The sequence below is a fragment of the Streptomyces bauhiniae genome, assembly GCF_004784475.1.
Lineage (GTDB): Bacteria > Actinomycetota > Actinomycetes > Streptomycetales > Streptomycetaceae > Streptomyces > Streptomyces seoulensis.
On sequence record NZ_SRRT01000001.1, the window covers coordinates 508993 to 621425 of the forward strand.

The following is a 112433-nucleotide window of genomic DNA, read 5'->3' on the forward strand; positions in this document are numbered from 1 at the left end:
ATCATCGCAGTGGTGGTGGCGATCGTGCTGGCCGTGACGGGAACGAGCATTGGTTCGGCGATCCTCGACAAGATCATGACGCAGATCAACAAAATCGTGTGATGATCGCTCGCCGAAAAGGCGACGCCGGGCAGGTCTTCCCCATCTACATCACGGTGGTGGCGGGCCTGCTCTTTCTTGCCCTGGCCTATCTGGCGGTCGGTCAGGCCGCCGTCAACCGGAGCGGCGCCCAGACCGCCGCCGACGCCGCGGCCCTCGCCGCCGCGCAGAACGCGCGTGACCAACTGGCCGACGCCTGGGTGGACGACCTGCTCGACCCCACCAAGTGGGATGACATCTTCGACGGCACCGCACCCGTCGACAACCCGTGCTGGCGGGCAGGCGAGCTGGCGGCCCAGAACGACGCGCAACTCGACGGCTGCGACGGCGTCGCGCTGGAATACACCGCCGATGTCACGACCAACAAAACCGTCGGGCATTCCGTCGTGCCCGGTACGGACGGCCTCAAGGCTTCGGCCTCCGCCACCGCCGTGATCAAGCCGCGCTGCACCTTCGACCTCGTCGGCGCGGGGCACGCGCTGCCCCGGCTCGACTGCGACGGAACTCTCTGGGACCTCAAGCCGGACGGTGACGGTGATCTGCCCGGTCCCGAAGACCTCTTTGATGTCCATCTGGCCGACTGACCAGTGAATGACGAGCGATGAAGGAAGCGGAGCGATGAGTATCGGATTCACCGCAAGGGCTCGAAGGGGGGCGGTCGCCTTGGTTATCGCGACGGGTCTTTCCCTTGGCGTGGTGAGTTGCGGAGGTGGCGGCGACGACAAGAAGCCCGAGTCCTCGGCATCGGCCTCCGCTTCCAAGGGTGACGGCTCCGGGCCGAGCACTCAGGAAGGACAGTCGCAGGACCCGATCGCCGAACTGCGGGGCCAGGACGGCCTGCTGCTCCAGGTCACCTCGGCCGACCGCGACTCGGGCGGCTTCGTCACCGTCAACGGGGTGCTGAAGAACGACGGCGCCAAATCGCTGGTGATTCCGTCCGGTCTCCGCGGCGACGAGACCGAGATCGTGCAGCACGGCACGTCACTGGGCGGCGCGACCCTCGTGGACCCCAAGGGCAAGAAGCGCTACTACGTGCTGCGGGACACCGACGGCCGGCCGCTGACGACCACCGGGCTGACGACCATCCAGTCCGGCCAGACCATCCCGGTCTTCATCCAGTTCCCCGCCCCGCCCGAGGGCACGGCCGAGGTGACGCTCCAGTTGCCGACGTTCTCCAGCGCCCCTCTGAAAATCTCCGACTGAGGCCCCCCGTGACCCCCACCCGTCTCGCCCGCCTCCTGGCCACCGCCACCGCGGCCCTCCTCACCCCCCTCACCCCCGCCCACGCGGACGGGCCCAGTGAGCCGCCCGGTACGGAGGCGAGTGCTGCCGCGCCGGTGAAGGTGGACCCCACCGATCCGGACCTGAAGCTGCCGGAGGGCGCCACGCTCGCGGGAGCGAAGGTGCTGGACATCAAGTCGGTCGTCGAGGACCAGAGCGGGGACGAGCGCCGCGAGGACACCAACGCCGACGTCACCTTCGCCCTCCAGGCGGAAGTCCTCTTCGGCAAGGACAGCGCCAAGCTCGGCCCGGAGGCCCGCGCCCGCATCACCGCCATCGCCGAGGAGATCGAGAAGCAGAAGGCCACCCGCGTACGCGTCTTCGGCTTCACCGACAACCTCGGCTCCTCCGCCCACGGCGACGTCCTCTCCAAGCGAAGGGCCAACGCCGTACAGGCCGTACTCGACCAGGACCTCAACGCCCCCGACGTCACCTTCGAGGTACGCGGCTACGGCGAGCAGTACCCCATCGCCGACAACTCCACGGAAGCGGGCCGCAAGAAGAACCGCCGCGTGGAGGTCTCCTTCCCCCGCACCGCCCAGTAGGGGCCTACCCCACCGACACCACGACCCCCGCCACCAGCCCCCACCCCGCCATCACCCCGGCCCCGGCCTCCAGTACGTGCCGGGACCGTAGCCGGGGCAGCCCCAGGCGCCCCGGCACCATCGTGCGGACCGCCAGTACCCGCAGGGAGCGGTCCAGGTACGCCACGTCGATGGCCATCCGCATCCCGAAGGTGTGCACACTCGCGGCCGGCGACAGCAGCAGAGCCCCCTCCACCGCGTCCCGCCCGAGCAGCCCCCGGGTACGGGCCCGGTAGGACACCGCCAGCTCCAGCGGAACGCGCACCTCGCCCCCCGGCCGATGCACCGTCAGAGTCCCCTGCCCGTCCCGCCAGCGCGCCATTCGGCCCCACCTCCGCCGGGACCGTACCCACCGTCCACAGGCCGCACGCGATTGTCAGTGCCCCCTGCCACACTCCGGACCATGACAGCCGAGACAGAAGACGTACGCCTGCGCGGCGTGACCGAGGACGACCTCGAGATCTTCCTCGCCTTCGAACACGACCCGGAGGCAGTCCGCCGCTCCCGGTTCACCCCGCGCCCCCGCGAAGCCTTCCTCACCCACTGGCGCACCCGCATCCTCCCCGACCCCGACTGCCTGGTGCGCACGGTCACCGTGGCCGGCGAAGTCGCGGGCAACGTCGTCTCCTGGACGCAAGAGGGCAGACGCTTCGTCGGCTACTGGCTGGGCCGCCCCTACTGGCGCCGGGGCATAGGCACCCGCGCCCTCGGCCTCTTCCTCACCGAGGAGCCCGTACGCCCCCTGTACGCCGACCCCTCCGCCGGCAACACCGCCTCCGTCGCCCTGCTGGAGAAGCACGGCTTCACGCGGGTGGGGGAGCCCGACGAGGAGGGCTTCGTGCTCCTGGTCCTCGACGGCCCGCCCGCGAAGACCCCGTGACCGCGAAAACCCCGTGACGCCGGGCCACCCGCTCCAGAACCATGCCCCCATGGACAGGACTTTCGAGGAGCTGGTGGCCGAAGGCGCCGCCGTGCCCACCGACGGCTGGGACTTCTCCTGGTTCGCGGGCCGGGCCACGGAGGAGCGGCCGCAGTGGGGCTACGCCCGTTCGGCGGGGGAGCGGCTGGCGCGGGCGCGGGCCGCGCTCGACCTCCAGACCGGCGGCGGCGAGGTGCTCGACTTCGCGCTGAGGCAGGCCGCCCCGGCCCGCCCCACCGTGCTCGCGGCCACCGAGGGCTGGCCCCCGAACGTGGCGCGGGCGACCGCACTGCTCGCCCCGCACGGAGCGGTGGTCGTCGCCGCCCCGGACACCGCACCCCTGCCCTTCGCCGCCGCCACCTTCGACCTGGTGCTCAGCCGCCACCCCGTGACCCCGGACTGGCCCGAGATCGCACGGGTGCTGCAGCCGGGCGGCACCTACTTCGCCCAGCACGTCGGACCGGCGAGCGCGTTCGAGCTGGTCGAGTACTTCCTCGGGCCGCAGCCGGAGGCGGTGCGCGCGGGCCGGGACCCCGAGCGGGAGCGGGAAGGGGCCGAGGCGGCCGGGCTGGAGGTCGAGGAGCTGCGGAGGGCGCGGCTGCGGATGGAGTTCCGCGACATCGCCGCCGTCGTGCACTTCCTGCGCAAGGTGATCTGGATGGTGCCGGGCTTCACCGTCGAGGCGTACGAGGAGCGGCTGCGGGCGCTGCACGCGGAGATCACGGCGTCCGGCCCCTTCGTGGCGCACAGCACGCGCCACCTGTTCGTGGCCCGGAAACCGGCCACCGCCGGGGCCGTCGCTTAGCGGAATGGTCAAGTCACCGTTCGTCGGCGGGGTCGTCCGTCGGAGGGACCCCGGAGCGGGACCGCCGAGGTCGCTGAAGTGGCGTAAAAACCTGATGATCGTTCGCTGAGAGGACGGATCGCCTGGGAATCCGCTGTGAACCGGCCACCGGATACCCCTGAACCAAGCATTCCGCGCTCAGCGCGGCGTCGCCGGGTGACTCCGCAGCGTAGTTGTGGCGCGCCGGGGCACGCTTCTGCCCTCACGAAGGGTTATGGTGGAAACCCCCCCTCGGGCCGGTCCGTCTCCCCCCCCACGGACCGGCCCGTTTTTCTTGGGCGTGCGCGGCGCGGGTAGGCTCGGCGTCCGCGGGAACAGCGACCGCGGCGTTTTGGAGGGGCCTCACGTGAACCTGCGCGACAAGCTGCGCGGCCTGCTGGTCAGGGTCTACGCACGCCGGGTGGAAGGTCACCTGGACCACGCGTCGGTGCCGGAGCACATCGGCGTGATCATGGACGGCAACCGCCGCTGGGCGAAGGCCGCGGGTTCCAGCACGGTCCACGGCCACCGGGCCGGCGCCGAGAAGATCGAGGAGTTCCTCGGCTGGTGCGACGAGACCGACGTCAAGGTCGTCACCCTCTGGCTGCTCTCCACGGACAACTTCGACCGGCCGCAGGACGAGCTGGGCCCCCTGCTGGACATCATCGACGGCGTCGTGCGCACCCTCGCCGAGGACGGCCGCTGGCGCGTGCACCACGTCGGCACCCCCGACCTGCTGCCCGCCGGGATGCAGCAGACCCTCAAGCAGGCCGCCGAGAGCACCGCCCACGTCGACGGCATAGTGGTCAACGTCGCCATCGGCTACGGCGGCCGCCAGGAGATCGCCGACGCCGTGCGCTCCATGCTGGCCGACGCCCAGGCCAAGGGCGTCAGCATGGGCGAGCTGGCCGAGTCCGTGGACGTCGACATGATCGGCCGCCACCTCTACACCGGCGCCCAGCCCGACCCCGACCTGGTCATCCGCACCAGCGGCGAGCAGCGGCTCTCCGGATTCATGCTCTGGCAGACCGCCCACTCGGAGTACTACTTCTGCGAGGTCTTCTGGCCGGCCTTCCGCAAGGTCGACTTCCTGCGCGCCCTGCGCGACTACGCCGCCCGGCACCGCCGCTACGGCGGCTGACCTGCGCCCGCGCCCGCACCGGGACACACCGGGCACCCCGGCGGCACCCCGTCCGATGGGGTGCCCACGTGTACCCGGCCTCGCCCGGAAGTAACAAGGAGTTCACCGGCCTGCCGGTGGCCGCTTCTGCATGGTCGCGCGCGATCGAGGGCATAACGCTCTCAGGCCGACACCCGAACCACGGGCGTCGGACTCAGCGGGCGGCACGGGGTCGCCCGCCCGGGAGGTCCTTTGCACCAGCCCGACCGCGCCTCGCAGGCACGGCAGCAGCGGCGGAGGGCCGGTCTGCGGCCCGCCGCGCGCGGGGATCTCAGACCGGTCCAGTTCCACTTCGTCGCTCCCCGACCTCATCCGAGGGGGTACGTCCTTCCGTGGTGACCAGCACAAAGCGCCACAAGCCCGACCGGCGCACCTATGTTCTCGACACCAGCGTCCTGCTGGCCGACCCCAACGCCGTGACCCGGTTCGAGGAGCACGAGGTAGTGCTCCCGATCGTCGTGGTCACCGAGCTGGAGGCCAAGCGGCACCATCCCGAACTCGGCTACTTCGCCCGCCAGGCCCTGCGCCTGCTGGACGACTACCGGGTGCGGTACGGCCGACTCGACGCCCCCATCCCGATCGGGGAACTCGGCGGGACCGTCCGTGTCGAGCTCAACCACTCGGACCCCAGCGTGCTGCCCAGCGGCTACCGCCTGGGGGACAACGACTCCCGCATCCTGGCGGTGGCCCGGAATCTCCAGGCCGAGGGGTTCGACGTCACCGTCGTGTCGAAGGACCTGCCGCTCAGGATCAAGGCGTCCTCGGTCGGTCTGCTGGCCGAGGAGTACCGCGCCGAACTCGCCATCACGGACTCCTCCGGCTGGACCGGCATGTCCGAGCTGACGCTCCCCGGTGAACAGGTGGACATCCTCTTCGAGGAAGGCCATGTGTTCGTCCCCGAGGCGTCCGAGCTGCCCGTGCACACCGGACTGACCATCCAGTCCGAGCGCGGCAAGGCACTCGGCCGCGTCACCCCGGACGGCAATGTCCGGCTGGTGCGCGGCGACCGGGAGGCGTTCGGCATCAAGGGCCGCAGCGCCGAGCAGCGCATCGCGCTCGACCTCCTGCTCGATCCGGACGTCGGCATCCTCTCCATGGGCGGCCGCGCGGGCACCGGCAAGTCGGCGCTGGCGCTCTGCGCCGGCCTGGAGGCGGTCCTGGAGCGCCGCCAGCACCAGAAGGTGATGGTCTTCCGGCCGCTGTACGCGGTCGGCGGGCAGGAACTGGGCTATCTGCCGGGCAGCGAGTCGGAGAAGATGGGCCCCTGGGCCCAGGCGGTCTTCGACACGCTCTCGGCGGTCACCAGCCGGGAGGTCATCGAGGAGGTCACGGCGCGCGGGATGCTGGAGGTCCTCCCGCTCACCCACATCCGCGGCCGCTCGCTGCACGACGCCTTCGTGATCGTGGACGAGGCGCAGTCGCTGGAGCGCAACGTGCTGCTGACGGTGCTCTCCCGGATCGGCGCCAACTCGCGGGTGGTGCTCACCCATGACGTGGCGCAGCGGGACAACCTGCGTGTCGGCCGCTACGACGGCGTGGTGGCCGTCGTGGAGAAGCTGAAGGGGCATCCGCTCTTCGCGCACGTCACGCTGAACCGGTCCGAAAGGTCCCAGATCGCGGCGCTGGTGACCGAAATGCTGGAGGACGGCCACATCTGACCCGTCCTCGGACAACCACAGGCGCCGCCCGCAGAAGCCGAAGAGCTTAGCCGGGCGGCGTCTGCGTGCGCGGGTATTTCCTGAATTCCCTTGGGCCAAACGAGGTGTGAGCTTTCACACGCAACTCGGAATTGCCACTCGCCATCGGGTTACGGCAGAGTCTCAGTCCTGTCAGGCCCCGCATACGACACACCTGTACCCCGAGGCACGTTCCAGCCCCCCGGCAGGCGCGATCCACGGAGCAAGTCGCCAACTCCATAGCGTCGTCGTATGCCGCCCGAGCATCACGCGGCGCTCCCCGTGCGGGAGTTCCCACCGGGCCCGTGTCTCCTGTGACCCTTCAGTTGGGAGGCCAGTGTCGGGGGCACGATTGCGTCCGCCACGGTCACCGAAGCGGGCGATGCTGGAAGGAAACCGTGTGAGCCGGATTTCGGTCCGGGGATTCGCAGTGGCCTCCGCCACCGCGGTCACCGCCGTAGGAAGCGTCGTCGGAGTTGCCTCGGGCAGCGTCGCGCAGAACAACGACGCCGAGCCGACGGCTGCCGACACCACGCTCCTCGCTGAGCTCCCCGCGGATCAGCAGGCGCAGGTTCAGACCGCGTCCCTGACGCAGCAGGCGGACGCGCAGGCCATCGCGGCCGACGCGAGCGCCAAGAAGGACGCGGAGGCAGCGGCCCGCAAGGCCGCCGCCGAGACGGCCATCGCCAAGAAGAAGGACGCCGAGAAGGCGGCCGAGCTGGCGAAGGAGCGTGCCGAGACCAAGGCCGCCGCCGCCAGCCGCAGCGATGTCCGCGACGCCTCCAGCTTCGCTCCGCAGAGCAGCTACTCCGTCGCCCAGATCCAGGCCATGGCCCGTCAGATGGTGGGCGCCGGCCAGTTCCAGTGCTTCAGCAACATCGTCGACCACGAGTCGAGCTGGAACTACCGTGCCGTGAACGCCTCCTCCGGTGCCTACGGTCTCTTCCAGGCCCTGCCCGGCTCCAAGATGTCCTCGGTCGGCGCCGACTGGCAGACCAACCCGGCCACCCAGATCAAGTGGGGCCTCAACTACATGGACAGCCGCTACGGCAGCCCGTGCGAGGCGTGGACCTTCTGGCAGGCCAACCACTGGTACTAAAGCGGCCTCTGACACCCGGCCGCGCGCAGCCCCTCCCCCTCACGGGGTGAGGGGCTTTCGCCATGTACGGTCGTCCTCGCACGGCTCCCCGGCGCGGCCAAGCGCGCCGGAGTGGGCCCGGACCGCGGGGGAAGGGTACGGAACATGACGCGAATGCCAGGATGGCTCGGCCGGCTCGGTGCCGGACTGACCGAGATGAGCGAGCGCCTGGACAAGCGCCGCGCCGAGGTCCAGAAGGAGCACGCCGGGCCCGAGGGACCCCCCGAGGCGGTGGCCGTACCCGCGCCCCGCCCGGCTCCGACCGCCCCGCGCCCCGACCCCGCGCACGCCGTGCCGTGGGGAGTGCGGGTCGCGGCCGAGGCGGGCTGGCGGCTGCTGGTGCTGGCCGGCACGGTCTGGGTGCTGATGCGGGTCATCAGCGCCGTCCAGCTCGTGGTGTTCGCGTTCGTGGTGGCCCTGCTGGTGACCGCGCTGCTGCAGCCGACCGTGGCCCGGCTGATGCGGTACGGCATGCCGCGCGGCCCGTCGACGGCGCTCACCGCCATATCGGGCTTCGTGATCATCGGGCTGCTCGGCTGGTTCGTGACCTGGCAGGTCATGGAGAACATCGACACCCTCTCCAGCCAGATCCAGAACGGCATCGACGATCTGCGCAACTGGCTGCTCAAGAGCCCGTTCCACGTCACCGACAAGCAGATCAACCAGATCGCCAAGAACCTGCGCGAGGCCGTCGGAGCCAACACCGACCAGATAACTTCCGCCGGACTTGAGGGAGTTCAGGTCGTCGTCGAGGCGCTGACCGGCATCCTGCTGGTCTTCTTCTCCACGCTCTTCCTGCTCTACGACGGCAGGCGGATCTGGGAGTGGTTCCTGAAGCTGGTGCCCGCCGCCGCCCGTCCGGGCGTGGCCGGTGCCGGTCCGCGCGCCTGGGCCACCCTGACCGCGTACGTACGCGGCACAGTGCTGGTCGCGCTGATCGACGCCATATTCATCGGGCTCGGGATCTACTTCCTCGACGTGCCGATGGCGGTGCCGCTGGCGGTCTTCATCTTCCTGTTCTCGTTCATCCCGCTGGTCGGCGCGGTCGCCTCCGGTGCGCTCGCCATCGTGGTCGCGCTGGTGACGCAGGGCGTGTTCACCGCCCTGATGACGCTGGTGGTGGTGCTCGCGGTCCAGCAGATCGAGGGCCACGTCCTCCAGCCGTTCATCCTCGGCCGGGCGGTCCGGGTCCATCCGCTCGCGGTGGTCCTCACGGTCGCGGCCGGCGGCATGGTGGCCGGCATCGGCGGCGCGGTGGTCGCCGTACCGCTGGTGGCGGTGACGAACACGGTGGTGGGGTACTTGAGGAAGTACTCGGCCGAGCAGCACTGGCCGGCGACGGAGATAGGAGACCCTGCGGACGCGGCGGCCGAGGACCAGCCCCCCGTCCGGGCCGAAGCGGAGCCGGCCGGGGGCACCGCCCCCGACGACACCCGCGAAACCACCGAAGGCCCCGCTCAGCAGGTCTGAGCGGGGCCTTCGGGCGGGGTACTACTCGGCGAGGACGGCCTCGGCCTCAAGCGTGACGCCGACCGCCTGGATCACCGAGGCGATCTTGAACGCCTCCTGGACCACCTCGCGCTCGACACCGGCCTTGCGGAGCACCTGCTCGTGCGAGTCGAGGCACAGACCGCAGCCGTTGATCGCGGAGACCGCGAACGACCACAGCTCGAAGTCGACCTTGTCGACGCCGGGGTTGCCGATGACGTTCATCCGCAAACCGGCGCGCAGGGTGCCGTACTCGTGGTCCGACAGCAGGTGCCGGGTGCGGTAGAAGACGTTGTTCATCGCCATGATGGCGGCGGCGGACTTGGCCGCGTCGTACGCCTCGGGCGAGAGGTTGGCCTTCGCGTCCGGCTCCAGCTCACGCAGCACGATGGGGGAGCGCGAGGCGATCGCGGTCGCCAGCACGGTGCCCCAGAGCTGCTGGGCGGGGAGGTCGGAGTTGCCGATGACCGAGCCCAGGTTGAGCTTCAGGTCCTTGGCGTAGTCCGGGACGCGGGACTTCAGCGAGTCGAGCGACATGGGTCACTCACCAGCCAGCAGCGCGACCGGGTCGAGGGTGTCCTCGCCCTTGCTCCAGTTGCACGGGCACAGCTCGTCCGTCTGGAGGGCGTCGAGGACCCGCAGGACCTCCTTGGGGTTACGGCCGACGGAGCCGGCGGTCACCATGGTGAACTGGATCTCGTTGTTCTGGTCGACGATGAAGACGGCGCGCTTGGCGAAGCCGTCCTCGCCCTCGATGCCCAGGTCGCGCATCAGCTCGTGCTTGGAGTCCGCCATCATCGGGAACGGCAGGTCGGTCAGGTCCGGGTGGTCCTTGCGCCAGGCGTGGTGGACGAACTCGGAGTCACCGGAGAAGCCGAGGACCTGCGCGTCACGGTCGGCGAACTCGTCGTTCAGCTTGCCGAAGGCCGCGATCTCGGTCGGGCACACGAAGGTGAAGTCCTTGGGCCACGCGAAAACGATCTTCCACTTGCCCTCGTAGGTCTTGTGGTCGATCGTCTCGAACTCCTTGCCCTTCTCCAGCGAGACGCAGGCGGTCAGTTCGAACTCGGGGAACTTGTCACCGACAGTGAGCACGTGCTCTCCTTGCAGCGCGGGGACACCCCAGCTTGCGGGATGTCTCCCATGGGTTGGACTGGGCCGATGGTGGCACAGGGTGGATTGATTAGTGAAATAGCTACACTCGGTCTGGTTGATCGGAGGTGGCTATCAGTGACCATCAGTAGTGGCAAGCGGAAGCAGCCGACCCTGGCGCAGTTGCGCGCCTTCACCGCGGTCGCCGAGCATCTGCACTTCCGGGACGCGGCCGCCGCCATCGGGATGAGCCAGCCCGCGCTCTCCGGGGCGGTCGCCGCGCTGGAGGAGACCCTCGGCGTGGCCCTGGTGGAGCGTACGACGCGCAAGGTGCTGCTCTCGGCCGCCGGGGAGCGGCTCGCGGTGCGGGCCAAGGCGGTGCTGGCCGAGATGGGCGCGCTGCTGGAGGAGGCCGAGGCGGTACGGGCGCCCTTCACCGGGGTGCTGCGGCTCGGCGCCATCCCGACCGTCGCCCCCTATCTGCTGCCGACCGTGCTGCGCCTGGTGCACGAGCGCTATCCGCAGCTCGACCTCCAGGTGCACGAGGAGCAGACCGCCAGCCTGCTGGAGGGCCTGCACTCCGGACGGCTCGACCTGCTGCTGCTCGCCGTGCCGCTCGGTGTGCCCGGCGTGAGCGAACTCCCGCTGTTCGACGAGGACTTCGTGCTCGTCACCCCGCTCGATCACGAACTCGGCTGCCGCAGCGGCATCCCGCGCGAGGCGCTGCGCGAGCTGAACCTGCTCCTGCTGGACGAGGGGCACTGCCTGCGCGACCAGGCGCTGGAGATCTGCCGGGAGGCCGGCCGGGAGATCCGGGGCGGCGGCGCGGCCCCGGTCACCACGACCGCCGCCGGCCTCTCCACCCTGGTCCAGCTCGTCGCGGGCGGCCTCGGCTGCACCCTTTTGCCCCGCACCGCGATACGGCTGGAGGCGACCCGTGGCAGCAAGGTCCTCACCAGCTCCTTCGCCGGTCCGGCCCCGAGCCGCCGGATCGCCCTCGCCATGCGCACGGCCGCGGCCCGCTCCGCCGAGTACGAGGAGCTGGCCGCGGCCCTGCGCGAGGCGATGACCCCGCTGCCCGTACGGATCGTGGGCGGCGCGGCGGACTGAGCCGCTACTCGGTGCGCAGTCCGTCGGGGCGGGTCATGCGGAGCAGGGGCGGCAGGGTGAGCAGGGTGACCGCGAGGACGACGGCCGCGCCGACGCCGGTCAGCGCCAGCACGTCGGACCAGACCACGGTCACCTTCGCCGCCGACATCCGCAGCAGCACCGCGCCCAGGCCGACGCCCACCCCCGCGGCCAGCAGCAGGCCCAGCGTGATCGGGAGGGCCGACTGCCACAGCACCGACAGGCCGAGGGTGCGGCGCCGGGTGCCGAACGCGACCAGCGCCGACAGCAGTTTCCGCCGCTCGCGCAACTGCTCCAGTTGGGAGACCAGCAGGCTCGCCCCGATCAGCATCAGCACGCAGGAGGCACCGATCAGCATGCCGGTGCGCAGCGAGGTGTACCGGGCGGAGGTCTCGGTCGGCGTGACGGCCATGATGTCCGCGAACGGGTCGACCCGCGCGGCGGTGTTGCGCACGTACTCCTGCACGTCCGGCAGCGCCTGGTCCATCCGTACGAAGACCTCGCCGTACAGCGCCGGTTGGGCGGCCTTGGGGAGCGCGGCCGGGGTGACCAGCAGGCCGTTGGCGCGGGGCATCAGCGAGTCCTCGCGGGCCGTGGCCCAGCGCAGGTGGTCCGGCACGGCGATCGGCACCGAGAGGCCCTGGGTGTCGGCGTACGCGGGGTCGATGTAGGCGTCGTGGCCGGGGCGCAGTACGGCGTCGCGGGAGTCGCGGTCGAAGTCGGTGCCGTACTCGGGGCTTGCGAGGGCGAAGGTGTCGCCGTCGCGGCAGGACGGCAGGTGCGCCAGCTCGCGCAGCGAGGCGCAGTCGCCCACGATCACGTCGAGCGCGGCGTCCGCGTCGCGTGGCTTCTCGCCGAGCGAGGCGGTGGCCAGACCCACCGACGCCCGTACCCCCTTGGTCCGGGCGACCGCGGCGGCGGCCGGGCCGACGCGGCTGTGGTCGGAGAGGGCGATCTCCAGTTGGGCGCGGGACGGGTCCTTCCCGGTGTTCTTCTCGTACTGGCCCTGCACGCCCGCGAAGAGCATCTGGAGCGCGATGGCACCGGCGACGGCGACCGCGACCCCGTTGACCGTGCGGGCCGCCGTACCACTGCTCAACTGGAGCCTGCGCACAGCCAGTTGCCAGGACAGCGGGCCCGGGTCGAGCCGGGCGACGGCGCGTTCCACCAGCCAGGGCAGCAGCGAGGTGACGCCGATCAGGAGGAACAGGACACCGGCGATGACGAGGTACTGGTTGAAGTCGCCGTTCGAGTGACCCTGCCCGATCATCGGGTAGAGCAGCGCCAGCCCGGCCAGCGGCAGCAGCAGCCGCCACCACAGCCGGCGCCGGGCGGGCACGGCGGTACGGACCACGCCGAGCGGCTCGATGACCACCCCGCGCATGGCCAGCAGGGTCACCAGCACCGCGCACGCCGGGACCGCGAGGGCGACCAGCAGGGCGAGGAGGGGAGAGGGGTCGAGGTAGGCGGGGTAGAAGCTCTCGCCCATGACCGTCACCGACCCGGCGAGCTGCCGTCCGGCCAGGAAGAGTCCGGCGCCGATGACCAGGCCGATCAGCGAGCCGGCCAGCGCCTCGCCCGCCGCGATCCGGCGGGTGGTGCGGCCGTCGGCGCCCACCAGCCGCAGCGCCGCCAGCCTGCGGTCGCGCCGCTCGCCGCCGAAGCGCACGGCGGCGGCGATGAACACCGCGACCGGCATCAGCAGCACCACGAACACGACCAGCACCATCATCAGCAGCACCGGGTCGGTCTGTTCGGCCTGCGGCTGCGGGTCCCCGAACGCGCGCAGCCGCTCGGTACGGGAGCCCCCGGCCTGCGGCTTCAGGCCCTCGGCGCCCGCGTAGTAGACGAGTTCGCGCGGGCCGAGCAGCCCCTTGGCGCCGATGGTCCCGGTGATCCGGTACGGCAGCCGCTCGCGCAGCAGCTTCGCGTCGCCGGAGGCGAGGAGTTCGCCCAGCGCGGGGGAGACCAGCATCTCGCCCTTGGCCGGGAAGCGGTCGGTGCCCGGCGGCAGCGGGGCCCTGGGGCCCTCGGGTTCGAGGAGGCGGCCCCGGATGGACTTGGTCCGCCACCAGGTGTCGGTGTCCGCCAGCAGCAGGGTGTCGTCGCCCTTGGGGCGCGGGTGCACGGCGAACGTGTAGTCGGTCCGGGCGTCCTCCACCGCGTGGCGGGCGGAGACGACACCGGGCAGTGCGGTGGTGAGCAGCAGCAACGCCACGCCCATACCGACGCCGACCGCGGTCAGCGCCGTACGGACCCACCCCTCGCGCCCCCCGGTCATGGCGAACCGGGCCCCCATCCCCAGGTCACGGGCGTACTGCCGCACGCTCATGCGCTGCGCTCCATGTCCCGCGACCGGCCGTCGCGCACCACGATCTCGCGGTCGGAATAGGCGGCCACCCGGGCCTCGTGGGTGACGAGGACGACGGCCGCGTTGGTGGAGCGGGCGGCGTCGGTGAGGAGTTCCATCACGCGCTCGCCGTTGAGCGAGTCCAGCGCGCCGGTCGGCTCGTCGGCGAACAGCACGCGGGGCCCGGTGACCAGGGCCCGTGCCACCGCGACCCGCTGGCCCTGGCCGCCGGAGACCTCGCCGGGCCGCTTGCGCCCCAGGTCGTCCACCTCCAGCCGCTCCATCCAGGTGAGCGCGGCCCGTTCGGCCTGCTTGCGCGGGGTGCCGTTCAGCCGCAGCGGCAGCGCCACGTTCTCCACACAGGTCAACTCCGGGACGAGCTGGCCGAACTGGAAGACGAAGCCGAACTCGCCGCGCCTCAGCGCGCTGCGCTCGCTGTCGCTCATGGTGGTCAGCTCGCGTCCGGCGTAGGTGATCGAGCCGGAGTCGGGGCGGACGATCCCGGCGAGGCAGTGCAGCAGGGTGGACTTGCCGGAGCCGGAGGGGCCCATCACGGCGACGACCTCGCCGGGGTGGACGGAGAAGGCGGCGCCGTCCAGGGCCGCGGTGGGGCCGTAGGACTTGCGCAGGTCCCGGGCGATGAGCAGGGAGCCGTCGGGCGGGGTCATGCGACCACCTCCGTGCGAAGTTTGTCGAGGCGTGCCGCGGTCAGTTCCAGCCATCTGAGGTCGGCCTCCAGATGGAACAGGGCGTGGTCGCAGATCAACTGGTCGGCCAGGTCGCCCTTGCGCTTGCGGTCGGTGAGCACGCGCATGGTGCGCAGGTGCTCGGCGCGCTGGGTGTCGAGGACGTCGGCGGCGTCGCGGTGGGTCAGCAGGGCCAGTACGACCTTGGTGTACAGGGTCGAGCGGAGGTAGTCCTCCGGCTTCTCCGGGCTCGCGAGCCAGCGCTCGACGTCCGTGATGCCGGCGTCGGTGATGGCATACCGTTTCCGGTCGGGACCGTCTCCCGCCTCGATGCCCTCGACCTCCACGAGGCCGTTCTTGAGCAGCCGGGACATGGTCGCGTAGACCTGCCCGTAGGCGAGCGGCCGGTCGTGGCCGAAGGTGTCGTCGAAGGCCCGCTTGAGGTCGTAGCCGTGCCGGGGGCCGGACTCCAGGAGCCCTAGAAGGGTGTGACCGATGGACATGGCGAGCACTCTACACACGGTGTATACCCCCGGTGCATAGGGGGTTCGGAACGGGCAACTCCGCTTTTTCGGGCGTTCCCACGGGCAACCTTGAACCCTTCCTGCCCGTCGGTTCCTTTGGGGTGGGTGCCGGTGGGTGCTCATTCTCACGTCCGTAAAAGAGTGGATCGGGCGCTCTTTGTCACATAGGGGGGTGTTAGCTTTCGGAGCTGACCCCGAGACGGAAGCGGAGCCAAGGGACCCATGGGACGAGCGGACGAGAGACGAGCGCGCCAGCGCGGCGGCCACCGCGCGGCACCCGGACGCCGTTCGGCAGCCCCGGCCTCCGAGCCCTCCGGCGGTACCGGCGGCAAGCCCGCCAAGGGCCGAATACGCAGGCTCTTCACCTGGAAGAAGATCCTCGGCACCGTCTTCGGCCTCTGCCTGCTGTGCATGGCCGGCTTCGCCGCGCTCTACCTGTCGGTCGACGTGCCCGCGGGCAACGTGGCCGCCCAGCGGCAGAGCAACGTCTACAAGTACGGCGACGGCACGGTCCTCGCCCGCGACGGCGAGGTCAACCGCGAGATAGTCGACCTCTCCAAGGTGCCGCGCAAGGTCCAGCTCAGCTTCGTCGCCGCCGAGAACAAGTCCTTCTACACCGACCCCGGTGTCGACCTGAAGGGCACCGCCCGCGGTCTGCTCAACACCCTCGCGGGACGCGGCAAGCAGGGCGGCTCGACCATCACCCAGCAGTACGTCAAGAACTACTACCTGAGCCAGGACCAGACCGTCTCCCGCAAGCTCAAGGAGATGGTCATCTCGCTGAAGGTGGAGCGCGAGAAGTCCAAGGACGAGATCCTCGCCGGCTACATCAACACCAGCTACTACGGCCGCGGCGCCTACGGCATCCAGGCCGCCGCCCAGGCGTACTACCACGTCGACGCCCAGGACCTCACCGTCCAGCAGGGCGCCTACCTCGCCGCCCTGCTCCAGGCCCCGAGCCAGTACGACTGGTCCACCGCCACGGCGACCGGCAAGCGGCTGGTCACCGACCGCTGGAACTACGTCCTGAACAACATGGTCAAGGAGCACTGGCTCGACCCGGGCAAGCGCGCCGCCCTGAAGTTCCCGGTGCCCAAGGAGCCCAAGGGCGCCCCCGGCATGGAGGGACAGAAGGGCTACCTGGTCCAGCTCGCCAACTCCCAGCTCGAGCACCAGCTCATGAAGCAGGAGGGCATCTCCCGCTCGGAGGCCGAGGCCAAGGTCGAGGGCCAGGGCTGGACCATCACCCTCAACGTGGACCGCGAGAAGCAGGCCGCGCTGGAGAAGTCGGTCAGGACGCAGCTCACCAGCAAGCTGGAGCCGAAGCAGCGGCCCGTCGACGCCGACGTCCAGGCCGGCGCGGTCTCCGTCGACCCCAAGACCGGCCGGATCGTCGCCCTCTACGGCGGCAAGGACTACTACAGCCACTGGGTCGACAACGTCGCCCGCCGCGACTACCAGCCCGCCTCCACCTTCAAGCCGGTCATCCTCGCGGCCGCGCTGGAGCACGAGGCCACCACCCAGAGCGGCACGCTCATCGGCGCCGGCACCGTCTACGACGGCACCAGCCGCCGCCAGGTCCTCGACCACGGCTCCCGCGTCGGCTTCGCCCCGCCCAACGAGGACGACGCGGACTACGGCCCGATCAGCGTCCAGACGGCCATGAACAAGTCCGTCAACTCCGTGTTCGCGCAGATGGGCGTGGACGTCGGCATGGACAAGGTGATGGACACCGCGAAGCGGCTCGGCATGGACACCGAGGGCATGCAGGCGGTCCCCGCGCAGACCCTCGGCTCCATGGGCGCCAGCCCGCTGGAGATGGCGGGCATGTACGCCACCCTGGACAACCACGGCCGCAAGGTCACCCCGAGCATCATCAAGTCGGCCGAGCAGTCGGGCCGTACGGTCCAGTTGCCCAACCCGGTCGGTGAGCGGGTGCTCGACCGGACCACCGCCGACACCGTGACCTCCGTGCTCACCGGCGTGGTCGACGACGGCACCGCCCGGCAGTCCGTGGCGAACAACGCGCTGCGGGCCGGGCAGCAGGTGGCGGGCAAGACGGGTACCTCGGACTGCGACCGCTCGGCCTGGTTCACCGGCTACACCCCCGATCTCGTCACCTCCGTCGGCCTGTTCGGCGAGGCGCACAAGGACGGCGTGACCGGCTGCGAGGGCGAGAAGGTGAAGAAGTTCGCCCATGTCTCGCTCAAGGGCACCATGGGCGGCGGCCGCGTCAACGGCGGTGGACCCCCGGCCCAGATCTGGGCGTCCTACACCTTCGGCGTGACGCGTCAGACCGAGTTCGACCTCGACACCACCCAGGGTGCCGCCGTCGCCCCGACCCCGCCGCCGACCCCCAGCGAGACCCCGTCCCAGACGCCGTCGGAGACCCCGAGCAGCGAACCGCCCACCTCCGAGACGCCGTCCGAGACGCCCAGCGAGACCCCGAGCGAAACACCGACCACGGAGCCTCCCACCCAGAGCCCGACCCAGACGCCGACCACCCAGCCGCCGTCCGGGGGCTTCACCCCGCGCAACCCGTTCGACCCCGACCAGCGGGACGGCCAGCAGTAGGCGTGACACGCGAAGGGCGCCCGGCATGATGCCGGGCGCCCTTCGCGTCGTACAGGACGGGGGGGGGTCAGCCCCCGTGCAGCTCGAACCAGACGACCTTGCCGACGCTCAGCCGGGTCGCGCCCCAGCGCCGGGCCAGCTTGTTGACCAGGTACAGGCCCCGGCCGCCCTCGTCGGTGGCGCGCGCCTGGCACAGCCGGGGGAGCTGCGGCACGTCGTCACCGACCTCGCAGCGCAGCACGTCCGTGCGCAGCAGCCGCAGCGTCACCGGACGCGTGGTGTAGCGCACGGCGTTGGTGACCACCTCGCTGACCAGCAGCTCGACCGAGTCGGTGAGGTCCTCCAGGCCCCAGTCGGCCAGTGCCGTACGGGCCAGCCGGCGGGCCTTGCCGGGGGCAGCGTCCTCCGCGTCCAGCGACCAGTACCGCACATCCTCGGACGCGATCCCGTCGAAGCGGGCCGCGAGCAGGGCGATGTCGTCGTCCCGGTCGCCGGGGCCGAGCATGTCCAGCACCTCGTCGCACAGCGCCTCCAGCGGCGGCGGGTGGTCCGGGCCGGTGAGCTGCGCGGTCGCGGTCAGCCGCTCCCGCAACTGCTCTATGCCGGTCCACACGTCCCGCAGCCGGGACTCCACCAGGCCGTCGGTGTACAGCAGCAGCGTGGCCCCGGCGGGCGCGTCCAGCTCGACCGCCTCGAAGTCCACCCCGCCCACGCCGATCGGCGCGCCCGGCGGCACCCGCAGCACCTCGGCGGTGCCGCCCAGGTGCAGCAGGACCGGCGGCGGATGGCCGGCGTTGGCGATGGTGATGCGGTGCGCGACGGGGTCGTAGACCGCGTACATGCAGGTCGCCATGCGGTCGGTGCCGAGCCGCTGGGCCTGCTCGTCCAGGTGGTGCAGGACCTCCTGCGGGGGCAGGTCGAGACCGGCCAGGGTCTGCGCGGTGGTGCGGAGCTGGCCCATGATGGCGGCCGAGGTCATGGAGTGGCCCATCACGTCACCGACCACCAGCGCCACCCGGCTGCCGGGCAGCGGGATCGCGTCGTACCAGTCGCCGCCCACCCGCGCCGTCTCCGCCGCGGGCAGATAGCGCGAGGCCAGCCGCACACCGGTGGGGTGGGGGAGGGTCTCGGGGAGCATGGTGCGCTGCAACTCGTCGGCGATGTACGCCTCGCGGCCGTACAGCACCGCCTTGTCGATGCCGAGCGCGCTGTGCGTGGCGAGCTGCGCCGCCACCAGCAGGTCCTCCGCCTCGAAGGCCAGCCGGTCCGGGCGGCGCAGGAACACCGCCGCGCCGATCACCCGGCGCCTGCCGCGCAGCGGCGCGAGGATCGCCCGCTGGCCGGACGGGACGAGAGCCTCGCCGTCCTCGCCGAGCAGTTCGGGCAGCGCGGCGCGGGCGGCCGGGGTGTCCGCGAACACCGGGCGCACCCCGCGCAGCACCTCGTTCAGCGCGCCGCCCGGGCGCACCTCGCACAGCTCGGCGGTGAGCGCGGCCGGGCCGGAGAGCGCGGCCAAGGCCGCCGCCTCGGCGTCCGGCTCCGGGAACGCGGGCGGCAGCAGCAGGCCCTCGGTCTCCCGCTCGTCCGGAATCCGGTCGGTGCGGCGCAGCCGCAGCACCACCGGCCCGGTGGGCCGCTCGTCGCCGACCGGCAGCGGGTCGCGCAGGTAGACCAGGATCGCGTCGGAGAAGGTGGGCACGGTGGCGCGGCACAGGCCCATGACGATCTCGTCCAGGTCGAGACCGCGCGCGATGCGCCGGGTGGCCGCGCCGACGAACCGCAGCCGGTCGCCGTCCCGGCGCATCGGCATCGGGCGTCCGGGCGGGCCACCGCGGCCGGTACGCCGCTCCTGGCCGCCCGGTGAGCGCTCCTGCTCGGCGCCCGGCTGGGCGGGAATGGACTCCGGCGCGGGCCTCGGACGGTGTTCCCCCACGCTGGACTTCGCGCGCGCGGGAGGTTCCCCCATGGGCTCGGCGGCGGCAGGCTGCGAGTGCTCAGGGCCGTTGACTGGGCGCTCCTTCTTCTTGTTCTTCCCCGTGCCCGCGCCGCCCCGGGTCTGGGCCGGTGCGCCCAGCAGCGCCCCGCGCACGGCGGGGTCGACGCCCGGCTGGGGGCGTCCGCAGGAGGAAGTGGGCTGCTCCGTCACGCGTGTCGAATCCGTCCGTCCGGGGCTGCGCGCCGGGCGCGCAGGAGAGGCCGCCGAAGTCCCGATACCCGGATCACGTGCCCCGGGAACGGAATTCCCGCGTGGTCAGGGGTGGTTTCCGCCGAGCGGGTGAACCCCGCGCCGGCCGCGCCACCGCCCGCCTCGTACCCCTCGCTCACGTGCTGCCGCCCCTCGGTGACATATGGTCAGGCTCTGCGCAAACTCCGGTAGTTGTACCTCGGTGCCCTTGCGGAGGACGATCCTACGGTTGTGGTCCGGGGGCGCATCAAGGGTCTCATGAGGACACGTGCGCGGGCGTACGGTCCCAGTCCTCCGGCAGCGCGGGCACCGTCCAGGACGGATCGGGCCGCCAGTGCTGCCAGCCGTCGGTGTACGGGGAGCCCCACGCCTCGATCACCTCCACCGCCCGCCGTCCCGCCGACTTCACCCGCCCGGCGGTCTCCGCGTCCATCAGGCCGTCCCGCTGGGCCTGGGCGAACTCGTCCTCGTCCCGCCAGTGCCAGGTGCGGTCCGGGTGGACGGAGATGTCCAGGAAGTGGTCCTCGGAGTCGACCCCGCCGGCCCAACGGGCAAGCGGCTGCTCCAGGTTGACGTACCAGTTCTTGAAGCGCCAGCCCGGTTCCCAGAACAGCCACACCGACCAGGGCTCGCCGGGCCGGGCCAGCTTCAGCACCCCGGTGCCGAACCAGCGGTCCCGCCGCACCACGCGCGGCTTGGTGTAGCGGGACTCCAGCGGCTCCAGATGGACCGGGGTGCCGTCGGCCAGCACCGGCTTGACGCACTCCGTGCCGGGGGCCAGCCATACGGCGAGCAGCTCGGCGTCGTCCCGGACGACGGTGACGGGACGAGCGATGTGGACCGCGTCGCCCGCGTTCTCCCGGTACCGCCACAGGATCGGGGTGCCGGGGGTCCAGTACGCCGCCGTCGGGCCCGCTTCCGCTCGTCTCACCGCTTCGTCGTCCGTCATGGGCAGATATTAGGTGCCGGAAGCACCCGATGCTGCGGTGCGCGTCACCCTTCCGGACAGGTGGCGGGAAAACGCCGGTGCCGTTCGCCAGGCGTCACGGGCGCGTCATCCGCAGGACATCCAGCGCCTCGTCGAGCTGCTCCAGCGTCAGGTCGCCGCGCTCCACGTAGCCGTCCTCCAGCACCACCTCGCGGATCGTCTTGCGCTCGGCGAGGGACTTCTTGGCGATCCGCGCGGCCTCCTCGTAGCCCAGGTAGCGGTTGAGCGGGGTGACGACCGAGGGGGAGGACTCGGCGTACTCGCGGGCGCGTTCGCGGTCGGCGGTGATGCCGTCGACGGTGCGGTCGGCCAGCAGGCGGGAGGCGTTGGCCAGCAGCCGCACCGACTCCAGCACGTTCTTGGCCATGACCGGGAGCATCACGTTCAGCTCGAAGTTCCCCGCCGCGCCGGCCGTGGCGATGGTGGCGTCGTTGCCGATGACCTGGGCCGCGACCATCAGCACCGCCTCCGGGACGACCGGGTTGACCTTGCCCGGCATGATCGAGGAGCCGGGCTGGAGGTCGGGCAGGCGGATCTCGGCGAGGCCGGTGCGCGGGCCGGAGGACATCCAGCGCAGATCGTTGGCGATCTTCGTCAGGCCGACCGCGATGGTCCGCAACTGCCCGCTGGTCTCCACGATCCCGTCGCGCGCGCCCTGCGCCTCGAAGTGGTCGCGGGCCTCGGTGAAGGGCAGCCCGGTCGCCCGCGCCACCTCCTCGATCACGGCCGCCGAGAAGCCGGGCGGGGTGTTGATCCCGGTGCCCACCGCCGTGCCGCCGAGCGGGAGTTCGGCCAGCCGGGGCAGCGCGGAACGCAGCCGCTCCACGCCGTACGTCACCTGCGCCGCATAGCCGCCGAACTCCTGACCCAGGGTCACGGGGGTCGCGTCCATCAGATGCGTGCGGCCCGCCTTCACCACGTCCGCGAACTCCTCCGCCTTGCGGGTGAGGGCGGCGGCCAGGTGCTCCAGGGCGGGAATCAGGTCGTGAACCACGGCGGCGGTGGCCGCGATGTGGATGGAGGAGGGGAAGACGTCGTTGGACGACTGGGAGGCGTTGACCTGGTCGTTGGGGTGCACGTCCCGGCCGAGGCGCTCGCCGGCGAGGGTGGCGATGACCTCGTTGGTGTTCATGTTGGAGGAGGTGCCGGAGCCGGTCTGGAAGACGTCCACCGGGAAGTGCTCGTCCCAGGTGCCGTCCGCGACCTCGGCGGCCGCCCCCTGGATCGCGTCGGCCACGTCCCGGTCCAGTACGCCGAGGTCGGCGTTCACCTTCGCTGCCGCGCCCTTGATCCGGGCCAGCGCCTCGATGTGCGCGCGCTCCAGGTGTTGCCCGGAAATGGGGAAGTTCTCGACGGCGCGCTGGGTCTGCGCGCGCCACTTGGCGTGGGCGGGGACGCGGACCTCGCCCATGGAGTCGTGCTCGGTGCGGTACTCGTCGGTCATACCCGGTACAGCGAACGGGGGCGCCGTGATGTTCCTGGGCTGGGCCGGACGGGGCTCAGTGCGCCCGCTTTTCAATGCACCCGCGCTTTTCAGTGCACCGAGAAGCCGCCGTCCACGAAGAGGGACTGGCCGGTGACGTACCCCGAGGCGCGGCTCGCCAGGAAGACGGCGGCGCCCGCAAAGTCCTCGGCGAGGCCGTTGCGGCCGACCATGGTCCGGGCGGCCAGCGCCGCCACCTTCTCCGGGTCGGACGACAGCCGCGCGTTGAGCGGCGTCATCACGAAGCCCGGCACCAGGGTGTTGACGGTGACGCCGGACGGCGACCACTCCTCGGCCTGGGAGCGCGCGAGCGACTCCAGCGCGCCCTTGGACACGCCGTACGCCCCCGAGCGGACGAAGGCGCGGTGCGCCTGCTGGGAGGAGATGTGGATGATCCGCCCGAAGCCCCGCTCGGCCATGCCCGGCCCGAACCTCTGGCTGAGCAGATGCGGTGCGTGGAGGTTCACGGCGAGGGTGAGGTTCCACTCCTCGTCGCTCAACTCGCTGAAGGGCGGCCGCAGATTGATCCCGGCGCAGTTGACGAGGATGTCCGGCTCCCCGAACACCCCGGCCGCCTGCTCGGCGGCGGCCCGCGCCCCGTCCCGCGTACTCAGGTCGGCGCTCACCCACCCGGCACGGCAGCCGAGTTCGGCGAGCTGGGCGCAGGTAGCCGCCAGGGCCTCCTCGCCGCGCGCCACGACCACCACCGAGGCCCCGGCCCGCGCCAGCGCCTCGGCGATCGCGCGCCCGATGCCGGAACTGCCCCCGGTCACCACGGCGACGCGGCCGTCCAGCGAGAACAACCCGGAGAGATAAGCCGCAGAAGTCATGCGGGCACCCTAGGGGGCCGACCGACCGGCCCCCCCAGGAGGGGTCTCAGGCCAGGCCGGGGCCGCGGACCGGGATGGACGTGAACGTCGGTGCGGGCGCCGGGTCCTGGAAGAAGTCGTTGCCCTTGTCGTCGACCACGATGAAGGCCGGGAAGTCCTCGACCTCGATCTTCCAGACCGCCTCCATGCCCAGCTCCTCGTACTCCAGGACCTCGACCTTCTTGATGCAGTCCTGGGCGAGGCGGGCGGCGGGGCCGCCGATGGAGCCGAGGTAGAAGCCGCCGTGCGCGTCGCAGGCGTCGGTGACCTGCTTGCTGCGGTTGCCCTTGGCCAGCATCACCTTGGAGCCGCCGGCCGCCTGGAACTGCTCCACGTAGGAGTCCATCCGCCCGGCCGTGGTCGGGCCGAAGGAGCCGGAGGCGTAGCCCTCGGGGGTCTTGGCCGGGCCCGCGTAGTACACCGGGTGGTCCTTGAGGTACTGCGGCATGTCCTCGCCCGCGTCCAGCCGCTCCTTGATCTTGGCGTGCGCGATGTCGCGGGCCACGACCAGCGGGCCGGTCAGCGAGAGGCGGGTCTTGACCGGGTACTTGGTCAGCTCCGCGAGGATCTCGTCCATCGGCTGGTTGAGGTCGATCTTCACGACGTCCCCGGCCTCGTCCAGGTGCTCCTCGGTGGTCTCTGGCAGGAAGCGCGCCGGGTCCGTCTCCAACTGCTCCAGGAAGACGCCCTCGGCGGTGATCTTGGCGACGGCCTGGCGGTCCGCCGAGCAGGAGACCGCGATGGCGACCGGGCAGGACGCGCCGTGCCGGGGCAGGCGCACCACACGCACGTCGTGGCAGAAGTACTTGCCGCCGAACTGCGCGCCGATGCCGATCTTCTGGGTCAGCTCGAAGACCTTCTCCTCCAGCTCCTTGTCCCGGAAGCCGTGACCGAGCGCGGAGCCCTCGGCCGGGATCTCGTCCAGGTAGTGCGCGGAGGCGTACTTGGCGGTCTTCAGCGCGAACTCGGCGGACGTACCGCCGACCACGATCGCCAGGTGATACGGCGGGCAGGCGGCCGTGCCCAGCGAACGGATCTTCTCCTCCAGGAACTTCATCATGGAGGACTCGTTCAGGACGGCCTTCGTCTCCTGGTACAGGAACGACTTGTTGGCCGAGCCGCCGCCCTTCGCCATGAAGAGGAACTTGTAGGCGCCGCCGTCGGTCGCGTACAGCTCGATCTGCGCCGGGAGGTTGGAGCCGGTGTTCTTCTCCTCCCACATGGTGAGGGGAGCCATCTGCGAGTAGCGCAGGTTGAGGTTCAGGTAGGCGTCGTAGATGCCGCGGCTCAGCGCCGCCTCGTCGCCGCCCTCGGTCAGCACGTTCTGGCCGCGCTTGCCCATGACGATCGCGGTGCCGGTGTCCTGGCACATGGGGAGCACGCCGGCCGCCGCGATGTTCGCGTTCTTCAGCAGGTCCAGCGCGACGAACTTGTCGTTGCTGGACGCCTCCGGGTCGTCGATGATCCGGCGGAGCTGGGCGAGGTGGGCGGGGCGCAGATAGTGCTGGATGTCGTGGATGGCCTCCTCGGCCAGCTTGCGCAGCGCCTCCGGCTCCACCTTGAGGAACGTCCGCCCGTCCGGCCCCTCGACGGTGGACACACCCTCGGAGGTCACCAGGCGGTACGGCGTGGTGTCCTCTCCCTGGGGGAGCAGATCGGTGTACGCGAACTCAGGCATCTCAGCCCATTCCTTCTTCGACGGACGGCGCCCGCCGACGCTGGCGAGCCTGTCCAGCGTAGAACCCGGCTCGGACAGTGCACTGGTGAGGTAAGACTCACTTGACGCCGGGCGGGCCGTGCGGGCCTCCCGGCAACGTTGTCCGGTAGTTGTCCACAGGCCCTAGTCGCGATCTATCGCGTTTCGGTACGCTGCTCCCGTGGACCTTCAGAAGCACGCCCAGCCCGCGGACACCGCCCCGCGCCCGGCCGACCTGCGCGCCTCGGACGCCGACCGCGACCGGGTCGCCGACATCCTCCGTGACGCCCTGGCCGAGGGCCGGCTGACCGCCGAGGAGCACGCCGAGCGGGTGGAGGGGGTGCTGCACACCAAGACCGTCGGCGAGCTGGACGCCTTCATACGCGACCTGCCCGCCGCGCACGAACGCCCGGCGGCGCCCCCGTACGCCTCCGTGCCGCACCGCCCGCGGCCCGGCTCGCTCCCGGCCGACGCGGACACCAGCGTGGTCGCCGTCTTCAGCAGCGCCGTGCGCCGGGGCCGCTGGCGCGCGGGGCGCCGGGTGCACGCCTTCGCGGTGTTCGGCAGCGTGGAGATAGACCTCAGCGAGGCCGTCTTCGAGTACCAGCAGGTGGTGATCAAGGCGGTCTCGGTCTTCGGGGACGTCCAGATCCGGGTCCCGGAGAACGTGTCGCTGCGCGGCACCGGCGGCAGCGTGCTGGGCAACTTCGAGGTCAGCACGCTGGACTCGGTGCAGTCCGACGCCCCGGTGATCTACGTCGACGGCTGGTCGGTGCTGGGCAACGTGGAGGCGCGGCCCCGGCGCGGAAAGTTCGTGGCGGACATCCTCGACCGGGTCCAGGACAAGGTCGAGCGGGCCCACGACAAGGTGGACCGGAAGCTGCGCAAGTACCTGGGGGACTGACGCCGAACAAGCCGTCGTACGCCGGTGGTTGGGAACGCAGTGCATAGGCGCGCGTACAACGGGTAGGGCTTGCTGCATCGTCTCTCGCTAGCGAATTCGTCGTCAGGAGTAGACCGTGCTGCAACCGCCGCATTCGTCCCTGCAGGTAGCCGCCGTTCCGGCCCAGCGGGGCCCGGCGCGAGACAGGGATCAGGACGCGCCCTGGCACACCGAGGCGGTGTGCCGGCGCGACGAGGCCGGTCTGTTCTTCGCCCCGTCGAAGGAGCCGACCGCCGCGCGCCTGTCCCGCGAGGAGGCGGCGAAGCGGGTGTGCGCCCGCTGCCCGGTGATGATCGAGTGCCGCGAGCACGCCCTCCTCCAGCCCGAGCCGTACGGCGTCTGGGGCGGCCTGACTGCCGCCGAGCGCCGCGTGGTCTTGGCCCGCAGGCGCAGGCGCGAGGTGGAACTCAAGAAGGCAACGGCAACGCGTATAGCGGGCTGAACTGTAGCTACCCAGGGGCGCGGGGAACTGCGCGACCAGCCACGACGGACCGGCACCCGCTCCCGCGCCCCCTGAACCCCTACTTGGCCCGATCGAAGTCGATCGCGCTGTAGGCCCGCAGCTTGCTCAGCCGATGCTCCGACTCGATCTTCCGCACGGTCCCCGACTTGGACCGCATCACGATGGAATCGGTGGTCGCGGTCTCCGACCGGTACCGCACCCCCCGCATCAGCTCCCCGTCGGTGATCCCGGTCGCCACGAAGAACACGTTCTCCCCGCTCACCAGGTCATCCGTGGTGAGCACCCGGTCCAGGTCATGGCCCGCGGCGACCGCCCGCTCCCGCTCCTCGTCGTCCTTCGGCCAGAGCTTGCCCTGGATCGTGCCGCCCAGGCACTTCACCGCACAGGCCGAGATGATCCCCTCGGGGGTGCCGCCGATGCCGAGCAGCAGATCGATGCCGGTGCCCTCGCGCAGCGCCAGGATGGAGCCGGCCACATCGCCGTCCGAGATCAGCTTGATCCGCGCGCCGGTGTCCCGGATCTCCTTGATGACGCCCTCGTGCCGGGGCCGGTCCAGGATGCAGACCGTGACGTCCTCGGGCGTGCGCCGCTTGGCCTTGGCGACCCGGCGGATGTTGACCGACACGGGCGCGTCGATGTCCACGAAGTCGGCCGCCTCGGGCCCGGTGACCAGCTTGTCCATGTAGAACACGGCGGACGGGTCGAACATGGCGCCCCGCTCGGCGGCGGCCAGCACGGCGATCGCGTTCGCCATGCCCTTGGCCGTCAGGGTGGTCCCGTCGATCGGGTCCACGGCGATGTCGACCTCGGGTCCCGTCCCGTCGCCGACCTGCTCCCCGTTGAAGAGCATCGGCGCCTCGTCCTTCTCGCCCTCGCCGATGACGACGACGCCGTTCATCGAGACGGTGGAGACGAGGGTTCGCATGGCGCGCACGGCGGCGCCGTCGGCGCCGTTCTTGTCGCCCCGGCCGACCCAGCGGCCCGCGGCCATGGCCGCGGCCTCGGTGACCCTGACCAGTTCCAGGGCGAGGTTGCGGTCGGGGGCCTCGGAGGGGACATCGAGTTCGGACGGCAGATGATGCTCGGTCATCGGAGCGCACCTTTCTGATACGACGACGGCCGGATGAGTATGAGGTGACTCTATCGCCGGGCTTACAAAATGAGCAGGGGGCCCCACGGATGAGCGCGGAGGGCACCTGAGACCATAGGAGGCGTGGCAGGTTCGAACGGCAAGCAGAAGACGGTCCGGGACATGATCCTTTCCCTGGCCCTGATCGGTATCGCGGCGGCGGTCATCTACGTCTTCGTCCCGCACGACGACCACAAGCCCGACCTCCCGCGGGTCGACTACACGGTCGAGACGACCACGGCACGCAGGGCCGTGAGCTACCCGGTGGCGGCCCCCGAGGGGCTGCCGGACACCTGGAAGGCGACCTCCGTCCGCTTCCGTGGCGAGGAGTCCGACCGCTGGCACCTCGGCTTCCAGGACCCCGAGGGCCAGTACGTACAGGTCGAGCAGTCCACCCAGAAGCGCTCCGACTTCATCGAGCAGGCCACCCAGGGCTCCTCGGCGACGAAGAGGACCGAGAAGATCGACGGCCGCACCTGGACCCGGTACTCCGGCGGCCGCTACGACGCCCTCGTCCTGGAGGACACCCCCGGCTCCACCACGGTGGTGTCCGGCACCGCCTCCTTCGACCGCCTGACCACCATGGCCTCGGCGCTCAAGATGGCCTAGCGGCTCCCTCTTACGATGCGCGAAGGCCCCCGGAAGCGCATTCCGGGGGCCTTCGCGCGTGCCGTGAACCGGCGAAAAGCGCTGCTCAGACGGTCGTGATCACGTCGTCGTAGGACAGGCGCGGGCCGCGCGGGTGCGAGGCGTCGGCGGCCGGGCGGCCGATGTTGACGATCATCAGCGGGGCGTGGTCGTCGTCCAGGAACTCCTTGCGGACGCCCTCGGCGTCGAAGCCGGTCATCGGGCCCGCGGCCAGGCCGGCGGCGCGGACGCCGACGACGAAGTAGGCGGCCTGGAGCGCGGCGTTCAGCGCGGCGGAGCGCTCACGGACCGGGCGCTCGGCGAAGAAGGCGTCCTTGGCCTGCGGGAACGCAGGGAACAGGGCCGGCAGCTCCTCGTGGAACTCGTTGTCCGCGGAGAGGATCGCCACCAGCGGGGCGGTGGCCGTCTTGGGCTTGTTGCCGTCGGCCATCAGGGCCACCAGGCGCTCGCGGGCCTCGGGGGAGCGGACCAGGGTGATCCGCAGCGGGGTCTGGTTGAAGGCGGTGGGGCCGTACTTGACCAGGTCGTAGATGGCCCGGACCTGCTCGTCGGTCACCGGCTCGTCGGTGAAGGAGTTCGCGGTGCGGGCCTCGCGGAACAGCAGGTCCTGGGCGGCCGGGTCGAGAACGAGAGACATCTGTGACTTCCTGGGGTGCGCGTATGGTCCGCTGGGCGGGACCTGATGACGGACCCGACCCTACGCCAGAGAAGTTCAAGCTTTAACAAAGCCTCCCGGCAGCACCCTGGGGCCCACTACTCGCCCTCCTCTTCCTCCGCCTCCTCCGCGAGCGCCGCGTCCAGCCGCTCCCGCGCCCCCTCCAGCCAGCGCCGGCACACCTTGGCCAGCTCCTCGCCGCGCTCCCACAGCGCCAGCGACTCCTCCAGCGTCGAACCGCCCGCCTCCAGCCGCCGTACGACCTCGATCAACTCGTCCCGCGCCTGCTCGTACGAGAGCGCCTCGTCCACCTTGCTGCTCATCCGCCCACCCTATTCATCGCCGCCGACATCGACCCGTACGGCGAACTCGCCCGCCGCCACCCGGGCCCGCAGCGGCTCGCCGTCGGTCACCTCGGCCGGGTCGCGGACCACATGGCCGTCCTCCTTCTGCAGGACCGCGTAACCGCGCCGGAGGGTGGCGGCGGGGGAGAGGGCGACCACGCGCGCGTGCGTGTGGGTCAGCTCCGACTCCGCCCGGTCCAGCAGATGCCCCAGCGTGCGCCGGGCGCGGCCCAGCAGCGCCTCCATTTGCTCCTCGCGCTCGTCCAGCATCCGGTGCGGGTGCTCCATCACGGGCCGGGCCAGCGCGTGCGCCAGCCCCCGCTCCTCCCGCTCCAGCAGGGCGTGCGCGCACCGCCGGCCCCGGTCGCGCAGCATCCGTGCCCGCGCCAGCTCCTCGCCCACGTCCGGGACGACCTTCTTGGCCGCGTCGGTCGGGGTGGAGGCGCGCAGGTCGGCCACCAGGTCCAGCAGCGGGGTGTCCGGCTCGTGCCCGATCGCCGAGACCACCGGCGTACGGCAGGCCGCCACCGCGCGGATCAGCTCCTCGTCGGAGAACGGCAGCAGGTCCTCCACGCTGCCCCCGCCGCGCGCCACCACGATCACGTCCACGTCGTCCCGCGCGTCCAGCTCCTTGACCGCCTGGACCACCTGCGGCACCGCGTGCGCCCCCTGCACCGGCACATTGCGCACCTCGAAGCGGACGGCGGGCCAGCGGTGCCGGGCGTTCTCCAGCACGTCCCGCTCCGCCGCCGAGGCCCGGCCGCACACCAGCCCGATGAGCTGCGGCAGGAACGGCAGCGCCTTCTTGCGGCCGGCCGCGAACAGCCCCTCCGCCGCCAGCGACTTCTTGAGCTGCTCCAGCCGCGCCAGCAGCTCGCCCACGCCCACCGGCCGTATCTCGGCGGCGCGCAGCGAGAGCTGGCCGCGCGGGGCGTACCACTCCGGCTTGGCGAGCACCACGACGCGCGCGCCCTCGCCGACCACGTCCGCGACCGCGTCGAACACCTGCCGGTAGCAGGTGACGCTCACCGAGATGTCGTGCGAGGGGTCGCGCAGGGTCAGGAACACCACCCCGGCGCCGGGCCGCCGCGACAACTGGGTGATCTGCCCCTCGACCCACACCGCGCCCAGCCGGTCGATCCAGCGTCCGATCAGCCGGGAGACCTCCCCGACCGGGAGCGGGGCCTCGGGCGATGTGTTCACAGCCATGCGGCGAGGGTAACGGCCGCCGCCGACAACGGGGGTGTGCCGGGGACACCCCCCTGGGGGGATCTACGGGGTCCGGCACCCGGCCTTACGATGGGACGCATGACCGCTTCGCCTGGCCGCCGTGTCCTGCTCGCCGCCCCCCGTGGCTACTGCGCCGGTGTGGACCGCGCCGTGATCGCCGTCGAGAAGGCCCTCGAACAGTACGGGGCCCCGATCTACGTCCGGCACGAGATCGTCCACAACAAGTACGTCGTGCAGACCCTGGAGAAGAAGGGCGCCATCTTCGTCGAGCGGACGGAGGAGGTGCCGCCGGGCGAGATCGTGATGTTCTCCGCGCACGGCGTCGCCCCGACCGTGCACGAGGAGGCCAAGCGCGGCCGGCTCGCCACCATCGACGCGACCTGCCCGCTGGTCACCAAGGTCCACAAGGAAGCCGTCCGCTACGCCAAGGACGACTACGACATCCTGCTGATCGGGCACGAGGGGCACGAGGAGGTCATCGGCACCTCCGGCGAGGCCCCCGAGCACATCCAGCTCGTCGACGGCCCCGAGGACGTCGCCAAGGTCGAGGTCCGCGACCCGTCCAAGATCGTCTGGCTCTCCCAGACCACGCTCTCCGTGGACGAGACCATGGAGACCGTCGACGCCCTGAAGGCGAAGTTCCCCGGCCTGGTCTCCCCGCCCAGCGACGACATCTGCTACGCCACGCAGAACCGTCAGCTCGCGGTGAAGCAGATGGGCGCCGAGGCCGAGCTGGTCATCGTGGTCGGCTCGCGCAACTCCTCCAACTCGGTACGGCTCGTCGAGGTCGCCAAGCTCGCCGGGTCCCGCGAGGCGTACCTGGTGGACTTCGCCGGCGAGATCGACGAAGCCTGGCTGGAGGGCGTCACCACGGTCGGCGTCACCTCCGGCGCCTCGGTGCCCGAGGTCCTGGTCGAGGAGGTCCTCGAGTGGCTGGCCCAGCGCGGCTACGGCGACGTGGAGCTGGTGAAGGCGGCCGAGGAGTCCATCACCTTCTCGCTGCCCAAGGAACTCCGCCGCGACCTGCGCGAGGAAGCCGCCGCCCTGGCGGCCGAGCGTGGCGGAACCGGTATGCCCGGGGCGTGACCGTCAGTCGTACGTCGTAACGTGGGGCCATGCAGATCTTCGGCGTGGACATCGGCGGGTCCGGCATCAAGGGTGCCCCGGTGGACCTGGACAAGGGCGATCTCGCCCAGGAGCGCTGCAAGGTGCTCACCCCGCATCCGGCGACTCCCGAGGGTGTCGCCGAGGGCGTCAAGGAAGTGATCGACCACTTCGGCTGGACCGGCCCGGTCGGGCTGACCTTCCCCGGAGTGGTCCAGGACGGCGCGACCATCCTCACCGCGGCGAACGTCGACAAGAGCTGGGTCGGCACGGACGCCCGCACCCTGTTCAGCGAGAAGCTGGGCGGGCTGCCCGTCACCCTGGTCAACGACGCGGACGCGGCCGGGCTGGCCGAGATGCGGTTCGGCGCCGGGCGCGGGCGGAAGGGCACGGTCATCGTGCTCACCTTCGGCACCGGCATCGGCAGCGCGGTCTTCACCGACGGCGTGCTGGTCGCCAACACCGAGCTGGGCCACGTCGAGCTGAACGGCCACGACGCGGAGAAGAAGGCGTCCAGCAAGGCCAAGGAGGACGCCGACCTGACCTGGGAGCACTGGGCGCGGCGGGTCGAGAAGTACCTCGCGCACCTGGAGATGCTCTTCTCGCCCGAGCTGTTCATCATCGGCGGCGGGGTGAGCCGCAAGGCCGAGAAGTTCCTCCCGCACATCAAGGGCATCAAGGCCGAGATCGTCCCGGCCCAGCTCCAGAACAACGCGGGCATCGTGGGCGCGGCGATGCGGGCGGAGCAGCGGGAGGCTGCGGAGTAGTGGTGGTCGGGGGCCCGGCCGGCGTGTTCCGCCGGCCGGGCCCTTTCTCGCGCTCAGCGTTTGAGCGTGAAGGTGAAGTCGCCGGAGAGCCTGGCGTCCAGCCGGACCGCCGAGACGAGGTTCCCCTCCGCGATCAGCCGCCCGACCTCGGCCCGCGACAGACCGAACCCTTCCGCGACGAGCCGTACCGGCCGGACCGGGACCCGGGCCGCGAAGCGGACCGAGACGTCGGCCTTCTCCCGGTCCAGGTGATCCGAACCGCCGGTGTCGAGACGCCAGGCGCCGTCCCAGTCGAGGGCGACGCGGTTGCGCCGCCGCAGCACCGGGTCCTGGAGCAGCTCGGCCGCGAGGGCGGGGTCGTTGGCGTGCAGCCGGTCCAGCAGCCCGGGCCGTACGGAGCGGACGTTCGCCCGTTCCAGGACCGTGAGCTTCGCGGTGTCCCCGCAGCCCGTGCAGAGCACGAGGAGCCAGACGTCGATGAGCTTGTGATGGGCGTTGACACGGAATTTTCCGTTCGCCCCGAAACGGTCCGCAGCGCACGCGTGGCAGCGGCGCCGGACCAGAGGCAGGCAGGTGGGCATGACCACCCAGTCGTGGAGCACAGAAGTACACCGGTTTCAGTGAGAAGTCCGCAGCAGGAAGCAGCGCGGCGCGAGAGCGCGACGCGCGACAGATCAGCTCTCGGGGGGTCTCACACGGTGTACAACGGCACGTCCTTGCCCAGACGACTCGGTCGGGCAGCACGGTAGCGGCGCGCGGGGGCGCCGCTCCAGTGGTTTTTACGCGGCGGCTTTCTACGCGGTTCGGCGTCGGCGGGCGCGTACCCAGCGCACCCGGCGGACGAGGACCGTCACTCCGGCGATCAGCGTGCCGCCGTACAGCCAGCCCGCCTGGGTGGCGAGGCCGGTGAAGACGCCCATCAGGGAGCCGAGGAAGCCGGCGGTGCCATCGGCGACCGGGAAGAGTCCGGCGCCGAAGGCGATGGGCAGGGCGACGGGGGCGGTCAGGAGGTCGCCGGGGCGCACCCAGAGCGCGGTGAGGACGCACACGGGCAGGAACAGCACGCCGTAGGCGATCAGGGACGAGCCGAACAGCAGGGCGTCCAGCGCGCCGAGCAGCAGCATCGCGGCCACGCAGAACAGGCCGCCGCCGAGCCCGGTGAGCCGGGGGTTCGGGAAACGCCGGCCGCTGGGCGCGGGGCCCGGCCCGTCGACGGGGCCGCGTACGGCCTCGGGGCCGCGGCGGGCCGCGAAGGGCACCCCGGCCGGGCCGCGCGCGGCGTCCGGACCGCGCCGGGCCTGGGGCGGAAGGTGCGCGGGCGTGGGTGTGCCGCGTCGCGGCCCGTCTTTCGGAGGTCGCGTTCTGTGTTGCTCCACTGGACCAACTTAGGTCTGTTTATGTGCCGAATCGCCCTTCAGACACGCCGAAGACATGTCCGGGGGGTCGGTCCGGCCGGACGGGGGATGCTCCCGCTAATTGCCCCGCGCGGACGCCGTAAACTGGTGGATCGGCCGGTGTCCCCTGGGCCCTGGCAGCCCCTGGCCCACTCCTCTACGGGAAGTCGCAACGTGTCGCTCACGATCGGAATCGTCGGCCTGCCCAATGTCGGCAAGTCGACCCTGTTCAACGCCCTGACCAAGAACGACGTGCTGGCGGCCAACTACCCGTTCGCCACGATCGAGCCGAACGTCGGCGTGGTCGGCGTCCCCGACGGCCGTCTGGCGCAGCTCGCGTCGATCTTCTCGTCGGAGCGCATCCTCCCGGCGACGGTGGACTTCGTCGACATCGCGGGCATCGTGCGCGGCGCCTCCGAGGGTGAGGGCCTGGGCAACAAGTTCCTGGCGAACATCCGCGAGTCCGACGCGATCTGCCAGGTCATCCGCGCCTTCAAGGACGAGAACGTCGTGCACGTCGACGGCAAGGTCTCGCCGAAGGACGACATCGAGACGATCAACACCGAGCTGATCCTCGCCGACCTCCAGACCATCGAGAAGGTCCTGCCGCGCCTCCAGAAGGAGTCCCGGATCAAGAAGGACGTCGCGCCGAAGGTGAAGGCGGTCGAGGAGGCGAAGGAGATCCTGGAGAAGGGCGACACCCTGTCCTCCCAGGGCATCCTCCAGGGCTCGGAGCGCGCGGAACTCCTCCACGACCTGCACCTCCTCACCACGAAGCCCTTCCTCTACGTCTTCAACGTGGACGAGGACGAGCTGACCGACGAGGACTTCAAGAACGCCCAGCGCGCGCTGGTCGCCCCGGCCGAGGCGATCTTCCTCAACGCCAAGCTGGAGGCGGACCTCGCGGAGCTGGACGAGGAGGACGCGATGGAGCTCCTGGAGTCCGTCGGCGCCGAGGAGCCCGGCCTCGCCACCCTCGCCCGCGTCGGCTTCAACACCCTCGGCCTCCAGACCTACCTCACGGCCGGCCCCAAGGAATCCCGAGCCTGGACCATCCCCAAGGGCGCCACCGCCCCCGAGGCGGCCGGCGTCATCCACACCGACTTCCAGAAGGGCTTCATCAAGGCGGAGGTCATCTCCTTCGAGGACCTCGTCGAAACGGGGTCCGTGGCGGAGGCCCGCGCGAAGGGGAAGGCGCGCATGGAGGGCAAGGAGTATGTGATGCGGGACGGGGATGTGGTGGAGTTCCGGTTCAACGTGTAACCGAGGCTGCTCCGGCGAGCTTGCAGGTGAGAAGGGGTCGGCTTCCTCAGGGAGCCGGCCCCTTGCCGTATCGGCGGGCCCTGCTCTACCTGGAGGTGGTGGGTTCGGCCATCGGCTCGAAGGCGGACTCCTCCTCGTCGGGCGTGCGGGGGAGGAATCCGTCGGGGACGGTGCGGGCGGCGGTGGTGAGGAGGCGGTCCAGGACTTGCCGCTCGGTGGCCGGGGGGAGCCCGAGCGCGGCGAGGAGGCGGTCCCGGACGGCGGGATGGTCCGGGTGGTCGTCGAGGTGGTCGGAGTTGAGGGCCGGGGGCCGGAGCCCGGCCAGCGCGTCGTGCCAGGAGGGCAGGACGATGGCGAGGGTCAGGGCCTCGGCGAGGGACTCCGCGATGAGGGAGGCCCGGCCTTCGGAGTCGGTGTAGAGGACCGGACGGGCGCCGTCGGGAACGGCTGGGCCGCAGAGGTAGTGGGTTCCGCCCGCGTTGCAGCCGGCGACCGGCTCCACCGGGAGGCCATTGGGCAGGGTGATCGACTCGATGGGGTCCGTGCGGGCCGGGTCGAACTCGCCGTCCCCGGACAGGAACGCGGCTGCCTCCGGCTGCGTGGTGATCCGCTGGAGCAGTGCGTCGTCGGAGAGGGCGGCCGGGTCGAGGGCCAGGGCGATCGCGGGGGTGAGGGGGTGGCCGGCGAGCACGTGGCGGACGGCGTCGAGGGGGACCGGGCGCTCGTAGTAGTCCTCGAAGTGGGTCCGGACACTGTCCGGAGAGCGGTCGGTGAGGAGGTGGAAGAGGAAGTCGGAGCCGTCCGGGTCCTCGTTGCCTTCGGGGAAGGCGATGGCCGATCCGGTGCGCCAGGCGGTGTCACCGGTTTCTCGCCACAGGCAGACGGTGATCCTGGGAGCGTCGATGCCCTCGTCGCAGAACGCGGGCTCGTCCAGCAGCGGGCGCAGCGCGGCGGGCACGTCGTCGATGACGCCGGGCCAGACCTGCTCGTCCTCCGTCCCGTACGGACTCATCTCCGACTCGTGGTCGAAGCCGCGTATGAGCACGCCTGCCGGGGTGAAGAGGACGGAGAAGTCGTCCCCCGACCCGTTGTCCATCAGCGCCGCCTCCGTGCCGGGACCCCAGGCGGGGTCGAAGGTGTACTGGCAGAACTGCGGATCGTCGCAGACGGCTGCATCGAGGACGGCCAGCGCACGCAGGTGCGCGCGGAGTTCGGAGGGCTCGGGAAGAAGGCTGGCGATCTCGCGCACGGTGCTCATGACGCGATGAAAGCAGCCGCCACTGACACCCGGTGTACAGCAGTCACGCGCGGGCCAGGACGCGGCACCTTCCGCATGCCTTCCTCAGCAGCAACAGCGCCCCGATGTTGAGGGCACTGGCCGTCAGGTGGAAGATCAGGGTGAGGAGGGTGGAGGCGGTCGGGCCTGGGTCGAAGGCGGTGGGGAGCAGGGGGCTTGTGGCCATCCACGCGGTGGTCATCAGGACCGACGACGGCATGGTGGTCAGGGTCCACAGGGCTGTGGCCGGGTGCTGGATCGCGTCGAGGGGGAGGGACGCGGCGAGGCTCAGGGGCAGGAGTATGGCCGCGTACAGGGTGATCAGGCGCTTGGTCATGAGGTGCTCGCAGGGGTGAGGTGCATGGCTGGGTACGGAACCGGGTTCGCCACCCAGCCCGATGTCAGGAGGAGGCGGGGGGAGCGGGTGGTGGTGAGGAAGGCGAAGGGGCGGTCGTAGGTGAGGGTCAGGACCGTTGTGGTGTACGGGAGTTGGGGTGAGGCGCTGCCTGGGGTGGCTGCTGCTGCCGTTACCGCTCCCGCTCTGAAGCCCTTCGCGCTGAACTGGGCCACCGCCGACTGGCGGGCCGCGCCGATCGTCAGGGGGGTGTCCGCGATGCCGGGGAAGTGGGCGTGCGGGGTGGTGGGGAGGCCGAAGAGGGGTGGGTCGGCCAGGAGGTCGTGGTCGGCGCGGACCTCGTAGGCCACCGTGCGGACGTCCAGGGCGACCGGCTCCGGGCTCGCGGACGGGCGTTGCTCCACGTGCAGGCCCGGACCTACGTGGCCCAGGGGGAGGCGGCCGCCCTCGGTGACCGGGAGCGTGCGCTCGACCACGCCCACGCCGGCCGTGATGACCTGGCCCGGTGTCATGCCCTCCTCGCCGAGTACGAGGTGGATGTCGATGCCGTTGTCGCCGGGGACGCTCAGGGCGGTGACATGGCCGTTCGGGGTCGCGGCCACGCCCACCCGGTCCGGGCGTACCGACCTGCGGAACAGGCCGAGGAGGGTACGGCCCTGCCACGGCCCGTGTTCCGGGCGCAGCGGCATCTCGGTGAAGGGCTGACGCCAGGTCGTGCGCAGGGAGAGCGCGCTTGCCAGCAGTACCTGCGTGTCGCGCGTCAGCTTCAGCGGCATCCGCTCGACCAGGCCGCCGGTGCGTTCGGCAGCCCACGCGTCCAGGCGTTCCTGCGCGGTGAGCAGGTCGTCCCCGAACGTGCCGTACGTGCCCGCCGGCAGGCCGGCGCGCCAGTCGTCCCGGAGGCGTAGGGACTGCTGTGTCCAGAGGCCGAGGGCCGCGTCCAGGCCGGTCACCGAGGCCATCTCGGTGAGGAGTTGACGGGCCGCCGGTGCCGCCACGTCCGCGGGGACGCCCAGTGCCTCCGACAGCTCCGCCCGTGTCTGGCCGGCCGCGCCGTCCGCCAGGAATGCCAGCAGGGGCCATACTCCGGCTGCCGAGAACACCGTCCCGTCGTCCGCCGCGACCGTCCGCGCCCACCGTGCGGTGAGGGCGTTGACCGCCCGTATGCCGGCGCCGTTCATTCCGTCCCCCACGCCCTGACCGCCCCCATGTCCGTTCCGCGCGCCGCTCGTTCGGGGACCGAAACCGTTTTCCGGTCTTGTCCGGACCCGCTTACCATGCGCGCATTCGTACGGTAGCCCGCCCGAGCCTCCTCGTCCGCCCCGGCTGCCGCAACTCGCCCCAGAAACGGTACCGGTGTCCATATCCCCTGCCCGCGAACCCGACGAGCCCGAGGGCCCGTCGCAGCCGTCCCCGCAGATCCCCTCCGGGGGCCCCGACCGCTCCGGGACACCGAACCCCTCTGGAGCGCCGAACCCCTCCGGGACACCCGACCCCTCCGGAGCCCACGATCCCGCCGGGGCGCCGGCCCCTTCCGGGTCACCCAACCCTGACGGGGCAGGGGCCGCTTCCGGGTCACCTGCCCCCTCCGGGAGCCCCGCCCCTTCCGGGCCACCTGACCCCTCCGGGTCACCTGACCCCTCCCGGGCACCGAACCTCGCCGGGTCGGCCGCGCCCTCCGCGGCACCGAACCCCTCCGGGTCACCCGATCCCTCCAAAAGCCCCGATCCCTCCGGGTCACCCAACCCTGACGGGGCAGCGGCCCCTTACGGGTTCGCCGCCCCATACGGGCCACCCGCCTCCTCCGGGTCACCCGCCCCCTCCGGGTCACCCGCCCCCTCCGGGTCACCCAACCCTGACGGGGCGCCGACTCCCTGCGGGTCACCCAACCCTGACGGGGTAGCGGCCCCTTCCGGGCTCGCCGCTCCATACGGGTCACCCGCCTCCTCCGGGGCACCGAACCCCTCCGGGGCGCCCGCCCCCTACGGGTCACCGACCCCCTACGGGTCACCCAACCCTCACGGGACACCGACCCCTTACGGGACACCGACCCCCTACGGGTCACCCAACCCTCACGGGACCCCGACCCCCTACGGGTCACCAAACCCGTACGCCCCCCACACCCCCTACGGACCCCCCACCCCCACCAACCCCTTCGCCATCGCCTCCCTCATCACCGGCATCCTCTGCTGTCTCCCCGGCGTCGGCCTCCTGCTCGGGCTCGTCGCCCTGCTGCAGATCCGTAAGCGGGGTCAGCGCGGGAGGGCTGCGGCTGTTGTCGGGAGTGCGCTGTCCGGGGTCGGTCTCGCGCTCGCCGTTCTGCTGGTCAGCACCGGTGCGACGGGCTGGATGTGGCAGGGGGTCAAGGACGGCGTGCGTGAGAGTGTGGACCTCTCGCTGGCCAAGGGTGACTGCTTCGACTCCGGCGGCGGCCTGGGAGGCGCCGTCTACGACATCCGTACGGTGCCCTGCGAGGGCGCGCACGAGGGCGAGGTCTTCGCCACCTTCACGATCAAGGCGGGCCCCTACCCCGGCGACGACGCCGTGCAGGACGCCGCCGAACGCTGCGTCGGCCTGCTGGACGCCTACGCGATGGACGCCTGGGCGCTCCCCGAGGACGTCGACGTCTTCCATGTGACCCCGACGCAGGAGACCTGGTCGCTCGGTGACCGCGAGGTCACCTGCGTCCTCGGCAGCACCACCGAGGGCGGCACCCTCACCGGCTCGCTCCGCGCCGACGCGTCCACCCTCGACGCCCACCAGGTCGCCTACCTGAAGGGCGCTCACGTACTGAACGCGGCCCTCGACTCCGAGCCCGACACCGAACTCGTCGAGGACGACCTGCCGGGCCACAAGGCGTGGGCCCGCCGGGTCTCCACCGCCCTGGCCACCTGGTCCGGCACCCTGCGCGCCCACCCCTGGCCCGCCGACGCCCGCGCGCCCCTGGCCGACCTGGCCACCCGCCTGGACAAGGCCCGCGCCCTCTGGGACAAGGCGGCCCGCGCCAGAGACGCCGACGCGTTCTACGTGCCCTACGACGCCGGTCTCGCCCTGATCGAACCGGAAGCCGACATCCCCGCCCGCAAGGCGCTGAAGCTGGCGACCACCCCTCCCGGCTCCGGCGCCCAGGGGACCGACGGCGACGGGGCGGACGGCGGCGCCAAGGTGTGATCACGGCCCAGCGGGGGAGTCATGGCCGGAGAAAGTCGCTGGACGCAGGTGTGCGCCGCCCCTCGTCATCACATCGAGTGATTCTCTGGCCTTTGCTTGCATGGCACAACCCACGGTTGCCACGCTGTTGCTGTCTGTACAACCTGATGGGAGCGGCCAGTGACATTCGGTGAGCAGCCGGCGTACCTGCGCGTGGCGGGTGATCTCCGCCAGAAGATCGTCGACGGTTCACTGCCGCCCCATACCCGCCTCCCGTCACAGGCCCGTATCCGCGAGGAGTACGGCGTCTCGGACACGGTCGCGCTGGAGGCGCGCAAGGTGCTGATGGCCGAGGGACTGGTCGAGGGGCGGTCCGGCTCGGGGACGTATGTGCGCGAGCGGCCGGTGCCGCGCAGTGTGGCGCGCTCGGGGTACCGGCCCCAGGGCGGCGCCACCCCCTTCCGGCAGGAGCAGGCCGACGCGACCGCGCGCGGCACGTGGGAGTCCAGCAGTGAGCGCGCCGAGGCCGGGTCCGGGGTCGCGGAGCGGCTCGGGATCAAGCCGGGCGAGCGCGTGATGCGCACCAAGTACCTGTTCCGGGACGCCGGGGAGCCGATGATGCTCTCCACCTCCTGGGAGCCGCTCGCCGTGACCGGCCGCACCCCGGTCATGCTGCCCGAGGAGGGCCCGCTCGGCGGGATGGGCGTGGTCGAGCGGATGCGCGCGATCGACGTGATCGTGGACAACGTCACCGAGGAGGTCGGCGCCCGCCCCGGCCTCGCGGAGGAACTCCTCCTGCTCGGTGGGGTTCCCGGCCATGTCGTCCTCGTCATCCAGCGCACCTACTACGCCTCGGGCCGCCCGGTGGAGACCGCCGACGTCGTCATCCCGGCCGACCGCTATCAGGTCGCGTACCACCTCTCCGTGCGGTAGCGGGTCATCGTGAGGTAGCGCACATGGGACGCGCTCCCCGGGGGCGTACCCCGGCGTACGAATCCCGCGCTTCCGGCCGCCGCCCCGCGGCGAACCGACCGTCGCCCCTGGTGGGCGGCGGTCGCCGCCGTTCCCGGGGTCACCTCCCCGATGCGGCGCGTTCGATTCCGTGCGCCCCCTGCGTTCTGGCCGGTTGCGTACCTCTTCGTGAAAAGCCGTATCCGCTGTGTGAAGGTTGGGCGTACGCTCGGGCATATGCGTATTGCGGTTTCCTCGGGCGGGACACCTTGGAGCCCCGGAGCGGAAAGCGGGTGGGGCGGGTGCTTAGGGGCACGGGAAGGGAAACGGTGGGGGCGATGAACGAGGGTGCGGTCGTTCTGCCCTGGCTCGTCATACGTCAGGACGACAACGGCAATCGCTACCGGGTCGGCCGGTACGCGACACGGGCGGAAGCCCAGAAGATCGCCGACAGTCTCGACGGCCGCGGGCACAGGCAGCTCTACTCCGTGGAGCGCGTGAGTCAGCACGGCGAGAGCACGCGCAACTGACCACGGGCGTGCTCCCGTAGGCTCCGGACCATGACCGAACGGATCGTGGTGGTGGGAGCCGCCCTGCTCGATGGGGACCGGCTGCTCGCCGCGCGGCGCAGCGCGCCCCCGGAGCTGGCCGGCCGCTGGGAGCTGCCCGGCGGCAAGGTCGAGCCCGGCGAGCGTCCCGACGACGCCCTCGTGCGCGAACTGCGCGAGGAACTCGGTATCGACGCCGAGGCGGTCGAACGCGTGCCGGGGGAGTGGCCCCTGAAAAACCCTTATGTGCTGTGGGTGTGGACCGCCCGGCTCCGTCCGGGTTCCCCCGGACCCGAGGCCCTCCAGGACCACGACGAACTGCGCTGGCTCACCCCCGGCCACCTCTGGGACGTGCCCTGGCTCGACCAGGACGTCCCGGCCGTCCGCGAGATCGCCGCACGCCTCGGCGCCCGGGCGCGCTGACCGGCGTACGGGGTGCGCCGCCCGGCGTACGGGCCCACAACCGGGCCGGCCGTACCCCGCCGCGCCCCCGTGCTCCCCGGCCGAGCCCCCTGAGGGATGCCGGTCCGGGGCCCGGAGGCTGTACGCCGTTCGTGCCACAGTGCCCCGGCCCGCGCGGTACTGCCCCCTGCATACCGGGTACATGGCCAGTAACCCCATGAAATCGGACATGGGTGGGCTCGCTTGCCTGGGAAGTGATCGGCGTGTTCGACACCGAGGGCGACTGCGCCGAGTGGACGTTCCCCTCGGAACCCGGCGCGGTGCGCGCGGCCCGTGCCGCTGTCCGGGGCCAGTTGGGCCGCTGGCATCTGGATTCCCTCGCCGATCTGACGGCGTTGCTGGTCAGCGAGCTGGTGACCAACTCCCTGCGGCACGCGGACGGCCCGATCGGGCTGCGTCTGGTGCGCTCGGCGGGGCTCGGCGGGGCGCTGCTGGTGGAGGTCTCCGACCAGGTGCCGGACCCGCCGCGCGAGCGGATCGCGCGGCCCGAGGACGAGAGCGGGCGGGGGCTGGCGCTCGTCGCGGGTTCCTCCGCCCGCTGGGGCACCCGGCCCGCCGAGGCCGGCAAGACCGTCTGGTTCGAGCTGGCCATCCCCGAATGATGCCCATCCCCGAATGACGCCCAGCCCCGAATGACGCCCAGCCCTGAATGATGCCCAGCCCCGAATGATGCCCACCCGCACCCCACGACCCGGAGCGCGGGCGGGTGCATCAGGGGCACGGCGGGGTGAGCCGGGGGTACGGAGGGGGTGCGCGCGCCCCCGCGTGGGTCGGCTCGTGCCCCGGTGCGCAAGCGCGTTGCCGGGCGCGTGGTTCGAGGCCGTGTTCGCTGGTTAGAAGACTGGAAGTGTTGTCGCAGCGCGGTCCGGAAGGCACCCGTACCGAGCTGTGATCGTGAACACCGTGTTGTGCGGCGCCGTAGTGCTGGATACTGCGGGCAGCCGCCCCCGGTGACCGGTGCCGGACGCGGTGAGCTGGAGGGGACGGTTCGCGTGAGCGAGATACCAGCGAAGGCCACGGAGTCCGAGGACCCGTCGGACGGCGCGAGGAGCCGGGCCGCCGAAGAGGCGGCCCCCGCTGACATGTGGCAGAGCAGTCCGCCCGGCTCGATCTACGACTACATAAAGGTCGCGTCCTTCTCCCTCAGCCCCGGCGGGCTGATCGAGCAGTGGAGCCTGCGCGCCGAACAGCTCTTCGGCATCCCCGCCCACCGGGCCGTGGGCCTGGACCCGATCGAGGCGTTCGTCGACCCCGACCTGCGCAGTCGCGGCCAGCGGAAGATGGCCGAGATCCTGGACGGGCGGGAGTGGACCGGCGTGGTCCCCTTCCGGATGCCGGACGGCGAGGACGGCTCGCGCGGTGAGGAGGGCATGGCGGAGGTCTACGTCATGCCCACCCGTACCGCCGAGGGCGACAAGGCCGCCGTCTGCATCGTGGTGGACGTGCGGACCCTGCGCAGCATCGAGACCGACCTCGCCGCCTCGCAGGCGATATTCGGCCAATCTCCGTTCGGGTTCCTGCTGATCGACACCGATCTCCGGGTGCGCCGGGCCAACACGCGGTTCGCGTCGATCTTCGGCGGCACCCCGGACGACCACCGGGGCAAGGGCGTGCACGACTATCTGCCGCGCGCCGAGGCCGACCGGGTCTCGGCCACCATGCGCCGGGTGCTGGAGTCCGGCGACTCCATCACGGACATGCACGTCACCGGCTTCGTGCCGGACTCCGACGAGCGCCGGCACTGGTCCATCAACCTCTACCGCGTGCACAGCGGCAGCGGCCGCCCCATCGGCGTGGCCTGGCTCGGCACCGACATCACCGCCCGGCGCGAGGCCGCCCGCGAGGCCGCCTCCGCGCGGCGCAACCTGGCCCTGCTCAACGAGGCGGGCGCCCGCATAGGGAATTCGCTCGACCTGGAGACGACGGCCCGCGAACTGCTCGACGTGGTCGTCCCCGGCTTCTGCGACCTGGCCACCGTCGACCTCTACCAGGCCCTGCTGACCGGTGACGAGGCCCCGCCCAAGCTGGCCGACGGCAGCGCGGAACTGCGCCGGGTCGCCTTCGCCAGCGCCGTCTCCGACGCGCCCTTCGGCGGGTCGGGGGAGCGGGTGGAGCTGGGCGCGGTGCACCGCTTCCCGTTCAACTCGCCCTGCGCGGACGCCCTGCGCACCGCTAGGCCGCAGCGGGTGCCCGCCGAGGAGGGCGGGCTGGTGCAGTCCACGCTCGCCGTGCCGATGGTCGCGCACGACACCGTGGTGGGCATCGTGCAGTTCGCCCGCACCAAGGGCAGCGAGCCGTTCGGGGACCGCGACCGCGACCTCGCGGTGGAGCTGGCCGCGCGCGCCGCCGTCTGCATCGACAACGCCCGGCTCTACCGACGCGAGCACGAACGCGCGCTGATACTCCAGCGGTCCCTGCTCCCGCCCGGCGACCCCGAGGCGTCCGGCCTGGACATCGCCTGCCGCTATCTGCCCGGCAACGCGGCCACCGAGGTCGGCGGCGACTGGTTCGACGTCATCGAACTCCCCGGCCACCGCACCGCGTTGGTGGTCGGCGACGTGATGGGCCGCGGCCTGCGCGCGGCCGTGGCGATGGGCGAACTCCGTACGGCGGTACGCACCCTGGCGCTGCTCGACCTCGAACCGGCCGAGGTGCTCTCCGCGCTGGACGAGATCGCGCGCGGCCTCGGCACCCCCGGCGGCGTCCAGCAGGCCACCCGCGCGGCCCGCCAGCCGCGCGACGCCGACCTGTGCGAGGTCTACCTCGCCACCTGCGTGTACGCGGTCTACGACTCCGTCACCCGGCGCTGCACCTTCGCCAACGCGGGGCATCTGCCGCCGGTGCTGGTGGAGCCCGGCGAGGCCGCGCTGATGCTGGACGTGCCGCCCGGGATGCCGCTGGGCGTGGGCGGCGAGCCGTTCGAGGAGGTGGAGGTCGAACTGCCCGAGGGCGCCCTGCTCGCCCTCTACACCGACGGTCTGGTGGAGTCCCGGGACCATCCGCTGGACGAAGGGCTCCAGGCGTTCGTGCAGGCGCTCACCGATCCCTCCCGCCCGCTGGAGGACGTCTGCGACCACGTCCTGAACAGCCTCGACACCCGGCACGGCGAGGACGACATCGCGCTGCTCATGGCCCGCGTCCAGGGTCTGCCCAGCGAGTCGGTCGGCGACTGGACCCTGCCCCGCGAGCCGCGCAGCGTGGGCCGGGCCCGCGAGTACGCGCGGGCGCAGCTGCTGAGCTGGGACCTGGAGCCCCTGGTCGACACCACGGAACTCCTGGTCAGCGAGCTGGTGACCAACGCCCTGCGGTACGGCGAGGGCGAGATCCGGCTCCGGCTGCTGCTGGACCGCACCCTGGTCTGCGAGGTCTGGGACGCCGGTCTGGTCCAGCCCCGCAGGCGGCGCGCCCGGGACACCGACGAGGGCGGCCGGGGCCTGCAACTGGTCGGTCTCCTCAGTGCCGCCTGGGGCTCCCGCCGCACCCCGCGCGGCAAGACGGTCTGGTTCGAGCTCCCGCTCCCCGGCGCCGACAGCCCCCTGACCGACCCGGCAGAGGCACTGCTCAGCCTGTTCTGAACCTTCCGGTGTCGGATTCCGGGAGGCCGTGCGTGCGTACGTCGCGTTCGGCCAGTTCCAGGGCGCGGCGGGCGAGGACGGCCGCCTCGACGGGACGGGGGGCGGCGAGGGTGCGTACGGCCGCCGCGAGCAGGGAGCGGGGGTCGGCGCCGACCGCGCCCCGGTGCACGGCGACGTAGTCCTCCGCCTCGCCGACGGCGGCCCGTGCCACGAGGTGCGCGGCGGTGTCCAGCACCCCGCTCCGGGCGGCCGGCAGCCGGACCAGGGCGCGGGTGATCCGGCGCAGCGCGTCCAGCGGGTCGTACGGGCCCGCCGTCAGCTCCGTGCGTACGGCGGCCAGGGTGTCGTCGGCGCCCGAGGGGGCCGGTGCGGCCGTCGCCAGTACCGCCTCCGCCCCGGTCAGCGCGGCCGGGACGAGTCCCGCCGCCTCCCGCAGCCGGCGGGCCGTGCGGTCCACCCCCGCCACCAGAATCCCGGCCTGCGCCACCGAGCCCTCGGCGGAACGGAGTTGGCGTACCGCGCGCCCCTCGTCGCCCAAGTCGACCGCGCGACGGGCCTCGTTGAGCCGGGCGGTGGTGAACACCAGCCGGTCCATGGCCTCTTCGACGCACCCGGCGACCCGCGCGCCGACCGAGGGCCCGTACCGTTCGCGCAGTTCCGTGACCGTGGCCCGCGCGTCCGCCGCACGTGCCGTCAGCCGGCGGAACGCCCCCTCCGCCACCTCCAGCGCCGGGCCCACCTCCGCCCGGCGCAGCCGGTCCAGTTCCCCGGCCCGCGCGTCCAGCACCCGCCCCGCCTCCGCACACCGGCCGACGACCCCGGCCAGGGTCTGCTCGCGGTCGCCGGCCTCGCCCTCCTCGTACCGGTGCCACAGGGCGAAGGCGGCGGAGAGTTCCGTGCGGGCGGTGTGGACCGCGTGGCGGAAGGGGGCGAGGGTCCGTTCGTCCAGAAGCGCGGCCGCGAAGGGCAGCTCCTCCTCGCTCGCCCGGACGCTGTCGTCGGCCTCGACCAGCGCCGCGCGGGCCCGGCGGTCGGAATCGGCCGGGGTGGGGGCGGCCGGTGCGGCGGAGACGACGCCGGAGGCGCGTCGGCCCCGGCGTACGTAGCTGTACGCGGCCACCACCCCGGCGGTGCCGAGCACGGCGACCGGGAGGATCAGGTCGACGGCGGAGGACTCGTCGTCCCGGGGGGCGGCGGGAGCGGCCGTCGGGCGGGGCGCGGACGCGGTCGCCGGTTCCTGCGCCGCGAGCACCGGGATGGCCAGCCAGCCCGCGCCCGCGACCGCGCCGACGAGCGCGTGCGCGACCCGCACGCGTATGTGCGCCGTGGCGTGCCGGGGCCGGCCCCGGACCAGGGAGGACGTCACTTTGGGAGCGTATGGGCGCCTTCGCGGCCCCGCGAGCGGGCGGGGTTGCGCCGCACGGGTGGGGTTGCCGCGCGGCGCGGTCGTGTCGCCTCGTTTCACCCGGTGCGGTCGTTTTCAGTGAGTGCATAGATCTGATCAGCTCCATATACCGCCAAAAGTGATCAACACGCCCGCGGCTTTCCGGAGGTAGCAGAGATGTCCCACGACGGCGTCGGCTCACGTGCGGTCCTGCGCGCGACCGCCTTCCTCACCGCGGGCGCCCTCGCGGTGCCCCTCCTCGCCGGCTGCAGCTCGGACGAGAAGGCCGGCCGCCCGCTGGCCGGACCGGACATCGCCCAGGTCACCCGCGACAAGGTCGCCGAGGGCGGCACCGTGAAGTGGGCCATGGACGCGCTGCCGGAGACGCTCAACGCCTACCAGGCCGACGCCGACGCGGGCACCACCCGGGTCGCCCAGGCCACCCTCCCCTCGATGTTCCAGCTCGACGCGAACGGCCGCCCGGCGGTGAACCCCGCCTACCTGGAGTCCGCCAAGGTCATCGAGACCGAGCCGCGCCAGGTCGTGCTGTACAAGCTGAACCAGCAGGCCGTGTGGAGCGACGGCCGCGAGATCGGCGCCGCCGACTTCGTCGCCCAGTGGCGCGCCCTGTCCGGCAAGGACAGCGCCTACTGGACCGCGCGCAACGCCGGGTACGACCGCATCTCCAAGATCGAGCGCGGGGCCAGCGACCTCCAGGTCCGGGTCACCTTCTCCCGCCCGTACGCCGACTGGAAGTCGCTGTTCTCCCCGCTGTACCCGAAGGACGTCATGGGCACCCCGGACGCCTTCAACGACGGCGCCCGGCGCAAGCTGAAGACCAGCGCGGGCCCCTTCCGGGTGGACAAGGTCGACACCGCCGGCAAGGACGTCGTCCTCACCCGCAACCCGCGCTGGTGGGGGCAGCCCGCCAAGCTCGACAAGATCGTGCTGCACACCGTCCCGCGCGACGAGCGGGCCACCGCGCTGGCCGACGGCAAGGTGGACGTCGCCGACGTGGACGCCTCCACGGCCGGACGGATCACCGGTGCCGCCGGCGGTACCGGAAGCCCGCTGGTGGGCGGCGGCAAGACCTCCGCCAAGAAGCTCCGCTCCTGGGCCCTCGCCCACGGCCTTGCCTCGGAGAAGGTCGAGCACGCCGGCCAGAAGAAGCTGCGCAAGGCCATCACCCGGTACCTGGAGGAGCAGGACGGGCTCCGCTCCTACGAGGTGCGCAAGTCCCTGGAGCCCGCCTACACCCAGCTCGCCCTGAACGGCGCCGGGGGCCTGCTCGCCGACGAGCGGGTACGCCGGGCGGTGGCCCGCGCGCTGGACCGCAAGGAGCTGGCGAAGCTGGTGCTGACCCCGCTCGGCCTGCCCGCCGAGCCGGTCGGCAGCCACCTCGCGCTGGAGGGCCAGCCCGCCTACGCCGACAACAGCGACGCCCTCGGCGGCCAGGACACCAAGGAGGCGCAGGCCCTCCTCTCGGACGCGGGCTGGGTGCCGGGCGGCCCGGTCAAGACGGAGAAGAAGGCCGAGAAGGCCGCCGGACCGGAGAGCAGCACCAAGGACGACGACGAGTCCGAGGGCGGCAAGGACGGCGAGTACATCGTCGGCGAGGACGACAAGAACAGCGACGGCAAGAACGAGCACGGCGACGGCAGCGGGCGTCACCTGGCCCAGGACGGCAAGCAGTACACCGGCCAGGGCGGTGCCCCCGGCGCCTACGCCCCCAAGGGCACGGCGGCCCCGGCGGGCGCGGTCAACGGGCCGCTCGCCAAGGACGGCCAGGCGCTCAACCTCCGCTTCGTGCTCCCCACCGGCGCGGGCTCGGAGACCCTGAACACCGTCGCCGGGCGGATCTCCGCGATGCTGGAGAAGGTCGGCATCCGCACCACGATCATCAAGGTCCCGGACGAGAGCTACTTCAAGGACCACATCGCGGCCGGCGACTTCGACCTCGCCCTGTACTCGTGGCCCGCCTCCGCCTTCCCGGCCACCGACGCGCGCCCGATCTTCGCCAAGCCCGCGCCCGCCGCCGACGGCTCGGTGAACGTCGAGCAGAACTACACCCGCGTCGGCACCGACCAGGTGGACCAGCTCTTCGACCAGGCCGCCTCGACGCTGGACGAGGACGAGTCCCGCGACCTCATCCGCAAGGCCGACACCCGCATCTGGGCGGCGGCCGGCTCCATCCCGCTCTACCAGCGCCCCCAGCTCGTCGGCGTACGGAAGACCCTGGTCAACACGGGTGCCTTCGGTTTCCAGGCGCCGGTCTACGAGGACATGGGCTTCCTGAAGAAGGGCGCGAAGGTCTCGCCCAGCCCGACCAAGGACTGACCCCTGCTCCTACCCCTGAATCGGGCCCCGTGGCCCTGCGGAGGCCGTCCCCCGCAGGGCCACGTACCATGGGGTGAGGCCGTGGCGTGTCCAGCCCGGCAGGTCCCGCGCAAGAGAATCCCGCGCAGGGCAGTCCGCACACTCCGGGAGTACGCCGCAATATGGCCACGCGCCACGACATCCGTAACGTCGCCATCGTCGCCCACGTCGACCATGGCAAGACCACCATCGTCGACGGCATGCTGAAGCAGGCCGGCGCGTTCGCCGCTCACCAGCTCGACTCCGTCGACGACCGGGTCATGGACTCCAATGACCTGGAGCGTGAGAAGGGCATCACGATCCTCGCCAAGAACACGGCGGTGAAGTACCACCCCAAGGACGGCGGCGAGCCGATCACCATCAACATCATCGACACCCCCGGCCACGCCGACTTCGGTGGCGAGGTCGAGCGCGGTCTGTCGATGGTCGACGGTGTCGTCCTCCTCGTCGACGCCTCCGAGGGCCCCCTCCCGCAGACCCGCTTCGTGCTGCGCAAGGCGCTCCAGCAGCGGCTCCCCGTCATCCTGTGCATCAACAAGACGGACCGCCCCGACTCGCGCATCGACGAGGTCGTCAACGAGACGTACGACCTCTTCCTCGACCTGGACGCGGACGAGGAGCAGATCGAGTTCCCGATCGTCTACGCCTGCGGCCGTGACGGCATTGCCTCGCTGACCAAGCCGGACAACGGCACGGTCCCGGCGGACAGCGACAGCCTGGAGCCGTTCTTCTCCACCATCCTGGAGCACATCCCGGCCCCCACGTACGAGGAGGACGCGCCGCTCCAGGCCCACGTCACCAACCTCGACGCGGACAACTTCCTCGGCCGTATCGCGCTGCTCCGCGTCGAGCAGGGCGAGCTGCGCAAGGGCCAGACCGTCGCGTGGATCAAGCGCGACGGCACGGTGTCCAACGTGCGCATCTCCGAGCTGATGATGACCGAGGCGCTCACCCGCAAGCCGGCCGAGGTGGCGGGCCCCGGTGACATCTGCGCCGTCGCCGGTATCCCGGACATCATGATCGGTGAGACCCTCGCCGACCCGGAGAACCCCGTCGCGCTCCCGCTGATCACGGTGGACGAGCCCGCGATCTCCATGGTCATCGGTACCAACACCTCGCCGCTGGTCGGCCGGGGCGGCACCGGCAAGGGCGCGGACGCCAAGTCCGCGGTCAAGGACCGCAAGGTCACCGCCCGCCAGGTCAAGGACCGCCTCGACCGCGAGCTGATCGGTAACGTCTCCCTCCGTGTGCTCGACACCGAGCGCCCGGACGCCTGGGAGGTCCAGGGCCGCGGTGAGCTGGCGCTCGCCATCCTGGTCGAGCAGATGCGCCGCGAGGGCTTCGAGCTGACCATCGGCAAGCCGCAGGTCGTCACGCAGATGATCGACGGCAAGGTGCACGAGCCGGTCGAGCGCATGACGATCGACGTCCCCGAGGAGCACATGGGCGCGGTCACGCAGCTCATGGGCGTCCGCAAGGGCCGGATGGACAACATGTCCAACCACGGCTCCGGCTGGGTCCGCCTGGAGTTCGTCGTCCCGTCCCGCGGCCTCATCGGCTTCCGTACGGAGTTCCTGACCAACACCCGTGGTACGGGCATCGCCCACTCCATCCACGAGGGCCACGAGCCGTGGTTCGGCACCCTGACGACCCGTAACAACGGCTCGCTCGTCGCCGACCGCTCCGGTTCGGTCACCGCGTTCGCGATGACGAACCTCCAGGAGCGCGGCGTGCTCTTCACCGAGCCGGGCACCGAGGTGTACGAGGGCATGATCGTCGGCGAGAACTCGCGCTCCGACGACATGGACGTCAACATCACCAAGGAGAAGAAGCTCACGAACATGCGATCGGCGTCGGCCGACTCGTTCGAGGCGATCGTCCCGCCGCGCAAGCTCTCCCTGGAGCAGTCCCTGGAGTTCTGCCGCGACGACGAGTGCGTCGAGGTGACCCCGGAGGCGGTTCGCATCCGCAAGGTCGTCCTCGACCAGAAGGAGCGCGGCCGCACCGCGAGCCGTGCCAAGCACAACTGACGCATGAACAACTCGGCGTAACAGTCGAACAGTTGAGCCCGGCCGTCCCCATCTCGGGGGCGGCCGGGCTTTTTCGCAACCGGATTTTTCCCGCCGCCGGGCCGTCCGGTGTCCGGAACGCGGAGATCCCGGACCGATAGCTATGTAACACGTCCGTTTCGCGGCCTTCAGTAGGGGAGTTGTTTGTCCGGTTTTTGGAAGTTCGGCCCGTGAGCTGTGACTGAATTGAGATTTAAAGACAGTGGTCGCCACTTGGCTCATGTCAGATAGTTAGCCGCGTACCGCTCGGGTCAAAGGGGAGCTGTTCGTCGCTTCCAGCGGTGTGATCCGGCCCTAGAACTACGCGCGTCCGACTGCGAGTTCGCGCGCTGTCCAGCAATCCCGGAACCTCCCGCACTCATATCTGCGAAACGGACGAACCGTGACAAGTCCTATCGACATCGAGGGCGGCGGGACTTCGGTCGTCGTCGACGGCGAACCAGGGCCGCCGGCGAAGGCCGAGACCGTCCAGCTCGAGGGCCGTTCTCCCGGCCGGCTGATGTGGATGCGCTTCAAGCGCGACCGCACCGGCGTGATCTCGGCCTGTGTCGTGATCTTCTTCTTCCTGATCGGGCTGCTCGCACCGCTGATCTCCAAGCTGTACGGCAAGGACCCGTACACGGTGTACGCGGACGAGCGTCCCGAGCTGTTCGACAGTGCGGGCGTCCCGGTGCAGCCCAACGGCGGTATCAGCGGCGAGTTCTGGTTCGGCCTCGAACCGGGCAACGGCTACGACGTCTTCACCAAGCTGCTGTTCGGCATCCGTACCTCGCTGATGATCTCGCTCGCGGTCACCGTCACCGTCGTCCTCACCGGCATCCTGCTCGGGGTCGCGGCCGGATACCTGGGCGGGCGCACCGACTTCGTCATCGGCCGGGTCATCGACTTCCTGCTCGCCTTCCCGGCGCAGTTGTTCTTCATCGCCAGCATGCCGGTCGTCGTCTCGTTGTTCGTCAGCCCCCGCGACGAGACCCCCACCTACGTCCGGGTGCTTGCGCTGATCATCGTCCAGTGGTTCCTCGGCTGGATGAGCCTCGCCCGCATCCTGCGCGGCACCTCACTCGCCCTGCGGGAGCGGGAGTTCATCGAGGCGGCACGGGTCAGCGGGGCCTCGTCGTGGCGGATCATCCGCAAGGAGATCCTGCCGAACGTGGTCACCCCGCTGCTGGTGCAGGCCACTTACCTGCTGCCCTCCTTCGTCACCGCCGAGGCCGGACTCTCCTTCCTCGGCGTGGGCATCGTCGAACCGACGCCGGACTGGGGACAGATGTTCTCCAAGGCGTCCACCGAACTGGTGATGCAGAACGACATCACCTACATGTTCTTCCCGGGCATCTCGATGATCATCTTCATCGTGGCGTTCAACCTGCTCGGGGACTCGGTCAGGGACGCGTTCGACCCCAAGACCGCACGCTGACCGGTCACTTCACAGCACCACGGCACCTCGCACAGCACTACCAGCAGTTTCTTTCGCACTGGTGACACAGGAACGCACTGGTGACACAGAGATGGGTGGGAACCTCGTGATGAGTAGGGGCGGACGCCACACTTACGGCGCACTCTCCGTGCTCGCGGCCGGAGCGCTTGTGCTCACCGGTTGCAGCAAGGGCGGCAGCGACAGCGGCGACGACGACAAGAAGCAGCAGCAGAACGCCCAGCGTCAGCAGGCGCTGATCAAGTTCGGTGACGAGAAGGCGTCCACCGGACCGGCCGCGGAGGTGCCCGGCGCCAAGTCCGGCGGCACCCTGGAGGTCCTCCAGCGCGACAGCTACGCGCACCTCGACCCGGCACAGATCTACGTGTCCGACGAGGGCTCGCTCGCCACCCTGCTGCACCGCGGTCTCACCGGGTACAAGGCGACCAGCAACGACGGCAGCAAGCACGAGGTGGTCGGCGACCTCGCCACCGACTCGGGCACCACCACCGACGGCGGCAAGACCTGGAAGTACACGCTCAAGGACGGCATCAAGTTCCAGGACGGCACGCCGATCACGTCCAAGGACGTCCGGCACACCGTCGAGCGGCTCTTCGCGCCCTTCATCAACCAGGGCCCGACCTTCCTCCAGCAGTGGCTCGCCGACTCGCCGGGCGCGACCTACCGCAAGCTGCTCAAGGACGGCCCCTACAAGGGCAAGCACCTGCCCGACTCGGTGCTGGAGACGCCGGACGACAAGACGATCGTCTTCCACTTCAAGACGGCCCGCCCCGACCTGCCGTACGCGCTGGCCATGGCCGGCTACGGGGTCGTCTCCGAGAAGGGCGACACCAAGGAGCGCTACGACAAGGCGCCCGTGGTGAGCGGCCCGTACAAGATCGAGTCGTTCAAGTCCGGCAAGTCCATGGTGCTGGTGAAGAACACCAACTGGGACCCGAAGACGGACCCGATCCGGCACCAGTACATCGACCGGTTCAACTTCAGCTTCAACCAGCAGTACGAGGCGTCCACCAAGGCGCTGCTCGCCGACAGCGGCGCCGACCAGGCCGGCATCAGCTTCAACAACCAGGTCGACGCGGGCAACCTGTCCTCGGTGCTCCGGGATTCGAAGCTGAAGTCCCGTACGGTCTCGGGCTACCAGTCGTTCGTCGGTCAGATGAACATCAACATGAGCCACAAGCCCATGCAGGACAAGACGGTCCGCGAGGCCATCGCCTACGCCCTGCCGGTCACGCCGTTCGTCCGCGCCTACGGCGGCACCGACGCCATGGAGGTCGCGGGCGGTCTGATCTCCCCGACCGTCTCCGGCTACGACGCCGCCTTCGACCCGTGGGGCAAGAAGAAGAAGCCCGCCGGTGACGCGGCCAAGGCCAAGGAGCTGCTGAAGAAGGCCGGCAAGCTCAACATGAAGCTGACCTTCGGCTACATCAACACCCCCGAGGGCCAGCAGTACTCCACCGCCATGGCGGCGGGCCTGAAGAAGGCCGGCTTCGACGTCCAGCGCCAGGAGATCCCGGCCGAGACGTTCTACGACCAGGTCTCCAAGCTGGACAACAACTACGACATCTTCCACACCGCGTGGGGTGCCGACTGGCCGTCCGCCTCGACCGTGATCCCGCCGCTGTACGACGGCCGCGTGATCGCCGACGGCGCGCAGAACTACTCGCAGATCAACGACCCGCAGATCAACAGCGAGATCGACCGGATCAGCAAGATCACCGACCCGGCCAAGGCCGCGTCCGAGTGGGAGAAGCTGGACCAGCACATCGTGAAGGACGTCATCAACGTCGTCCCGACCGCGTACTACAAGCAGACCCAGATCGCTGGGTCCAAGGTCGGCGGACTCGTCTACGACGACGTGCTCAGCGGCGTCGACCCGCGTCGCCTCTTCATCAAGTAACCGCCCCGCGCCCGGCATCCGGCGCGCCCCGTAAGGGTGCGCCGGATGCCGGGCCCCGGACCGCCGACGTCAGAGAGCTGCCCCTGTCATGCTGCGCTTCCTCGTCCGCCGGACCCTCGGTGCCGTCGTCATCCTCTTCCTGCTGAGCATGGTCACGTTCGTCCTGTTCTTCGGGGTGCCCCGCGACCCGGCGCTGCTGATGTGCGGCAAGACCTGCAACGCCGACGCCATCGCCAACATCCACCATGTGCTCGGCCTCGACAAGTCCATCCCGGAGCAGTACCTGATCTTCCTGCACAACCTGGTCATGGGCAGCGACAGCTTCGCCCAGGGGCCGTGCCCGGCGCCCTGCTTCGGCTACTCGTACCACTCCAACGAGCCGGTCTGGGACACGCTGATCGACCGGCTGCCCACCACCGTCTCGCTGACCATCGGCAGCGCGGTGTTCTTCCTGGTCATCGGCATCGGCGCCGGACTGGTGGCCGCCTGGCGGCGCGGCACGGTGGTCGACAAGGTGGCGACGGCCGGCGCGATGGTCATCTCCGGGATGCAGATCTACTTCCTCGGCCCGCTGGCCCTGGCGCTGCTCGTCTACCAGACCCACTGGTTCGAGAAGCCCGACTACCACGAGTTCACCGCCAACCCGCTGAACTGGTTCGCGGGGCTGCTCATCCCCTGGGTGATCCTCTCCACCATCTTCGCGGCGCAGTACACCCGTATGGCGCGCTCCTCGATGATCGAGCAGCTCCAGGAGGACCACGTCCGCACCGCCCGCGCCAAGGGCATGTCCCGGCGGTACGTGTTCTTCCGGTACGCCTGGCGCGGCTCGCTGATCCCGATCGTCACCATCTTCGGCATCGACCTCGGCTCGCTGCTCGGCGGCGCCATCATCACCGAGTGGACCTTCGGTCTGCCGGGCCTCGGCCAACTGTCCGTGCAGTCCGTGTACTTCAGCGACCTGCCGCTGCTGCTGGGCGTGATGCTGTTCGCCGCCGCCATGATCCTGCTCTTCAACATCGTCGTCGACGCCGCGTACGCCTTCATCGACCCGCGCGTGCGGCTGTCCTAGGAGCACTGTCGTGACCACTTTGACCAAGGAGGCCGGTGTCCCGGCCCCGGCGGGCGACGGTCCGCTGCTGTCCGTGCGCGATCTGCACGTCAGCTTCAAGACCGAGGACGGCATCGTACGGGCCGTGGACGGGCTCTCCTTCGACCTGGAGCGCGGCAGAACGCTCGGCATCGTGGGGGAGTCGGGCTCGGGCAAGTCGGTCACCAACCTGACCGTGCTCGGCCTGCACAACCCGATGTTCACCACCGTCGAGGGCGAGATCCTGCTGGACGGGCAGGAGTTGACGACCGCGCGCGAGTCGGAGATGGAGAAGCTGCGCGGCAACAAGGTCGCCATGATCTTCCAGGACCCGCTCACCGCGCTCTCCCCCTACTACACGGTCGGCCGGCAGATCGCCGAGCCGTACATGAAGCACACCGGCGCCTCCAAGAAGGAGGCGTGGAACCGCGCGGTGGAGATGCTGGGCAAGGTCGGCATCCCCAACCCCAAGGCACGGGCGGGGGATTACCCGCACCAGTTCTCCGGCGGTATGCGCCAGCGCGCGATGATCGCCATGGCGCTGGTCTGCGACCCGGACCTCTTGATCGCGGACGAGCCGACCACCGCGCTGGACGTGACGGTCCAGGCGCAGATCCTCGACCTGCTCAAGGACCTCCAGCAGGAGTTCGGTTCGGGCATCATCTTCATCACCCACGACCTCGGGGTGATCGCGGACATGGCCGACGACATCATGGTGATGTACGCGGGCAGCGCGGTGGAACGCGGCTCGGTCGACTCCGTGCTGCACGCGCCCGAACACCCCTACACCTGGGGCCTGTTGAACTCGATGCCGCGGCTCGACTCCGACCCGTCCATCGCGCTCACCCCCATTCCGGGCTCCCCGCCCTCCCTGCTCAACCCGCCCTCCGGCTGCCGCTTCCACCCCCGCTGCCCCTTCCAGGACCGGGTCGAGGGCACCCGGTGCGTGACCGAGCGCCCGCTGCTCGGCGCGGGGGAGTCGGCGTGCCATCTCACCCCGGCGCAGAAGCGGGACATCTTCGTGGACGAGATCAAGCCCCGGCTGGGCTAGGGCGCGCAAAGGAGAACCGTCATGACCAAGGACCTGCTCCTGCCCGCTCCGCGGGACGAGGGCGCCGACGCCGGGGGCGAACCGCTGCTGGAGGTCTCCGGGCTGACCAAGCACTTCCCGGTCAAGGGAGGCTTTCCCATCCGGCGGACCATCGGCGCGGTCCAGGCGGTGGACGGCATCGACCTGTCGGTGCGGGTGGGCGAGAGCTTCGGGCTGGTCGGTGAGTCGGGCTGCGGCAAGTCCACCACCGGCCGGCTGATCACCCGGCTGATGGAGCCGACCGCGGGCACGATCTCCTACCGGGGCAAGGACATCAGCCGGGCCTCGCGCCGGGAGCTGGCGCCGATCCGGTCCGAGATCCAGATGATCTTCCAGGACCCGTACTCCTCCCTCAACCCCCGCCAGACGGTCGGCAAGATCATCGCCGGGCCGATGGAGATCAACGGCATCGAGCCCCCCGGCGGCCGCGAGAAGCGGGTGCGGGAGCTGCTGGAGATCGTGGGCCTGAACCCCGAGCACTTCAACCGCTTCCCGCACGAGTTCTCCGGCGGGCAGCGGCAGCGCATCGGGGTGGCGCGGGCGCTCGCGCTGGAGCCCAAGCTGATCGTGGCCGACGAGCCGGTGTCCGCGCTGGACGTGTCGATCCAGGCCCAGGTGGTGAACCTGCTGCAGAAGGTGCAGCGGGAACTCGGCATCGCGTTCCTGTTCATCGCCCATGACCTGGCCATCGTGCGGCACTTCTCGCAGCGGGTCGCGGTGATGTACCTCGGCAAGATCATCGAGGTGGGCGACCGGGACTCCATCTACACCCGCCCCCGGCACCCCTACACCCACGCCCTGCTCTCCGCCGTGCCCGAGGTGAGCGTGGCGGGCGAGGAGGCCCCGGCCCGCGAGCGCATCCGGCTCGCCGGTGACGTGCCCTCGCCCATCGACCCGCCCTCGGGCTGCCGCTTCCGCACCCGGTGCTGGAAGGCGCAGGACAAGTGCGCGACCGAGGAGCCGCCGCTGGTCCAGCTCTCGGGGAACCGGTCCGGCCACCTCACGGCCTGCCACTTCCCGGAGGAGCCGACGACCGAGGCCCGCGACGAGGACATCATCCTCGACCCGGCGCTGGCCGCGCTGGAGGAGGACACCGCCAAGGACTAGCGCGCCGCTTCGGCGACGGTGATGATCTCCGGCGAAGCCGGGGTCAGCGGGCTCCGGTCCCAGTCGCCGTAGCGGGCCACCGTGTGCAGCCCGGCCTCGGCGAGGAAGCGGTCCAGCTCGCCGGGGCCGAGGAAGCGGAGGGTGTTGCGGCCGACCCTCGGGGCGGGCCAGCTCGCGCAGGTGTAGGTCTCGGTGAAGCCGACGAGACCGCCCGCCGGGCCGTGCGTCACCTCGTGGTGGACCCGGATCTCGGCGCCGTCCGGGCTGGTGATGGTGTGTACCCGGTCCGGGGTCCAGCGCTCCCAGGGGCGGGCCTCGGGGTTGCGGGTCTCGAAGACGAAGCGGCCGCCCTCCGCCAGTGCCTCCCGCACCGCGCCCAGGCACTGCCGTACGTCCTCGTCCCGGAGCAACTGCTGGAAGGCGTGCCCGGTCATCACCGCGAGCGTGAACGCGCCCTTCCACTGGCGGCTCCGGGTGTCCCCGAGTACCCACTCGACGTCCGGGGCGCCCTCTCGGGCGTGGACCAGCATCGCGGCGGCCGGGTCGAGTCCGGTCAGCCGTCCGGGGTGACCCTCGGCGCGGGCCCGGCGGAGCAACTGGCCGGTGCCGCAGCCGATGTCCAGCACGGAGTCCGCCGCGCGGATCAGGGCGAGGTGGAAGTCGTCGCCCGGTCCCCAGGGGTTGAGGGCGTCGTAATGGGCCGCCAGTACAAGGTCGTTGAACGGGTGGGTCGACACGGTGGCAGTCTCACACGGCCGCCGGAGCGCGCGCGGGCGTCGGGGAAAGGTTCCGGCCAGGACGGCAGAAGGCCCGCGTCCGGATGGACGCGGGCCTTCTGCTCAAGGGTGTGTCAGAGCGCCTTCTGCGGCGTCTTGGAGAGGCTGGCGACCGGGATGATCTCCTGCGTCTCCGGATAGTGGCAGGCGGTGAGGTGGCCGGCCTTGTTGCCCTCGGCCTGCGCCAGCGGCGGGGCCTCGGTCGCGCACTTCTCCGTCGCCTTCCAGCACCGGGTACGGAAGCGGCAGCCCGACGGCGGGTCGATGGGCGAGGGCACGTCCCCGACGAGGCGGATGCGCTCGCGCGGGGTCTCGTCCACCGTGGCCTCCGGGACGGCGGAGAGCAGGGCGCGGGTGTAGGGGTGGCGCGGGTTGTTGTAGAGGTCGTCGCGGTCGCCGATCTCCACGATCTTGCCGAGGTACATCACCGCGACGCGCTGCGAGAAGTGCCGCACGATGGCGAGGTCGTGGGCGATGAACACGAAGGCGATGCCGAGTTCGCGCTGCACCTTCTGGAGCAGGTTCACGACCTGGGCCTGGATGGAGACGTCCAGCGCGGAGACCGGCTCGTCGGCCACGATCAGCTTCGGGTTCAGGGCCAGCGCGCGGGCGACGCCGATGCGCTGGCGCTGGCCGCCGGAGAACTCGTGCGGGAAGCGGTTGAAGTGCTCGGGGTTGAGCCCGACGATCTCCAGCAGCTCCCGCACCCGCTTCTCGCGGCCGCCGGGCGGCTCGATGCCGTTGATCTCCATCGGGCCGGCGATGATCTTGCCGACCGTGTGCCGCGGGTTCAGCGAGGCGTACGGGTCCTGGAAGATCATCTGGATCTCGGACCGGATCGGCGCGAGGGTCTTGCGGCCGGCGTGCGTGATGTCCTGGCCCCGGTACGCGATGCGGCCCGCGGTCGGCTCCATCAGCCGGGTGATCAGCCGCCCGGTGGTCGACTTGCCGCAGCCGGACTCGCCGACCAGGCCCAGGCTCTCGCCCTCGGCGACCTGGAAGTCCAGCCCGTCCACGGCCTGCACCGCACCGACGGTGCGCCGGATCGGGAAGCCGCCCTTGATCGGGAAGTGCTTGGTCAGCCCGGAGACGTCCAGGAGGGGAGTGGTGTCGCTCATGGTGGTGAAATCCCGTCTCGTGTACGTCAGATGGCCTTGCTGGCGGCAAGGCCGGCGAGGAACTCACGGCGCTGGCCGTCGGAAAGGTGGCAGGCGTTGCCGCGGCCGTCCTCGATCTGGAGCAGGGGGCGCTCGGTGGCGCACCGGTTGCCCTCCACCTCGGACGCGAAGGCGCAGCGCGGGTGGAAACGGCAGCCGGTGGGCGGGTTCAGCAGCGAGGGCGGGGAGCCCGGGATCGGGTTGAGCGGCACGTCGACCGGGCCGTCCAGGCTCGGCATGGAACCGAGCAGACCCCAGGTGTAGGGGTGCTGCGGGGTGCGCAGCACCTCCTCCTTCGGGCCGCGCTCCACACAGCGGCCGCCGTACATCACCAGCACGTCGTCGGCGATGTCCGCGATGACGCCCAGGTCGTGGGTGATGAAGATGATCGAGGTGCCGAACTCCTGCTGGAGGTCCTTGAGCAGGTCCATGATCTGGGCCTGCACGGTGACGTCCAGCGCGGTGGTCGGCTCGTCCGCGATCAAGAGCTTCGGGTCGCAGACCAGGGCCATGGCGATCATCGCGCGCTGGCGCATACCGCCGGAGAACTCGTGCGGGTAGTTGTCCACCCGCCGGTCCGGCTGCGGGATGCCGACCCGGCGCAGCATCTCGATCGCCCGCTCCCGCGCGGCCTTCTTCGAGGCGCCGGTGTGCTTGCGGTAGACCTCGCCGATCTGGGTCCCGATGGTGTGGTACGGCGACAGCGAGGCCAGGGCGTCCTGGAAGATCATCGCCATCTTGTTGCCGCGGAGCTTCTCGAGCGTGCGCTCCGGGGCGCCGAGCAGCTCCTCGCCGTCCAGCAGGATCTGGCCCTCGATCTCGGTGTGATCGCGGTCGTGCAGGCCCAGGATCGTCAGGTTGGTGACGGACTTGCCGGAACCCGACTCGCCCACGATGCCGAGCGTCTGGCCCTTGGCCAGGTCGAAGGTGAGTCCGTCGACGGCCTTGACCATGCCGTCCTCGGTGGAGAAGTGGACCTTGAGGTCCTTGACGGAGAGGAACGGCTGCTGATGGGTGCTCGTCACGGGGACGCTCCTGGGGGTGATGCGAGGGGGGTAGTCGGACGGGCGGAGGTCAGGCGAGCCGGATGCGCGGGTCGATCAGGCCGTACACCGCGTCGACGACGATGTTGAACAGGACGATCGCGCCGGCCGACAGCAGGGTGACGCCCATGAGCATGGGCAGGTCGCTCTTCTCCACGGAGTCCACCGCGAGCCGGCCCACTCCCTGGAGGCTGAAGGTGTACTCGGTGATCATCGCGCCGCCGATGAGGGTGGCCAGGTCGATGCCGAAGATGGTGACGATCGGGCCCATCGCGCCACGCCAGGCGAACCGGAAGAACACGTTGCGCCCGGAGAGGCCCTTGGCGCGGGCGGTACGGACGTAGTCCTCGCTCAGCGTCTCCACGAGCTGCGAGCGCGTCATACGGGTGTAGTTGGCGGTCCAGATCAGCGCCAGCACCAGCCACGGCACCAGCAGGCCCGAGGCCCAGGCGGCCGGGTTCTCGGTGAGCGGCGTGTAGGACGGGTTGTCCAGGAGGTCGAGCTTGGCCACCAGGATGTACATCGCGATGTAGCCGATGAAGTAGATCTGGAGCGAGGAGGCGACCAGCGAGGCCGAGCTGGCCAGCTTGTCCTGCCACTTGCCCTGCTTCACCGCGGCGATCATGCCCGCGCCGATACCGAAGACCAGGAAGACGACGGCCGAGCCGAGGGCCAGCGACAGCGTCAGCGGGAGCCGGTCCATGATCGTGCCGAGCACGGGCTCCCGGTTGGCGAAGGAGTATCCGAGGCACGGCGCGCTGCAGTCGCCGAAGTCGCCGTAGCTGCGCCCGACGAAGATGCCCTTGATCCAGTACCAGTACTGCACCGGGACCGGGTGGTCGATGCCCAGGTTGTGCCGCACCTGCGCGAGCATGTCGGGCGTGCAGTTCTTGCCGCACGACATCGTGGCGGGGTCACGCGGGATGGCGTAGAAGAGCCAGAAGGTGACGGCGCTGATGATCAGCAGAATCACCAGCGCGCCGAAGACTCGGCGGACGAGGAAGCGGAGCATGGGGCGTGACTTTCCGGACGGGGCGCCGTCGCCGGGGTGAGGGGGGCCGGTGGGGGCGGCCGGTCGTGGCCGCCCCCGATGGGTCGAGCGCGCTTACTTCATGGCGTACAGCTTGCAGAGCGCGACGCAGGTGTTGCCCGAGTCGTAGATCACGTTGCCGACCTTGGACCCGTGCATCCAGTTGCGGATGGAGTGGTAGTCCGGGACCACGGCCGCCAGCTCCATGATCTGGCGGTCGACGGCGCCCCACGCCTTGTTGGCGGCATCGACGTCCGCGATCTTGGACGCGGCGTCGATCGCCTTGTTCACGCTCGGGTCGTTGAGCTGGGCGTAGTTGCTGCGGCCGTCGCCGATGTTCTTGCCGCTCCAGCAGGGGTAGAACACGGAGTAGCCGTTCGGCCAGTCCGGGCTCCAGCCGGCGGCGAAGAGGTCGTAGCCGTTGTCGATCTTGCCGATCTGGGTGTAGAAGGTCGACTTGTCGATCTGCTTGTTGACGACGACGAAGCCCGCCGCCTCCAGCGCGTTCTTGATCTGGACGGCCTGCTTCACGGCGTTGTCCGACTGCTGGTAGGCGATGACCAGCTTCTGGCCGACCTTGCCGGCCTCCTTCAGCAGCGCCTTGGCCTTGGCCGGGTCGCCGCCGGGCTTCTTCTCCGCGCCGTACAGGTCGAAGTCCTGGTAGCCGGGGGTGACCGGGCTGAGGATGGTGGTGGCTATCTCGCTGGTGGCGCGGCCGCCGCGGATGGTCTGGAGCTGCTGGTGCGGCCAGGCCCAGTTGATGGCCTGGCGGACCTTGACGTCCTTGATCCGGGTGGTGTTGATCGGCCAGTAGTAGGTGACCGTGTCGACCGCGGTGAGGACGCGCTTCTTGAGCTTGGCGTCGGTCAGCACCTGGGCGACGCGCTCGGCGGCGACCTCGTTGAAGATGGTCATCGCGTACTGGTCGTTGCCGCGGTCCGAGATGAAGCGGTCGGTCGAGGCGACGGGCTGGAAACCGAACTGGAAGACGTACTTGTCCGGGTAGTTGTTGCGGATCGAGTCGGTCTTCGGGTCCCAGTGCTCGTTGCGCACGAAGGTCATCGACTTGCCGATGCTGCGGCTCTCGATGCGGTACGGGCCACAGGAGAAGGGGCGCTTGTCGTACTTCTCCTTGGTGTCCTTCTTCTTGGACACGAGGGAGTAACCACGCATGGCGAGCGTGTAGTTGAAGTCGGCGCGGGGCTCGGTGAGGCGGAAGGTGACCGTCTTGCCGGAGATCTCGACCGAGTCGAGCTTCTTGCCGTCGTAGGGGCCCTTGTACTTGTCGCCGCCGACCAGCCACTGCTGGACGTAGCGCGGACCCTCGGTGACGAACGACGCGAAGAGGCGCTCGAAGGTGTGGCGGACGTCGTCCATGGAGAGGTCGGAGCCGTCCTCCCACTTGATGCCGTCCTTCAGCGTGAAGGACCAGGTGCGGCCGCCGTCCTTCATGGTGCCGGCGTCCGTGGCCGCGTCACCGACCAGGGTGCAGCCGCCCTTGTCGTCGATCCGGTAGCCGGTCAGACCGCGCATGATCGGGACGGTGATCGCGGCCTCGGTCGAGACGTAGATCTGGGCCGGGTCCATGTGGTCCATGTCGAACTGGTCGAGCGAGTAGATCGTCCCGCCCTTGACCGCGCCCGAGACCTCCGGGGCGGGACCCGTCGAGTCGGCCTTGGTGCCGACCGGGATGTTCATGGTCTTGCCCTTGCTCACGGACGGGACCTGGGGGCCGGAACCCTTGCCGTCACTGCTGCCGCAGGCGGTCAGCACACTGGTGGAGGCCGCGGCCACACCGGTGGCGATCAGGAAGTTCCTACGGGAAAAAGCCATGCTGAGCCTGCCTGTGAGTGTCAGATTCGGACGATCGGAATCAGCCGGACGTCAAGAAGGACCGGGCCGGGTGGAACTGGCCTGCTACCGCTTCGACTTCGGGTCGAGCGCGTCACGCACGGAGTCGCCGAGCAGGTTGAACGCGAGGACGAAGATCACCATGGAGATGCCGGGGAACAGCATGAAGGTGATGTCCTGGGAGTAGAACGAGGCGCCGCGGCCGATCATCACGCCCCAGTCCGGCGTCGGGTCGGTGATGCCGACGCCGAGGAAGGCCAACGCGGCTTCCGAGGTCACATAGGCCGGGAGCATCAGCGTGGACTGGATGAGAATGGGCGTCCACAGGTTGGGCAGCAGCTCCTTGAACACGATGCGTCGCGGGGAGGCGCCGGTGACCTTGGCGGCCTCGACGAACTCCCGCTCGCGCAGGCCCAGTACCTGACCGCGCAGCAGTCGTGCGATGGACGCCCAGCCGAACGCCGCGAGCACGATGATCAGCGAGATCGCCACCAGCCAGGTCGGCACGTTGTCGTCCGGGGCGATGAAGATGCCGTAGACCACGGGCATGAAGGCGATGAAGAACAGCGTGGACGGGAACGACAGCACGATGTCGATGATCCGGCCGACGAAGTAGTCGGTCTTGCCGCCCACGTAGCCCGCCGTGACACCGATGACGACACCGACGACCGTGGTGAGGATCGTGGCGGCGGCGGCGATGCCGAGCGAGGTACGGATGCCGTAGAGCAGGAAGGTGAAGACGTCCCGCCCGAGCTGGGGCTCGACGCCGAACCAGAACTCCGAGCTCATGCCGCCGTTGGCGCCGACCGGGTAGGAGAACGGGTCGAGCAGCTCGGGCCGCTCGCTCGCGTAGGTGGTGTACGGGTCCTTGCCGTACAGCTTCGCGATGAGCGGCGCCGCTATGGCGATCAGGAAGAAGAAGAGGACGACGAAGGCGGACACGACGCCGGTCCGGTCGCGCTTGAAACGCTTCCAGGCAAGCCGGCCGGGGGACCGGCTCTCGCTGCCCTTGGGGCCGTCCGGAGTACCCGACTTCTCGACGGGAACGTCGGTCACCTCAAGCGCGGCAGCCGCCGATGGAGTGGGGGTGGTCATTGGTGCTCCTGGCCCAAGGAGGGTCTGAGGACTCCGCAGGGCGCTCCCCTACGGGCTACGCCGGACTTTTTCAACGCAATTCGTTCAAGGTCAATAAATTCTCGGTCGACTTGGGCTTCTATTTACCTTCTTTACCTCTGCTTGACGCATCCGTAGCTACGCGTGTAGCGCGACCGTAATCAATCCGTGCTTCAGTTCGGGCAGTTCGGGCAAATCAACCAATGGGTTCGATATCCGGACGGCGGGGTGTCGAAATGCGTACATCGGCGCGTCACGATCCAACGTTTCGGCAACGTTGCGCGGCGATCCATTGCGTCTTGTCCGCAAGATCACCGAGGGCGTGCCGGACCTGCCTGCATATGGCTGACGTGTCCCCCCAAAGGCGGGGCAATCGGGCGGCGGGCATGCGGGATGTTCCCTACGGGCCGATATTGACCGGTAACGGTGAGGTGATCCCTGAGGAGGCAGCATGCGCGGATTCACGCACGCCCGATGGCTGACCGGCGCCGCCGCGGTGATGCTCGTGGCCACCGGGTGCGGCGGGGGAGCGAGCGGGGCGGCGGACGGCGGGATGCTCACCTCCTCCTGGGGCGACCCGCAGAACCCGCTGGAGCCGGCCAACACCAACGAGGTGCAGGGCGGCAAGGTGCTCGACATGGTCTTCCGGGGCCTGAAGCGGTACGACCCGAGGACCGGCGAGGCCCAGAACATGCTGGCCCAGTCGATCGAGACCACCGACTCCCGCCACTACACCGTGAAGCTCAAGGACGGCTGGACCTTCTCCAACGGCGAGAAGGTCACCGCCCGCTCCTTCACCGACGCCTGGAACTACGGCGCGAGCCTGAAGAACAAGCAGAAGAACGCGTACTTCTTCGGCTACATCGAGGGCTACGACCAGGTCCACCCCGAGATGGGCAGCCAGCGCGCCGACACCCTCTCCGGGCTCAAGGTGGTGGACGACCACACCTTCACCGTCACCCTGAACCAGAAGTTCTCCGGCTTCCCCGACACCCTCGGCTACGCCGCCTTCGCCCCGCTGCCCCGCGCCTTCTTCACCGACCACGCCGCCTGGCTGAAGACCCCGGTCGGCAACGGCCCGTACTCCATCGAGTCCTACACCAAGGGCTCCCAGATGACCCTGCGCAAGTGGAACGGCTACCCCGGCGGCGACAAGGCGCTCAACGACGGGGTGATCCTCAAGGTCTACACCGACAGCAACACCGCCTACACCGACCTGATGGCCGGCAACCTCGACCTCGCCGACGACATCCCGGCCGCCCAGCTCAAGAACGTCAAGACCGACCTGGGCGAGCGGTACATCAACACCCCGGCCGGCATCATCCAGACCCTCGCCTTCCCGTACTACGACGAGCGCTGGAACCGGCCCGGCATGGAGAAGGTCCGCACCGGGCTCTCCATGGCGATCAACCGGGACCAGATCACCAAGACCATCTTCCAGCGCACCCGCACCCCCGCCACCGACTGGACCTCACCCGTCCTCGGCACCGACGGCGGCTTCAAGGCGGGCCTGTGCGGCCGCGCCTGTACCTACGACCCGGCGGCCGCCAAGCGGCTGGTCCGGCAGGGCGGCGGCATCCCCGGCGGCTCCCTGAAACTCACCTACAACGCGGACACCGGCTCGCACCGGGAGTGGATCGACGCGGTCTGCAACTCCATCAACCACGCCCTGGGCGACGACAACGCCTGCGTCGGCAACCCGGTCGGCACCTTCGCCGACTTCCGCAACCAGATGGCGCAGCACAAGATGAGCGGCCCCTTCCGGGCGGGCTGGCAGATGGACTACCCCCTCATCCAGAACTTCCTCCAGCCGCTCTACTTCACCGGCGCCTCCTCCAACGACGGCCAGTGGACCAACTCCGAGTTCGACGAGCTGGTGGACCGGGCCAACGCCGAGACCGACCCGGCCAAGTCGGTCGCCACCTTCCAGCAGGCCGAGGAGGTCGTCCGGGACAACATGGCCGCCATCCCGCTCTGGTACCAGAACGGCAACGCGGGCTACTCCCAGCGCCTCACCGGCGTCCAGCTCAACCCGTTCAGCGTGCCGGTGTACAACGAGATCAAGGTGAGCTGAGCGCATGGGACGCTACGTCGTCCGGCGGCTGCTGCAGATGGTGCCGGTGTTCGTCGGAGCCACCCTGCTGATCTTCCTGATGGTCAATGTGATGGGCGACCCCATCGCGGGCCTGTGCGGGGAGCGGCAGTGCGACGCGGCCACCGCCGCCCAGCTCCGACGCGAGTTCGGCCTCGACCAGCCGCTCTGGCAGCAGTACGCGACCTACATGGGCAACGTCTTCACCGGGGACTTCGGCACCGCGTTCAACGGACAGCCCGTCACCGAGCTGATGGCCGCCGCCTTCCCGGTCACCGTCCGGCTGACCATCGTGGCCATCCTCTTCGAGCTCGTCGTCGGCATCAGCCTCGGCGTGCTCACCGGACTGAGCCGGGGCAGGCCCGTCGACACCGGGGTACTGCTGCTCACCCTCGTGGTGATCTCCGTGCCGACCTTCGTCACCGGTCTGGTGCTGCAACTGCTGCTCGGCGTGGAGTGGGGGTGGATCAAGCCGTCGGTCTCCCCGGAAGCGCCGTTCGGCGAGCTGATCGTGCCGGGGCTGGTGCTGGCCTCGGTCTCGCTGGCCTACGTCACCCGGCTGACCCGTACCTCCATCGCGGAGAACCGGCGCTCGGACTACGTCCGTACCGCCGTCGCCAAGGGGCTGCCCCGGCGCCGGGTCATCGTCCGGCACCTGCTGCGGACCTCGCTGATCCCGGTCGTCACCTTCATCGGCACCGACATCGGGGCGCTGATGGGCGGCGCGATCGTCACCGAGCGGATCTTCAACATCCACGGCGTCGGCTTCCAGCTCTACCAGGGCATCCTCCGGCAGAACACACAGACGGTGGTCGGCTTCGTGACCGTGCTGGTCCTGGTCTTCCTGGTCGCCAACCTGCTGGTGGACCTGCTCTACGCGGTACTCGACCCGAGGATTCGCTATGCCTGAGCCGTCGTCGTACGAAACGCGGGGGGCGATCGCCGGGACCGGCGCGGGCGGGACCATGGACCTCGCGGCCGGCGAGGCCGCCACGCTGGAGCGGGTGCCGGGCGGACCGGCGGGCGGCGGCCCCGACAGCAGGCCGCGCTCGCTCTGGTCCGACGCCTGGCGGGACCTCAGGCGCAACCCGGTCTTCCTGCTCTCCGCGCTCGTCATCCTCTTCCTGGTCTTCATCTCCCTCTGGCCCTCGGCCATCACCTCCGGCAACCCCCTCGACTGCGACCTCGCCAAGGCCCAGGACGGCTCCGCGCCCGGCCACCCCTTCGGCTTCGACGGCCAGGGCTGCGACGTCTACACCCGGACCGTCTACGGCGCCCGTACGTCGGTCACGGTGGGCGTGTGCGCCACGCTCGGGGTCGCGCTGCTCGGGTCGGTGCTGGGCGGGCTCGCCGGGTTCTTCGGCGGGGCCTGGGACGCGGTGCTGTCCCGGATCACCGACGTCTTCTTCGCCATTCCGGTCGTCCTCGGCGGCCTGGTGCTGCTGTCGGTGGTCACCAGCAACACCGTCTGGCCGGTCGTCGGGTTCATGGTGCTGCTCGGCTGGCCGCAGATCTCCCGGATCGCCCGCGGCTCCGTCATCACCGCCCGGCAGAACGACTACGTCCAGGCCGCCCGCGCGCTCGGCGCCTCGCCCGCCCGGCTGCTGCTGCGGCACATCGCGCCCAACGCGGTCGCCCCCGTCATCGTCGTGGCCACCATCGCGCTCGGCACCTACATCTCGCTGGAGGCCACCCTGTCCTACCTCGGCGTCGGCCTGAAGCCGCCCAGCGTGTCCTGGGGCATCGACATCTCCGCCGCCTCCCCCTACATTCGCAACGCCCCGCACGCCCTGCTCTGGCCCTCCGGGGCGCTGGCCCTCACCGTCCTGGCCTTCATCATGCTCGGCGACGCGGTACGCGACGCCCTCGACCCGAAGCTGAGGTGACGGCGCCATGCTGCTCGAAGTACGCGACCTGCACGTGGAGTTCCGCACCCGCGACGGCGTCGCCAAGGCCGTCAACGGGGTGTCGTACGGGGTCGGCGCGGGCGAGACGCTGGCCGTGCTCGGGGAGTCCGGGTCCGGCAAGTCGGTGACCGCGCAGGCCGTGATGGGCATCCTCGACATGCCGCCCGGCCGGATCACCGGCGGCCAGATCCTCTTCCAGGGCCGCGACCTGCTCACGATGAAGGAGGAGGAGCGGCGGAAGACCAGGGGCGCCGGAATGGCGATGATCTTCCAGGACGCGCTCTCCGCCCTCAACCCCGTGCTCACCGTCGGCGACCAGCTCGGCGAGATGTTCACCGTCCACCGGGGGATGTCCCGCAAGGACGCCCGCAAGCGGGCCGTCGAGCTGATGGACCGGGTGCGCATCCCGGGCGCCGCCCAGCGGGTGCGGGACTATCCGCACCAGTTCTCCGGCGGCATGCGCCAGCGCATCATGATCGCCATGGCGATCGCGCTGGAACCCGCGCTCGTCATCGCCGACGAACCCACCACCGCGCTCGACGTCACCGTCCAGGCCCAGGTGATGGACCTCCTCGCGGAGCTGCGCCGGGAGTACGACATGGGACTCGTCCTCATCACCCACGACCTCGGCGTCGTCGCGGACGTGGCCGACCGGATCGCGGTGATGTACGCGGGCCGGATCGTGGAGTCGGCACCCGTGCACGACATCTACAAGGCACCGGCCCACCCCTACACGCGCGGCCTGCTCGACTCCATCCCCCGCCTCGACCACAAGGGCCGGGAGCTGTACGCCATCCGCGGGCTGCCGCCCAGCCTCACCCGCATCCCGCCCGGCTGCGCCTTCCACCCGCGCTGCGCGATGGCCCGCGACGTCTGCCGCACGGACGAGCCCCCGCTGTACCCGGCCGGCCCGGACCGGGTGAGCGCCTGCCACTTCTGGAGGGAGTGCCTCGATGGCCTCGACGGCTGAACCCGTGCTGGAAGCGCGCGGCCTGGTCAAGCACTACCCGCTGACCCGGGGCATCGTGCTGCGCAAGCAGATCGGCGCCGTGAAGGCCGTCGACGGCGTCGACTTCAGCCTGGGCCGGGGCGAGACCCTCGGCATCGTGGGCGAGTCGGGGTGCGGCAAGTCCACGGTGGCCAAGCTGCTCTGCCATCTGGAGCGGCCGACGGAGGGCGAGATCCGGTTCCGGGGCGAGGACATCACCGGTGCGTCCGGGCGGCGGCTGAAGGAGGTGCGCCGGAACATCCAGATGGTGTTCCAGGACCCGTACACCTCGCTCAACCCCCGGATGACGGTGGGGGACATCGTCGGGGAGCCCTACGAGATCCACCCCGAGGTCGCGCCCAAGGGCGAACGGCGGCGGAAGGTGCAGGAGTTGCTGGAGGTGGTGGGGCTCAACCCGGAGTTCCTGAACCGCTATCCGCACCAGTTCTCCGGCGGCCAGCGGCAGCGGATCGGCATCGCGCGGGCGCTGGCGCTGCGCCCGGAGGTGATCGTCGCGGACGAGCCGGTGTCCGCGCTGGACGTGTCGGTGCAGGCGCAGGTGATCAACCTGCTGGAGCGGCTCCAGGCGGAGTTCGGGCTGTCCTACGTGTTCATCGCGCACGACCTGTCGATCGTCCGGCACATCTCGGACCGGGTCGCGGTGATGTACCTGGGCCGGATCGTGGAGACCGGCACGGACGCGGAGATCTACCAGCACCCCACGCACCCGTACACCCAGGCGCTGCTGTCGGCGGTGCCGGTGCCCGATCCGGAGGCGCGGGCGCACCGGGAGCGGATCATCCTGAGCGGTGATGTGCCGTCCCCGACCGCGATCCCCTCCGGGTGCCGGTTCCGCACCCGGTGCTGGAAGGCTCAGAAGCGGTGCGCTGTCGAGGTGCCGGAGCTGGCGGTGCCGGAGGAGTTCCGGGGGGCCGGGGGTCCGGTCGCGCATCCGTCGGCGTGTCTGTTCGCGGCTGAACGGCAGGTCGTGCCGGGCGCCATGGAGGGACACGGGGGGCACGGCAACGGGCCGGGATGACATGGCGTATCCCGGCCCGTTTCACGGCACCCGCACGGCCGTACGCGGATCAGCCTCGCGGGTGCGTATATCTACGTGGCTTCGGCGAAGTTGCCTGTGCGTTAACGCTGTTCGGGCGCGTTCAGGGCGCGCTTGAGGAAGTCGACCTGGAGGAGGAGCAGGTTCTCCGCGACCTGTTCCTGCGGGGTCATGTGGGTGACGCCGGAGAGGGGAAGCACCTCGTGCGGGCGGCCGGCGGCCAGCAGGGCGGAGGAGAGCCGGAGGGTGTGTGCGGCCACCACATTGTCGTCGGCGAGGCCATGGATGATCATCATGGGCCGGTGTGGCTCGGCGGGGTCGGACAGGCCCTCGTCGATGATCAGGGAGTTGCGGGCGTAGCTCTCCGGGTCGGCCTCGGGGTCGCCCAGGTAGCGCTCGGTGTAGTGGGTGTCGTACAGCCGCCAGTCGGTGACCGGGGCGCCGACGACACCCGCGTGGAAGACGTCCGGGCGGCGCAGGACGGCGAGCGCGGAGAGGTAACCGCCGTACGACCAGCCCCGGATGGCGACGCGGTCGAGGTCGAGCGGGTAGCGCTTGGCGAGGTCGTGCAGGGCGTCGATCTGGTCGTCGAGGGTAACCGTGAAGTCCTGGTGGATGGACTTCTCCCACTCGGGGGAGCGGCCGGGGGTGCCCCGGCCGTCCGCGACGATCACCGCGAAGCCCTGGTCGGCGAACCACTGCGAGGTCAGATGGGCGTTGTGGGCGGCGACGACCCGCTGGCCGTGCGGGCCCCCGTAAGGGTCGAGCAGGACGGGCAGGGGAGTGTCGTCGGGGTAGTCCGATGGCATAAGCACGGCGCACGGAATTCGCCGTGCGCCCCCCTCGGTCAGGGTCACGCGGGGGGACAAACCGGGGTCTTCGGCGTACGAGCGGACACCGAGCGCCGATTTTCCGTCACGCAGCACCTGGACACGGGCGCCCGGACTGTCCAGGGTCGCGGAGACCAGCACGGTCACCTCGCCCGAGCGCACCGCCGAGTGCACGCCGGGTTCCTGCGACACGCGCTCCACGCCCGCCGCGCCGACCCGGTACACATGGATCTCGCCGATTTCCGGGTCCTCGGCCGCCTCTCCGGCGGAGGCCGAGACCAGTACGTCCTCCGACGACACGTCCAGCACGGCACGGATGTGCAACTCCGTTCCGGTCAGCGGGCGTTCGCCCACCGTGAGGACCCGCGCGCCGTTCTTGTCCGCGATGCGGACCAGCTCTCCGGAGGGGGTCCAGGCGGGCACCCCGGCGAAAAGATCCAGCCATGTTGGATCTTCGTCGGCGTGCAGCGTCCGGGTCTCGCCGGTGTCCGGGTCGAGGGTGAGGACGAGGGTGCTGCGCTGGTCCCGCGACTGCACCTGGAGAAGCGGCGCACCCGCCTGTGACCAGTGCACTCGCGCCAGATAGGGGTGCCGCTCGCGGTCCCAGCGGACCTCGGTGCGGGTGCCGTCCAGGCCGATGACGAAGAGGGTCACCTCCGCGTTGGCGGTGCCGGCCGCCGGGTAGCGCACGTGGTGTGGCTCACGGTCCGGGTGTGAGGTGTCCGCGATCCACCAGCGCCGCACCGGCGTGTCGTCCGCCCGCGCCACCAGCAGCCGGTCCGACTCCGGGGACCACCAGAAGCCCCGCGTACGGTCCATCTCCTCGGCCGCGATGAACTCCGCGAGGCCGTACGTCACTTCGTCGTTCTCGGGGGTGGCCAGCGGCCGGTCGTCCGCGCCCTCGGCGCCGGTGACGCGCAGTTCGCCTCCGGCGACGTAGGCGACGTGGGTGCCGTCGGGGGAGGGGCGGGGGTCGATCACCGGGCCGGGGACGGGGAGTTCGCGGGCGGTGCCGGCGCGCAGCTCGGCCGTGAACAGCCGCCCGGACAAGGCGAAAGAGGCCAGTTCGGCGGCGGCGTCGGTGGCGTATCCGACGATGCCCGCGCCGCCCTCGCGGCTGCGTTCGCGGCGGGCGCGTTCCTCGGGGGACAGCTCCTCGTCGGCGCCCGCGAGCAGGGCGCGGGGGTCGGCGGCGAGGCGTTCGGTGCCGTCCGAGGTGTCCAGTACCCACAGGGAGTTGGCGCGGTCCGTGCCGGAACCGGAGCGCAGGAAAGCGACACGGGAGCCGTCGGGGGCCACGGTGAACGCGCGCGGCGCGCCGAGCGAGAAGCGCTGGGTCCGGGCGTGTCGGCGGGGGAAGGAGTCGGTGCCGGCTGTCTGGGTCGTCATGGCCCGACCATATTGGCCATGCGCCCCCTTGTGCGGCCGTGCGCCGAGCGATGCGCGAGCACACATAGTTATGATCACTGTCGCTGCGTGGGTATGAACCTGGCGGCGTCCGCGTGGACTTGGCTTCCGGCCCGGTTCGCCGGGGCTGTACCGAAGTCACAACCCCCATAGTCCGAACCCCCCGTGTCCCTGGGATTCATTGGAGGTGAGCCGCCGTGGCACTCTCGATTTCGGCGGTGGTGCTGCTGGCGATCATCGTCTTCCTGCTGATCAAGAAGTCGGGACTGAAGGGGGGACACGCTGCCATCTGCATGCTCCTCGGCTTCTATCTCGCCTCCTCGACCATCGCACCCACGATCAGCGAGCTGACCACGAACGTCGCCAGCATGATCGGCAGCATCAAGTTCTGACGCGGGGCGGGGTGATGGCGTTCGTCGTCGCCCCTCCTGTGTGATCAGCTCGTCGGCAGGGTGGGCTGGACGCGGCGCAGGAACGTGGCGTTGTCCGGGGTCTCCCGCAGTCGCCCCAGCAGGGTTTCCAGGGACGCGTCCCCGTGTGAGCGCAGGGCGCGGCGCAGGCCCCTGGTGATCGCCAACTCCTCCCGTGTGAAGAGGAGTTCCTCGCGGCGGGTGCCGGTGCGGTCGATGTCCACGGGCGGGAAGACGCGGCGGGACGCCAGTTCGCGGTCCAGCCGGAGTTCCATGTTGCCGGTGCTCTTCAGCTCCTCGAAGAAGTAGCCGTCGGCGCGGGAGCCGGTGTCCACGAGGGCGCTGGCGAGGATGGTCAGCGAACCGCCCTCCTCCGCCTGCCGCGCCGCCCCGAAGAACCGCTTGGGGCCCAGCAGTGCGGCCGCGTCGACGCCTCCGCTGAGGGTACGGCCGCCTGCCGCCGAGGCGTTGTTGTGCGCGCGGCAGAGGCGGGTCAGCGAGTCCAGCAGGATCACGACGTCCTCCCCGGCCTCCCCGCGCCGCTTGGCCCGCTCCACGACGAGGTCCGCGAGCGCGATGTGGTCCTTGGCGGGGCGGTCGAAGGTGGAGGCGTAGACCTCGCCGCGTACCGACCTGCGCATGTCGGTGACTTCCTCCGGGCGTTCGTCCAGCAGCAGCACCATCAGGCGGCACTCGGGGTGGTTGCCCGCGACGGCCGCGGCGAGCTGCTGGATCAGCACGGTCTTCCCGCTCTTCGGCGGCGCCACGATGAGACCGCGCTGCCCCTTGCCGACGGGGGCGAGGAGGTCGGTGAGGCGGCCGGCGAGGCCGGAGGCGGGGTGCTCCAGGCGCATCCGCTGGTGGGGGTGGAGAGGGGTGAGGTCGCGGAAGTTTCTGCGCTGCCCTGAGGGGGCGTCGACACCGGTGACCTCGGTGAGGGCCCGCTGCGGTCCGGCGACGCCTTCGACGAGGTCGCCCTTGCGGAGGCCGTGGCGGCGGATGAGAGCGGGGGACACGTGGGCGTCGGCGGGCGAGGGCAGGAGGCTCGCGGCGGCCCGCAGGTGGCCCTTCCCATGCGCGTCGATGTCGAGGACACCGGTGAGGGTGGTGGTGTGTGTTCTGGTGGGAGGTTCGAGGGTGGTGGTCATGGTGGGGATGTCCTTTCCGGACAGAGTTCGTTCAGGAAGGGCCGCAGATCACGGAGACACCTGCCTCCGGGCGACGGAAACGCACCACTGACGGGGCGACGAAAGCCCTGGTCACAGGGTGCTGAAGCGAGGAAGCCCGGCCGGGTCGAAGACCATCGGCACGAGGGCTGAGAGAGGAATGCGACACCGGCGCCGGACGTGGGGCGCGGGCATGCCGCTCCTTGCACTGTACCGGTGCGGGGGGTTTCGTCAAGGGGAGGCGGTCCGGAGGGGCCCCGGCGGGGGCTGTGCCGGGACTCCAGCACGTCACCGGAAACAATCCGGTGGGCGTGTCACGCAACTTTGCTTAATCTCACGCAGATGGAGATCCGAAAGTTCGAGGAGTCTGATTGGCCGCAGGTCTGGCCGATCGTCGAGCAGATCATCCGCAAGGGGGACACCTTCTGCTACGACCCGCTGCAAACTGAGGCGCAGGCGCACGACTTGTGGGTGGTGCCGCCGCCAGGGCACGTCGTGGTGGCTGTGAAGGGCGGGCGCGTACTCGGCACCTCCAACATGTACGCCAACCGGCCAGGCCCGGGTTCGCACATCGCGAGCGGAAACTTCATGGTCGCGCGGGACGCTCGCGGTCGGGGGGTCGGCCAAGCACTGGGCGAGTATCTGCTGGACTGGGCGCGAAGCAGCGGATTCGCCGGCGTGCAGTTCAACGCCGTCGCGGCCTCCAACGCACCGGCGGTCAGGCTGTATGAGCGCCTCGGGTTCGCCATGATCGGCACCGTTCCCGGCGCGTTCCGGCATCCAGTGCTGGGTCCGGTCGGCCTGCACGTGATGCACCACAATCTGGGCTCGTGACGAGCATCGATCAGATCGCCTGTCCACGGCTTCGGTCGCTGGTGATAATCGGCCGATGAGCGCCATCGATCGCCCTGTGCCGCCCCTGAACGCCGACGAGCGCACGACGCTGGAGAGCTGGCTCGACTTTCACCGCACCACACTGGCCATGAAGTGCGAGGGGCTGGACGATGAGCAGGCCGCCGTCGCGTCCGTGCCGCCGTCCGGCTTCACGTTGACCGGCCTGGTCCAGCACATGGCGGAGGTGGAGCGGAACTGGTTCCGCCGCGTGCTCGCCGGAGAACAGGCCCCGCCCATCTACGACCCGCAGGCCGACCCGGACGGCCCCGACGGCGGCTTCGCCCTCGCTGCGGGCGCCGCCCTGAGCGACGCCCTCGCCACCTGGCACGCGGAGATCGCCCGCGAGCACTGCGCCGACCGTGCCCTGACCGATACGGGCCGCTTCATGGAGCAGGACGTCAGCCTCCGCTGGATCTACGTCCACATGATCGAGGAGTACGCCCGCCACAACGGCCACGCCGACCTGGTCCGGGAACGCGTCGATGGCACCACCGGCGTTTAACGGACGCCGACGAGGAAGGCGGCCCAGGTGCCCTGAGTGAGGGCGAGGCGGGGGCCTGTGGGGTGCTTGGAGTCGCGGACGTGGACGGTGCGGGGCGCTCGCGCGACTTCGACGCAGGAGTTGCCGTCGTTGCCGCTGCTGTAGCTGCTCTTGAACCAGGCCGGCTCAGAGGGCTGGTCCGCCCGCGAGGCGTTGGCGACTTCGACGCAGGACTCGCCGTCAGTGCCGCTGCTGTAGGTGCTTTTGAACCAGGCCAGTTCGGGTTCGCGGCTCACATCTCCTCCGATGCTGCCGCTATGAAGAGCGCCCAAGACGTGTGCCTGAGTGCGAGGCGGGGACCTGTGGTCTGTTTGGAGTCGCGGATGTGGATGGTGCGGGGTGCTCGCGCGACTTCGACGCAGGAGTTGCCGTCGGTGCCGCCGCTGTAGCTGCTCTTGAACCACTTCAGCGTGCTGAGGTTTTCGCTCATGGGGCAAAGGCTGCCCAACTGTGCGGCCCCGGCATGCATGTGCCGGGGCCGTTGCGTGTCAGTCGCGTACGCCGGTGACGAAGGCCGTCCAGGTGTCCTGGGTGAGGGCGAGCTGGGGGCCTGCGGTGTGCTTGGAGTCGCGGACGTGGATGGTGCTGGGGGTTACGGCGAGTTCGACGCAGGAGTTGCCGTTGTTACCGCTGCTGTAGCTGCTCTTGAACCACGCCAGCTCGGAGGTGCCCCCGGCAGTGGTCTTGTTGCTCGTGGCGGGCCTCGCCGACCGCTGGGGCGTGGCGGAGGACCGGTTTCCGCGCAAGATCGTTTGGGCCGAACTGGACTTCGGCTCACCGGAACCCGGTGCGCCGTGCTCCGGTCGGACGGGGAGTCATTAAGACCTGGAAGACCGGGGGAAAGCACCCCACCAAGCCCCACCCCTCCCGCCCACGGCGGCAGCGTCACTCGGGCGGGTGAACATCGTTGTTTCCGCTGGCAATTGACACCCTCGGCGGCTCTAGGCTCAGTGCAAGACAACAGCAGACATACGTCGGCCCCCGCCGGGAGTGGCATCCCAGTGCGAGGGCCTGACCATCAAGGAAGAAAGCCCTTCCCGATGGATACCCAGAACCCTAGCGCGCCCTCGCGCCTCCGGTCCCGTATTGCGGACCATGACCACCCGAACCGGGGTGGTCTCATCCACGACAACTCCCGTCACACCGCCCGCTTCACGGTGATCGGCAACCACCTAGCCCAGCACGCGGACCTCTCCCTGCTGGCGATCGGCCTCGGCACACACATCCAGTCGCTGCCACGAGGCGCCCATATCGACATCAAGTCGCTCGCGGCCCGCTTCCCTGAGGGCGTCACCCGTATCGCCGCCGCCTTGCGCGAGCTGGAGCACCACGGCTACCTGCGCCGCGAACGACTGCGCATCCCCGGCGGCCGCATCGTCACCCGCACGGTCTCCTGCAACCAGCCGGGCCGCGCCCGCGAGGCGAACGAACCCCGCCCGCGCCGAGCCCCCGCCCCGCGCCCCAAGGCCCTCCCCGCCGTACCCACACCGGTCACCTCCGCCCTCCTCCACCCCGCCACCGACCTCCTCGCGGACCTCCGCCGCCACGACACCCGCCTGCTGCTCTCCACCACCGACACGGCCCACCTCGCCCCCGGCGTCGCCGCCTGGCTGGAGCGGGACGTCTCCCCGGCCGCCGTACGCCGCGCCCTGATCGACGGCCTGCCGACGGAGCGCATGTACCGCCCCGCCGCCTTGCTCGCCCACCGGCTGACCAAGCACCTGCCACCCCCACCCCCGTTCAGGCCGCCCGCCCCGGAACCTCCGGTACGCCACCCCCTCCAGAACTGCGACGGCTGCAACCGGGCCTTCCGGGCCCCGGAGCCGGGCCGCTGCCGCGACTGTCGAGAGCACCCGCCCCGCTGAGGCGAAGCCGGGTCACAGAAAGATGACCTCGTGGCACACCTTTCGACAGATGTACGGTCCGCTCTGCGGTTCTTCGCGTTCTACCTGGGCAACGGCACGCTGGACGTCGAGCTGCTGGACGGCATCGACTACCGCGCCCGCCTGCTCGAGTACGGCTCGGACCTGGAGATGATCTTCGCGATCTACGCCAACGTCCTCGAGGTCGACGAACACGGGGAGACGCTCAACGACGGCGACGCCCAGTACCGCGTCGCCCAGTGGATTCGGCAGTGCTGTGATCCCGGCTACCAGGCGGAGCCTCCGTTCGAGGCGTGGGAGACCGAGCTGCACGGTCCCTGACGGGACCGCCGGGAGTACCGCCGCCCGCCCCGCCTCGTACGCTGGACCCCATGACCGAACTGCCCGCCCGGCGTCTGCTGCTCGTGCATGCGCATCCTGATGACGAGTCGATCAACAACGGCGCGACCATGGCCAAGTACGTGGCCGAGGGGGCGCAGGTGACCCTGGTGACCTGCACGCTGGGGGAGCGGGGGGAGGTGATCCCGCCGGAGCTGCGGCATCTGGAGGGGGCCGCGCTCGGGGCGTACCGGCGGGGCGAGCTGGACGCCGCCTTGCGCGAGCTGGGGGTCCAGGACGTGCGGGTGCTCGGGTATCAGGACTCCGGGATGATGGGGCTGCCCGACAACGACGACCCCGCCGCCTTCTGGCAGGCCGACCTCGACGAGGCCGCCGGGGCGCTCGCGGACGTGATGCTGGAGGTCCGGCCGCAGGTCGTCGTCGCGTACGACGACAACGGTGGGTACGGGCACCCCGACCACATCCAGGCCCACCGCGTCACCATGCGCGCCGTCGAGCTGGCCGAAGGCCGGGGGCACCGGGTGGAGAAGGTCTACTGGAACCGCATGCCCCGCTCGGTCGTCGAGGACGCCTTCGCGCGGCTCGCCGAGGAGCTGCCCGGCCTGCCGTTCGGCAAGAGCGCCGACATCGCCGACCTGCCCGGCGTGGTCCCGGACGAGCGGATCACCACCGCCGTCGACGGCACCGCGTACGCCGCCGCCAAGGCCGCCGCGATGCGCGCGCACGCCACTCAGATCACCGTCGCGGGCGCGTACTTCGCGCTCTCCAACGACCTTGCCCAGCCGCTGTTCAGCACCGAGTACTACGAGTTGGTGCGGGGCAGCGCCGAGCCCGGCGAGAGAGACCTCTTCGCCGGAGTGGAGGTGGCGTCATGAGCGGCTCGATGCTCGCCCAGCCCCTGCAACGCCCTTCGCTGGGCCGGATGGCCGCGCTGCTCGGGCTCGCCGTGCTCGGCGCGGTCGTCGGCGTCGCCGGTGCGCTGGTGCAGGCCGCCTGGTTCCCGCTCGGCCTGCTGCTCGCCCTCGCGGGCGCGGGCGGGCTGTTCCTCGGCGGGGGCTACGCGCTGCGCGGCCGCTCGGGCGCGGTCGCGCCGGTGCTCGGCTGGGTCGTCGCGGTCATCCTGCTCACCGCCAGCCGCCCGGAAGGCGACTTCCTGTTCGGTGCGGGCGGCGGCTCGTACATCTTCCTGCTCGGCGGTATGGGCCTCGCTGTGATCTGCGCCACCTTGGCCCCCGGACGGCAACCCGACGGCGACGCCGACCGACTTGGCAAGTGACGTACCACTTCGCGTGCCCCTCGTGGGGGTCCGGTGTGTATTTCCACAGCGGTCGTGGGATTCGCGCCAGAGGTGGCCAGTATGGTGGTGCGCGCCGCCGAGATGCCCGCTGAGGTCGTGACGGGCGGCGGAGCCAACCGGGAGAACCTGCCTTGAGTCGTGAAACTGACACTCCGTCCTCCGGGCCCAACGGGCGCGGCGGAGCCGCATACCCCTCCGGCACCCCGCCGTACGGGACCCCCATGGCTTCCGGCGACGGGACCGGCGCGGGAAGTCCGGACGCGCGTCCCGAGGAGCGCAAGACCGAGACCACGCTGACCACGCGCATCCGGATCAACATCCCCGGATCGCGGCCGATTCCGCCGGTCGTCGTGCGCAAGACCGTCGACGGCGCCCCGGCCGGCGAGAGCGGCGGCGACGAGCCGGCCGCCGACGCGCGGCCCGAGCCCGCCGCGCCGCCCGCGCCCGAGCCGGCCGCCGAGGCCGCCCCGCAGGCGGAGGAGAAGACCAGCGACTGGTTCGCTCCCCGCAAGTCCGGCGCCCCCAAGGGCGGTTCGGGCGGCGGCGGCACCAACGGGTCTGGCATGCCGGGCGGTACGGGTGCTCCGCGCACCGGCGCGCCCGCGCTCGGCCCCGGACCGTCTGCGCAGCGGCCCACCACCCCCGCGCCCAACGCCCCCCGCCCCGGCGGCACCAACGGCTCCGGCATGTCCGGCGCCACCGGTGGCCCCGTCGCGCCGGGCCACGGCGGCGGCACCGGCTCCTTCGACGTGACCGAGGCGCTGGCCTCCGGTCCGCGCGGCGGCACCCGCCCCGGCGAGCCCGCCCGTGACGACCTGCCGTTCTTCTCCGACAACGGCGGTGCGCCCGCCGGTGGTCCGGGCGCCCCCGGTGCCAACGGCCGCGGCGGCCCCGGCGGTCCGAGCGGCTTCAACGGCCCCGGCGGCCAGGGCGCCCCCGGCCCGAACGGCCCCACGGGCCCGACCGGCGGCCCGGTCACCGGCGACGGCCCGCTGCCGACGCGTCCGGTACCGGGCAACGCGCCCGGCGCCCCCGGTGCGCCCGGCATGCGCGGCATGGAGCCCGGCGAGCCCTTCGACGGCCCGCCCGCCTTCCGCGCCCCCGGCGGCGGCCCGCCCAAGAACGCCCAGGGCCCCCAGAGCCCCCAGGGCGGCCAGGCTCCCCAGGCCCCGCAGGCGCCCCAGCCCGGCAACCCCCTCGGTGACGACACCGCGATCCTCACCCCGCAGCAGCTCGCCGCCGCCCCGAACGCCCCCGGCCGCGCCCCGCACGGCACCGTCTCCGGGCACACCGTCACCAGCGGCATCCCGGTCTTCCCCGGTGACGAGGCCGACCCCTTCGGCCCCACCCCGGCCGCCGACCGCCCCGCGTACACGGCCCCCAAGCCGCCCGCGCCGCAGGCGAAGGCCGCGCCGCAGCCCAAGAAGAAGAAGGGCCGCAGCAAGCTGATGCTGCTGGTCGCCGGTGTGGTCGTCGTCGTGGGCGGTGCCTATGGCGCCGGGCTGCTGATGAACCGCACCGACGTGCCCAAGGGCACCACCGTGCTCGGCGTGGACATCGGCGGCGGCACCCGCGACGACGCGGTCAAGAAGCTCGACGACGCCTTCCGGGACCGGGTCAACAAGCCGCTCCAGCTCTCCGTGGGCGGCGGCAACGTGGCCCTCACCCCGGACAAGGCGGGCCTGCAGTTCGACTACCAGGCCACCGTCAGCAAGGCCGCCACCAGCGACTACAACCCCCTCTCCGTGATCGGCTCCCTCTTCGGGCAGAAGCGGGTCGTCCAGCCGGAAACCCCGGTGGACGAGGAGAAGCTCCAGGTCGCCCTCCAGCAGGCGGGCGGCGGTTCAGGCTCGGTCGTCGAGGGCGGCATCAAGTTCGAGTCCGGCAAGGCCGTCGCCGTCTACGGCAAGCCCGGCAAGGCCGTCGACGCGGCCGGCTCCACCAAGGCCGTCGAGCAGGCGTACCGCACGCTCATCGAGACCGGCACCGCGACGCCGGTCGGCGTGCCCACGACCACGAAGCAGCCGACGGTCCCGAACGCCGAGGTCGACCGCGAGATGAAGGCGTTCGCGGAACCCGCGATGTCGAACCTCGTCACCGTCCAGGTCGACGCGGCGCACAGCATCAACTTCGGGCCCAAGTCGCTGCCGAAGATCCTCGGGTTCAAGGCGGTGGGCGGCAAGCTCACCGACACCTACGACCTCGAGGCGCTCAAGGCCGCGTACGGCACCACCTTCGACGGCGTGCAGGTGGAGAGCGCCACCGGCAAGCGGGACGTGCTCCCGCAGGACGTGGTGGCGGCCCTGCGCAAGGCCCTGGTCGGCAAGACCCCGGCGGAGCGCATCGGCACCATCGACACCAAGCCGAACTAGCCGCGTCCAGCACAGCGAGGGCATCCGGAGCCGCTCCGGGTGCCCTCGTCGTCGTATGACATCTGTCATCCGGCACTCAGGACCGACGGCACTGCCGCCCCCACCCCCCTCCCGGCCAGAGTGGAGGGCATGACGACGACAGTGGTGCCGACCGCGACCGGGGTGCCGGTGGTGGCCGGGTTCGAGCGGGTGAGCAAGGCGTACGGGGATGTGCGGGCCGTGGACGGGCTGTCGCTCGTGCTGCGGCCGGGGGAGACCGTCGCGCTGCTCGGACCCAACGGGGCGGGGAAGTCCACCACGCTCGATCTGCTGCTCGGGCTGAAGCAGCCGGACGAGGGGCGGGTGACCGTGTTCGGGACCGGCCCGCGTGAGGCGATCGTGGCCGGGCGGGTCGGCGCGATGCTGCAGAGCGGCGGGCTGATGGAGGACGTGACGGTCGCCGAACTGGTCGGCCTCGCCTGCTCGTTGCACCCCCGTCCGTACCCCGCCTCCGATGTGCTGGCCCGCGCCGGGATCACGCAGATCGCCGACCGCAAGGTCAACAAGCTCTCCGGCGGCCAGGCCCAGCGCGTCCGCTTCGCCCTGGCCACCGCCGGGGACAGCGACCTGATCGTGCTGGACGAACCCACCACCGGCATGGACGTCTCCGCCCGGCACGCGTTCTGGGCCACCATGCGCGAGCAGGCCGACCAGGGCCGTACGGTCCTCTTCGCCACGCACTACCTCGAAGAGGCCGACGCCATCGCGGACCGCGTGCTCGTGCTGCACCGGGGCCGCCTGCTGGCCGACGGCACCGCCGCCGAGATCAAGGCCCGCGCGGGCGCCCGCCGGGTCTCCTTCGACCTGACCGGCGCCATCGACGAGACCGCGCTGGCCGGACTGCCCGCGCTGACCTCGCTGGACGTCTCCGGCCAGACCGTCCGCATCCAGTCCGCCGACGCCGACGCCACCGTGCACGCCGTGTACGGGCTCGGTCTCTACCCCCGCAACCTGGAAGTCGCCGGGCTCGGCCTGGAGCAGGCTTTCGTCGCCATTACCGAGGCCGAGGAGGCCAAGCGCGCATGACCGGCATCCTCGCCTCACGGGCCCTGATCAAGCTGGAGCTGGCCCGCGCCCTGCGCAACCGAAAGTTCCTGTTCTTCTCCGTGCTCTACCCCTCGATCATCTTCCTGATCTTCGCGGGCAGTTCGGGCACCGACGAGAAGGTCGACGGCACCGGCCTGACCGTCGCCACCTACCTGATGGTCTCCATGGCCTCCTTCGGCGCGCTGACCGCCGTCCTGATGGGCAACAGCGAGCGCATCGCCAAGGAGCGGGAGAGCGGCTGGGTGCGCCAGCTCCGGCTGACCCCGCTGCCCGGCCACGGCTACGTCCTCGCCAAGACCGCGAGCGCGGCCGTGGTGAGCCTGCCGTCCATCGTGATGGTGTTCCTCGTCGCCGCCGTCGTGAAGGACGTACGCCTCGACGCCTGGCAGTGGCTCGCCCTCACCGGCGTCATCTGGGCCGGCAGCCTCGTCTTCGCCGCGCTCGGCGTCGCCATCGGCTACCTCGCCTCCGGGGACGCGGTACGGCCCATCACGATGATCGTCTACTTCGCGCTCTCCCTCCTCGGCGGCCTGTGGATGCCCTCGGCCGGGTTCCCGCGCTGGCTCCAGGACATCGCCGAGTGGCTGCCGACGTACGCGTACGCTGCCCTGGGACGCGCGGTCGAGCAGAGCCAGGCCCCGCACGGGCGGGACGTCGCCGTCCTCGCCGTGTACTTCGTCCTCTTCGCGGGCGGCGCGGCCTGGCTGTACCGGAAGGACACGCTGAAGGCGTGAACGCGATGACCGAGGACCGGTGCGCCGGCGGTGAGACGGGCACCCCCGTGGGGCGTCCGCCGGGGGGCCGGCGCGAGCTGTGGGTGAAGCTGCTGTGGATCGGCGTCTGGCTGGTCTTCCTCAGCTCACCCGTCCACGACCTGGTGAACGGCGACCATGGCACGGCGGCGACCTGGGCCGGTGCGGTCGGGCTCACCGCGTTCGTCGCGGTCTACCTGGGGCTGGTCTTCCGCAACATGGGCCGGACCTTCTCCGGGCCGGCCGTCGTCCTGCTCCTGGTGGTCCTCGGCATCCTCGCGCCGCTGCTGGCCTACACCCTCGGCAGCGCCTGGCTCGGCCTCTTCGTCTACCTCTCGGTGGCCTGCGGGGCGACCCTCCCGGCCAAGGCCACCTACTGGGCGATCCCGGCCTCGGCGGCCCTGATGTACCTGGTCGGGCTGCACACCGACGAGGAGGAGGCGCGCAACCTCATCCTGCTGGTGGTGCTGATCGGCTTCGCCATGACGGGCGTACGGCAGCTCGTGCGCACCACGATCGAGCTGCGCAAGGCGCGGGCCACGGTGGCGCAGCTCGCCGCGAACGAGGAGCGGCTGCGGCTCGCCCGTGACCTGCACGACCTGCTGGGGCACTCGCTGTCCCTGATCACGCTCAAGAGCGAGCTGGCGGGGCGGATGCTGCCGGGGCAGCCGGAGAAGGCCGCCCAGCAGGTCGCCGACATCGAGCGGGTCAGCCGGCAGGCGCTGGTCGATGTACGGGAGGCCGTCACGGGGTACCGGCGGCCCCGGCTCGCCGCCGAACTGGCCGGTGCGCAGGTCGCGTTGACGGCCGCCGGGGTCGTCGCCGAGATCCCCGCCGAGCCCGACCTCGCCGGGCTGCCCGAGGAAGCCGAGGCCGCGCTCGCGTGGACGCTGCGGGAGGCCGTCACCAACGTGGTCCGGCACAGCGGGGCCGAGCGGTGCGCGGTCGAGCTGCTGCACCGGCACACCCTGGACGGGCCGGTGCTGGAGCTGTCCGTCGAGGACAACGGCTCCGGCGGCTCGGGGAAGGGGCCCGGCAACGGGCTCACCGGGCTCGCGGAACGGCTCCAGGGGGCCGGGGGCACGCTGGAGGCGGGCCGCTCCGCCAAGGGGTTCCGGGTGGTCGCCCGCGTCCCGTCGGCCGTCGTGGCGGACGTAGTATCCGGGTCATGACGAGCACGATCAAGGTCCTCCTCGCCGAGGACCAGTCGATGGTCCGCGAGGCGCTCGCCGCGCTGCTCGGCCTTGAGGACGACATCGAGGTCGTCGCGCAGGTCGCGCGCGGGGACGAGGTGCTGGCCGCGGTGGGGGAGCACGGGGTGGACGTGGCCCTGCTCGACATCGAGATGCCCGGCTGCACCGGGATCGAGGCCGCTGCTCAGGTGCACCGGGCGCACCCCGGCGTGAAGCTCGTCGTCCTCACCACCTTCGGCCGCCCCGGCTACCTCCGCAGCGCCATGGAGGCGGGCGCCGACGCCTTCCTCGTCAAGGACGCCCCCGCCGCCCAACTCGCCGCCGCCGTACGCAAGGTGCTCGCCGGTGAACGCGTCATCGACCCCACCCTCGCCGCCGCGGCCCTCGCGGAAGGCGCCAACCCCCTGACCGACCGCGAACGCGAGATCCTCCGCGCGGCCGCCGACGGCTCCACCAACGCCGAACTCGCCCAGACCCTCCACCTCTCCCAGGGCACGGTCCGCAACTACCTCTCCACAGCCATCCAGAAACTGGCGGCCCGCAACAGGGCCGAGGCCGTCCGCATCGCCCGCGAGAAGGGCTGGCTGTGAAGCCGGTCAGTTGAGCAACGCCCTTGCCGCGTGGGCCTGGGCGCGGGCCTTTTCCTCGGCTGTGGGGTCGACCACTGAGACCAGTTCCGCGTATGCCTCCAGTTCGGCCGCGCCCTCGGTGAAGGCGCCGCGCTGGACGAGGATGCGGGCTCGGTCGTAGCGGAGGCGGGCCGGGCGGGAGGGGAGGAGCATGGCGAGTTCCACCGCCCAGAGGGCCACGTCGGAGCGTTCGGGGCGGGCGGTGGCCCAGGCGCGGATGTTGTTCAAGATGCGCTGGATGACCTGGAGGGGGGCCGCCGGGACCAGCATCGAGGGCTCCAGCGGCGCGCCCGTCGCCCCGGCCACCAGCAGCTCGGTGTCCGCGCCGCTGAGCACCCGCCCGCCCTCGAAGGGGTCCGCGAGAACCCGGTCGCCCGCCGTGCCGAACCCGACCACGAAGTGCCCCGGCAGCGCGACCCCGTACACCGGGGCGCCCGCGCGCCGCGCGACCTCCATCCAGACCACCGACAGCAGGATCGGCAGCCCGCGCCTGCGCCGCAGCACGGAATGCAGCAGCGAGGACTCCAGCCGCTCGTACTCCCCGGCCGTACCGCAGAACCCGTGGGTGCCGCCCAGCAGCCGGCCCACCGCCCGCGCCCAGGCCAGCGGCTCGCCCGGCCGGTACGGCAGCCGCCCGGCGAGTTCGTCCAGCTCGATCTGGGCCGCGTCCATCCCGGCCTCGTCCAGCGTGCCGTCCGCCTCCGCGCCGATCATCAGGCACAGCGCGGACAGGTCGGGCCACTGCGACCGCGCCTCCTCCGCGAACCGCCGCCGCAGCTCCGCCGACCGCTCCGGCGGAGGCGGATACGGGGGCGGGAAAGCGGGGCGCCGGGCCGGTTCCTGGGGCTCCACGACGGCCTCCTACGACCGCCCGGAGCCGGCCGCGTCCGGCTCCCGGTAGTGGTGGTACGCGTGATGCCGGGCGAAGCCGAGACCGTCGTACAGCCGCCGCGCGCCTTCGTTGTCCTCCTCGACCTGGAGCCACGCCGCCGAGGCGCCCTCGTCCAGCGCGCGCCGGGCCAGCGCGGCCATCACGTCGGTGGCCAGCCCCTGGCGGCGCCGGGCCGGATCGACCTCGACCGCGGCGAAACCCGCCCACCGGCCGTCCACCACGCACCGCCCGATCGCCGCCGGCGGCTCGCCGTCCGCGCCGGGCACACGGGCGAACCACACCGACGGTCCGCCGTGCAGCACCCGCAGGGCCACCTCGCTCACTCCCTCGCGCCCGTACCGCGCGAGCCACGCCTCGTCCGCCTCGCGGGAGAGCACCACGCCGGCGCCCCCGTCCCGGTCCGCGACCGGCGCCAAGCCGCCGGTCCACAGCTCCGCCGTGACCTCCCGTGTCCAGCCGCGCCGCGCCAGCTCCGCCGACAGCAGCTCCTGCGTGCCCTCGGCACCGGTGGCGGTCTGGACGTAGGCGGGCAGTCCGCGCTCGCCGTACCAGCGTCTTACGGAAGTCAGGGCCGCGTCGAGCGGAAGCCCCGGCTCGCCGAGCGGCAGCACGCTGTTGGCCCGCCGGGTGAAGCCGCCCGCGGCCCGCAGCTCCCACTCGCCGAGCCGCTCGCTCTCCAGCGGACGCCACGCCCGCGCCGCGACCCGTGCCAGTTCCTCGTACCCCGCCGACGGACCCCGGCGACGCGCCGGAGCGGACGGTACGACCTTGCCCGCGACCAGCGACGACGCCTCGGCCCTGACCACCCGGCCGTCCCGCCGTGTGATCATGAGCACGCCGTCGTCGTCCCAGGATGTGAGCACGCCTACCGTGTCGGTGAACTTCTCGCCCGCCGCACCCGATCCCGTCAACTGCCGTACAGATACCCTTTTGCCCACGTCTGCCGGTGTGATGAGGACCTTGAGCAGTCCTGTCACCGAGATTTCCACGGGTCGCTCCACCCCTCCTGTTCGGATCACGCTCCGGAACGGAGATACTAGGTGCGGGCATCGACGACGCCGCGCTCCCGCGCGCCAGGCGGCGGAGCCTGAGGAGGCCCGCCAGCGCCCTATCGAGGAGGAACGACAGCGTGACCTACGTCATCGCGCAGCCTTGTGTCGACGTCAAGGACAAGGCGTGCATCGAGGAGTGCCCGGTCGACTGCATCTACGAGGGCCAGCGGTCCTTGTACATCCACCCGGACGAATGCGTCGACTGTGGTGCCTGTGAGCCGGTCTGCCCGGTCGAGGCGATCTTCTACGAGGACGACACTCCGGAGGAGTGGAAGGACTACTACAAGGCGAACGTCGAGTTCTTCGACGAGCTGGGCTCCCCCGGCGGCGCCAGCAAGCTGGGTCTGATCGAGCGCGACCACCCCTTCATCGCCGCGCTGCCGCCGCAGGGCGAGTAACCGGTCGGCAAGATCCGGCGGCGCCCGTACGAGCGCGCCGCCTCGGTCCCGTACGGCCTGGTCACCCCCGGCCGTGCGGGACCGAGGCGTTTTCGCGGCCCCCTAGGAAAGAGAGCAAGCCCCGTGTCCGCAGTCTCCGACCGGCTCCCCGCCTTCCCCTGGGACAAGCTGGAGCCGTACAAGAAGACCGCCGCCGCGTACCCCGGCGGCATCGTCGACCTCTCCGTCGGCACCCCGGTCGACCCGGTTCCCGAGCTGATCCAGAAGGCGCTGGTCGACGCGGCCGACTCGCCGGGCTATCCGACGGTCTGGGGCACGCCCGCGCTGCGCGACGCGATCACCGGCTGGCTCGAGCGCCGGCTCGGCGCCCGCGACGTCACCCACCGGCACGTCCTGCCGATCGTCGGCTCCAAGGAACTCGTCGCCTGGCTGCCGACCCAGCTCGGCCTCGGCCCCGGCGACAAGGTCGCCTACCCGCGCCTGGCCTACCCCACCTACGAGGTCGGCGCCCGCCTCGCCCGCGCCGAGTACGAGGTCTACGACGACCCGCGCGAGCTGGACCCCACGAACCTGAAGCTGCTCTGGCTGAACTCGCCGTCCAACCCCACCGGCAAGGTCCTCTCGAAGGACGAGCTGACCGGGATCGTCGCCTGGGCCCGCGAGCACGGCGTACTGATCGTCTCCGACGAGTGCTACCTGGAACTCGGCTGGGAGGCCGACCCGGTCTCGGTCCTGCACCCGGACGTCAACGGCGGCTCCTACGACGGCATCCTCGCCGTCCACTCCCTCTCCAAGCGGTCCAACCTGGCCGGTTACCGCGCGGCCTTCGTCGCGGGCGACCCGGCGGTGCTGATGCCGCTGCTGGAGATCCGCAAGCACGGCGGCATGATGACCTCCGCCCCGACCCAGGCCGCGGTGGTGGCCGCGCTCGGCGACGACGAGCACGTCCGCCTCCAGCGCGAGCGCTACGCGGCCCGCCGCACCAAGCTCCGCACGGCCCTTACGTCCCACGGCTTCCGCATCGACCACAGCGAGGCCAGCCTCTACCTCTGGGCCACGCGCGGCGAGTCCTGCTGGACCACGGTCGCGGCCCTGGCCGACCTGGGCATCCTGGTGGCGCCGGGCGACTTCTACGGCGAGGCGGGCGAGGAGTACGTCCGCGTGGCATTGACGGCGACGGACGAGCGTGTTGGCGCGGCGGTGGCCCGCCTGACGGCGTAGTCCTGGCTGTGGGCAGTCGTTCCGCAGGGCGGAACGGGTGGGCACAGCCCGACAGTGCCGGGTGCGGCCCGGAGAAACGCCAAGGGGGCCCAGGGAACACCCTGGACCCCCTCGCGGTAACTACTAGCCCAGCGGGAGCCCCTTCAGCGGCAAGCCGCCGAGCACATTCCCCGCCGCCTTGCCCGCCGCAGGCGCCGGCACGGCCTTCTTCACGGCCTTGCTGTCCGCCAGCCCACCCACGGCCTTGTCCACGTGCGTCGCACCGTCGAGCTTGGTCAGCCCACCGAGGTCCGGCACGGCCGGCTGGTTGGTGGCCGCACCGGCGGTGCCCGCGGCGCCGACCCCGGCAGCCGCCCCCGCGGCGACGAGCAGCGCGGCACGAGCGATACGACGAGTCAGGGGGAGGGACATGATGCTCCATTCGACAGGAGAGAACGTGTGGTGTCCGAGCCCGGACGCACTGACTACCGCTCGAACCCGCCGAAGGTTGCGGACGCCGAAGGTAAAGACTGGATAACGCATCGCATTATCAGGTGTGGATAAAAACGGGCAAAGACCGTCGCGAACGGCCCCCGCAGAATCCTTCCACCCCTTGAGCCGCAAGGCCCGAGGACGGCAACCGCACCCCCGCCCCCGAACGCGCCCCCCGACACCCCCCGCAACCCGTACGGGGCACCCCCCGCACAAGCGTCCGCGCCCCCTCAGGACCCCGTGACGATCCGCACGGACGCCAGCGACGACTCCGCCCCGGCCGCCCCGGAGGACGGCGTCTTCACCGGATGCCAGTCCCCGCCCCCGTTGGACGCGGTCCACTCCCGCCCCTCGTACGTCACCCGAGTGATGCGCAGCGCCGAGGAGTTGGCCACCGCCCACTGCGCGAGCTGCCACCCCCGCTCCCGCTCGGTGCGCCCGTGGGCGTCCGTCCGCGTGCCCTGCGGCACCGGCACGGTCACCGTCCGCCCGTGCGCGGTGGCGGTCACGCTGGGAGACGGAGAGGGCGAGGGAACGGCCGTACCGCCCACCACCGCCCCCGTCTCCTGGAGCGCGTCGCGCCCGAAGTCCCGTACCAGCGCGGTCCGTACGGCGTCCGGGCTCGCCGCCTCGGCGGTGCGGGCGGTGCGGCCGTCGCAGGTCAGGGTGGCCGCCGAGCGGCCGGTGAGGGCGGCGGCCAGCAGCTTCGCGTCCGGCTCGTGCTTGGCGTACGCCTCCGGGAAGCCGCTGCGCTGCACCTTCTGCGCGGCGACGGTGAGCGGGAGTTCGGTGTAGCCGGACACATGGGCGAGGTGGGCGTAGAAGATGCCCGCCGAGTACGCGGGGTCCATGATCTGCCGCTGGGTGCCCCAGCCCTGCGAGGGCCGCTGCTGGAACAGGCCGAGCGAATCCCGGTCCCCGTGGCCGATGTTGCGCAGCCCCGACTCCTGGAGCGCGGTGGCCAGCGCGATGGTCACGGCACGCTCGGGCATGCCGCGCCCGGTGCCGACGGCCGCGATGGTGGCCGCGTTCACGGCCTGCTCGGGCGTGAAGGCGTACGACACCGTCCTGTCCTGCACCGAGACCACGGTGCAGCCGCGCGCGGCACCGCCTCCGGTGACGTACTGGACGACGAGGTACGCGCCGACGCCGGCGAGCACGAGCAGGGCCGCACCGATCCGGAACACACGGCCGCGACGCTTGGGGCGAGAGGGGGACGGCTCTGACACGCGTACAAGGTACTGGAGCCCGCAAGGGGCCTCGCCGCGGGCCCGCGCCCGGTGACACGGCGGGCCCCCGCCCGGCGGGCGTTAGGGTCACCAGCATGGCCGACACCACCCTTGACCTCACGTTGGACGCCGCCGAGCTGACCGCCCGGCTCGTGGACATCCCGTCGGAGAGCGGCACGGAGAAGCCCCTCGCGGACGCGATCGAGGCCGCGCTGCGCGCTTTGCCCCACCTCACGGTGGAGCGCTTCGGCAACAACGTCCTCGCCCGCACCGACCTGGGCCGCGCGGAACGCGTCATCCTCGCCGGGCACATCGACACCGTCCCGATCGCGGAGAACGTCCCCTCCCGCCTCGACGAGGACGGCGTGCTGTGGGGCTGCGGCACCTGCGACATGAAGGCCGGCGTCGCGGTCCAGCTCCGGATCGCGGCCACCGTGCCGGACCCCAACCGCGACCTGACCTTCGTCTTCTACGACAACGAGGAGGTCGCCGCCGAGCTGAACGGCCTCAAGCACCTCGCCGAGGCCCGCCCCGAGTGGCTCCACGGCGACTTCGCGGTGCTGCTGGAGCCCTCCGACGGCGAGGTCGAGGGCGGCTGCCAGGGCACGCTCCGGGTGCTGCTGAAGACCAAGGGCGAGCGGGCCCACTCCGCGCGCGGCTGGATGGGCTCCAACGCCATCCACGCCGCCGCCCCGATCCTCGCCCGCCTCGCCTCCTACGAGCCCCGGTGGCCGGTCATCGACGGTCTGGAGTACCGCGAGGGACTGAACGCGGTCCGCATCGGCGGGGGAGTGGCCGGCAACGTCATCCCGGACGAGTGCGTGGTCACCGTCAACTTCCGTTACGCCCCGGACCGCACCGAGGAGGAGGCCATCGCGCACGTGCGTGAGGTGTTCGCGGACTGCGGCGTCGAGGAGTTCGTGATCGACGACCACAGCGGCGCCGCCCTGCCCGGCCTGTCCCACCCGGCCGCCGCGGCCTTCATCGAGGCGGTCGGCGGCACCCCCATGCCCAAGTACGGCTGGACGGACGTCTCCCGCTTCGCCTCCCTCGGCATCCCGGCGGTCAACTACGGCCCCGGCAACCCGCACTTGGCGCACAAGCGGGACGAGCGGGTCGAGGTGGCCAAGGTCCTCGCCGGTGAGGAGCGGCTGCGCGCCTGGCTGACCGCGTGACGCCCGCACCGCGCGGCGCCGCGTTCCGGACATGCTCACGTCCCCCCTCCGTAACGGTCGCGGATCTAGGCTGAGGACGAAATACCGGCAAGCGGAGGGAGCGCACATGGCTACCGGAAACCCCGAGGGGAAGAAGCGCCCACCGGACGAGCAGCGGCTCGGCCCGGTGCTCCGGCGGCGGGGCCAGGTGCAGGCCAGCACCACGGACCAGCGGCTGCTGGACGAGCGCGCCCCCACCGACTGGGTGCACACCGACCCCTGGCGGGTGCTGCGCATCCAGTCGGAGTTCATCGAGGGCTTCGGTACCCTGGCCGAACTCCCGCCCGCGATCAGTGTGTTCGGCTCGGCCCGCACCCCGGTGGACTCGCCGGAGTACGAGGCCGGTGTGCGGCTCGGACGCGGTCTGGTGGAGGCCGGCTGGGCGGTGATCACCGGGGGCGGTCCCGGTGCCATGGAGGCGGCCAACAAGGGCGCGCTGGAGGCGGGCGGCGTCTCGGTCGGCCTCGGCATCGAGCTGCCCTTCGAGCAGGGGCTGAACCCTTACGTCGACATCGGGCTGAACTTCCGGTACTTCTTCGTCCGCAAGATGATGTTCGTGAAGTACGCGCAGGGCTTCGTGGTGCTGCCCGGCGGGCTCGGCACGCTGGACGAGCTGTTCGAGGCGCTCACCCTGGTGCAGACCCAGAAGGTGACCCGCTTCCCGATCGTGCTGTTCGGCAGCGAGTACTGGGGCGGCCTGATGGACTGGCTGCGGAACACCCTGGTCGCGCAGGGCAAGGCGGCGGAGAAGGACCTGCTGCTGTTCCACGTGACGGACGACGTGGACGAGGCGGTCGCGCTGGTGTCCAAGGAAGCGGCCCGGTAGTACCGAGGCGCCCCCTGGGGGACGGTCCCTTACGGCCGTCCCCCTACGGGAAGCCCCTGTCAGGCGAGACCCCTACGGGCCGTCGCCGGGGGCCGGTGGCCGGCGATCGACGCCACCATGTCCAGCACCTGCCGGGTCTCCGCGACCTCGTGCACCCGGTACACCCGCGCCCCCAGCCACGCCGAGACCGCCGTGGTCGCCAGCGTGCCGATCAGCCGCTCCTTCACCGGGCGGTCCAGCGTCTCCCCGACGAAGTCCTTGTTGGACAGCGACACCAGCACCGGCCAGCCCGTCGCCACCATCTCGTCCAGCCGGCGCGTGGCCTCCAGGCTGTGCCGGGTGTTCTTGTCGAAGTCGTGCCCCGGATCGATCAGCACCGACTCGCGCGGCACCCCCAGCGCCACCGCCCGCTCGGCCAGCCCCACGGTCACGTCCAGGATGTCGGCCATCACATCGTCGTACGCCACCCGGTGCGGCCGGGTACGGGGCTCCGCGCGTCCGGCGTGCGTGCACACCAGGCCCACCCGGTGGCGGGCGGCGACCTCCGCCAGGCCGGGGTCCACGCCGCCCCACGCGTCGTTCAGCAGGTCCGCGCCCGCCTCGCACACCGCCTCGCCGACCTCGGCCCGCCAGGTGTCCACGCTGATGATCACCTCGGGGAAGCGGCGCCGGACCTCCGCCACGAAACCGACCGTGCGCCGGGCCTCCTCCTCGGCGGTGACCTCCTCGCCCGGCCCGGCCTTCACCCCGCCGATGTCGACGATGGCCGCGCCCTCGGCCACGGCGCGCTCCACGCGCGCGAGGGCGGCGTCGTCGGCGAACGTCGCGCCCCGGTCGTAGAAGGAGTCCGGGGTCCGGTTGACGATCGCCATGATCACCGGTTCGTGCGCCCCGAATTCCCGCTTGCCCAGCCTGAGCATCCCCTGTGACCTCTCCTCGTGCCTCGGACGTCCGGCGCCTCGCGGCCCGGACTGTCAGCCTCGCATGGCACGATCGGACCCAGACACATCCGGCTTCCGGGCGTGAGGTCCCATGAGGCCCGGCGTCCGGCACATCGAGCTTGGGGAACCCTGGCGATGCTGATGTTCTTGTTCCTGGTCCTCGCGCTGGCCGTCGTGGTCGGCGCGGTGACGCTCGCCGTGGTGGGCGGCGGCGAGAGCGCCCCGCTCCAGGAGGCCGTGCCCGAGCGGCTCCAGGACCCGCTGCCCGCGGACCGCCCGCTGCACGGCACCGATGTGGAGAGCCTGCGCTTCCCGGTCGCCGCGCGCGGCTACCGCATGGCCGACGTGGACGACGCGCTCAGCCGCCTCGCCGCCGAACTCGGTGAGCGGGACGCCCGGATCGCGGACCTGCAGAGCGCGCTCGCCGGTGCCCGCGCGGTGCGGCCCCGGCCGGACGAGCCCGGTCCGGAGGACGTCCGATGAGCACCGGGGAGGCCCTCGCCGGGGCGGACGGCGCGCTGCGCTGCCCCTGGGCGCTCTCCACCGAGGACTACGTCTCGTACCACGACGACGAGTGGGGGCGCCCGGTGCACGGGGACGACGCCCTCTTCGAGCGGCTCAGCCTGGAGGCGTTCCAGTCCGGGCTGTCCTGGATCACGATCCTGCGGCGCCGGCCCACCTTCCGGCTCGCCTTCGCCGACTTCCGGATCGAGAAGGTCGCCGCCTTCACCGAGGCGGATCGCGAGCGTCTCCTGGCCGACCCCGGCATCATCCGCAACCGCGCCAAGGTCGACGCCACGCTCGCCAACGCGCGCGTGCTGGCCGACTGGTCCGAGGGCGAGCTGGACGAGCTGATCTGGTCCCACGCCCCGGACCCGGTGGCGCGTCCCGTGCCGAAGGTGCTGGGCGACGTGGCGGCGGTGACCCCGGAGTCCACCGCGCTGTCCAAGGCGCTGAAGAAGCGGGGCCTGAGGTTCGTCGGCCCGACCACGGCGTACGCCCTGATGCAGGCGTGCGGCCTGGTCGACGACCACCTCGAAGCGTGCGTCAGCCGGGGCGCGGCCACGCGCGGCTGAGGCGCGGACCGGCCGGGGTCACGTGGCTTGCCCCGGCCGTTCGGAGCGTCAGCGGCCCACGTACTTGGGCTTCTCCTTCTGCACGAACGCCTGCACCGCGATGACGTGGTCCTCGGAGGCGCCCGCGCGGGTCTGGAGTTCGTCCTCCTTCTCCAGCGCCTCGTCCAGCGAGTGCGTCAGCCCGTACGCCACGGCCTCCTTGATCGCCGCGTAGGCGACCGTCGGGCCGTCGGCCAGGGCGCGGGCCACCTTCTCCGCCTCGGCGCGCAGCTCGGCGGCCGGGACGACCCGGTTGGCGATGCCCAGCTCCAGCGCCTCCTGGGCGCCGATGGTGCGCGGGAAGAGCAGCAGGTCGGTGGCGCGGCTGGTGCCGATCACGCGGGGCAGCGTCCAGGAGAGGCCGGAGTCCGCGCTGAGCGCCACGCCGACGAACGAGGTGTTGAACGCGGCGGTGTCCGCCACCAGGCGGTAGTCCGCGAGCAGCGCGAACCCGAAGCCCGCGCCGGCCGCCACGCCGTTCACCGCGGCGATCACCGGCTTCTTCGCACCCGCCAGCGCCCGCGCGATCGGGTTGTAGTGCTCCTTGACGGTGCTCATCGTCCGGCCGCCGCCCCCGCCCTCCCGGTCGGCGGCGAGCAGCCCGATGTGCTCCTTGAGGTCCTGGCCCACGCAGAACGCCCGCTCGCCCGCCGCGGTCAGCAGGATCGCCCGCACCGCGTCGTCCGCCGCGGCGGCCTCGACGGCCTCGCGCAGCGCGTTCTTGGTGGCGATGTTCAGCGCGTTCATCGCCTCGGGGCGGTTCAGCGTGATCGTGGCGAGCCCGTCGTTCACCTCGTGGAGCACGATGTCGGCCATGGCGCGTCCCCTCCGTTTCGCGTGATGACGTACCGGCCGGTACGTCGTTGTCCGGGGACAGCATGGCGGAGATCCCGGCCCGGCAGTCGCACCGGCGGTGTGACCTGCGTCTAACAAAACCGCCACAGACATGGCCGACGGGTGTGCCGAGGGTGGCGCAGTATCGCAGGCACATCCCCGAATTGAGTGGTTTTGCTCGCGCGCGTTGTCCAAGCGATGCGGACCGATGTTGGTCATCGGGTCCTGGGATGCGGGATAATGGCTGGGAAGCAATGTGTTCGATGCCGGTGTCGCGTGTCCCTCCTGGACCGCGGGTGCCCTCCGTGGGGTCGTCGGCAGACGATGAGCCTGGTTTCAGGAAGGGGTACGAGCATGGCGGCCATGAAGCCGCGGACGGGTGATGGCCCGCTCGAGGTGACCAAGGAGGGGCGGGGCATCGTCATGCGCGTTCCGCTCGAAGGCGGCGGTCGACTCGTCGTCGAGCTGACCCCCGACGAGGCAGAGGCACTCGGCGACGCCCTCAAGAAGGTCGTCGTCTAAACGCGCCGCGATCTTTTCCTTCCGACTGCCCCGGTACCCGTTCAGGTGCCGGGGCAGTCGCGTATCCGGGGAGCCGCGCCGGGCGCTCAGCGCTTGACGGCGCAGAGCAGGCCGTCGCCGACCGGCAGCAGCGAGGTCACCAGCTCCGGGCTCTCGCGCACCGTGCGCAGCAGCTCGCGCAGCCGGACCACCTCGGTGGGCTGCGGGCCGGAGTCGACCGTACGGCCGCTGGCGAAGACGCCCTCGAAGACCACCAGTCCGCCCGGACGCAGCAGGCGCAACGATTCAGCGAGGTAGTCGGAGTACTCGAGCCGGTCGCCGTCGCAGAAGACCAGGTCGTAGCCCGAGTCCGCGAGGCGGGGCAGCACGTCCAGGGCGGGGCCGGGGATGAACCGGGCGCGGTTGCTGGCGAAGCCGCAGGCGCGGAACGCCTGCCGCGCGAACTGCTGGTGCTCCGGCTCCGGATCGACCGTGGTCAGGACGCCGTCCGGGCGCATTCCGTGCAGCAGATGGATTCCGGACACCCCGCAGCCGGTGCCGATCTCCGCGACCGCCTTGGCGTCCACGGAGGCGGCGAGCAGTCGCAGCGCGGCGCCCGTGCTGGGCGCCACCGAGCGCAGCCCCGCGTCGCGGGCACGGTCCCGGGCCCAGCGCAGTGCTTCGTCCTCGGCGACAAAGGCGTCGGCGAACGCCCAGCTCGTCTGCCGGTTGCCGGTAATGACCCTCTCCTGTCCCCGTGGTTGCCTCGGCGTGACTGTATCCGTTGCGCCGGGAACCCGCTGATGGGACCGAGCGTTCACAGGGGAGAGCCGGCGTGCGGAGAGCGCGGCGGGCACGCGACGGGGGTGAGAGGTGACGGAGGGTGCGGAGCACATGCTGACGCGGGTGGATGAGCCGGGTCAGCGCGTGTCAAATTTTCGTAAAACCGCTTATCCGGAGCTAACGGGCGAGGTGGCTATGGTAGGGGCTCCACTGGACACCACCAGAGCCGACAGGGGAGGTGCGGCCGCACCCGAGGACCGAGGGGGAGTGCTGCGGCGCTTTCTCGGGTCGGGCAGGCCGAAATCCGTGACCGACACCGCTGCTGACCACCACGCCGCCGGTCCCGCCGCAGGCGAGACCCAGACCGCGACCTTCGCCACCGACGCGGACGGGCAGGCGTGGACTCCGCCCACCTGGGAGGAGATCGTCAGCACGCACAGCGGCCGCGTCTACCGCCTCGCCTACCGCCTCACCGGCAACCAGCACGACGCCGAGGACCTCACGCAGGAGGTCTTCGTCCGCGTCTTCCGCTCGCTGTCGACGTACTCGCCGGGCACCTTCGAGGGCTGGCTGCACCGCATCACCACCAACCTGTTCCTGGACATGGTCCGCCGCAAGCAGCGCATCCGCTTCGACGCCCTGGGCGACGACGCGGCCGAGCGCCTGCCCAGCCGTGAGCCGTCCCCGCAGCAGGTCTTCAACGACGCCCACTTCGACGCCGACGTCCAGCAGGCGCTGGACACCCTCGCGCCGGAGTTCCGCGCGGCCGTGGTGCTGTGCGACATCGAGGGGCTGTCGTACGAGGAGATCGCCGCGACCCTCGGGGTCAAGCTGGGCACCGTCCGCTCCCGTATCCACCGGGGGCGTTCGCAGCTCCGCAAGGCCCTGGCCCACCGTTCTCCCGAGGCCCGCAAGGCCGAGCGCCGTTCGTTCATGCCCCGGGTCCCCGCGCTGGGGGGAGGGGGCACGCCCGCGTGAGTGGAACCGGACCGAACCCCGCGGAGGCGCACCTCGCGGAACAGCATCTGGGAGACCGGCTCTCCGCCCTGGTGGACGGAGAACTCGGTCATGAGTCGCGCGACCGCGTCCTCGCCCACCTGGCCACCTGCTGCCGGTGCCGGGCGGAGGCCGACGCGCAGCGCCAACTGAAGAACGTGTTCGCGGAGGCCGCCCCGCCGCCGCCCTCCGAGTCCTTCCTCGCCCGCCTCCAGGGCCTCCCCGGCGGCGACGCCGACGGGCCCGGCGAGCGGTTCGCCTTCAGCTACGTCCCGGCCGACTCGGGGCACGCCCCGGAGCAGCGCGGCTTCCGTATCCATCCCGTCGCCGACCGGCCCTCCTCGCGGGGGCTGCGGTTCGCGGCGGCGGCGGCCGGAGCGGTGTCCCTGGCAGCGGTTGCCCTCGGTGGTGTCACCACCGCCCTTCCGGGCGACCTCGCGGCCGACGCCCGCGGTGGGCCGGGCAACGGGAGCAATGTGGCGCCGTCGCGCTCGGCGGGGGCGGGCTCGGGTACGGGTACGGGTGCCCCTGACACCCAGCGGCGTCGCTCTCCCGCTCCGCTGCTCGCGCAGGGCGGAGGGACGCTCAATCGCACCCCGGCCGCGCAGGTCTCCGCCACCGCGCCGCTGCTGCCGGGCATTCCGGCGCCGGTCGACGCGCGGGTCCAGGACGCCGCGCGGGACCTCGCCATGCCGGTGATGGCGGGCGCGGCCGCGGTCTCCCCGCTGATACGTCCGCTCGGCGAGACCACCCCCTTCTCCCTGGACTCCTGGCCCCTGGCATCCCCCTCCACCAACACCACCACGGCAGCCGCCCCCACCAACTCCCCCTCACCCTCGGCCCCCTGACCCCCCGATCCCTGGTTGAATCCTGTAAGGCCGTCCCCACACGGCCTCCACACCGCGACTGGGGAGAGCATGAACGAGGGTCACCCGAAGCCGCCCGCACCCAGCGACGACTTCGAACTACCCAAGCCGGCGGCTACCGCCGGGGTTGACGGTTCCCATATGGGCCACGAGCCCGGCGACCGGCGCCCTGCCGAGGCGGACCGGCCCGCGGAGCGGGGCGGGGACGAGGACGACGCTCCCGCCGGCGATCCGCTCGACGGGCACGCCTCGCCTGGCGGCGCGCCGTCGATTGCTTCGGAGCGTGCGGACGGGAGCCCGGACAGCCCTGCCGAGCCGCCGCGCGGAAGCGACTCCCACGGCGCGCCGGTGACTGCTTCGGTGACCGGGGCCGGGGGCGCCGACCGGGCGCCCGCGGCCGGCGACACTCCGGGTTCGTGGGACGAGCCCCGCGAGACCGCCGACGCCCGCCCGGCCGACCCGCGTGTGGGCGACAGCGGCCGTCCCAAGCCGTTGCACGACCCCGACCCCTACGGCACCCCTCCCTACGGCGAGCCGGGCCCCTGGGCCCCCGCGCCGCCCATCCAGCACCCCATGGCGCCCCCGACCCAGGCCACGCCCGCGACGGCCCCACCGAGCCCCGTGCCCCCGGCCGAGCCCAGCGCCCCCGGTCCCGACGGCGAGCCGGGCCCCTGGGCCTCCGCGCCCTCCGTCCACGGCACCTCCCTGACGGCCGCCTCGGTCCCCGTGTCCCCTGCCGAGTCCAGCGCCCCCGATCCCCACGCCGGCCCGGCCCCGTGGGCCCCCGCGCCCCCGGCCCACGGCGCCCCCCTCGCGGACGCGCCCGCCTCGCCCCCCGCCGTTCCGGCGCCGGCTCAGTCCCCGGAAGCCGCTCCCGCCCCGGCACCCCAGCAGGACTCCGCAGCCCCCCGCTACGACCCCTGGAACCCCCTACCCCCCTCCCACCAAGCCGCCCCCGCAACCGCGCCGCACCAGTGGCCCGGATGGAAGAAGGTTCTCGGGGTCTTTCTTGGGGTCACGCTGGTTGCCGCCGGTGTCGGGGGGTTTCTCGGGGCCTGGGTCGAGCGGGAGGGGACGACCACCGTGCGGCTGCCGAGCGCCGGGGCCGTGCCGGAGGGGCGGGAGCGGGACAGTGTGGCCGGGATAGCCGCTCGGGCGTTGCCCGGAGTGGTGACGTTGCATGTGCGGGGCGGGGACGAGAGCGGGACCGGGACCGGCTTCGTGCTGGACGGCCGGGGGCACATCCTCACCAACAACCACGTCGTGGCACCCGCGTCCGGCGGAGGCGACATCACCGTGACGTTCAGCAGCGGCGACACCGCCGAGGCGGAGGTCGTCGGCCGGGACAGCGGCTACGACCTGGCCGTCGTCCAGGTGAAGGGCGTCCAGGGGCTCACCCCGCTGACCCTGGGCGACTCCGACGCCGTACGCGTGGGGGACCCGGTCGTCGCGATCGGCGCCCCCTTCGACCTGGCCAACACCGTGACCTCCGGCATCGTCAGCGCCAAGGACCGCCCCATCACGGCGGGCGGCGAGAAGGGCGACGGCACCGACGTCAGCTATGTCGACGCGCTCCAGACCGACGCCCCGATCAACCCCGGCAACTCCGGCGGCCCCCTCCTCGACGCCCACGCCCGCGTGATCGGCGTCAACTCAGCCATCCGCTCCGCCGACCGGGACGCCGACTCCACCGAGAGCCGGTCCGGCTCGATCGGCCTCGGCTTCGCCATCCCGGCCAACCAGGCCCGCCGGGTCGCCGAGGAACTGATCAACACCGGGCACGCCACCCACCCGGTGATCGGCGTGACCCTCGACATGGACTACGCCGGCGACGGCGCCCGTATCGACACCGAGGGCGGCGCGGCCGGCCCCGCCGTGCAGAAGGACGGCCCCGGTGACCGGGCCGGACTGAAGCCGGGCGATCTGATCACCGGGGTCGACGGACACCCCGTCCACTCGGGCGAGGAGCTGATCGTCAAGATCCGCGCCCACCGCCCCGGCGACCGCCTCCGCCTGACCGTGGGCAGCCCCGGCGCCGAGCACACCGTCACGCTGCGCCTGGGGGCGTCCGGCCGGAACTGACGCAAGTCTCACCTCGGGGCGGTACCGGTCCGGCGGGTGCGCCGGGTACCGTGGGGCGACCGAGGACACGCAAGGAGCTTTCAGGTGTTCAATGACATAGGGCCGCTTGAGCTGGTCACGCTCATCGTCCTCGCCGTGCTCGTCTTCGGTCCGGACAAGCTCCCCAAGTTCATCCAGGACGTCACCCGCACGCTCCGGAAGATCCGGGAGTTCTCGGACAACGCCAAGAACGACATCCGCAGCGAGCTGGGCCCGGAGTTCAAGGACTTCGAGTTCGAGGACCTCAACCCGAAGGCGTTCCTGCGCAAGCAGCTCGACAACGACGAGCTGGGTCTCAAGGAGATCCGCAGCACCTTCGACCTGAAGCGCGAGATGGCCGAGCTGACGGACTCCGTGAACGGCCACGACACCGCCTCCGCGCTGCCGGGGCCGACCGCCCCCACCTCCTCCGCCGCGTCCGGCGGCCGCGTCGACATGACGAAGAAGCCCGAGGCCCCGAAGGACGACCGCCCGCCCTTCGACGCCGACGCCACCTGACGCCGGGGCGGCTTCACCCGGTCGGCCCCGCGCCGCCCGAACAGATCACGACACGCCACGAAACCCGCCCCACCGGGCGGGTTTCCTCGTCCGTACCAGCCGGACGTCCCGCGTTCGGCCGCCCCCGGAGCCCCTCGCGCCCGTCGCATTCCGGGCAGTCCTCAGCGGTGTGGATATGCTGCCGAGTTGTTGTGCGGACCGGGCGCGTACGCCCGAAGGGGGGCGGGCCCTTGCCCCGGTCCGACGAGAACGAGGAGGCGTCCGGGCAGATGGAGACCACAAGTCGGGTAAGCGCGCAGACGCCGGCCACCGAGAGCGGCCGGCGCGGCCCCCTCGGCGGCCGGACGGTCGACGGCTATCTGCGCGCGCCCTTCCCCTGGTACGGCCTCGACGAGGCGTTCACGGGCCACCGCTGGCTGCTCCAGGTCGGCCTGGCCGCCGACGGCGCGGTGGAGCACGGTTCGATCGGGCACGGCGACGAGCCCTCCGTACGCAACGAGCACAGCGCGAACTCCTCGGACGAGCCGCGGGAGAAGTTCGCCGTCGTCGTCACCGTGCCGGTCAACCCCTCCCGCCGCAGCGCGGACGGCACCGGGCTGCTGGAGGCCACCTCGGTCTCCTCGGCGGCCTGGCTGGCCGGGGTGGGCCTGCTGTCGGTCACCTGGCCCGGCCAGATGGACCACACCCTGCGCGACGACTGGCTGGACCAGCAGACCGAGACCGCGTGGGCACTGGCCGACGACCTCGACGGCTCGGAGTGGGCGAAGCTCTCCCTGCCGGTGGACGGCGTGGCCACGCCCTTCCACTACCGGGAGTCGGAGTTCGGCTGGGTGCTCGCCGGTGCCACCGAGGCGGGCGTCCACGTCGGCGCGTACGGCCGGGGGATGAGCGCCTACGGGCTCGGCTTCGCCGTCGTCAAGGACATCGGCGCCTACGCCTGACACACGACGAGAGGGGGCGCCGGCGACAGTCGCCGGCGCCCCCTCTCGTCGTGTCCGGGCTCAGAACTTGTTGCGCGGGGTGATGCCCAGCGACAGCCCCGACAGGCCGCGCTGACGGCCGCCCAGCTTGCCCGCGATGGCCCGCAGGGCCGAGCCGGCCGGGGAGTCGGGGTCGGTCAGCACGACCGGCTTGCCCTCGTCGCCGCCCTCGCGCAGCCGCACGTCGATCGGGATGCTGCCGAGCACCGGCACGGTCGCGCCGGTCGTACGGGTCAGGCCGTCCGCGACGAGCTGGCCGCCGCCGGTGCCGAAGATGTCCACCATCTCGTCGCAGTGCGGGCAGGGCAGGCCGGACATGTTCTCGACCACGCCGACGATCTTCTGGTGGGTCTGCACCGCGATGGAGCCCGCGCGCTCGGCGACCTCGGCCGCGGCCTGCTGCGGGGTGGTGACGACCAGGATCTCCGCGTTCGGCACCAACTGGGCCACCGAGATCGCGATGTCACCGGTGCCCGGCGGCAGGTCCAGCAGCAGCACGTCCAGGTCGCCCCAGTACACGTCCGCCAGGAACTGCTGGAGCGCCCGGTGCAGCATCGGACCGCGCCAGACGACGGGGGCGTTGCCCGGGGTGAACATCCCGATGGAGATGACCTTCACGCCGTTCGCCGACGGCGGCATGATCATGTTCTCGACCTGGGTGGGCTTTCCGTCCGCGCCCAGCATGCGCGGCACGCTGTGCCCGTAGATGTCGGCGTCCACCACGCCGACCTTCAGACCGTCGGCGGCCAGCGCGGCCGCCAGGTTCACCGTCACCGAGGACTTGCCGACGCCGCCCTTGCCGGAGGCGACCGCGTAGACGCGGGTGAGGCTGCCGGGCTTGGCGAACGGGACCTCGCGCTCGGCCTGCCCGCCGCGCAGCGCGTTGGCCAGCTCCTTGCGCTGCTCGTCGCTCATCACGTCCAGCGTGACGTCCACCCGGGTGACGCCCTCGACGCGGGAGACCGCGTCGGTCACCCGCTGGGTGATCGTCTCGCGCATGGGGCAGCCGGAGACCGTCAGGTACACCGTGACCGCGACCGCTCCGTCCGCGCCGATCTCCACCGATTTGACCATCCCGAGTTCGGTGATGGGTCGGTTGATCTCGGGGTCGTTCACCGTCGACAGCGCCTCGCGCACCGCGTCTTCCGTAGCCATACGACGATGGTACGGCGCCCCCGGGGGCCGACGGGTAGTGCCTCAGCGGTCGTCTGCGTCACGCCCCGCGGGGCGGCTTGTCCGTTCCGTCTCCAGTTCGCGTACGAGATCCTGCAGCTCGGACCTGATCCAGTCGCGGGTGGCGACCTCGCCCAGGCCCGCGCGCAGGGCGGCGATCTCGCGGGTCAGGTACTCGGTGTCCGCGATGGACCGCTCGTTCTGCTTGCGGTCCTGCTCCAGGTTGACCCGGTCGCGGTCGTCCTGCCGGTTCTGCGCGAGCAGGATCAGCGGGGCCGCGTAGGACGCCTGGAGGGACAGCATCAGGGTCAGGAAGATGAACGGGTAGGAGTCGAACCGCACCACGTCCGGCGCGGCGATGTTCCACACCACCCAGACGATGATGACGACCGTCATCCAGACGATGAACCGTCCCGTGCCCAGGAACCGGGCGATCTTCTCCGACAGCCGGCCGAACGCCTCCGGGTCCCACTCCGGCAGCACCCTGCGGCGCGGCGGACGCGGCTGGTCCAGGCGCGGCATACGCGGACGGGTCGCCGTGGCGCCCGCCGGGGAACGGTCGCGGCCCTCGCGGCCGCCCTCGCGCTCAGCCATGCGCGCCCGCTTCGCGCCCGGCGCCGGTCTCCGGCAGCTCGTCCAGGTGGAACTCCGTCTCGCGCCAGTCGTCGGGCAGCATGTGGTCCAGCACGTCGTCCACGGTCACCGCGCCCAGCAGCGACCCCGACTCGTCCACCACGGGCGCGGCGACCATGTCGTACGTGGCGAAGAACCCGGCGATGACGGGGAGCGTGGCGGCCGGGGACAGCGGCTGGAGGTCGTCGTCGAGCTGCGAGCTGACCAGGGTGTACGGGGGGTCGCGCAGCAGCCGCTGGAAGTGCACGGTGCCCAGGTACTTGCCGGTCGGCGTCTCGTCCGGCGGGCGGCAGACGTACACCTGGGCGGCGAGGGCGGGGGAGAGGTCGGGGTTGCGGACCCGCGCGAGCGCGTCGGCGACCGTGGCGTCCGGGCGCAGCACGATCGGCTCGGTGGTCATCAGCCCGCCCGCGGTGTGCTCCTCGTACGACATCAGGCGCCGCATGTCGGCCGCGTCCTCGGGCTCCATCAGGCTCAGCAGGCGCTCCTTGTCCTCCTCCGGCAGCTCGCCCAGCAGGTCGGCGGCGTCGTCGGGGTCCATGGCCTCCAGGACGTCGGCGGCGCGCTCCTCCTTCAGCTTGCCGAGGATCTCGATCTGGTCGTCCTCCGGCAGCTCCTCCAGCACGTCCGCCAGCCGGTCGTCGTCCAGGGCGGCGGCCACCTCCGCGCGCCGCTTGGGGGAGAGGTGGTGGAGGACGTTGGCGAGGTCGGCGGGGCGCAATTGCTCGAAGGTGGCGAGCAGGTTCTCCGCGCCCTGCCCGTGCTCCTCCAGGGAGAACCCGGTGACGGCCGACCACTCCACGGTCAGCGTCTCGCCCTTGGCCCGCCGGAAGGCGCCGCCCTTCTTCCCCTTGCGGACGTAGACCCGGTCCACCTCCCACTCGCGGCGGGCCGGCAACTGCTGCACGGAGAGGTCGAGGACGGTGACCTCCTCGCCGGTCTCCACCAGCTTCACCCGGCGGTCCAGCAGCTCCCCGAAGACCAGGCGCTCGGTGGGCCGCTGCTCGAAGCGGCGGACGTTGACCACGCCGGTGGAGATGACCTGGCCGGAGTCGATGCCGGTCACGCGGGTCATCGGCAGGAAGATGCGGCGCCGGGTGGACAGCTCCACCACCAGCCCGAGCACGCGGGGCGGACGGCGGCCGACGCGCAGCATGACGACGATGTCGCGGACCCGGCCGACCTGGTCGCCCGCCGGGTCGAAGACGGGGACCCCGGCCAGGTGCGACACGAAGATCCGGGGGACACCGGCTGCCATCTGTGCTTCCTTTGCCGTGCTCGGGACGCGGAGAGAACGCGGAGAGAATAGGTACGGATTCGCTCTGATATGGCCATGCTTGTGCGCTTCAGGCTAGCCCGTACCGATCGGAAACGCCCCGGTGGGGGGTCCGGACGGACGGGCTCCGCTCGGGGCGCGTGCCCCCGGTACGCTGCCGTACGCCCATTCGGCACGGCAGAGAGGCAGCCCCACCTGTGACTGCGATTCCCCAGGCACGCTTCCGGAGAGCCGCGCGGGTGGCCGCGCTGTGCGTGCTGGCCGTGTCGGCGCTGACGATGCTGACGGGATGCGGCGAGGAGGACCCGGACGCCGGGACCAACGGGGTGGGCCGGCTGCCCGCGCAGAAGATCCAGTCCAAAAGCCGCGCGGCGGCCGACGCGGCACCCGCGGTGCACCTGGCCGGGACCGTCGTCACCGGCGGGGTCGCCTTCAAGCTGGACATGCGGCTGAAGTCCGGCGGCGGCAGCGGCTCGGTGACCTCCAAGGGCTCCACCTTCCAACTGCTGCGCGTCGGCGACGAGCTGTACGTCAAGGCCGACGCCGCCTTCTGGAACCACGGCGGCGACACCTCCGCCGCGGGCAAGCTGGACGGCAAGTACGTGAAGGTCCCGCAGAAGGACCCGGCGTACCAGAAGTTCAGCGGCTTCACCGAGAAGGACGTGCTGCTGCCCGCCCTGCTCACCCTGCACGGCGAGCTGGCCACGGCCGGCCACCACACCCAGGCCGGCACCCGCACGATCCGGGTCACCGGCGACGGCGGCCCCGGCGGCACCCTCGACGTCTCCCTGGAGGGCAAGCCCTACCCGCTGCGCCTGGTGCGCGGCGGCGGCGCGGGCACGCTCACCTTCTCCGAGTGGGGCAAGGACTTCCCCGCCGCCGAGCCCGCCAAGAACGACACGGTCGACTACGGCGGCCAACTGCCGGGTTCCTAAAGCCTGTTGCCCTAACCCCGCCTGCGGCGGCGGCCCAGCAGCCTCGGCAGCGCGGGCGGGGCGGGGACGCGGGTGGTGGCCGGGGTGGGCAGCGGGGGCTCGGCCAGGCTGCCGGTGGGCTGCGGCTCCACGGCCCCGGTGGGGACCAGGCGCAGCACCGTGCAGTCGCGGGCCCAGCGGGCCGGGATCTCCTCGGCGCCGGGGGCGTTGAGCCGTTTGCCCTTCAACTCCCCGACGGCCGCCTCCCATTCGGGCGAGCCGGGCTCCAGCCGGTGCGCGGTGGCCCGCCAGGTGACCAGCCGGCCGCCCTTGTCCTTGCTGCGCACCGCCACCTCGGCCGCGCCGCCGTCGATCAGAGAGGGCAGCGGCTGCTCACCGGGACCGTCACCGACCAGCAGGGCCGCCCCCTCGTGCCAGACGTGCCAGAGCGGGCGCGCGGCGGGCGCCTCGGCGCCCCGGACCCAGATCAGGCCGGACTTCTTGGTGGCCTCCTCGATGAGGGCCTGGTCGAAAAGGGCCTGTGCGGGCGGCTCGCTGGTCATGCGCCCAGCCTATCCAGCGGCGCTCAGAGCCAGCCGTTGCGCTTCAGCGTGCGGTGGATGCCCAGACACAGGGCGACCGTGACGCTCATGATCACCGGGTAGCCGTACTTCCAGTGCAGCTCGGGCATGTACTTGAAGTTCATGCCGTAGACCCCGCACACCATGGTGGGCACGGCGATGATCGCGGCCCAGGCGGTGATCTTGCGCATGTCCTCGTTCTGCGCGACGGACGCCTGCGCCAGGTTGGCCTGGAGGATCGAGTTCAGCAGCTCGTCGAAGCCCATGACCTGCTCGTGCACCCGGGCCACGTGGTCGGCGACGTCACGGAAGTACTTCTGGATGTCCGGGTCGACCAGCCGCATCGGCCGCTCGCTCAGCAACTGCATCGGGCGCTGCAGGGGGGCGACCGCGCGCTTGAACTCCAGTACCTCGCGCTTGAGCTGGTAGATCCGGGCCGAGTCGACACCGCGCGAGACACCGCCGTTGCGGCCGGGGGAGAAGACCTCCGTCTCCACCTCGTCGATGTCGTCCTGCACCGAGTCCGCGACCGCGATGTAGCCGTCCACCACATGGTCGGCGATGGCGTGCAGCACCGCCGAGGGGCCCTTGGCGAGCAGCTCGGGGTCCTCCTGGAGCCGGTGGCGCAGCGCCCGGAGCGAGCCCTGGCCGCCGTGCCGGACGGTGATGAAGAAGTCCCGGCCGGTGAAGCACATGACCTCACCGGTGTCGATGACCTCGCTGTTGGCGGTGAGCTGGTCGTGCTCCACGTAGTGGACCGTCTTGAACACGGTGAACAGCGAGTCGTCGTACCGCTCCAGCTTCGGGCGCTGGTGGGCCTGGACGGCGTCCTCCACGGCCAGCGGGTGGAGCCCGAAGGCGCTCGCGATACCGGCGAACTCGGCCTCGGTGGGCTCGTGCAGGCCGATCCAGACGAAGCCGCCGTCCCGGCGCACCTCGCGCATCGCCTCCTGCGGGCTGAGGGTGCGTCCGCTCTCCACCCGGGCGCCGTCGCGGTAGACGGCGCAGTCGACCACGGCCGAGGACGTGGTGGTGTCGGGCTCGAAGGGAGCGGCCGCCTCCTTGCGCGGGAGGGGGCGGTTGGACGGTCGGACCACGGCTCGCAGGTCGCGGATCATCGACATGGGCAGGCTCCTTCGCGGGCGGGCAACGAAAGTGCGCCTGCGACGGGTGGAACTACCCGGAATGGGGACGTTCGGACTGCATACGTTTGGCACGTCCACAAAGCGGGGAGCACCGCACCGTCGCGGTGGCGACTTCGCTACTGATGCAGGACTGAGTCAGATCAGGCAGATCAGGCAAAGCGAAACGAAGTGCTCTTCCGGACGGCGAAGCGAACGAAAAGGTGGCGGTCAGCCAGGAATGACATCAACAGCCGGAAGAACGAGTGGTACTGCACGGTCGACTTCGATCCATGACAGCCCCACCTCCTCCGGCCGGTCCCTCGTAAGGGAGTCTCATCGGCGTCGGGGACTCGACGGCGAGCATGTGCACGCGGCCCCGAACCACCGGCTCAGCGTAGCAGCAGCCCATCGTGTCAAGGCGCAGCTTTGCCTGCCGCTGACGAGTTCTATGCTCACCGCATGGTTGATGTTCTTCCTCTGGTCGAGGCGCGGCTGAACTCGGCGCTCGGTGAACCGGACGCGCGTGCCTCGGTCACCTTCCTCGGCGCCGACCGCATCGAGGTGCTGCGCTTCCAGGAGGGGGACGTGGTCCGCTACGCCACGCTGGGCATGTCGGCCCACCCCATGAGCGACCCCACGGCCATGGTCGCCGACCCCATCGAGGGGCCGCGTGCCGAGCTGGTCCTCTCCGTCCGCGCGGGCGTCACCGACACCGGTCCCGTGCTCCGTCCGCTCGCCGTGCTCGCCGCGTCCCCGCAGGTCGAGGGCGTCATCGTGGCACCCGGTGCCTCGCTGGACGTGGGGAAGCCGCTGTGGCCCGGCGCGCCCTTCACCTCGGTACTGGTGGGGGAGCCGGGCGGGCTGGTGGAGGACCTGGAGCTGGACGCCCCGCTGGACCCGGTGCGCTTCCTGCCGCTGCTGCCGATGACACCGAACGAGGCCGCGTGGAAGCGGGTGCACGGCGCCGGCGCGCTGCAGGAGCGGTGGCTCACCCACGGCACGGATCTGCGCGACCCGAACCGTGCGTCGGTTCCGCTGGGGCCGTCGCCGGAGTGAGAGCGGGGTGAGCAAGCTCACCAAGTGCCGTGCCGGAGCGCTGAGTTGGCCGTACCCCCGAATCGCGCCGGGGCCGTCCGGGTGATCGTCCTTGACGTGCGGCGGCCGGGGTAGGACCGTGGGGCTCTATGAGGGGCGAACCCAGTTGCCCGAGGTGTGGTGGCCGGGTCCGGGCTCCCGGCCTCTTCGCCGATACGTGGCAGTGCGACACGCACGGCGCGGTGTATCCGTTGCAGCCCGTGATCCCGCCCAGCGTCGAGGCCCTCACCGCCGTGACGCAGCGCACCCGGGTCCCGTTGTGGATGCCGTGGCCGCTGCCGGTCGGCTGGCTGTTCACCGGCGTCGCCTACGCGGGCGACGCCCCCGGCGGTGGCCGGGCCACCGTGGTGGCCTGCTCGGGACCCAGCCCGCTCGGCGGTCCGGGCGAGCTGATCCTCGTCGCCGAGGAACTGGGCGTCGGCCTCGGCGCGCGGTACGCGGGCCTGGACGGCCCCGACCCCGGCCCGCACCTGGACATGGAGAAGCCCCCGCAGGCGAAGGTGCTGGCCACCGGCCGTCCCACCCCGCTCTGGCACGTCGACGGCGTCCCGGACGACCGCGCCGTCTTCGCCGGCGAGGCGCTCGGCGTCTGGCTGTGGGCGGTCACCTGGCCCGCGCAGTCCGGCCTGCTGATGTACGACGAGCTGGTGCTGACCGACCTGCGGGACGCGGGCCCCGAGGTGGACCTGGTGCCCTGCGGGGCGCTCTCGCCCCGGCTGATGCGGCCCGACCTGTAGGGGGCGCCTCCGGGGAGCGGGGGTGACAGGGCATGCCGTACGCGCGGCTATCCTTAGGTGTCCTCACCGTCCCCGCGAGCCGTCTGGAGCAGCCGTGCGCATCGACCTGCACTGCCACTCCACCGCCTCCGACGGCACGGACACTCCGGCCGGGCTGATGCGCGCGGCCGCCGGAGCCGGACTGGACGTGGTTGCGCTGACCGACCACGACACCACCCGTGGGTACGCGGAGGCGCTGGCCGCCTTGCCGGAGGGGCTGACCCTCGTCACCGGCGCGGAACTCTCCTGCCGGATCGACGGCGTCTCCCTGCATCTGCTGGCCTACCTCTTCGACCCCGAGGAGCCCGCCCTGCTCGCCGAGCGCGAGCTGGTCCGGGACGACCGGGTGCCGCGCGCCCACGCGATGATCGCCAAGCTGAACGCGCTCGGCGTACCGGTCACCTGGGAGCAGGTCGAGCGGATCGCCGCCGGGGGCACGGTGGGCCGGCCGCACATCGCGTCCGCGCTGGTGGAGCTGGGTGTCGTCCCGACCGTGAACGACGCGTTCACGCCCGAGTGGCTGGCCGACGGCGGGCGGGCCCACGTGGACAAGCACGAGACCGATCCGCTGGAGGCGATCCGGCTGGTGAAGAGCGCGGGCGGCGTGACCGTCCTCGCCCACCCGGCCGCCGTCAAGCGCGGCCACATGGTGCCCACGGACGCGATCGCCGCGATGGCCGCCGCCGGACTCGACGGACTGGAAGCCGACCACACCGAGCACGACCAGGACACCCGGACCCGGCTGCGCGGGCTGGCCGAGGACCTGGACCTGCTGGTCACCGGCTCCTCGGACTACCACGGCACCCGCAAGACCGTCGCGCTCGGCGAGAACACCACCGACCCCGAGGTCTACGGCGAGATCATCCGCCGGGCGACCGGCGCGTTCCCCGTACCGGGGACCGGCGGGGCCTGAGCCCCAGCGCCAACCCTCTCTGCTTTTCCCTCACCCGATCACCCGCACGTCCGCCGTGCGCGCCCGCTTGCCGCCCCCTAAGGGGACTCAGGGCGCTGTACGGCGGTGGCTTCATCATGCAAGGCACACGATGTTCGACCTCGCCGTCTTCGGCTCCCTGTTCCTGACCCTCTTCGTCATCATGGACCCGCCGGGGATCACCCCGATCTTCCTCGCCCTCACCGCCGGGCGGCCCGCCAAGGTCCAGAAGCGGATGGCCTTCCAGGCCGTCTGCGTGGCGGGCGGGGTCATCGCCGTCTTCGGCGTCCTCGGCCACCAGATCCTGAACTATCTGCACGTCTCGGTGCCGGCGCTGATGATCGCGGGCGGACTGCTGCTCCTGCTGATCGCGCTCGACCTGCTCACCGGCAAGACGGACGAGCCCAAGCAGACCAAGGACGTCAATGTCGCCCTGGTCCCGCTGGGCATGCCGCTGCTCGCCGGGCCCGGCGCGATCGTCTCGGTGATCCTGGCCGTACAGAAGGCCGGAAGTGTCGCCACGCAGGTCTCGGTGTGGGCGGCGATTCTCGCCATCCATGTCGTGCTGTGGCTGGTGATGCGTTACTCGCTGCTGGTCATCAAGGTCATCAAGGACGGAGGTGTCGTCCTGGTGACACGGCTCGCGGGCATGATGCTCTCCGCGATCGCCGTGCAGCAGATCATCAACGGAGTCACTCAGGTGATCCGGGGAAGCTGAGACTCGGCCTCGGCTTCCCCGGAAGGCTTGAGTGTCGTGCGCCCTACGAGGCCGTGCAGCCTTCTGCGGGGCGAATCCACAGGCGCTGGCCGATGGCGGCCGCCTGTTGCACGATCCGGTTGACGGAGGCGGCGTCCACGACGGTGCTGTCCACGGTCGAGCCGTCGACCTCGTCGAGTCGCATGATTTCGAAGCGCATGAAGGCTTCTCCCTTCGTCTGGTCATCCTCCAGAGGAGAACTACTGGTGTGCGACGTGTTGTCGCGGTGTCACATGTCTGGACAACGAACGGCCCACCGCAAACATTCCCTACGCTAAGGAAATTTTTTCACGGGCTAATTACTGTCCGGTAAAAAGACCGCGCGACGGGACTGACGGGGACCGGTTGTGTTCGCAGCGTGACGGCCGGGACAATGGTCTCGATGAACGAAGACTTGGCGGCTCTGGGTGCCCGCATCGACCACACCAACGAACTGCTCCAACGCATGCTCGTCGAGGTGGCGAAAACACCCTCCACCCACGCGATCTTCGTGGACGCGGGCTATCTCTACGCGGCCGCGGGCCGCCTGGTGGCCGGCACCGAGGACCGCCGCGCCTTCGACCTGGACGCCGAGGGCCTGATCGACGCGCTCATCGACAAGGCCCGCTCGATCTTCGCCGACAGCCGCCTGCTGCGCGTGTACTGGTACGACGGGGCCCGGCGGCGCATCCACACCGCCGAGCAGCAGTCGATCGCCGAGCTGCCCGATGTCAAGGTCCGCCTCGGCAACCTCAACGCCCACAACCAGCAGAAGGGTGTCGACTCCCTGATCCGCACCGACCTGGAGTCCCTCGCCCGCCACCGCGCCATCAGCGACGCGGCACTCCTCGGCGGCGACGAGGACCTGGTCTCGGCGGTCGAGGCGGCGCAGGGGTACGGGGCGCGGGTCCACCTGTGGGGCATCGAGGCACCCGAGGGCCGCAACCAGGCCGAGCCGCTGCTGTGGGAGGTCGA

General features: G+C 71.3%; 111 protein-coding genes and 1 pseudogene (2 of these 112 only partly in view). 67 read left to right on the forward strand and 45 right to left on the reverse strand.

The window, feature by feature from the left end; translation table 11 throughout:
- The 4 genes in view from E5083_RS02445 to E5083_RS02460 are tightly spaced (at most 34 nt apart) and all read left to right on the forward strand, a layout consistent with a single transcriptional unit that may run on beyond the window.
- On the forward strand, positions 1-102 hold the 3' portion of the coding sequence (locus E5083_RS02445) for a membrane protein (RefSeq protein ID WP_031180964.1). Its footprint begins 84 nt before the window's first position; only the last 102 of its 186 coding nucleotides appear in the window; its start codon lies off the left edge, out of view; it ends in the stop codon at positions 100-102.
- Positions 102-683 (forward strand): pilus assembly protein TadG-related protein, encoded by a 582-nt coding sequence (locus E5083_RS02450; RefSeq protein WP_135783919.1) that lies wholly within the window; start codon positions 102-104, stop codon positions 681-683. The genes E5083_RS02445 and E5083_RS02450 overlap by 1 nt, the downstream gene beginning before the upstream one ends.
- A 34-nt stretch (positions 684-717) precedes the next feature.
- Positions 718-1302 (forward strand): hypothetical protein, encoded by a 585-nt coding sequence (locus E5083_RS02455; protein WP_135783920.1) that lies wholly within the window; start codon positions 718-720, stop codon positions 1300-1302.
- 8 nt (positions 1303-1310) lie between these two features.
- The gene (locus E5083_RS02460) at positions 1311-1925 is read left to right on the forward strand and encodes an OmpA family protein (protein ID WP_135783921.1); all 615 of its coding nucleotides are present in this window, start codon (positions 1311-1313) and stop codon (positions 1923-1925) included.
- A gap of 4 nt (positions 1926-1929) precedes the next feature.
- Here the strand turns inward: E5083_RS02460 and E5083_RS02465 are convergent, their stop codons facing one another.
- Positions 1930-2286 carry a DUF192 domain-containing protein gene (locus tag E5083_RS02465; RefSeq protein WP_135783922.1) on the reverse strand — a complete coding sequence of 119 codons (357 nt, stop codon included), beginning with the start codon at positions 2284-2286 and terminating at the stop codon, positions 1930-1932.
- Positions 2287-2367: 81 nt separating this feature from the next.
- On the opposite strand from E5083_RS02465, the gene E5083_RS02470 reads away from it, so the two are divergent.
- The 6 genes from E5083_RS02470 (at position 2368) to E5083_RS02500 (ending at position 9170) form a co-directional block, all read left to right on the forward strand.
- The gene (locus tag E5083_RS02470) at positions 2368-2844 is read left to right on the forward strand and encodes a GNAT family N-acetyltransferase (RefSeq protein ID WP_135783923.1); all 477 of its coding nucleotides are present in this window, start codon (positions 2368-2370) and stop codon (positions 2842-2844) included.
- A 49-nt stretch (positions 2845-2893) separates the two neighbouring features.
- Positions 2894-3688 carry a class I SAM-dependent methyltransferase gene (locus E5083_RS02475; protein WP_135783924.1) on the forward strand — a complete coding sequence of 265 codons (795 nt, stop codon included), beginning with the start codon at positions 2894-2896 and terminating at the stop codon, positions 3686-3688.
- A 385-nt stretch (positions 3689-4073) separates the two neighbouring features.
- Positions 4074-4847, forward strand: coding sequence for an isoprenyl transferase (locus E5083_RS02480; protein WP_135783925.1), 774 nt, complete (start codon positions 4074-4076; stop codon positions 4845-4847).
- 371 nt (positions 4848-5218) lie between these two features.
- The gene (gene phoH2, locus E5083_RS02490) at positions 5219-6544 is read left to right on the forward strand and encodes an RNA 5'-3' helicase PhoH2 (protein ID WP_030806983.1); all 1326 of its coding nucleotides are present in this window, start codon (positions 5219-5221) and stop codon (positions 6542-6544) included.
- 400 nt (positions 6545-6944) lie between these two features.
- Complete coding sequence (locus tag E5083_RS02495; RefSeq protein ID WP_135783927.1) at positions 6945-7661, forward strand: aggregation-promoting factor C-terminal-like domain-containing protein; 717 nt, start codon at positions 6945-6947, stop codon at positions 7659-7661.
- A gap of 144 nt (positions 7662-7805) precedes the next feature.
- On the forward strand, positions 7806-9170 hold the full coding sequence (locus E5083_RS02500; protein WP_244317357.1) for an AI-2E family transporter: 1365 nt from the start codon (positions 7806-7808) through the stop codon (positions 9168-9170).
- 21 nt (positions 9171-9191) lie between these two features.
- Here the strand turns inward: E5083_RS02500 and E5083_RS02505 are convergent, their stop codons facing one another.
- Positions 9192-9725: an alkyl hydroperoxide reductase gene (locus tag E5083_RS02505; protein ID WP_135783928.1), complete on the reverse strand. Its 534-nt coding sequence runs from the start codon at positions 9723-9725 to the stop codon at positions 9192-9194.
- Between the two features lie 3 nt (positions 9726-9728).
- Positions 9729-10283, reverse strand: a complete 555-nt coding sequence (locus tag E5083_RS02510; protein ID WP_135783929.1) for a peroxiredoxin — start codon at positions 10281-10283, stop codon at positions 9729-9731.
- A gap of 135 nt (positions 10284-10418) precedes the next feature.
- On the opposite strand from E5083_RS02510, the gene E5083_RS02515 reads away from it, so the two are divergent.
- The gene (locus E5083_RS02515) at positions 10419-11390 is read left to right on the forward strand and encodes a hydrogen peroxide-inducible genes activator (protein ID WP_244317358.1); all 972 of its coding nucleotides are present in this window, start codon (positions 10419-10421) and stop codon (positions 11388-11390) included.
- Between the two features lie 4 nt (positions 11391-11394).
- On the opposite strand, the gene E5083_RS02520 is transcribed toward E5083_RS02515, so the two are convergent.
- The 3 genes from E5083_RS02520 to E5083_RS02530 are packed head-to-tail and all read right to left on the reverse strand — an operon-like array spanning position 11395 to position 14947.
- Positions 11395-13740: an ABC transporter permease gene (locus tag E5083_RS02520; RefSeq protein WP_135783931.1), complete on the reverse strand. Its 2346-nt coding sequence runs from the start codon at positions 13738-13740 to the stop codon at positions 11395-11397.
- A complete protein-coding gene (locus E5083_RS02525; RefSeq protein ID WP_135783932.1) occupies positions 13737-14426 on the reverse strand; it encodes an ABC transporter ATP-binding protein in 690 nt (229 codons plus the stop codon). Before E5083_RS02525 ends, E5083_RS02520 begins: the two co-directional genes overlap by 4 nt.
- Complete coding sequence (locus E5083_RS02530) at positions 14423-14947, reverse strand: PadR family transcriptional regulator (protein ID WP_135783933.1); 525 nt, start codon at positions 14945-14947, stop codon at positions 14423-14425. The genes E5083_RS02525 and E5083_RS02530 overlap by 4 nt, the downstream gene beginning before the upstream one ends.
- Positions 14948-15190: 243 nt before the next feature.
- On the opposite strand from E5083_RS02530, the gene E5083_RS02535 reads away from it, so the two are divergent.
- Positions 15191-17542: a transglycosylase domain-containing protein gene (locus E5083_RS02535; RefSeq protein WP_135783934.1), complete on the forward strand. Its 2352-nt coding sequence runs from the start codon at positions 15191-15193 to the stop codon at positions 17540-17542.
- A gap of 67 nt (positions 17543-17609) precedes the next feature.
- On the opposite strand, the gene E5083_RS02540 is transcribed toward E5083_RS02535, so the two are convergent.
- The 5 genes from E5083_RS02540 to E5083_RS02560 all read right to left on the reverse strand — a co-directional run bounded on the left by E5083_RS02540 (position 17610) and on the right by E5083_RS02560 (position 24745).
- Complete coding sequence (locus tag E5083_RS02540; RefSeq protein WP_135783935.1) at positions 17610-19688, reverse strand: ATP-binding SpoIIE family protein phosphatase; 2079 nt, start codon at positions 19686-19688, stop codon at positions 17610-17612.
- 295 nt (positions 19689-19983) lie between these two features.
- Complete coding sequence (gene fomD / locus E5083_RS02545) at positions 19984-20676, reverse strand: cytidylyl-2-hydroxypropylphosphonate hydrolase (protein WP_135783936.1); 693 nt, start codon at positions 20674-20676, stop codon at positions 19984-19986.
- 94 nt (positions 20677-20770) lie between these two features.
- Positions 20771-22159 carry a class II fumarate hydratase gene (locus tag E5083_RS02550; RefSeq protein WP_135783937.1) on the reverse strand — a complete coding sequence of 463 codons (1389 nt, stop codon included), beginning with the start codon at positions 22157-22159 and terminating at the stop codon, positions 20771-20773.
- An 89-nt stretch (positions 22160-22248) separates the two neighbouring features.
- Positions 22249-23028, reverse strand: coding sequence for an SDR family NAD(P)-dependent oxidoreductase (locus E5083_RS02555; RefSeq protein WP_135783938.1), 780 nt, complete (start codon positions 23026-23028; stop codon positions 22249-22251).
- A gap of 46 nt (positions 23029-23074) precedes the next feature.
- Positions 23075-24745 (reverse strand): fumarate hydratase, encoded by a 1671-nt coding sequence (locus E5083_RS02560; protein ID WP_135783939.1) that lies wholly within the window; start codon positions 24743-24745, stop codon positions 23075-23077.
- Positions 24746-24944: 199 nt separating this feature from the next.
- Here E5083_RS02560 and E5083_RS02565 point away from each other — a divergent pair, with 199 nt between their 5' ends.
- The gene (locus E5083_RS02565; protein WP_135783940.1) at positions 24945-25667 is read left to right on the forward strand and encodes a DUF1707 SHOCT-like domain-containing protein; all 723 of its coding nucleotides are present in this window, start codon (positions 24945-24947) and stop codon (positions 25665-25667) included.
- Between the two features lie 115 nt (positions 25668-25782).
- Positions 25783-26148, forward strand: coding sequence for a WhiB family transcriptional regulator (locus tag E5083_RS02570; protein ID WP_130331963.1), 366 nt, complete (start codon positions 25783-25785; stop codon positions 26146-26148).
- Positions 26149-26227: 79 nt separating this feature from the next.
- Here E5083_RS02570 and glpX read toward each other — a convergent pair whose 3' ends face one another.
- The gene (glpX, locus tag E5083_RS02575; protein WP_135783941.1) at positions 26228-27259 is read right to left on the reverse strand and encodes a class II fructose-bisphosphatase; all 1032 of its coding nucleotides are present in this window, start codon (positions 27257-27259) and stop codon (positions 26228-26230) included.
- Between the two features lie 123 nt (positions 27260-27382).
- Here glpX and E5083_RS02580 point away from each other — a divergent pair, with 123 nt between their 5' ends.
- A complete protein-coding gene (locus tag E5083_RS02580) occupies positions 27383-27907 on the forward strand; it encodes a DUF4245 domain-containing protein (protein ID WP_135783942.1) in 525 nt (174 codons plus the stop codon).
- A gap of 85 nt (positions 27908-27992) precedes the next feature.
- On the opposite strand, the gene E5083_RS02585 is transcribed toward E5083_RS02580, so the two are convergent.
- The 3 genes from E5083_RS02585 to xseA form a co-directional block, all read right to left on the reverse strand.
- Entirely contained in the window at positions 27993-28583 is a 591-nt protein-coding gene (locus E5083_RS02585; protein WP_135783943.1) for a malonic semialdehyde reductase, read from the reverse strand.
- Between the two features lie 116 nt (positions 28584-28699).
- Positions 28700-28924 carry an exodeoxyribonuclease VII small subunit gene (locus tag E5083_RS02590; protein ID WP_030807037.1) on the reverse strand — a complete coding sequence of 75 codons (225 nt, stop codon included), beginning with the start codon at positions 28922-28924 and terminating at the stop codon, positions 28700-28702.
- Positions 28925-28933: 9 nt separating this feature from the next.
- Positions 28934-30154, reverse strand: coding sequence for an exodeoxyribonuclease VII large subunit (gene xseA / locus E5083_RS02595; RefSeq protein ID WP_135783944.1), 1221 nt, complete (start codon positions 30152-30154; stop codon positions 28934-28936).
- Positions 30155-30244: 90 nt separating this feature from the next.
- On the opposite strand from xseA, the gene E5083_RS02600 reads away from it, so the two are divergent.
- Positions 30245-31261, forward strand: a complete 1017-nt coding sequence (locus E5083_RS02600; protein ID WP_135783945.1) for a 4-hydroxy-3-methylbut-2-enyl diphosphate reductase — start codon at positions 30245-30247, stop codon at positions 31259-31261.
- A gap of 29 nt (positions 31262-31290) precedes the next feature.
- On the forward strand, positions 31291-32046 hold the full coding sequence (gene ppgK, locus E5083_RS02605; protein WP_135783946.1) for a polyphosphate--glucose phosphotransferase: 756 nt from the start codon (positions 31291-31293) through the stop codon (positions 32044-32046).
- A gap of 53 nt (positions 32047-32099) precedes the next feature.
- Here the strand turns inward: ppgK and E5083_RS02610 are convergent, their stop codons facing one another.
- Both E5083_RS02610 and E5083_RS02615 read right to left on the reverse strand, forming a co-directional pair.
- Entirely contained in the window at positions 32100-32648 is a 549-nt protein-coding gene (locus E5083_RS02610; RefSeq protein WP_135783947.1) for a DUF1062 domain-containing protein, read from the reverse strand.
- A 192-nt stretch (positions 32649-32840) separates the two neighbouring features.
- On the reverse strand, positions 32841-33422 hold the full coding sequence (locus E5083_RS02615) for a DUF6542 domain-containing protein (protein ID WP_135783948.1): 582 nt from the start codon (positions 33420-33422) through the stop codon (positions 32841-32843).
- A 192-nt stretch (positions 33423-33614) separates the two neighbouring features.
- Here E5083_RS02615 and ychF point away from each other — a divergent pair, with 192 nt between their 5' ends.
- Positions 33615-34703, forward strand: a complete 1089-nt coding sequence (ychF, locus tag E5083_RS02620; RefSeq protein WP_135783949.1) for a redox-regulated ATPase YchF — start codon at positions 33615-33617, stop codon at positions 34701-34703.
- 85 nt (positions 34704-34788) lie between these two features.
- On the opposite strand, the gene E5083_RS02625 is transcribed toward ychF, so the two are convergent.
- Genes E5083_RS02625 through E5083_RS02635 form a run of 3 tightly spaced genes read right to left on the reverse strand, consistent with a single transcriptional unit; the run spans position 34789 to position 37515 of the window.
- Complete coding sequence (locus E5083_RS02625; RefSeq protein ID WP_135783950.1) at positions 34789-35961, reverse strand: hypothetical protein; 1173 nt, start codon at positions 35959-35961, stop codon at positions 34789-34791.
- Positions 35962-36004: 43 nt separating this feature from the next.
- Positions 36005-36316, reverse strand: a complete 312-nt coding sequence (locus E5083_RS02630) for a hypothetical protein (RefSeq protein WP_135783951.1) — start codon at positions 36314-36316, stop codon at positions 36005-36007.
- Positions 36313-37515: a serpin family protein gene (locus E5083_RS02635; protein ID WP_135784402.1), complete on the reverse strand. Its 1203-nt coding sequence runs from the start codon at positions 37513-37515 to the stop codon at positions 36313-36315. Before E5083_RS02635 ends, E5083_RS02630 begins: the two co-directional genes overlap by 4 nt.
- A 175-nt stretch (positions 37516-37690) precedes the next feature.
- Between E5083_RS02635 and E5083_RS31605 the strand changes: the two are divergent.
- The 7 genes and pseudogenes from E5083_RS31605 to E5083_RS02665 form a co-directional block, all read left to right on the forward strand.
- A pseudogene (locus tag E5083_RS31605) lies at positions 37691-38599 on the forward strand (hypothetical protein); the annotation flags it as partial.
- A 108-nt stretch (positions 38600-38707) separates the two neighbouring features.
- Complete coding sequence (locus E5083_RS02640) at positions 38708-39505, forward strand: septum formation family protein (RefSeq protein WP_244317382.1); 798 nt, start codon at positions 38708-38710, stop codon at positions 39503-39505.
- Positions 39506-39664: 159 nt separating this feature from the next.
- Positions 39665-40417 (forward strand): GntR family transcriptional regulator, encoded by a 753-nt coding sequence (locus E5083_RS02645; RefSeq protein ID WP_135783952.1) that lies wholly within the window; start codon positions 39665-39667, stop codon positions 40415-40417.
- A 356-nt stretch (positions 40418-40773) separates the two neighbouring features.
- Complete coding sequence (locus tag E5083_RS02650; protein ID WP_135783953.1) at positions 40774-40965, forward strand: SPOR domain-containing protein; 192 nt, start codon at positions 40774-40776, stop codon at positions 40963-40965.
- Positions 40966-40995: 30 nt separating this feature from the next.
- Complete coding sequence (locus E5083_RS02655; RefSeq protein ID WP_135783954.1) at positions 40996-41406, forward strand: (deoxy)nucleoside triphosphate pyrophosphohydrolase; 411 nt, start codon at positions 40996-40998, stop codon at positions 41404-41406.
- Between the two features lie 212 nt (positions 41407-41618).
- Positions 41619-42047, forward strand: a complete 429-nt coding sequence (locus E5083_RS02660) for an ATP-binding protein (RefSeq protein WP_135783955.1) — start codon at positions 41619-41621, stop codon at positions 42045-42047.
- Between the two features lie 390 nt (positions 42048-42437).
- Positions 42438-45020, forward strand: a complete 2583-nt coding sequence (locus E5083_RS02665) for a SpoIIE family protein phosphatase (protein ID WP_135783956.1) — start codon at positions 42438-42440, stop codon at positions 45018-45020.
- Here the strand turns inward: E5083_RS02665 and E5083_RS02670 are convergent.
- Complete coding sequence (locus tag E5083_RS02670) at positions 45007-46386, reverse strand: hypothetical protein (protein WP_135783957.1); 1380 nt, start codon at positions 46384-46386, stop codon at positions 45007-45009. The genes E5083_RS02665 and E5083_RS02670 overlap by 14 nt on opposite strands.
- Before the next feature lie 195 nt (positions 46387-46581).
- Here E5083_RS02670 and E5083_RS02675 point away from each other — a divergent pair, with 195 nt between their 5' ends.
- The 7 genes from E5083_RS02675 (at position 46582) to E5083_RS02705 (ending at position 57468) form a co-directional block, all read left to right on the forward strand.
- Complete coding sequence (locus tag E5083_RS02675) at positions 46582-48741, forward strand: ABC transporter family substrate-binding protein (RefSeq protein ID WP_135783958.1); 2160 nt, start codon at positions 46582-46584, stop codon at positions 48739-48741.
- A 161-nt stretch (positions 48742-48902) separates the two neighbouring features.
- Positions 48903-50810 carry a translational GTPase TypA gene (gene typA, locus E5083_RS02680; protein ID WP_135783959.1) on the forward strand — a complete coding sequence of 636 codons (1908 nt, stop codon included), beginning with the start codon at positions 48903-48905 and terminating at the stop codon, positions 50808-50810.
- 421 nt (positions 50811-51231) lie between these two features.
- Positions 51232-52266, forward strand: a complete 1035-nt coding sequence (locus tag E5083_RS02685) for an ABC transporter permease (RefSeq protein WP_135783960.1) — start codon at positions 51232-51234, stop codon at positions 52264-52266.
- A gap of 109 nt (positions 52267-52375) precedes the next feature.
- On the forward strand, positions 52376-54184 hold the full coding sequence (locus tag E5083_RS02690; protein ID WP_135783961.1) for an ABC transporter substrate-binding protein: 1809 nt from the start codon (positions 52376-52378) through the stop codon (positions 54182-54184).
- Between the two features lie 88 nt (positions 54185-54272).
- Positions 54273-55253, forward strand: coding sequence for an ABC transporter permease (locus tag E5083_RS02695; RefSeq protein WP_135783962.1), 981 nt, complete (start codon positions 54273-54275; stop codon positions 55251-55253).
- Positions 55254-55263: 10 nt separating this feature from the next.
- Positions 55264-56322, forward strand: coding sequence for an ABC transporter ATP-binding protein (locus tag E5083_RS02700; RefSeq protein WP_135783963.1), 1059 nt, complete (start codon positions 55264-55266; stop codon positions 56320-56322).
- Between the two features lie 21 nt (positions 56323-56343).
- On the forward strand, positions 56344-57468 hold the full coding sequence (locus tag E5083_RS02705) for an ABC transporter ATP-binding protein (protein ID WP_135783964.1): 1125 nt from the start codon (positions 56344-56346) through the stop codon (positions 57466-57468).
- Here E5083_RS02705 and E5083_RS02710 read toward each other — a convergent pair.
- The 6 genes from E5083_RS02710 to E5083_RS02735 all read right to left on the reverse strand — a co-directional run bounded on the left by E5083_RS02710 (position 57465) and on the right by E5083_RS02735 (position 64420).
- On the reverse strand, positions 57465-58205 hold the full coding sequence (locus E5083_RS02710; protein ID WP_135783965.1) for a class I SAM-dependent methyltransferase: 741 nt from the start codon (positions 58203-58205) through the stop codon (positions 57465-57467). The genes E5083_RS02705 and E5083_RS02710 overlap by 4 nt on opposite strands.
- Positions 58206-58318: 113 nt before the next feature.
- A complete protein-coding gene (locus E5083_RS02715) occupies positions 58319-59362 on the reverse strand; it encodes an ABC transporter ATP-binding protein (RefSeq protein ID WP_135783966.1) in 1044 nt (347 codons plus the stop codon).
- A 26-nt stretch (positions 59363-59388) separates the two neighbouring features.
- The gene (locus E5083_RS02720; protein ID WP_135783967.1) at positions 59389-60426 is read right to left on the reverse strand and encodes an ABC transporter ATP-binding protein; all 1038 of its coding nucleotides are present in this window, start codon (positions 60424-60426) and stop codon (positions 59389-59391) included.
- Positions 60427-60475: 49 nt separating this feature from the next.
- Complete coding sequence (locus E5083_RS02725) at positions 60476-61456, reverse strand: ABC transporter permease (RefSeq protein ID WP_135783968.1); 981 nt, start codon at positions 61454-61456, stop codon at positions 60476-60478.
- Between the two features lie 93 nt (positions 61457-61549).
- On the reverse strand, positions 61550-63307 hold the full coding sequence (locus E5083_RS02730) for an ABC transporter substrate-binding protein (protein WP_135783969.1): 1758 nt from the start codon (positions 63305-63307) through the stop codon (positions 61550-61552).
- Between the two features lie 84 nt (positions 63308-63391).
- Positions 63392-64420, reverse strand: coding sequence for an ABC transporter permease (locus E5083_RS02735; RefSeq protein WP_208753924.1), 1029 nt, complete (start codon positions 64418-64420; stop codon positions 63392-63394).
- Between the two features lie 469 nt (positions 64421-64889).
- Between E5083_RS02735 and E5083_RS02740 the strand changes: the two genes are divergently transcribed.
- Genes E5083_RS02740 through E5083_RS02760 form a run of 5 tightly spaced genes read left to right on the forward strand, consistent with a single transcriptional unit; the run spans position 64890 to position 70464 of the window.
- Positions 64890-66512 (forward strand): peptide ABC transporter substrate-binding protein, encoded by a 1623-nt coding sequence (locus E5083_RS02740; protein WP_135783970.1) that lies wholly within the window; start codon positions 64890-64892, stop codon positions 66510-66512.
- 4 nt (positions 66513-66516) lie between these two features.
- Entirely contained in the window at positions 66517-67440 is a 924-nt protein-coding gene (locus E5083_RS02745) for an ABC transporter permease (RefSeq protein WP_135783971.1), read from the forward strand.
- Complete coding sequence (locus E5083_RS02750) at positions 67433-68416, forward strand: ABC transporter permease (RefSeq protein WP_135783972.1); 984 nt, start codon at positions 67433-67435, stop codon at positions 68414-68416. Before E5083_RS02745 ends, E5083_RS02750 begins: the two co-directional genes overlap by 8 nt.
- A 7-nt stretch (positions 68417-68423) precedes the next feature.
- Positions 68424-69407 (forward strand): ABC transporter ATP-binding protein, encoded by a 984-nt coding sequence (locus E5083_RS02755; RefSeq protein ID WP_135783973.1) that lies wholly within the window; start codon positions 68424-68426, stop codon positions 69405-69407.
- Positions 69391-70464: an ABC transporter ATP-binding protein gene (locus E5083_RS02760; RefSeq protein WP_135783974.1), complete on the forward strand. Its 1074-nt coding sequence runs from the start codon at positions 69391-69393 to the stop codon at positions 70462-70464. Before E5083_RS02755 ends, E5083_RS02760 begins: the two co-directional genes overlap by 17 nt.
- A gap of 101 nt (positions 70465-70565) precedes the next feature.
- Here the strand turns inward: E5083_RS02760 and E5083_RS02765 are convergent, their stop codons facing one another.
- Entirely contained in the window at positions 70566-72701 is a 2136-nt protein-coding gene (locus E5083_RS02765) for a S9 family peptidase (RefSeq protein WP_135783975.1), read from the reverse strand.
- Between the two features lie 215 nt (positions 72702-72916).
- Here E5083_RS02765 and E5083_RS02770 point away from each other — a divergent pair, with 215 nt between their 5' ends.
- Entirely contained in the window at positions 72917-73111 is a 195-nt protein-coding gene (locus E5083_RS02770; RefSeq protein WP_018544306.1) for a hypothetical protein, read from the forward strand.
- Positions 73112-73155: 44 nt separating this feature from the next.
- Here E5083_RS02770 and rho read toward each other — a convergent pair whose 3' ends face one another.
- Positions 73156-74277: a transcription termination factor Rho gene (gene rho, locus E5083_RS02775; RefSeq protein ID WP_135783976.1), complete on the reverse strand. Its 1122-nt coding sequence runs from the start codon at positions 74275-74277 to the stop codon at positions 73156-73158.
- A 360-nt stretch (positions 74278-74637) separates the two neighbouring features.
- Between rho and E5083_RS02780 the strand changes: the two genes are divergently transcribed.
- Together E5083_RS02780 and E5083_RS02785 are read left to right on the forward strand one after the other, a co-directional pair.
- Positions 74638-75129, forward strand: coding sequence for a GNAT family N-acetyltransferase (locus tag E5083_RS02780; RefSeq protein ID WP_135783977.1), 492 nt, complete (start codon positions 74638-74640; stop codon positions 75127-75129).
- A gap of 55 nt (positions 75130-75184) precedes the next feature.
- Positions 75185-75691, forward strand: coding sequence for a DinB family protein (locus E5083_RS02785; protein ID WP_135783978.1), 507 nt, complete (start codon positions 75185-75187; stop codon positions 75689-75691).
- On the opposite strand, the gene E5083_RS02790 is transcribed toward E5083_RS02785, so the two are convergent.
- The 3 genes from E5083_RS02790 to E5083_RS02800 are packed head-to-tail and all read right to left on the reverse strand — an operon-like array spanning position 75688 to position 76389.
- The gene (locus E5083_RS02790; RefSeq protein ID WP_244317359.1) at positions 75688-75966 is read right to left on the reverse strand and encodes a DUF397 domain-containing protein; all 279 of its coding nucleotides are present in this window, start codon (positions 75964-75966) and stop codon (positions 75688-75690) included. The genes E5083_RS02785 and E5083_RS02790 overlap by 4 nt on opposite strands.
- Positions 75963-76160 carry a DUF397 domain-containing protein gene (locus E5083_RS02795; RefSeq protein ID WP_135783979.1) on the reverse strand — a complete coding sequence of 66 codons (198 nt, stop codon included), beginning with the start codon at positions 76158-76160 and terminating at the stop codon, positions 75963-75965. The genes E5083_RS02790 and E5083_RS02795 overlap by 4 nt, the downstream gene beginning before the upstream one ends.
- Before the next feature lie 58 nt (positions 76161-76218).
- Positions 76219-76389 (reverse strand): DUF397 domain-containing protein, encoded by a 171-nt coding sequence (locus E5083_RS02800; protein WP_244317383.1) that lies wholly within the window; start codon positions 76387-76389, stop codon positions 76219-76221.
- Positions 76390-76770: 381 nt separating this feature from the next.
- On the opposite strand from E5083_RS02800, the gene E5083_RS02810 reads away from it, so the two are divergent.
- The 9 genes from E5083_RS02810 to E5083_RS02850 all read left to right on the forward strand — a co-directional run bounded on the left by E5083_RS02810 (position 76771) and on the right by E5083_RS02850 (position 85242).
- Entirely contained in the window at positions 76771-77595 is an 825-nt protein-coding gene (locus E5083_RS02810; protein WP_135783981.1) for a helix-turn-helix domain-containing protein, read from the forward strand.
- Between the two features lie 30 nt (positions 77596-77625).
- Positions 77626-77934, forward strand: coding sequence for a DUF7677 family protein (locus E5083_RS02815; protein WP_135783982.1), 309 nt, complete (start codon positions 77626-77628; stop codon positions 77932-77934).
- A 50-nt stretch (positions 77935-77984) separates the two neighbouring features.
- Positions 77985-78827, forward strand: a complete 843-nt coding sequence (mshB, locus tag E5083_RS02820; RefSeq protein WP_135783983.1) for an N-acetyl-1-D-myo-inositol-2-amino-2-deoxy-alpha-D-glucopyranoside deacetylase — start codon at positions 77985-77987, stop codon at positions 78825-78827.
- Positions 78824-79228, forward strand: a complete 405-nt coding sequence (locus E5083_RS02825; protein ID WP_135783984.1) for a DUF6113 family protein — start codon at positions 78824-78826, stop codon at positions 79226-79228. Before mshB ends, E5083_RS02825 begins: the two co-directional genes overlap by 4 nt.
- A 152-nt stretch (positions 79229-79380) precedes the next feature.
- Positions 79381-81621 (forward strand): hypothetical protein, encoded by a 2241-nt coding sequence (locus E5083_RS02830; RefSeq protein WP_135783985.1) that lies wholly within the window; start codon positions 79381-79383, stop codon positions 81619-81621.
- A gap of 129 nt (positions 81622-81750) precedes the next feature.
- Entirely contained in the window at positions 81751-82686 is a 936-nt protein-coding gene (locus tag E5083_RS02835; protein ID WP_208753926.1) for an ABC transporter ATP-binding protein, read from the forward strand.
- Positions 82683-83441, forward strand: a complete 759-nt coding sequence (locus tag E5083_RS02840; protein WP_135783987.1) for an ABC transporter permease — start codon at positions 82683-82685, stop codon at positions 83439-83441. The genes E5083_RS02835 and E5083_RS02840 overlap by 4 nt, the downstream gene beginning before the upstream one ends.
- Positions 83442-83446: 5 nt before the next feature.
- A complete protein-coding gene (locus tag E5083_RS02845; RefSeq protein ID WP_135784406.1) occupies positions 83447-84631 on the forward strand; it encodes a sensor histidine kinase in 1185 nt (394 codons plus the stop codon).
- Entirely contained in the window at positions 84628-85242 is a 615-nt protein-coding gene (locus E5083_RS02850; RefSeq protein WP_135783988.1) for a response regulator transcription factor, read from the forward strand. The genes E5083_RS02845 and E5083_RS02850 overlap by 4 nt, the downstream gene beginning before the upstream one ends.
- Before the next feature lie 6 nt (positions 85243-85248).
- Here the strand turns inward: E5083_RS02850 and E5083_RS02855 are convergent, their stop codons facing one another.
- A complete protein-coding gene (locus E5083_RS02855) occupies positions 85249-86133 on the reverse strand; it encodes a transglutaminase family protein (RefSeq protein WP_135783989.1) in 885 nt (294 codons plus the stop codon).
- Positions 86134-86142: 9 nt separating this feature from the next.
- On the reverse strand, positions 86143-87162 hold the full coding sequence (locus E5083_RS02860) for a GNAT family N-acetyltransferase (RefSeq protein ID WP_135783990.1): 1020 nt from the start codon (positions 87160-87162) through the stop codon (positions 86143-86145).
- Between the two features lie 140 nt (positions 87163-87302).
- Between E5083_RS02860 and fdxA the strand changes: the two genes are divergently transcribed.
- Together fdxA and E5083_RS02870 are read left to right on the forward strand one after the other, a co-directional pair.
- Positions 87303-87623 carry a ferredoxin gene (gene fdxA, locus E5083_RS02865; RefSeq protein WP_018561461.1) on the forward strand — a complete coding sequence of 107 codons (321 nt, stop codon included), beginning with the start codon at positions 87303-87305 and terminating at the stop codon, positions 87621-87623.
- 123 nt (positions 87624-87746) lie between these two features.
- On the forward strand, positions 87747-88844 hold the full coding sequence (locus E5083_RS02870; protein WP_135783991.1) for a bifunctional succinyldiaminopimelate transaminase/glutamate-prephenate aminotransferase: 1098 nt from the start codon (positions 87747-87749) through the stop codon (positions 88842-88844).
- Positions 88845-88967: 123 nt separating this feature from the next.
- On the opposite strand, the gene E5083_RS32190 is transcribed toward E5083_RS02870, so the two are convergent.
- The gene (locus E5083_RS32190; RefSeq protein ID WP_135783992.1) at positions 88968-89255 is read right to left on the reverse strand and encodes an ATP-binding protein; all 288 of its coding nucleotides are present in this window, start codon (positions 89253-89255) and stop codon (positions 88968-88970) included.
- A gap of 290 nt (positions 89256-89545) precedes the next feature.
- Positions 89546-90544, reverse strand: a complete 999-nt coding sequence (locus E5083_RS02880; RefSeq protein ID WP_208753928.1) for a VldE C-terminal domain-containing protein — start codon at positions 90542-90544, stop codon at positions 89546-89548.
- 95 nt (positions 90545-90639) lie between these two features.
- Between E5083_RS02880 and dapE the strand changes: the two genes are divergently transcribed.
- Together dapE and E5083_RS02890 are read left to right on the forward strand one after the other, a co-directional pair.
- Entirely contained in the window at positions 90640-91719 is a 1080-nt protein-coding gene (gene dapE, locus E5083_RS02885; protein ID WP_135783993.1) for a succinyl-diaminopimelate desuccinylase, read from the forward strand.
- A 106-nt stretch (positions 91720-91825) separates the two neighbouring features.
- On the forward strand, positions 91826-92584 hold the full coding sequence (locus E5083_RS02890) for an LOG family protein (protein WP_135783994.1): 759 nt from the start codon (positions 91826-91828) through the stop codon (positions 92582-92584).
- Between the two features lie 59 nt (positions 92585-92643).
- On the opposite strand, the gene folP is transcribed toward E5083_RS02890, so the two are convergent.
- A complete protein-coding gene (gene folP, locus E5083_RS02895; protein WP_135783995.1) occupies positions 92644-93504 on the reverse strand; it encodes a dihydropteroate synthase in 861 nt (286 codons plus the stop codon).
- Between the two features lie 156 nt (positions 93505-93660).
- Between folP and E5083_RS02900 the strand changes: the two genes are divergently transcribed.
- Together E5083_RS02900 and E5083_RS02905 are read left to right on the forward strand one after the other, a co-directional pair.
- A complete protein-coding gene (locus tag E5083_RS02900; RefSeq protein WP_135783996.1) occupies positions 93661-94008 on the forward strand; it encodes a DivIVA domain-containing protein in 348 nt (115 codons plus the stop codon).
- Complete coding sequence (locus E5083_RS02905) at positions 94005-94601, forward strand: DNA-3-methyladenine glycosylase I (protein WP_135783997.1); 597 nt, start codon at positions 94005-94007, stop codon at positions 94599-94601. Before E5083_RS02900 ends, E5083_RS02905 begins: the two co-directional genes overlap by 4 nt.
- Positions 94602-94649: 48 nt before the next feature.
- Here the strand turns inward: E5083_RS02905 and chcB are convergent, their stop codons facing one another.
- Positions 94650-95456 (reverse strand): 2-cyclohexenylcarbonyl CoA isomerase, encoded by an 807-nt coding sequence (chcB, locus tag E5083_RS02910; RefSeq protein ID WP_135783998.1) that lies wholly within the window; start codon positions 95454-95456, stop codon positions 94650-94652.
- Positions 95457-95828: 372 nt separating this feature from the next.
- Between chcB and E5083_RS02915 the strand changes: the two genes are divergently transcribed.
- Positions 95829-95996 carry a DUF3117 domain-containing protein gene (locus tag E5083_RS02915; protein WP_018544333.1) on the forward strand — a complete coding sequence of 56 codons (168 nt, stop codon included), beginning with the start codon at positions 95829-95831 and terminating at the stop codon, positions 95994-95996.
- An 86-nt stretch (positions 95997-96082) separates the two neighbouring features.
- Here E5083_RS02915 and E5083_RS02920 read toward each other — a convergent pair whose 3' ends face one another.
- On the reverse strand, positions 96083-96796 hold the full coding sequence (locus tag E5083_RS02920; RefSeq protein WP_135783999.1) for an O-methyltransferase: 714 nt from the start codon (positions 96794-96796) through the stop codon (positions 96083-96085).
- Positions 96797-97025: 229 nt separating this feature from the next.
- Between E5083_RS02920 and sigE the strand changes: the two genes are divergently transcribed.
- The 5 genes from sigE to E5083_RS02945 all read left to right on the forward strand — a co-directional run bounded on the left by sigE (position 97026) and on the right by E5083_RS02945 (position 102180).
- Positions 97026-97736: an RNA polymerase sigma factor SigE gene (gene sigE, locus E5083_RS02925; RefSeq protein WP_078858405.1), complete on the forward strand. Its 711-nt coding sequence runs from the start codon at positions 97026-97028 to the stop codon at positions 97734-97736.
- On the forward strand, positions 97733-98602 hold the full coding sequence (locus tag E5083_RS02930; protein WP_135784000.1) for an anti-sigma factor family protein: 870 nt from the start codon (positions 97733-97735) through the stop codon (positions 98600-98602). The genes sigE and E5083_RS02930 overlap by 4 nt, the downstream gene beginning before the upstream one ends.
- 159 nt (positions 98603-98761) lie before the next feature.
- Positions 98762-100702: a trypsin-like peptidase domain-containing protein gene (locus tag E5083_RS02935; RefSeq protein WP_135784001.1), complete on the forward strand. Its 1941-nt coding sequence runs from the start codon at positions 98762-98764 to the stop codon at positions 100700-100702.
- Positions 100703-100786: 84 nt separating this feature from the next.
- Positions 100787-101239: a sec-independent translocase gene (locus E5083_RS02940; RefSeq protein ID WP_135784002.1), complete on the forward strand. Its 453-nt coding sequence runs from the start codon at positions 100787-100789 to the stop codon at positions 101237-101239.
- Positions 101240-101508: 269 nt separating this feature from the next.
- A complete protein-coding gene (locus E5083_RS02945; protein WP_167513439.1) occupies positions 101509-102180 on the forward strand; it encodes a hypothetical protein in 672 nt (223 codons plus the stop codon).
- A gap of 60 nt (positions 102181-102240) precedes the next feature.
- Here the strand turns inward: E5083_RS02945 and E5083_RS02950 are convergent, their stop codons facing one another.
- The 3 genes from E5083_RS02950 to E5083_RS02960 are packed head-to-tail and all read right to left on the reverse strand — an operon-like array spanning position 102241 to position 105283.
- A complete protein-coding gene (locus E5083_RS02950; RefSeq protein ID WP_031181066.1) occupies positions 102241-103374 on the reverse strand; it encodes an Mrp/NBP35 family ATP-binding protein in 1134 nt (377 codons plus the stop codon).
- Positions 103375-103416: 42 nt separating this feature from the next.
- Positions 103417-103986 carry a DUF1003 domain-containing protein gene (locus tag E5083_RS02955; protein WP_135784004.1) on the reverse strand — a complete coding sequence of 190 codons (570 nt, stop codon included), beginning with the start codon at positions 103984-103986 and terminating at the stop codon, positions 103417-103419.
- Positions 103979-105283 (reverse strand): magnesium transporter MgtE N-terminal domain-containing protein, encoded by a 1305-nt coding sequence (locus E5083_RS02960; RefSeq protein ID WP_135784005.1) that lies wholly within the window; start codon positions 105281-105283, stop codon positions 103979-103981. The genes E5083_RS02955 and E5083_RS02960 overlap by 8 nt, the downstream gene beginning before the upstream one ends.
- A gap of 215 nt (positions 105284-105498) precedes the next feature.
- Here E5083_RS02960 and E5083_RS02965 point away from each other — a divergent pair, with 215 nt between their 5' ends.
- Complete coding sequence (locus tag E5083_RS02965) at positions 105499-106236, forward strand: hypothetical protein (protein WP_208753930.1); 738 nt, start codon at positions 105499-105501, stop codon at positions 106234-106236.
- Between the two features lie 11 nt (positions 106237-106247).
- On the opposite strand, the gene E5083_RS02970 is transcribed toward E5083_RS02965, so the two are convergent.
- Together E5083_RS02970 and E5083_RS02975 are read right to left on the reverse strand one after the other, a co-directional pair.
- The gene (locus E5083_RS02970) at positions 106248-106778 is read right to left on the reverse strand and encodes a hypothetical protein (RefSeq protein ID WP_135784006.1); all 531 of its coding nucleotides are present in this window, start codon (positions 106776-106778) and stop codon (positions 106248-106250) included.
- 23 nt (positions 106779-106801) lie between these two features.
- Positions 106802-107920 (reverse strand): magnesium and cobalt transport protein CorA, encoded by a 1119-nt coding sequence (locus tag E5083_RS02975; RefSeq protein WP_135784007.1) that lies wholly within the window; start codon positions 107918-107920, stop codon positions 106802-106804.
- 459 nt (positions 107921-108379) lie between these two features.
- On the opposite strand from E5083_RS02975, the gene E5083_RS02980 reads away from it, so the two are divergent.
- The 4 genes from E5083_RS02980 to E5083_RS02995 all read left to right on the forward strand — a co-directional run bounded on the left by E5083_RS02980 (position 108380) and on the right by E5083_RS02995 (position 111440).
- Positions 108380-108976 carry a suppressor of fused domain protein gene (locus E5083_RS02980; protein ID WP_135784008.1) on the forward strand — a complete coding sequence of 199 codons (597 nt, stop codon included), beginning with the start codon at positions 108380-108382 and terminating at the stop codon, positions 108974-108976.
- A 128-nt stretch (positions 108977-109104) separates the two neighbouring features.
- Positions 109105-109752: a DUF6758 family protein gene (locus E5083_RS02985; protein WP_135784009.1), complete on the forward strand. Its 648-nt coding sequence runs from the start codon at positions 109105-109107 to the stop codon at positions 109750-109752.
- A 94-nt stretch (positions 109753-109846) separates the two neighbouring features.
- Positions 109847-110704: a PHP domain-containing protein gene (locus E5083_RS02990; protein ID WP_135784010.1), complete on the forward strand. Its 858-nt coding sequence runs from the start codon at positions 109847-109849 to the stop codon at positions 110702-110704.
- A gap of 130 nt (positions 110705-110834) precedes the next feature.
- Positions 110835-111440, forward strand: coding sequence for a MarC family protein (locus tag E5083_RS02995; protein WP_030807254.1), 606 nt, complete (start codon positions 110835-110837; stop codon positions 111438-111440).
- 43 nt (positions 111441-111483) lie between these two features.
- On the opposite strand, the gene E5083_RS31070 is transcribed toward E5083_RS02995, so the two are convergent.
- Positions 111484-111639: a hypothetical protein gene (locus tag E5083_RS31070; protein ID WP_167513440.1), complete on the reverse strand. Its 156-nt coding sequence runs from the start codon at positions 111637-111639 to the stop codon at positions 111484-111486.
- A gap of 222 nt (positions 111640-111861) precedes the next feature.
- On the opposite strand from E5083_RS31070, the gene E5083_RS03000 reads away from it, so the two are divergent.
- Positions 111862-112433 carry the 5' portion of an NYN domain-containing protein gene (locus E5083_RS03000; RefSeq protein ID WP_135784011.1) on the forward strand. It continues 322 nt past the right edge of the window, so only the first 572 of its 894 coding nucleotides appear in the window; it begins with the start codon at positions 111862-111864; its stop codon lies beyond the right edge, outside the window.

What these genes read in the sequence shown, in the direction of transcription:
- E5083_RS02450 (WP_135783919.1), top strand. Translation starts at nt 102, where the DNA reads ATGATCGCTCGCCGAAAAGGCGACGCCGGGCAGGTCTTCCCCATCTAC.
- E5083_RS02455 (WP_135783920.1), top strand. Translation starts at nt 718, where the DNA reads ATGAGTATCGGATTCACCGCAAGGGCTCGAAGGGGGGCGGTCGCCTTG.
- E5083_RS02465 (WP_135783922.1), bottom strand. Translation starts at nt 2,286, where the DNA reads ATGGCGCGCTGGCGGGACGGGCAGGGGACTCTGACGGTGCATCGGCCG.
- E5083_RS02470 (WP_135783923.1), top strand. Translation starts at nt 2,368, where the DNA reads ATGACAGCCGAGACAGAAGACGTACGCCTGCGCGGCGTGACCGAGGAC.
- E5083_RS02475 (WP_135783924.1), top strand. Translation starts at nt 2,894, where the DNA reads ATGGACAGGACTTTCGAGGAGCTGGTGGCCGAAGGCGCCGCCGTGCCC.
- E5083_RS02495 (WP_135783927.1), top strand. Translation starts at nt 6,945, where the DNA reads ATGCTGGAAGGAAACCGTGTGAGCCGGATTTCGGTCCGGGGATTCGCA.
- E5083_RS02500 (WP_244317357.1), top strand. Translation starts at nt 7,806, where the DNA reads ATGACGCGAATGCCAGGATGGCTCGGCCGGCTCGGTGCCGGACTGACC.
- E5083_RS02505 (WP_135783928.1), bottom strand. Translation starts at nt 9,725, where the DNA reads ATGTCGCTCGACTCGCTGAAGTCCCGCGTCCCGGACTACGCCAAGGAC.
- E5083_RS02520 (WP_135783931.1), bottom strand. Translation starts at nt 13,740, where the DNA reads ATGAGCGTGCGGCAGTACGCCCGTGACCTGGGGATGGGGGCCCGGTTC.
- E5083_RS02525 (WP_135783932.1), bottom strand. Translation starts at nt 14,426, where the DNA reads ATGACCCCGCCCGACGGCTCCCTGCTCATCGCCCGGGACCTGCGCAAG.
- E5083_RS02530 (WP_135783933.1), bottom strand. Translation starts at nt 14,947, where the DNA reads ATGTCCATCGGTCACACCCTTCTAGGGCTCCTGGAGTCCGGCCCCCGG.
- E5083_RS02535 (WP_135783934.1), top strand. Translation starts at nt 15,191, where the DNA reads ATGGGACGAGCGGACGAGAGACGAGCGCGCCAGCGCGGCGGCCACCGC.
- fomD (WP_135783936.1), bottom strand. Translation starts at nt 20,676, where the DNA reads ATGACGGACGACGAAGCGGTGAGACGAGCGGAAGCGGGCCCGACGGCG.
- E5083_RS02550 (WP_135783937.1), bottom strand. Translation starts at nt 22,159, where the DNA reads ATGACCGACGAGTACCGCACCGAGCACGACTCCATGGGCGAGGTCCGC.
- E5083_RS02555 (WP_135783938.1), bottom strand. Translation starts at nt 23,028, where the DNA reads ATGACTTCTGCGGCTTATCTCTCCGGGTTGTTCTCGCTGGACGGCCGC.
- E5083_RS02560 (WP_135783939.1), bottom strand. Translation starts at nt 24,745, where the DNA reads ATGCCTGAGTTCGCGTACACCGATCTGCTCCCCCAGGGAGAGGACACC.
- glpX (WP_135783941.1), bottom strand. Translation starts at nt 27,259, where the DNA reads ATGACCGAGCATCATCTGCCGTCCGAACTCGATGTCCCCTCCGAGGCC.
- E5083_RS02585 (WP_135783943.1), bottom strand. Translation starts at nt 28,583, where the DNA reads ATGTCTCTCGTTCTCGACCCGGCCGCCCAGGACCTGCTGTTCCGCGAG.
- E5083_RS02590 (WP_030807037.1), bottom strand. Translation starts at nt 28,924, where the DNA reads ATGAGCAGCAAGGTGGACGAGGCGCTCTCGTACGAGCAGGCGCGGGAC.
- xseA (WP_135783944.1), bottom strand. Translation starts at nt 30,154, where the DNA reads ATGGCTGTGAACACATCGCCCGAGGCCCCGCTCCCGGTCGGGGAGGTC.
- E5083_RS02600 (WP_135783945.1), top strand. Translation starts at nt 30,245, where the DNA reads ATGGGACGCATGACCGCTTCGCCTGGCCGCCGTGTCCTGCTCGCCGCC.
- ppgK (WP_135783946.1), top strand. Translation starts at nt 31,291, where the DNA reads ATGCAGATCTTCGGCGTGGACATCGGCGGGTCCGGCATCAAGGGTGCC.
- E5083_RS02625 (WP_135783950.1), bottom strand. Translation starts at nt 35,961, where the DNA reads ATGAGCACCGTGCGCGAGATCGCCAGCCTTCTTCCCGAGCCCTCCGAA.
- E5083_RS02630 (WP_135783951.1), bottom strand. Translation starts at nt 36,316, where the DNA reads ATGACCAAGCGCCTGATCACCCTGTACGCGGCCATACTCCTGCCCCTG.
- E5083_RS02635 (WP_135784402.1), bottom strand. Translation starts at nt 37,515, where the DNA reads ATGAACGGCGCCGGCATACGGGCGGTCAACGCCCTCACCGCACGGTGG.
- E5083_RS02650 (WP_135783953.1), top strand. Translation starts at nt 40,774, where the DNA reads ATGAACGAGGGTGCGGTCGTTCTGCCCTGGCTCGTCATACGTCAGGAC.
- E5083_RS02655 (WP_135783954.1), top strand. Translation starts at nt 40,996, where the DNA reads ATGACCGAACGGATCGTGGTGGTGGGAGCCGCCCTGCTCGATGGGGAC.
- E5083_RS02675 (WP_135783958.1), top strand. Translation starts at nt 46,582, where the DNA reads ATGTCCCACGACGGCGTCGGCTCACGTGCGGTCCTGCGCGCGACCGCC.
- typA (WP_135783959.1), top strand. Translation starts at nt 48,903, where the DNA reads ATGGCCACGCGCCACGACATCCGTAACGTCGCCATCGTCGCCCACGTC.
- E5083_RS02690 (WP_135783961.1), top strand. Translation starts at nt 52,376, where the DNA reads ATGAGTAGGGGCGGACGCCACACTTACGGCGCACTCTCCGTGCTCGCG.
- E5083_RS02695 (WP_135783962.1), top strand. Translation starts at nt 54,273, where the DNA reads ATGCTGCGCTTCCTCGTCCGCCGGACCCTCGGTGCCGTCGTCATCCTC.
- E5083_RS02705 (WP_135783964.1), top strand. Translation starts at nt 56,344, where the DNA reads ATGACCAAGGACCTGCTCCTGCCCGCTCCGCGGGACGAGGGCGCCGAC.
- E5083_RS02715 (WP_135783966.1), bottom strand. Translation starts at nt 59,362, where the DNA reads ATGAGCGACACCACTCCCCTCCTGGACGTCTCCGGGCTGACCAAGCAC.
- E5083_RS02725 (WP_135783968.1), bottom strand. Translation starts at nt 61,456, where the DNA reads ATGCTCCGCTTCCTCGTCCGCCGAGTCTTCGGCGCGCTGGTGATTCTG.
- E5083_RS02730 (WP_135783969.1), bottom strand. Translation starts at nt 63,307, where the DNA reads ATGGCTTTTTCCCGTAGGAACTTCCTGATCGCCACCGGTGTGGCCGCG.
- E5083_RS02735 (WP_208753924.1), bottom strand. Translation starts at nt 64,420, where the DNA reads ATGACCACCCCCACTCCATCGGCGGCTGCCGCGCTTGAGGTGACCGAC.
- E5083_RS02740 (WP_135783970.1), top strand. Translation starts at nt 64,890, where the DNA reads ATGCGCGGATTCACGCACGCCCGATGGCTGACCGGCGCCGCCGCGGTG.
- E5083_RS02745 (WP_135783971.1), top strand. Translation starts at nt 66,517, where the DNA reads ATGGGACGCTACGTCGTCCGGCGGCTGCTGCAGATGGTGCCGGTGTTC.
- E5083_RS02750 (WP_135783972.1), top strand. Translation starts at nt 67,433, where the DNA reads ATGCCTGAGCCGTCGTCGTACGAAACGCGGGGGGCGATCGCCGGGACC.
- E5083_RS02755 (WP_135783973.1), top strand. Translation starts at nt 68,424, where the DNA reads ATGCTGCTCGAAGTACGCGACCTGCACGTGGAGTTCCGCACCCGCGAC.
- E5083_RS02760 (WP_135783974.1), top strand. Translation starts at nt 69,391, where the DNA reads ATGGCCTCGACGGCTGAACCCGTGCTGGAAGCGCGCGGCCTGGTCAAG.
- E5083_RS02765 (WP_135783975.1), bottom strand. Translation starts at nt 72,701, where the DNA reads ATGACGACCCAGACAGCCGGCACCGACTCCTTCCCCCGCCGACACGCC.
- rho (WP_135783976.1), bottom strand. Translation starts at nt 74,277, where the DNA reads ATGACCACCACCCTCGAACCTCCCACCAGAACACACACCACCACCCTC.
- E5083_RS02780 (WP_135783977.1), top strand. Translation starts at nt 74,638, where the DNA reads ATGGAGATCCGAAAGTTCGAGGAGTCTGATTGGCCGCAGGTCTGGCCG.
- E5083_RS02785 (WP_135783978.1), top strand. Translation starts at nt 75,185, where the DNA reads ATGAGCGCCATCGATCGCCCTGTGCCGCCCCTGAACGCCGACGAGCGC.
- E5083_RS02795 (WP_135783979.1), bottom strand. Translation starts at nt 76,160, where the DNA reads ATGAGCGAAAACCTCAGCACGCTGAAGTGGTTCAAGAGCAGCTACAGC.
- E5083_RS02810 (WP_135783981.1), top strand. Translation starts at nt 76,771, where the DNA reads ATGGATACCCAGAACCCTAGCGCGCCCTCGCGCCTCCGGTCCCGTATT.
- mshB (WP_135783983.1), top strand. Translation starts at nt 77,985, where the DNA reads ATGACCGAACTGCCCGCCCGGCGTCTGCTGCTCGTGCATGCGCATCCT.
- E5083_RS02825 (WP_135783984.1), top strand. Translation starts at nt 78,824, where the DNA reads ATGAGCGGCTCGATGCTCGCCCAGCCCCTGCAACGCCCTTCGCTGGGC.
- E5083_RS02835 (WP_208753926.1), top strand. Translation starts at nt 81,751, where the DNA reads ATGACGACGACAGTGGTGCCGACCGCGACCGGGGTGCCGGTGGTGGCC.
- E5083_RS02840 (WP_135783987.1), top strand. Translation starts at nt 82,683, where the DNA reads ATGACCGGCATCCTCGCCTCACGGGCCCTGATCAAGCTGGAGCTGGCC.
- E5083_RS02845 (WP_135784406.1), top strand. Translation starts at nt 83,447, where the DNA reads ATGACCGAGGACCGGTGCGCCGGCGGTGAGACGGGCACCCCCGTGGGG.
- E5083_RS02850 (WP_135783988.1), top strand. Translation starts at nt 84,628, where the DNA reads ATGACGAGCACGATCAAGGTCCTCCTCGCCGAGGACCAGTCGATGGTC.
- E5083_RS32190 (WP_135783992.1), bottom strand. Translation starts at nt 89,255, where the DNA reads ATGTCCCTCCCCCTGACTCGTCGTATCGCTCGTGCCGCGCTGCTCGTC.
- dapE (WP_135783993.1), top strand. Translation starts at nt 90,640, where the DNA reads ATGGCCGACACCACCCTTGACCTCACGTTGGACGCCGCCGAGCTGACC.
- E5083_RS02890 (WP_135783994.1), top strand. Translation starts at nt 91,826, where the DNA reads ATGGCTACCGGAAACCCCGAGGGGAAGAAGCGCCCACCGGACGAGCAG.
- folP (WP_135783995.1), bottom strand. Translation starts at nt 93,504, where the DNA reads ATGCTCAGGCTGGGCAAGCGGGAATTCGGGGCGCACGAACCGGTGATC.
- E5083_RS02900 (WP_135783996.1), top strand. Translation starts at nt 93,661, where the DNA reads ATGCTGATGTTCTTGTTCCTGGTCCTCGCGCTGGCCGTCGTGGTCGGC.
- E5083_RS02905 (WP_135783997.1), top strand. Translation starts at nt 94,005, where the DNA reads ATGAGCACCGGGGAGGCCCTCGCCGGGGCGGACGGCGCGCTGCGCTGC.
- chcB (WP_135783998.1), bottom strand. Translation starts at nt 95,456, where the DNA reads ATGGCCGACATCGTGCTCCACGAGGTGAACGACGGGCTCGCCACGATC.
- E5083_RS02915 (WP_018544333.1), top strand. Translation starts at nt 95,829, where the DNA reads ATGGCGGCCATGAAGCCGCGGACGGGTGATGGCCCGCTCGAGGTGACC.
- E5083_RS02935 (WP_135784001.1), top strand. Translation starts at nt 98,762, where the DNA reads ATGGGCCACGAGCCCGGCGACCGGCGCCCTGCCGAGGCGGACCGGCCC.
- E5083_RS02945 (WP_167513439.1), top strand. Translation starts at nt 101,509, where the DNA reads ATGGAGACCACAAGTCGGGTAAGCGCGCAGACGCCGGCCACCGAGAGC.
- E5083_RS02950 (WP_031181066.1), bottom strand. Translation starts at nt 103,374, where the DNA reads ATGGCTACGGAAGACGCGGTGCGCGAGGCGCTGTCGACGGTGAACGAC.
- E5083_RS02955 (WP_135784004.1), bottom strand. Translation starts at nt 103,986, where the DNA reads ATGGCTGAGCGCGAGGGCGGCCGCGAGGGCCGCGACCGTTCCCCGGCG.
- E5083_RS02960 (WP_135784005.1), bottom strand. Translation starts at nt 105,283, where the DNA reads ATGGCAGCCGGTGTCCCCCGGATCTTCGTGTCGCACCTGGCCGGGGTC.
- E5083_RS02970 (WP_135784006.1), bottom strand. Translation starts at nt 106,778, where the DNA reads ATGACCAGCGAGCCGCCCGCACAGGCCCTTTTCGACCAGGCCCTCATC.
- E5083_RS02975 (WP_135784007.1), bottom strand. Translation starts at nt 107,920, where the DNA reads ATGTCGATGATCCGCGACCTGCGAGCCGTGGTCCGACCGTCCAACCGC.
- E5083_RS02980 (WP_135784008.1), top strand. Translation starts at nt 108,380, where the DNA reads ATGGTTGATGTTCTTCCTCTGGTCGAGGCGCGGCTGAACTCGGCGCTC.
- E5083_RS02985 (WP_135784009.1), top strand. Translation starts at nt 109,105, where the DNA reads ATGAGGGGCGAACCCAGTTGCCCGAGGTGTGGTGGCCGGGTCCGGGCT.
- E5083_RS02995 (WP_030807254.1), top strand. Translation starts at nt 110,835, where the DNA reads ATGTTCGACCTCGCCGTCTTCGGCTCCCTGTTCCTGACCCTCTTCGTC.
- E5083_RS31070 (WP_167513440.1), bottom strand. Translation starts at nt 111,639, where the DNA reads ATGCGCTTCGAAATCATGCGACTCGACGAGGTCGACGGCTCGACCGTG.